Raw genomic sequence first — 86,648 nt, 5'->3', positions numbered from 1 at the left:
GAGCACGACCTTGCCAAGGTCGGGGTCGCGAGTTCGAGTCTCGTTTCCCGCTCCAAATTCTCAAAAACGCCGCTCACCAGAGCGGCGTTTTTGTTCGTGTCGATTTTGTGGAGAGGGATTGCGTAGCTGTCAGTGCTGAATAATCTGCATATTTCCATATAACTATATTGAATTTATTTAATATAGATTTCGATGCTATGGTTCGTGTCCCTGCGCTGCGTCAAGCGGCAGGGCCTGGATCGGCTACCGCACAGGCGGACCGGCGTTCATTTCATGATCCGGTTCTGATGAGCCTTTCGGAGACAGCCTGTGTCGATCAAATCCATTCTGCTACGCCCTGCGTTATCCCTTCTTCTATTAACAACCTCTCTTCAAGCCGCTCTGGCCGCCGAGCTGATCGTGGGCGACCAGAGCTACGGCGCGCGGACGGTCATGGAGGCGGCTGGCGTACTCGATGATTTGCCCTACACGCTGGAGTGGAAGCAGTTCACTGCGGGCTCGCCCGTAGCAGAAGCGTTGAACGCGGGCAGTCTGGACGTCGGCTTGCTGGGTGACGCGCCGGTGTTATTTCTCGGTGCGTTGGGCGCCCCGATCAAAGTGGTGGGCGTGTCCCGGCAAAACCTTGCGGGCGTGGCGATCGTGGTCGGCAAGGACTCAACAATCCAATCGGTGGCGGACCTTAAGGGCAAGCGTGTGGCCATCTGGAAAGGGTCGTGGAGCCAGCAGTTGATGCTGACCGCGCTGGACAAGGCCGGCATTGCCCGGGACGCGGTCGAGTACCGCTACCTCAGTGCCCTGGACGCGTCTCATGCTCTGGATGGCGGTTCGGTTGATGCCATCGCCACCTGGGATCCCTATGTGATTCAGCAGGAACGGCAAGGCAGCCGGGTGATCATCACCGCGCAGAACCTGATTCCGGCGCAGAGCTTCATTGTCGCCAACGACCGCTCGATCAAAGACAAGCGCGAGTTGATCAGCGATTTCATCCAGCGCCTGCAAAAGGCCCGGGCCTGGTCCGTGGCCAGCAAGCAAAACACCGACAGCTATGCCAATGCCTGGGCGGTCCTGACCAAAGCGGACCCGGAAGTGGCGCGGCGCTGGTTCGAGCGTTCTGCGACGGTGGTATTGCCCATCACGCCGCAAGTCATCAGTCAGGCCCAACAGACCATCGACTTTTTCAACGACGCCGGGCTGACGAAATCCTATCCGGCTGGCACTGTGTTCGATGACTCGTTCGCCTCCGCTTTCAAGGCTGTAGAGCAGGCTCCGGCACAAGCGGCGCGTTGATCACTCATTGCCAGTCACCGCAGGCTCTGGTCTGCAGGAGCACGTATCCATGGGCTTCACCTCGCTGCATTGGGGCGTTTACCGTCCGCGCGTTGTCAACGGGCGTCTCACAGGCATGGACCCGGCGCACTGGGACGGAGACCCTTCACCAATCGGTGCGTCCATTCCGGGTGCGATCGACTCAACCACGCGCATCCGTCGGCCCGCCGTGCGGCGCAGTTTTCTTGAGCGTTTCGACGATCACCCGGCGTTGCGCAATCCTCATCTGCGCGGCAATGAGGCATTCGTTGAGGTGTCGTGGGACGTCGCTCTGGACCTGGTGGCGACGGAACTCGCCCGGGTGAAAAGCGAGCATGGCAACCAGGCCATCTTCGGCGGCAGCTACGGCTGGGGCAGTGCAGGGCGCTTTCATCACGCGCAGAGTCAGCTGCATCGATTCCTCAACAGTTATGGCGGCTACGCGTACAGCGTCGACAGTTACAGCCTTGGCGCGGGCCGTGTATTGATGCCGCATATCGTCGGCAACATGGACTGGCTGCTGGGCGGGCACACGTCCTGGCAAAATCTGGCTGAGCATTGCGAGCTGTTCGTGGCATTCGGCGGCCTGCCCGTCAAGAACGCGCAATGCAGCCCTGGCGGTGCCAGCGATCATCTGGTCAGCAGCGGCATTCGTCAGATGTCCGACGCTGGCGTGCGTTTCGTCAATGTCAGCCCCTTGCGCGACGACCTGCTCGGGCCTGAGCACACCGCGTGGCTGGCCGTGCGACCCGGCACTGACACGGCGTTAATGATGGCGCTGTGTTGGGTGCTGGTGGATGAAGGGCTGCACAATGAGGCCTTCCTGCGCGAGTACACCGTGGGCCATGAGCGGTTCATCGAGTATGTGCGTGGCGCAGTCGATGGTGTGGCAAAGACGCCCGAGTGGGCGGCGTTGCTCACAGACATCCCCGCTCACCGCATCACTGGACTTGCACGCGAGATGGCCGCGAAGCGCACCATGATCAACGTCGCTTATTCATTGCAGCGCGCGCAGTTTGGCGAGCAGCCATTCTGGATGACCGTGACGCTGGCGGCGATGCTGGGTCAGATCGGCCTGCCGGGCGGCGGGTTTGGTCTGGGTTATGGCTGCATGAACAACACCGGCAGCGGCCGCAAGGCATTTTCCGGGCCGCGCTTTTCTCAAGGGGTTAACCCGGTCAAGGCGTTCATACCGGTCGCGCGGGTGACCGACATGCTGCTTCACCCAGGCGAAAGCTTTGATTACAACGGCCAGCGTCATGTGTACCCGGACATCCGGCTGGTGTATTGGGCTGGCGGCAATATTTTCCACCATCATCAGGACATCAACCGTCTGTTGACCGCCTGGCAGCGGCCGGAAACCATTGTCGTTCACGAACAGTTCTGGACGGCTCAGGCCAAACACGCAGATATCGTCCTGCCAGCCACCACTGCGCTGGAGCGCGATGACATCGGCAGCGCGGCGTCGGATCGCTTCATGATTGCCATGCATCAGGCAATCGAGCCGGTGGGGGAGGCGCGCGATGACTACGCAATTTTTGCCGAGCTGTCCCGTCGGCTGGGCTGTGAATCGGTGTTTACCGAAGGCCGCGACGCCGGGCAATGGCTGCGCTTGCTGTATGAAGAGTCGCGGCCGCGCGCCGGAAGCTTCGCCATCGAATTGCCCGAGTTTGAGCAATTCTGGCACGAAGGCCTGATCGAGGTGGATTACCCGCCCGATGAGACGGTGCTGCTGCGGGCGTTTCGTGAGGACCCGTTGGGGAACCCGCTGCAGACGCCTTCGGGCAAAATCGAGATATTCAGTGAAACGATCGCCGGCTTCGGTTATGCCGACTGCCCCGGCCATCCCGTGTGGCTGGACAAGCCCGCGCCATCGTTTCCCCTGCATCTGCTGTCGAATCAGCCGAAGACGCGCCTGCACAGCCAGTACGACCATGGCAGTTACAGTCAAGCGTCGAAAATACAGGGACGCGAGCCGATGACGATCAGCCCGCAAGACGCCCTGGCGCGGGGGATTTGCGAGGGCGATGTGGTCCGGGTTTACAACAGCCGAGGCGCGTTTCTGGCAGGGGTGCGGGTGTCCGACGATATTCGGCCGGGCGTCGTGCAGATAGCCACAGGCGCCTGGTTTGATCCGCTGGTGAAAGGGCAGGCCAATAGCCTGGAAATACACGGCAACCCGAACGTGGTGACCGAGGATGTCGGTGCGTCGAGCCTGTCTCAGGGATGTTCGGCGCAGACGGTGTCGGTCGAGGTCGAAAAATGGCACGGCGAGCTGCCCGCCATCACCGCATTCGCGCCGCCGGAGATGTTGGCTTGATAGGCTGATTGAAGGCGTACTCACGTTTGCTCATCCTGTGAGACCGGCTTCAGGCTGAACGCCCTCGCTCTCCGTGGGACCGGCTTCAGCCGGGAAGGGGCCAATCGTCACGCTGAAAATCGAGGGTGATAGCACTGGCGCCTTCCCGGCTGAAGCCGGTCCCACTGAGGTGATGCGGCGCTCCTGCAGGATTGGCCTCAGACAGGAATGTGAGTGAAGGCGTATTTAGTGGGACCGGCTTTAGCCGGGAAGAGGCCAATCGTCACGCTGAAAATCGAGGGTGATAGCACTGGCGCCTTCCCGGCTGAAGCCGGTCCCACTGAGAAAATGCGGCGCTCCTGCAGGATTGGCCTCAGGCATGATTGTGAGTGAACGCGTTTTTAGTGGGACCGGCTTTAGCCGGGAAGGGCGTTGCAGTGCATCACAACTTGACCGCACGCCCCGCAAATACCGCTTTGCCCACCCCTTGCAATACCACGTCATTCTGCGGCGTGTGCACGCGGCCGCAGAGTACGTTGCGGTAGTGTCGTTGCAGCGGATTGCTTCGTGACAGGCCGGGGTTGCCGGTTGCCTCAATGGCCAGCTCGACCGCACGGATTGCGTTGCTGGTCACCAGGTATTTGATCTGCGCTGCATGGGCGGCCGGCGTCAGGCCGTGGCTCGCCGCTTGCAGCAATGTCCTGTTGGCGAACAGCAGCGTGTCGATGTGGCCAAGCACTTCCTGAAAGCGCGGCAGTGTCGACAGCGATGCGCCAAGATTTGAGGGCGCGCGTTGCTCCAGGAAATCCACCAGCCAGTCCCGTGCCGATTGCGCGATGCCGTCATAGACCGACGACAGCAGCACCGCCATCCACAGCAAACCGATCGCATCCAGCTCTGGCTGGGGAGAACTTGCCGGGCTGGTGTTGACGGCATGCTCGAGCGGCACCAGCACGTTCTCGAAAATCACCTCGTGGCTGGAGGTCGCGCGCATGCCCAAATGGTCCCAGTCCTCGACAATGCGCACACCCGGGCTGTCCCTGGGCACCAGCCAAACGCCCACGCGCGGATCGACGTCATCGCTGCGCGCCCAGACGTTCAGCCAGGTCAGACCGTGGCTGCCTGTCGAGTAAATCTTGCGGCCGTCGATCCGCCATCCTTCTGCGGTGCGGCGTGCAATTGTCGCCGGCAGCCCACCGCGCGAAGGCGAACCCAGGTCCGGCTCAACCCGCAGGGCATTGATCAGCGCGCCGTTTCTGACCGCATCAAGCGCCACTTGCCGGTAGAGAGGGTCAGGCCAGTTTTTGGCCTCGCGCATCCGCGCATGCTGAAGGTACTGCATGACCAGAATCAACGCGGTGGACGGTTCACCCCGCGCCACGGCGCTGATCACCTGCCGTGCTCTTTCGAGATCGGCATCGCCGCCACCCAGTGCAGCCTCGACAGTCAGCCCAAGTAAGCCGTGCTCGTGCAGCAAACGGAAGTTGGCGTGGGGGAATTCAGCGCTTTCATCGTAGTGCTGCGCGGTTTCGGCCAACCGCTGGGTGATGCCCTGCAAACGCGCGGCAAACGCGGCATCTGACTCAACGTCCGGCGTCGGGGCGGCTTGCCACTGCACACCTGCGTTCATGCCGGCACCTGCGCATGAGCGTTTGGATAACGGGGTTCTGCATCGGTCTGCTCCGCGTGCCGTGCGGCGGTGTAACGATTGACCGGAAAGGCCAGACCGAAGTGTTCGCGCAACGTCGAGCCGTTGTAGTCGCTGCGCTGCAGACCGCGCTGCTGAAGGACAGGTATGACCCATTCGGTGAAGGTCTTGAGGCCGTCCGGTAGCAACGAATTGATGATGAAGCCGTCACTGGCGCCATGCTCGAACCAATGCTGGATCGCGTCGGCGACCTGCTCGGGGGTGCCGACGAATTCGCGCCGGGGACGGGAAAAGTCCAGTGCAACCTGGCGCAGGGTCAGGTTTTGCTCCCGCGCCTGCTGCTTGATGCGATCAGAGCCGCCTTTCTGGCTGTTGGCGCCCAGATCCCCTACGTCCGGGAATGGCGCATCCAACGGGTACTGGCTGAAGTCGTGGTCATTGAACGGCCGGCCCAGCGCGACGATGGCATCTTCGATACTCACCAGTTCGACGGCTTGCTGATAGCGCCGCTCCACCTCCGTGGCATCGCGACCGACGATGGGACGGATTCCCGGCAGGATCGACAGGTCATCCGGGTTGCGGCCGAACCCTATGGCGCGTCGTTTGAGGTCTGCGTAGTAAGCCTGCGCTTCCTCCAGCGACTCGGCGTGGACGAATATCGCATCGGAGTATTCGGCGGCGAAGTTGCGCCCGTCCTCAGAAGTGCCAGCCTGAAACAGCACCGGCTGGCCCTGACGCGACCGGGCAATGTTCAGCGGGCCCTTGACCTGAAAAAAGTCGCCCTTGTGATTCAAGGCGTGCAGTTTGCCGCGGTCGAAAAACTCGCCGGTCTGCTTGTTGCGCGTAAAGGCGTCGTCTTCCCACGAGTCCCACAGCCCTTTGACCGTCGACACGTGCTCCCTGGCGATTCGATAGCGCACGGCGTGGGGCGGGTGCTCGTCCTTACTGAAGTTTTCCGCCGTGCCGCTGAGCCAGGACGTCACAACGTTCCATCCCGCGCGACCGCCGCTGATGTGGTCCAGGGAGGCAAGCTGCCGCGCCACCTGAAAGGGCTCGGTATAGCTGACGGTCACGGTGGCCACCAGGCCGATCTTCGAGGTTGTCGCTGCCAGCGCCGACAGCAGGGTCAGCGGTTCGAAACGGTTAAGGTAGTGCGGGCTGGATCGCTCGTGAATGTGCAGGCTGTCGGCGATGAATACGAAGTCAAACTTCGCGTCTTCGGCCAATCGCGCCTGATCCCTGTACCAGCCGAAATTCGTGCTGGCGTCGGCTTGCGCGTCCGGGTGGCGCCACTCGCCCCAGCCGTGGCCCACGCCGTGGACCATGGCGCCAAATTTGAGTTGACGAGGTTTGCTCATGATGTTGCTCCTGAGTCGCTGATTCGAGGCGCTTAGCGCGCAGCTTGCGGATTGGTCGGGTTGGCAGCGCGCTCGGCGGCCAGGCGAATGGCGTTGAAGTCCGGGTCGAAACCGTGAGACACGTCGACATGCCGGGTGAGGATGCCTTCGCGCTGATAGATGTCTGCGGTGTTCTGCAGGCCTTTGATCACGCCATCGTCAATGCTCACCCGCTCCATTTTTGTGTCCTGGTTGACGGCCAGGTGCACGGCCATTGGCAGCCCTGTGACCTTGGTCTGCGCGGCGGCGTATTCGGCAGGGTGATCGTTGACCCAGCGATAGGCCCGGTCGAGGCGCACCACGAAGTCATCCAGTTGCACGCGCTTGTCGGCGATGGCTTTGCTGGTCGCAGCCAGGTAGGAATGGTTGGTCAACAGGTCCGGCCCGCTCGGCAGGATGCGCGCGCCGTTCTGCGTCGCGACGGTGGTGTACGGTGCCCACGTGGCCCACGCATCGGCGTCCCCGTTATCGAGAATCAGGCGGGATTCACTGGGTAACAGATAGACGAAGTGGACGTCGCTGGTTTTCAGTCCCGCTTCGTTCAACGCGCGGATGGCCAGGTAGTGGCCGATGGAGCCGCGGCCGGTGACGATGCGCTTGCCCTTGAGGTCGGCGACAGATTGGATCGGCGAGTCATCGCGCACAATCAGCGCCGTGGTGTAGCGACCGCTGACGTGGGTAATGCTGATGACCTTCAACGAGGCGCCCGCGCCCAAGGCGAACACGTACGGCGCATCGCCCAGCGCGCCGACGTCGACCGCGCCGGCATTCAGTGCTTCGCCCAATGGCGATGCTGAAGGGAACTCCGAAAATTTGATTTCATACGGGACGTCTTTCAGCTCGCCGGAAACCTCCAGCAGCACCTTCAAGGCAGATTTCTGGTTGGCCACCAGCAAGGGCTGTAGCGGTTCGGCGGCATGTGTGGCGCCGCCGAAAGACAATGCCAGCAAGCTGGCGAGCCAGACGGTTCTGACGCGTCGCAAGGCAGGGAAGGGGGCGAACATGGTGCGTATCTCCAGGCGTCGAGGTGAATGCTTGGCCTCCGCCTGGAGAAGGGGTCGGCAAGAGGTTTGACCTTATGCCTATAAGAAAGGGAATAGAAGTATCGTTTGGTTATAAGCTAATTATGTATTTGTGTGATTATAGGATTACGTTTATATAAGCGTAATGCATATATCTCTTCGAGATGATGCGTTTTGGTAGGAGCGCGCTTGCCCGCGAATGCAATTTGCCTGCGCCGTATCCGGTCACTGACACACCGCTATCGCATATCGCGGGCGAGGACTCCTGCACGCAGGACCCGGCTCAGATTAGATAGCTCAGATCACGTGGCTCAGATCACGTGGCTCAGATCACATAAAAGCCGTGGGTGCCGTCGCGGGCCAATTGCTCAACCAGCCCATATTCCCAGTCCAGATACGCCTGCATCGCTTCGCGTGGCGCATCCGTACCTTCATAAGGTCGGCGGTAGCGGTCAATGCGCGGGGACGCCAGATGACTTTCACCGTGCTCAAGCTCCAGCCCTGCAGCGATCCAGCTGGCGGTGCCGTCCTTCAGCACAAACACCGGCTTGCCGGTCAGCGCTTCGACTTCCGCCACCGCAAGGCGCGCCAGCTTACTGCTCCCGCAGGTCAGCACGTAACGGCCGGCAACCGGGATCGCTTGCAGCGCCTGCGCAAGATCGGCTCGCAGCGTCCACCACGCGCCTAGTATGTGCTGCTTGACGTAGTTCGCGCTGGAGGTGAAGTCCAGTACCGCAACGTCGCCGTGCTGATGCCATTCGCGTAGCGTTTCGGCCGAGACTTCCTCGACCTGAGGCTGCGGTGGCGTCGGCGCATTCCAGGCGCCGTGCTCGCTGAAATCCTCGGCGCTCAAGTCGTCCAGCACTGCCACCTCCCAGCCCAGTTGCGCCAGCCAGGACGCCGACATGTTCCCGCGCACCCCGTCGTCGTCAACCAGCACAATCCGCGCACCGCGCACACTGGCGTAATGATCGGTCTCCTGCACCAGTTGGCCGCCCGGTGTAGAACGGGCGCCCGGCACATGCCCGGCTTCGAATTCCTCAGGCGTGCGCACGTCGAAGAGGTATGTCGTGCGCGTGGTGTCCGCCTGCCAAGCGGCCAAATCGGCACGGCTGCCGCGTTTCACACCGGCTCTGTCCGCGACCCGGCGCGCATCCGCCCGGGCGACCTCAAGCGTCGCAGGACTGACCTGCGCAAAGCGCCGCGACTGGCCATGATCCAGCGTCTGCCCGGCCAGCAGCCAGCCAATCGTACCGTTGCGCAGCGCGGACACCGGGTTGGGCAGGCCAGCGTTTACCAGCGATTGAGTGCCGATAATGCTGCGCGTCCGGCCGGCGCAATTGACGATGATGCGGGTCTGCGGATTGGGCGCCAGCTCGCGTGCACGCAACACCAGCTCGGCGCCAGGCACGCTGACGCCGTTGGGAATGCTCATGGTCTGGTATTCGTCGAACCGGCGCGCATCCAGCACCACCACGTCGGCTTTGGCGTCCAGCAACTGCTTCACCTCTTCGGCGGCCAGCGAAGGTGTATGGCGGTGATGCTCAACCAGCTCACCAAATGCCTTGCTGGGTACATTGACGTCGATGAACAGCTCACCGCCCGCGTCGCGCCAGCCCTGCAGGCCGCCCTCAAGCAGTTTGACACCGGTGTAACCGAGCGCTTGCAGACGCGCCAGTGCACGCTCGGCCAAGCCCTCGCCGTTGTCATACAGCGTGATGGCCGTGTCGCGGCGGGGTATGCGCGCGAGCACTTCGAGCTCCAGCTTCGACAGCGGGATATTGGCTGCAAACAACGGGTGAGCGTCAGCGAACGGCGCTTCTTCGCGCACATCGACCAGCGCGACTTCTTCATGAGCCAGCAGCGCCTGGCGGACATCAGCATACGAACGGGTGTGAAGGGTCATTGGGCTTGGCTCTCTTTGGACAGATCCCAGATGTTCGGGAGAAAGGCATTTGAATAGCCGGAGATGAACAGCTTCTCGCTGCCATCCGCTTGATAGACAGCGCGCTTGACCGCGCCGATATTGGCGCCATACACATGAATGCTGATCGAGACCTGGTCGTCGAACGCGTTGCTCACCTGATGAATATCATTGCTGTGCGGCGATAACGCCTCGACCTGGCCGGGCTCGAGGCGGATCGCTGGCCCTTCTTGTTCAAGGCGGCCATCGGCGCTGCGGGCAAAGCCCTGTGAGTACTCGGCGCCGCGCAGCATGCCGATCAGCCCCCAGACGCGGTGATCGTGGATGGGCGTTTTCTGACCGGGGCCCCAGACAAAACTGACCACTGAAAATCGCTGCCGCGAATCGGCGTGCAGCAGAAACTGCTGATAGCGGGTCGGATCGGGAACCGTGAATTCGTCCGGCAGCCAGTCGTCATGGCGGACCAGTTCGCCCAGCAGCTGACCGCCCCGGGAAAGCAGATCGCTTTCCCGCGGGACGTCCTCGATCAGTTCGGCCATCGCACTGATAAAAGTCCTGAGCCGTTCAGGGTGGCGGGTATGAGTCATGTCGGCTCCGCGTAGTTTGGGGTGGCCAATATAAGCATAATGCGGGCTTCTAATATGCTATCTATTGATGATTAGGTTATAACCAAAACGAAGCGCTTGATGGCTACCCACACCCCGACTGTATTCGGACTATTCACAGATGAGGATAGCCATTATGATTTTTGCCTATCTTGTTCCTTAAATTCCATGTGCGATCCGAATGAAAATTGATGACATCGATGCCTTCGTGGCGGTGATCCGCTGCCAGTCGATCAGCCATGCCGCTGAATCTCTGGACCTGACACAGCCCGCCATCACGCGCCGCGTGCAGAACTTCGAGCAAGCGCTGGGTGTGGAGTTGTTCGACCGTAACACCAAGCCACTCAAGCCGACCCCGATGGGGACCCAGGTTTATCAGAAATGCCTGGCGATCCTGCGGGAAATGGACGCGTTGCGCGAACTGGTCGCCAGCGATACCCCGCCCAGCGGCCTGCTTCGGCTGGGTGTGCCGCAAACCATCGGCGACGTGGTGCTGCTGGACGCGCTGAAACATCTGCGTGGGCAATTTCCCGATCTGCGTGCGCAAGTGGTGACCGGATGGGGCAGCAATCTGATTGACAAAATCGAAAACGGTGAGTTGGATGCCGCCGCCGCGTTATTCCCGGCAGGGAAAATTTTCCCCGAGGGCATCGTGGGTGAATCCCTCGGCAAGATGGAGTTGGTGGTGGTGTGCGCCCGGCAAGCGCTGCCGAAGAAGCCAGTCAAGCTGGCCGATTGTTACGACCTGGGATGGGTGCTCAACCCGGATGGCTGCGGTTTCCGCGCCGGGCTGCAACGCACGCTGACGGATCAGGGTTTGAGCTTGAAGGTTAACCTTGAAACCTTCGGCACCGAGCTGCAACTGGGCCTGGTCGCTGACGGGTTGGGCCTGGGTCTTGTGCCACGCCCGCTGCTGGAGCGCAGCAGTCACCGGGATTCGCTCGCCGTCATGCCTCTCAAGGACTTCAAGCCGGTGCTGGACCTGTGGCTGATCCAGCCGCGCTTTTTGGGCAACTTGCAAGCGCCGGTGGCTGCGTTCGGCAAACTGGTGGCTGGTTCGCTGAAGCAGGAGCGGGATGCGGCTTGAATTCCGACGCCGCACCGAGGTGGCTGAACAAGCGCGTCCCCCTGTAGGAGCCGGCTTGCTGGCGAACGCAATCTGGGTATTCACGATAGGTGTGTCTAGATAGCCCTTGTCGCCAGCAAGCCGGCGCCGCCTCATAATAAAAAATATTGATAATTAGCTTAGAAGTAAATGTGCTTTTTAATCATTTACGTCACCGGCTAGGCTGCCCTGATTACGTCTGATCCAGACCATCAGGGAGTCAAACATGAGCAACGTCAGTTCCTTGCCCGTTCTGCCCAGCCACACCGGCAGCGTGCGCGATCGAGTGAGCCCACAAGAGTGGGAAGTGCGGGTGAAGCTGGCGGCGGCCTACCGGATCGCGGCCCTGAAACGCTGGACCGACCACATCTATACGCACTTTTCCGCGCGTGTTCCGGGGCCTGCCGAGCACTTCCTGATCAACTCTTTTGGGCTCCTGTTCGATGAGATCACGGCCTCCAATCTAGTGAAGGTCGACATCGACGGCACCGTGATCGACGACCCGACCGGGCTGGGCATCAACAACGCCGGTTACGTGATCCACAGCGCTATCCATGCCGCGCGTCCCGATTTGCAGGCGGTGCTGCATACCCATACCCGCGACGGCATTGCGGTGTCCGCACAGAAAAACGGTTTATTGCTCATCTCGCAGCATTCCCTGGCTTTCTCCGGCAGGGTGGCTTATCACGGCTATGAAGGCATTGCCCAGGACCTGGGCGAACGCGAGCGCCTGGTGGCGGACCTTGGCGATAAAAGTGTGATGATTCTGCGCAATCACGGGCTGCTCACCGCAGGCGTGAGCGTCGAGCATGCGTTTCAACAGCTGCATAACCTCGAATACGCCTGCACTATTCAGATCGCTGCGCAGGCAGCGGGCAATGCCGAGCTGATCTTTCCGCCAGATGAGGTGGTCAAGCGTGTGGAGGCACAGGCCAGTGTGATCAAAAGCGGTACGGGGCCAGGCGTAGCGCGGCACTGGAACGCTCTGATTCGCGAGCTGGACCGGCATGGCACCGGTTATCAGGACTGACCGGGATTTGCACGACGCCGTTGATATTTGTCACAGCGATTGCTGATTGCCGAATGATGACCGCCCGGCACCCGACATTGTAGGAGCGCGCTTGCCCGCGAAGAGGTCAGTTGATACGCCACATCTCTAGCGCTGGAAAAATCCATTCGCGGGCAAGCGCGCTCCTACAGAAGCCGGGCAATGGCACCAATCTCGGCCATCACCTGAGGTCCGGACATTCAACCCTCGACGCGCGCCATGCTGCGATACCTGTAGGAGCGCGCTTGCCCGCGAAGAGGTCAGTTGATACGCCGCATCTCTAGCGCTGGAAAAATCCATTCGCGGGCAAGCGCGCTCCTACAAAAGCCGGGCAATGGCACCAATCTCGGCCACCAGCTGAGGTCCGGACATTCAACGCGCGACGCGCGCCATGCTGCGCCTGTGGGAACGCGCTTGCCCGCGAAGAGGCCGGTTGATACGCCACATCTCTAGCGCTGGAAAAATCCATTCGCGGGCAAGCGCGCTCCTACAAAAGCCGGGCAATGGCACCAATCTAGGCCATCTACTGAGGTCCGGACATTCAACGCGCGACGCGCGCCATGCTGCGATACCTGTAGGAGCGCGCTTGCCCGCGAAGAGGTCAGTTGATACGCCATATCTCTAGCGCTGGAAAAATCCATTCGCGGGCAAGCGCGCTCCTACAAAAGCTGGGCAATGGCACCAATCTCGGCCACCAGCTGAGGTCCAGACATTCAACGCGCAACGCGCGCCATGCTGCGATACCTGTAGGAGCGCGCTTGCCCGCGAACGCGATATACCTGGGTCATTTAAATGCCTGACACACCGAGTTCGCCAGCAAGCCGGCTCCTACAGGGGGCGGTCGATTTGCGTCTTGCCTGGGCCTCGCACTGGAGGCTAAAACTCAACGCCTGTCAGTGCTTCGATTCGCTCTGCGACATCGCCAGCAGCTGCTTTTCCTGATTCCAGTCAAACGGCTCGTCGTTCTCGGCGGCCTCGTGGCGGCGCTCTTCCAGCGCCGTGTAGAGGTCGATCTCATCGTCCGGCATGAAATGCAGGCAGTCGCCGGCGAAGTACCACAGCAGGTCGCGCGGCACGAGATGGGCAATCTGCGGGTAGCGCTGAATCACCTGACACAGCAGGTCCTGGCCCAGATACTGGCTTTCGATAGGATCAGCTGGCAGCAGGGTCAGTAGCTCGTCGTAACGTTCGAGGAACAGCGCATGACTTTCCTCGGGGACCTGCTCGGCCTCTCCCAGCGCGACCAGGATGCCGCGAAGGTGCAGCAGCAGATTCATTGTGTGGTCGAGATTGGCGTCGGCCATGATGAAGCCCTCAGAGACAAAAACAGGCGCGGGAGTATAGAGGCCCCCGATGCCTGCCGCTATCTCAATGCCACAATCCCGCCAGATACCGATGACCTGCTTCGGTGAGCGCGAAGTGAGCGTAGGTGTGGTCCGGGCTCGGGAGACGGGTGACGAAGCCAATCATCAGCAGGGTTTGCAGGGTTTGTGACGGCTTGCCGCTGTAAAGGTCTTCACCCGAGGCGATGTCGGCAAGCAGGCAGCGATGAGTCATGCGATGGTCAATCATGATGCGTCCCCTTGGTGTTTTCTTGTTGTTACCAAGGAGTGTAGGACAATTCTCTCGTCCGGTGTATGTAGACGTAAGTCGTGTTCAGGCTTGCGACAGGCTGACTAGACTGCGCAGCGATAGATGCAGGGGGGCCTTGCCCGAGAAAGCCTGACACAGTCGACAGGTTTTCATCGACTGTGTCACCGCCATCGCGGGCAAGCGTGCTCCTCTACTTCGGCGTGGATCAGCGGGTTTTGCCTTCGGTGGCGAGCAACGCTTCCTTGGCAAAGTCATCCACATCGATGACCTTGCGACGGGCCGCCTCGGCTTCCCGCAGCGTTTGTGCTTCCGCAGGCAGCAGCACGCCAGCATTAAGTGCGGCATCGATCAGATGCTCACCGCCCGCCGGCTTCACCTGACCGCTCTTCACCGCGTGATACAGCTTGCTGCGGACCGCCCTGGCGCCATTCAGCAAATCGCTTGCGTGCTGCAACGCGCCCACCGGGTCGTCCGCATCCGTCGGGCGATAGCAGCCGGCGAGCACCGATTCCAGAGCCGGATCACCCTTGCTGCGACCCAGGATTTCCGCCACTTGCGCATCAAGCCGGTCCGACGGCCCTTTGTGGCGACGACCAAACGGGAACACGATCACCCGCAACATCGCGCCCATTACGCGGTTCGGGAAGTTGCTGAGCAGCTCATCGAGCGCGCGTTCGGCCTCACCCAGCGCCTCTTCCATGGCCCAGCAGAACAGCGGCGCCAAGGCTTCGGGATAATCCAGATCGTGGTAGCGCTTGAGGGATGCCGACGCCAGGTACATATGGCTCAGCACATCGCCGAGGCGCGCCGACAGCCGCTCGCGCCGCTTAAGTTCACCGCCCAGCAACATCATGCTCAGATCGGCGAGCATGGCGAAAGCGGCGGCCTGACGGTTGAGCGCCCTGAAATAGCCTTGACTCAGGCGGTCACCGGGTACTCTGTCGAAATGACCCAGGCCCAGGTTCAGCACCAGCGTACTGGCCGCGTTGCGTACCGCGAAACCGATGTGTTGCATCAACAGGCCGTCAAATTCCACCACGGCGCGGTCACGATCCTTACGACCGGCGAGGGCCATTTCCTTCAGTACGAACGGATGGCAGCGAATGGCGCCCTGACCGAAGATCATCAGGTTGCGCGAGAGAATGTTCGCGCCCTCGACCGTGATGAAGATCGGCGCTCCCTGCCACGAGCGACCCAGATAGTTGTTCGGGCCCATGATGATACCTTTGCCGCCATGCACGTCCATGGCATGGGTGATGCACTCGCGGCCGCGCTCTGTCAGGTGGTACTTCAGAATCGCCGACAGCACCGAAGGCTTCTCGCCCAGGTCCACCGCGTTGGCGGTCAGAATGCGCGCGCTATCCATCAGCCAAGCGTTGCCACCGATGCGCGCAAGGGATTCCTGAATGCCTTCGAACGCCGCCAGTGGCACGTTGAATTGCTCGCGCACCTGTGTGTACTGGCCCGTCACCAGACTGGTGAACTTGGCTGCGCCGGTGCCCACTGCCGGCAGGGAAATCGATCGTCCCACCGACAGGCAGTTCATCAGCATCATCCAGCCCTTGCCGAGCATGTCCTGACCGCCGATGAGGTACTCCAGCGGGATAAACACATCCTTGCCCGAGTTGGGGCCGTTCATGAATGCCGCGCCCAACGGCACATGCCGGCGGCCGATCTCCACGCCGGGGGTATCGGTAGGAATCAGCGCCAGGGTAATCCCCAGGTCTGCCTTGTCGCCAAGCAAATGCTCAGGGTCGTAAGCCTTGAACGCCAGGCCCAGCAGGGTCGCGATCGGGCCGAGGGTGATGTAGCGTTTCTCCCAGGTCAGGCGCAGCCCGATGACTTCTTCGCCTTTCCACTGGCCTTTGCAGATGATGCCCGTGTCCGGCATTGCGCCCGCGTCGGAACCAGCCAGCGGGCCGGTCAGCGCGAAGCAGGGGATGTCGTCGCCACGCGCCAGGCGCGGCAGGTAATGGTTGCGTTGTTCGTCGGTGCCGTAATGCAGCAGCAGCTCGGCCGGGCCCAGCGAGTTGGGCACCATGACCGTGGACGCGAGGTCGCCGCTACGGGTGGCCAGCTTCATGGCCACTTGTGAGTGAGCATAGGCGGAGAACCCCTTGCCACCGTACTCTTTAGGAATAATCAGGGCGAAGAAGCCATGTGCCTTGATATGCGCCCAGGCCTCAGGCGGCAGGTCCATCGCCTGGCCAATCTCCCAGTCGCTGACCATGGCGCACAGCGCTTCTGTCGGGCCGTCGAGGAACGCCTGTTCTTCTTCAGTCAGCTGGCTTTTCGGATAGCTGAGCAGGGTGTTCCAGTCCGGACGGCCGCTGAACAGCTCGCCATCCCACCAGACCGTGCCGGCGTCGATGGCGTCGCGCTCGGTGGCCGACATCGGCGGCAGCACCTTTTGAAACCACGTGAACATTGGCGCACTGAAATGCCGCCGGCGCAGGTCGGGCAGCGCGAGAAACAGCGCGACACCCAGCCACAGCAGCCAAGGGATGACCATCCAGCCGTGGGCATGGCTGAATGCGCCCATCGCCAGCAAGTACACGGCGACGATGCCCAGGGCAGGGAAGGGCGCAATTCTCCGGTGGGCCAACCAGGCCACGCCGACTACCAACACGACAATCCACAACAACAGCATAAACAGCCCTCCATGATGGCGGCGGCGATCAGCGCAACCGACGGCGCAGTCGGCCGCTCTGGCCCGCGCATCGATAGTGACCCCATGCTACCAGGGGAGTTCGTGCGCTGGCCGATGCGCAGGAAGTTGTGGCTTGAACACCCGCATCCCGGAGTAGACTGTGGCCGCAAAAATCCTCACAGCGCGTTGACCACACGGAGATAGACCACCATGTTGAAGATCTGGGGCCGCAAGAACTCATCCAATGTGCGCAAGGCGCTGTGGATCGCCGAAGAACTGGGGCTCGACTACGAGTCGCTCAATGCCGGCGGCGCATTCGGGGTCAACAACCAGCCCGAGTATCTGGCCAAGAACCCTAATGGCGTGGTGCCGATGATCGAAGACGGGGCGTTCGTGCTGTGGGAATCCAACACCATCGTGCGTTATCTCGCTGCACAGTATGGCGCCGACACCGGGCTCTATCCTGCCGATCCTCAGAAGCGGGCCCAGGCCGAGAAATGGATGGACTGGACCACGTCCACTTTCGCAGGTCCTTTCCGCACAGTGTTCTGGGGCGTGTTGCGCACCCCCGTCGAACAGCAGGACTGGGCCCAGATCAATGCGGCGAAGGCCGGGATCGAGCAACTGCTGAGCATTGTCGATCAGGCATTGGCCAGTCAGCCCTATCTCTCTGGCGCCGAATTCGGTGTGGGCGACATTCCCCTCGGCAGTTTCATTTATGCCTGGTTCGAAATGCCGATTGAACGCATGGAGCTGGCTCACCTCAAAGCCTGGTACGAGCGTTTGCAACAGCGTCCGGCGTACCGCAAGGCCGTCATGACTGCGCTGACCTGAGTTCAGGCAAGCGTCGAGTTAATACTGACTATCAACCGATGTCGTTGTACTTGGGCGACATCGGCCAGCAACATGGCGGTCACCGCGCAGGGCAATCCAAGGCGCGGCGCGTGAAACATCAGCGCCCGCATCAGCCCGGCGACTGCACTTTGTATTCGTTCATCATCCCCTTTTCATTTTATTGGTGTGTGTTCAGTCATGAGTTCAGCCCTGTCCATCCGGCAGCTAACCAAGACCTACGGCAACGGTTTCCAGGCCCTGAAGGGCATCGATCTGGACGTCGCCGAGGGTGATTTTTTCGCATTGCTCGGCCCCAACGGTGCCGGCAAATCCACCACCATCGGGATCATCTCGACGCTGGTGAACAAGACCACCGGCACGGTGAATATCTTTGGCAACGACCTGGACCGTAACCCGGCGCAGCTCAAACGCTCGATTGGCGTGGTGCCTCAGGAATTCAACTTCAATCAGTTCGAGAAAACCTTCGACATCGTCGTGACCCAGGCCGGCTATTACGGCATTCCTCCGAAAATCGCCAAGGAGCGTGCCGAGCAGTACCTGACTCAACTCGGCCTGTGGGACAAGCGCGACGTGCCTTCGCGCTCGCTGTCCGGTGGCATGAAACGCCGCCTGATGATTGCCCGTGCGCTGATTCATGAGCCGCGTCTGCTGATCCTCGACGAACCCACCGCGGGCGTGGATATCGAACTGCGCCGTTCGATGTGGACCTTCCTCACCGAGCTCAACGAGAAAGGCATCACCATTATTCTGACCACGCACTATCTCGAAGAAGCAGAGCAGCTGTGCCGCAACATCGGCATCATCGATCACGGCACGATCATCGAGAACACCGGCATGAAGACGCTGCTCAACAAGTTGCATGTCGAGACCTTCCTGCTGGACCTGCGCGATCCGTTGCAGGTTGCACCTCAGCTCAACGGCTATCCGGTGCAGCTGGTGGACAACCACACCCTTGAGGTGCAAGTCGACAAGACCATCGGCATCACGTCGCTGTTCAGTCAGTTGTCGCTGCAGAACATTCAGGTGCTGAGCCTGCGAAATAAAACCAACCGCCTTGAGGAGCTGTTCGTGGGTCTGGTCGAAAAGAATCTGGCAAAGGTGGCGATATGAGCTCGGAGCTGCGCCCCAATCTGATTGCCCTGAACACCATCGTCTACCGCGAAGTTCGCCGATTCATGCGGATCTGGCCGCAGACCCTGCTGCCGCCTGCGATCACCATGGTTCTGTACTTCGTGATCTTCGGCAACCTGATCGGCCGGCAGATCGGCGACATGGGTGGCTTCACCTACATGCAGTACATCGTGCCGGGTCTGATCATGATGTCAGTGATCACCAACTCGTACGGCAACGTGGTGTCCAGCTTCTTCGGCGCCAAGTTCCAGCGCTCGGTCGAGGAGTTGATGGTCTCGCCGGTCTCACCTCACACCATCCTGATCGGCTACACCATTGGCGGTGTGCTGCGGGGCTTGGCGGTAGGCGTCATCGTGACGATCCTGTCGATGTTCTTCACCGATCTGCAGGTGCACCATTTGGGCGTCACCGTGATCGTGGTGTTGCTGACGGCGACGATCTTCTCGCTGCTGGGCTTCATCAATGCCGTGTTTGCGCGCAATTTCGATGATATTTCGATCATCCCGACGTTCGTGCTGACGCCGCTGACGTACTTGGGCGGGGTGTTCTATTCGATCAACCTGCTGCCGCCGTTCTGGCAAACCGTGTCGCTGGCCAACCCGGTGCTGCACATGGTCAATGCATTCCGCTTCGGCATCCTCGGCGTGTCTGACATCAAGATCAGCATCGCCCTGGCGTTCATGGTCGTTGCGACCATCGTGCTCTACGTGGCATGTGCGCGCTTGCTGGTGAGCGGGCGCGGTATGCGTCAGTAATTTGCCGGCATCTCGCGGACTCGCTAACGAGTGCGCCACCCTTTGTGGCCGTGAGCTTGCTCGCGAAGGCTCCGTTACACGCGCTGAATATGTAGCGAGTGTATTGGCCTCTTCGCGAGCAAGGTGGAGCCCTCCGGTCACTCCCGGATTTGCTGGGAACCTCCCCTAAACCACCTTGCGCCGCTGCTGGCGCGCCTTCCACTGCCGCCCGACCCACCAGCGCCAGTAGGCCATCGTTCCGAAGTACCCCACCAGCCCCAGCACGACTCCCATTACCACTGATCCCAGCAAAAAGGGTTGCCACAGCGTGGACAGCTGCCCGCTGATCCATTCCCAGCTCAGCGAGTCCGGAAAATGCCTGGGAGGCAGACCCATCAGCACCGCACCGGTTTTGTAAGTGCAATAAAACACCGGCGGCATGGTGAGCGGATTGGTCAGCCAACACAGACTCACGGCAATCGGCAGGTTGGCCCGTACCCAGATCGCCAGGACGGCGGCCAGCAGCATTTGCAGCGGCATCGGCATCAAGGCGGCGAACAGGCCGATCCCCATCGCGCGCGCCACCGAGCGTCGATTGAGGTGCCACAGGTTGGGGTCGTGCAGGAGCCGGCCAAGAAAACGTAAGGATTTGTGTTCCCGGATGCTGTTCGGATCGGGCATGTACCGCTTGATCAGGTGGCGTGGCATACGGGAATCCGGCGAGGTGGGCGGGAAATTGGGGGGAAGTATGCACGGATAGTCGCCGCCGGAAATTCAGACTTTGTGACAATTAATAAGCGCGTGCACCTCAGCATCAGCTAAGCCATGGGAGTCGATTTCACCCCCAGACAAGGAAAGCCCCATGCGCACAGGGATGATTGCGCTCGCGCTCGGATTACTGACGTTGCGTTTTCTACCGGCCTTACCGCCGGTCTGGTTGTTGCTGCTGATGCCCGTCGTGGCCCTGATGCTGCTGCCGTTTCGCACGTACCCGTTGGCATTGTTCCTGTTGGGGTTGACGTGGGCCTGCGCGTCGGCAAAGGCGGCGATGGATGATCGTCTGCCCGAGCGGCTCGACGGGCAAACCCTTTGGCTGGAAGGCCGCGTGGCCGGTCTGCCGCAAACGATTGATGGCGTGGTGCGGTTTCAGCTCGACGACCCTGTCTCCCGCCGTTCGCGGCTGCCGCAGCAGATTCGCATTGGCTGGTACGGTGGCCCGGCGGTGGGCAGCGGCGAGCGGTGGCGTCTGGCGGTCAAACTCAAACGCCCCGGCGGTCTGGTCAACCCTGGCGGGTTCGATTATCAGGCCTGGCTACTGGCCCAGCGCATTGGCGCAACCGGCACCGTGGTCGACGGCCACCTGCTCCAGCCCGCCGAGGGCAACTGGCGCGACGGTGTTCGTCAGCGTCTGCTGGAAGTCGACGCGCAGGGTCGGGAGGGCGGGCTGGCCGCCTTGGTGCTCGGTGATGATTCCGGTCTGAGCACCGCTGACTGGCAAGCCCTACAGGCCACCGGCACCGTTCACCTGCTGGTGATATCAGGCACCCATATCGGCCTGCTGGCCGGCTTGCTGTACGGACTTGTCGCCGGCCTGGCCCGCTGGGGCGCATGGCCGACTTTTCTGCCGTGGCTGCCCTCAGCCTGCATCGCTGCGTTTATAGGCGCGCTGACCTATGGGCTGCTGGCGGGTTGGGAGGTGCCGGTCCAGCGCGCGTGCATCATGCTGGGGCTGGTTTTGCTGTGGCGCCTGCGCTTCCGCCATCTGGGGACGACGTGGCCGCTGCTGCTGGCGCTCAATCTGGTGCTGATCGCGGAACCGCTGATCAGCCTGCGTCCCGGCTTCTGGCTGTCTTTTCTGGCGGTAGCGATCCTGATGCTGATCTTCAGCGCACGGCTCGGTCCGTGGAGCTGGCTGCAGAGCTGGAGCCGGGCGCAGTGGCTGATCGCAGTCGGTTTGTTGCCGGTGTTGCTGGCGTTGAACCTGCCCGTGAGCATCAGCGGCCCGGTGGTCAATCTGCTGGCCGTGCCATGGGTCAGTCTGCTGATTTTGCCGCTGGCGCTGCTCGGCACGTTGCTGCTGGCCATCGCGCCCGTGGGCGAAAGCCTGTTGTGGCTGGCAGGCGGGGCGATGGAAGGGCTGTTTCGCTTTCTCGTGTTCGCTGCCGATCTCGTTCCGGCCTGGACAGGTCCGCACGTCCCGGCCTGGGTCTGGCCGCTGAGCCTTTTGGGGGCCTTGCTGTTGTTGCTGCCCCGCGGCCTGCCGTTGCGCCCGCTGGGCTGGCCCATGCTGTTGCTGTGCCTGTTCCCGCCCCAGAAGAGCGTGCCTGTCGGTCAGCTTGAAGTGCTGCAGCTGGACGTCGGCCAAGGCCTGGCCATCCTGCTGCGCACTCGCGATCACGCCCTGCTGTATGACGCCGGGCCGCGCTTCGGTGACTTCGATATTGGCGAGCGTGTGGTCTTGCCGGCCATTCGCCGAGCCGGACTGAAACAGCTGGACACGCTGCTGCTCAGCCATGCCGATTCCGACCACGCCGGTGGCGCCGCAGCCATACTCAAGGGCGTGCCGGTAAAACGCGTGTTGGCGGGAGACATTGCTCGCATGCCCGTTGAGCTGTCGGCGCAGGCTTGTCGCAACGGAGAAACATGGACCTGGAATGAGGTGACGTTCGCCACCTGGATCTGGGAGCACGCTGACGAGGGCAATCAGGCTTCGTGCGTACTAAGCGTCGAGGCCAACGGGGAACGGCTGCTGCTGACCGGCGATATCGACGTCGACGCAGAACGCGCGATGCTCAACGACGGATTCAACGTCAGCGCGCACTGGCTGCAATCCCCGCATCACGGCAGCCGCAGCTCCTCGTCTCGTGCTTTTCTGCGGGCTGTCGGGGCGCACGGGGTGCTGATTTCCCGAGGCCGCAATAATGCGTTCGGTCACCCCCATCCACTGGTTGTGTCCAGGTATGGTTGGTCCGGCATGGCAATCCACGACAGTGCCGAGCGGGGCGCTATTACCGTGCGGCTTGGCGCTTATCAGGCCGCCAGCGCCGAGCGCAGCACGCGACGCTTCTGGCGTGACTGACGGGCGTGACTGACGGGCGTGACTGGCCGGCGTGGCCTACAGGGGTGCAGGAGGCTCGAGTGAAAGAGGCCTGGTTATTCATCGACACGTTCGGCGAGGGGCCGTCGCTATGTTAGAGTGGCGCCACTTTTTTTCGGGGGGTGGTCGCTGTGTGGGAGCTGGTCAAATCAGGTGGCTGGATGATGCTACCGATCATTTTGAGTTCCATTGCCGCCGTCGGAATCATCATTGAGCGCCTCTGGACGTTGCGCGCCAGTCGCATCACGCCACCGCATCTGTTGGGTCAGGTCTGGCGCTGGATCCAGGACAAACAGCTGAGCGCGGAGAAACTCAAGGAACTGCGCGCCGATTCGCCGCTGGGTGAAATCCTTGCCGCCGGCCTCGCCAACTCCCGACACGGTCGCGAGATCATGAAAGAGTGCATCGAGGAAGCCGCCGCCCGGGTCATTCACGACCTCGAACGCTATCTGGCGACGCTCGGCACCATTGCTGCAATGGCGCCATTGCTGGGTCTGCTGGGCACCGTGCTCGGCATGATCGACATTTTCAGTTCGTTTACCAGCAGCGGTATGACCGGCAACGCCGGGATGCTGGCCGGTGGCATCGGCAAAGCGCTTATCTGCACCGCTTCGGGCCTGACGGTCGCGATCCCTGCAATCTTCTTCCACCGCTACCTGCAAAGCCGCGTCGACGAACTGGTCGTCGGTATGGAGCAGGAAGCCATCAAGCTGGTGGAAGTGGTGCAGGGCGACCGTGACGTCGACCTCACCGACGCAAAGCCGGACCTTAAAGCTGCTGCGCGTGGCGAGGGCAAGAAGAAGTGAAATTCCGCCGTCGCAAGCCCAGGGAGACCATCGACATCAACCTGGTGTCGCTGATCGACGTGGTCTTTATTCTGCTGCTGTTCTTTGTCGTCACCACCACGTTCACCCGGGAAACCCAGCTGCGTGTGGACCTGCCGCAGGCGGTGACCGGCGCCTCGGCGGATGATGTGGATAAAAAGCACCTGGACATCACCATCAACGCCGACGGCGTCTACTCGGTGAACAACACCCTGCTGGCCGACAGCAAACTTGAAACCCTCATCGACGCCTTGCAAAAGGAATCGGGAGGCGACACCAGCCTGCCATTGTCGATCAGCGCTGACGGCAAGACACCCCATCAGGCGGTCATCACCGCCATGGATGCCGCCGGTAAGATGGGTTTTGCCCACTTGCGCATGACCACCGTCGAGGCCGCATCGGCTAACTGATGGCACTCACCGACCGATTGCTAGACGCCTGGTACAAAGGCCATCCGGCGCTGGCGTTGATGCGCCCGCTCGAAAGCCTCTACCGGCGCGTGGTGAACCGCAAACGCGCACGGTTTCTTGCAGGCCAGAGCGAGCGCTACAAGGCGCCGGTGCCGGTCATCGTTGTCGGTAACATCACCATCGGGGGCACCGGCAAGACGCCGTTGATTCTCTGGATGATCGATCACTGTCGGGCACGCGGGCTGCGCGTTGGCGTGGTCAGTCGGGGTTACGGCGCCAGACCGCCGAGCCTGCCCTGGCGTGTGCATCCGCAACAGCCTGCCGAGCAGGCGGGGGATGAGCCGCTGCTGATCGTCAATCGCACCGGCGTCCCGCTGATGATTGACCCGGATCGCTCGCAAGCGGTGCGTGCGTTGCTGGCGCAGGAGCCGCTCGATCTCATTCTTTCCGACGATGGCCTGCAGCATTACCGCCTCGCCCGTGACCTGGAACTGGTGCTCATCGACGCCGTTCGCGGGCTGGGTAATCGCCGTTGCCTGCCGGCCGGTCCGTTGCGCGAACCCGTGGAGCGACTGCAGAGCGTCGATGCGCTGCTGTACAACGGCGCGGCAACGGATCACGCCGATGGTTACGGGTTTCAACTCAAACCTTCGGCGCTGGTCAATCTGCTGACGGGTGAGCGTCAGCCGGTTAATCATTTTCCGCCCGGCCAGGCGCTTCATGCGGTGGCGGGCATCGGTAACCCGCAACGTTTCTTCAACACCCTCGAAGGGCTACACTGGCGGCCTGTTCCCCATGCGTTCGCCGACCATGCCGTGTTCACTGCGCAGGCGCTTTCATTCAGCCCTTCGTTGCCGGTGGTCATGACCGAGAAGGACGCCGTCAAATGTGCGCCCTTCGCCGCGCCAGACTGGTGGTACCTGGCGGTAGAAGCCGTGCCTTCTCCCGCCTTTGTCAGTTGGTTCGATTCGCAGTTAAACCGTCTTTTGCCATGACTCGCTCAGGATTTCTTATGGACACCAAATTGCTCGACATCCTTGCTTGCCCGATCTGCAAAGGTCCTCTCAAGCTCAGCGCCGACAAAACCGAGCTGATCAGCAAGGGCGCCGGCCTGGCCTATCCAATTCGCGACGGCATCCCGGTCATGCTTGAAAGCGAAGCGCGTACGCTGACCACTGACGAGCGTCTGGACAAATGACTGCGGCCTTCACCGTTGTCATCCCGGCGCGCTATGGCTCCAGCCGTTTTCCAGGCAAACCTCTGAAAACCATTGCCGGCAAGCCGATGATCCAGCACGTCTGGGAACAGGCGCGTAAAAGCAGTGCGCAGCGCGTGGTGGTTGCTACCGATGACCCGCGTATTGTTGAAGCCTGTCAGGCCTTTGGCGCCGAAGTGCTGATGACCCGGGATGATCACAACTCCGGGACCGACCGCCTCGCAGAGGTGGCCGCCCAGCTGGGTCTGGCCAACGACGCGATTGTGGTCAACGTCCAGGGTGATGAGCCCATGATTCCACCGGCAGTGATCGATCAGGTCGCCGACAACCTCGCGGCGCACCCTGAGGCGCGCATGTCGACGCTTGCCGAGCCCATCGAAGACGTGGCGTCGCTGTTCAATCCGAACGTGGTCAAGGTGTGCTCGGACATCAACGGGCTGGCACTGACCTTCAGCCGCGCGCCGTTGCCCTGGGCCCGCGATGCGCTGGCCCTGACGCGCGAAGTGTTACCCGAAGGCGTGCCGTACCGCCGCCACATCGGCATCTATGCCTACCGCGCAGGCTTCCTTCATGACTTCGTCAGTTGGGGCCCTTGCTGGCTGGAAAACACCGAAAACCTCGAGCAACTTCGTGCGCTGTGGCACGGCGTGCGCATCCACGTGGCCGACGCCCTGGAAGCACCGCCGGCAGGCGTGGACACCGCTGAAGACCTCGAGCGCGTTCGGCGGCTGCTGGAGGTTTGATGAGCGTCCCGCTGTTTGATCTCCCAATGTTTATGCGGATGCGCCCATGACCCTGAACGTGCAGACGAACGTGTCCCTCAAGGCGTACAACACGTTCGGCGTTGAAGTGCGCGCCAGGTACTTCGCCGAGGCGTTCACCGACGACGATGTGCGTGAGGCCCTTTCGTACTCGGCCGGCCACGACCTCCCGCTGATGGTCATCGGCGGCGGCAGTAATCTGCTGCTGACCCAGGATGTCGATGCGCTTGTGCTGCGCATGGCCAGTCGCGGTACCCGGATCACCCACGAGGATTGTGGCGGCGCGATTGTCGAAGCCGAAGCGGGGGAGCCCTGGCACCCTTTCGTGCTGGAGACGCTCGCGCAGGGCTTGGCCGGGCTGGAAAACCTGAGTTTCATCCCCGGTACCGTCGGGGCTGCGCCGATGCAAAACATTGGCGCCTACGGCGTGGAGCTCAAGGACGTTTTCCACAGCCTGATTGCGATGGATCGGCACAACGGTGAGCTGCGCGAATTCACGTTGGCCGACTGTGCATTTGGCTATCGCGACAGTGTGTTCAAGCAGCAACCGAACCGATGGCTCATCCTGCGGGTTCGCTTCAAACTGAGCTTTTCCGCAAGCCTGCACCTGGACTACGGCCCGGTCCGGCAGCGCCTGGAAGAGCAGGGCATCAAAGAACCGTCGCCCATGCATGTGAGCCGCGCGATCTGCGCCATCCGCAGTGAAAAACTGCCGGATCCAGCGACGCTGGGTAACGCCGGGAGCTTTTTCAAAAACCCGCTGGTGCCCGCAGAGCAGTTCGCCTTCATCAAAAGCGCCTGGCCGGGCGTGGTCGGCTACCCACAGGCTGACGGGCAGGTCAAACTCGCGGCAGGATGGTTGATCGAGCAAGCCGGATGGAAAGGGTTTCGCGAGGGTGACGCTGGCGTGCATGCGCTGCAGTCGCTGGTGCTGGTCAATTATGGCCAGGCGTCAGGCAAGCAGTTGCTCGCACTCGCGCAGCGGGTCCAGTCGGACATTCTGGAGCGCTTCGGTGTCGCCCTGGAAATGGAACCCAACCTGTATTGAGTCAGGCTGTTCTTGCCGAGCTCAAGCGGTCTTCAGCCGGGTTTAAGTGAGCGTTTGGACGGAGAGGGGAGAACATGAGTGAAACCCTGTGTGCGATCGTTCTGGCGGCGGGGCTTGGCAGCCGCTATCGCAAGATTGCAGGTGAGCATCGCAACAAACTTCTCGCTCAATGCATTGGCCGTGACGGCATCGAGCGATCGGTGCTGGAGCAGGTGCTGGTCAATGTCCGTCCCCTCGCTGCAAAAACTGTCCTTCTGACCCGCTCGGATTACTGCAGCGTCGCTGAACTGGGCCTGCGCCACGGCTGTGAAGTGGTGCTACTGGATTCTCCGGGCATGGGCGACAGCATCGCTGCTGCCGTGTCGGCAGAGCCGGCCCATTGTGGCTGGTTGATTGCGCTGGGCGACATGCCCTTTATTCACGCTACAACGCTCGAACAGGTCGCAGGCTCAGTGGCAGACGACGCCATCAGCGTGCCGGTACATGGCGGGCGCTATGGGCATCCGGTCGCTTTCGGGCGCCTGTTCGGTCCGGCGCTCATGACGCTGGCAGGTGAAAAGGGCGCAAAACGGCTTTTCCAGAATGCGCGCATCCATGAAGTCCAGGTCGACGACCCTGGCGTGCTTTGGGACGTTGACGTTCCCGCTGCGCTGACTTTTCCGTCGCGCTGATCCCACAAACGCATAACGGCCATCCGCCGAGGCGGGTGTGCCATGCGTCAGGCCTTATCAAAACCCAGGCGAAAAAAAGCCCCACCTGCTTTCACAGGTGGGGCTTTCATAGTTACGCCTGTGTAGCTACGCCTGTGTAGCTACGACTGTGTAGCTACTGCCGATTAAACAAGCGGCTTAGGCTCGTCGTGCTCGGCACGTGCTGCAGCTTCGGCCTGAGCGTGTGGCGCAGCATTCGAGGCTTGCGCCTCTTTCTGCTGACGCTCGGCTTCCAGACGACGGCGACGCACTTCACGAGGATCGTTCGGTGCACGGCCATTGCTCGCCATAGGCAGCGCTGGCTTCTCTTCAGCTACAGGCTCTACCGCCGGTGCCTGGGGAGGCTCGACCGCGACGGGCGCGGCGACGATCTCCGGCGCAGCGGTCTGGGCTGCTGCGTCGATGGCAGGTTCAGTTGCCACTGGCTGCTGTACAACAGGCTCGGCGATTTTCGGAACATCGATTTCAGACACGTTCGCCTGCACCGGCTCTGCAGCCTTGGCCGGTTCTTCGATCTGAGAAGGCTCTGCAACCTTGACAGGCTCGACAACGTGCACAGGCTCCGAAGCCGCCACTTCAACGGCCTGGAAAGCAGGCGCAGGTGCTGGCGCTTCTACGGCCACAGGTGCAGGTATTTCCGTTGCCGCCGGTACTTCGACGACGACCGGCGCTTCTGCGGCAACTGGCGTCTCGGTGGACTCGGCTTCGGCAGCTGCCTTGACCTGACGTTCAAACGGGCTCAAAGAGGCGTCGAATGTTGCGACTTCCACTTCCGGCATGACCGAACGCTTGGTTTCAGCGGCAGGTGCCTCGACGGCAGGCGCTTCTGGCGCTGCATCGTTGGCCTGAGCCACCGGAGCGGCTTCAGTTGCGCTGGCCTCAACAGAGGTATTCGCACGTTCAGCCTGACGATGAGCATCGGCTTCGGCGGTGGCGCTGATGACACGCTCCGCTACGGCAGCGACGCTTGCACCTGCGGCAACTTCGCCGCGGTCGGCATTGGCGTGCACTTCGTCGTGGGACGTCTGAGCGTGCTCATGGCCTTCACCGTCGTTGGCTTCGGAAGCGTCGGAGCCTTCCGTGCCTTCGATTTCGTTGCCATTGGCATCACGTTGACGCTCGCGACGATTGCTGCGACGACGCTGACCGCGCGAACGACGACGAGGGCGGTCGCCTTCGGCGTGCTCCTGATTGTCATCCTGCTGCTCTTCACTGTTCAGCAACGTTTCGTCTTCGGCGGCAACGGCAGCCTGTTCGGCACGCGGCTGACGTTCTTCACGCGGTGGACGCGGCTGACGTTCTTCACGCGGCGCGCGCTCAGGGCGTTCTTCGCGGGGCAGATTGACAGCCGGTGCGGCGTCCAGTGGCTCGCGCAGTTCACGCACGCGCTCTTCACGCGGCTTGCGGTCTTCACGCGGTGCACGTGGCTGACGCTCTTCGCGCGGGGCACGGGCCTGGCGCTCTTCGCGTGGTGCAGTGGTTTCTTCACGGGCTTCACGTGGCTCGCGTGGTGCGCGCTCTTCACGAGGCGCGCGTTCCTCACGTGGAGCACGCTCTTCACGAGGTGCGCGTTCTTCACGGTCGGCACGCGGCGCACGCTCTTCACGAGGCTTGCGTTCTTCGTCGCGGCGGCCGTTACGGCTGCGGCTCTGCTGACGGCCGTTACGGCGCTCGTCATTGCGTGCCGGGCGCTGCTCGGCAACCGGTTTTTCGACCACCGCAGCCGGTGCGGCTGGCTCTTCCTTGCTGGCGAACAGACTGACCAGCGATTTCACCAGGCCTTTGAACAGGCTTGGCTCGTGGGCAACCGGAGCAGGGGCGGGGGCGACCGGAGCAGCGGCCTCGACCGGGACCGGCGCATTGGCACGCGCTGGAGCGGTCTTGACGGCCGCTTCCTGGCGAACCAGCGTGCGGGTGGCAGCAGCAGGCGGAGCCACTTCTTCAACCTCGGCAGCCGCCGCGGCGATTTCATAGCTGGTCTGCAGGCTGTGCGCTTCAGGGCTGTCATCACGCAGACGCTGGACTTCGAAGTGAGGCGTTTCGAGGTGGTCGTTCGGCAGGATGATGATGCGGGCGCGGGTGCGCAGTTCGATCTTGGTGATCGAGTTGCGTTTTTCGTTGAGAAGGAACGCGGCGACCGGGATCGGCACTTGAGCGCGCACTTCGGCAGTGCGGTCTTTCAGCGCTTCTTCTTCGATCAGGCGCAGGATCGCCAGGGACAGCGACTCAACGTCACGGATGATGCCGGTGCCGTTGCAGCGCGGGCAGACAATGCCGCTGCTCTCGCCCAGGGACGGACGCAGACGCTGACGGGACATTTCCAGAAGGCCGAAGCGCGAGATGCGGCCGACCTGGACACGGGCGCGGTCGGCTTCAAGACTTTCCCGGACCTTTTCTTCAACGGCGCGCTGGTTCTTGGCCGGGGTCATGTCGATGAAGTCGATGACAATCAGGCCGCCGATGTCACGCAGACGCAGTTGACGGGCGATTTCCTCAGCCGCTTCAAGGTTGGTCTGCAGGGCGGTTTCTTCGATGTCGCTGCCCTTGGTGGCGCGCGCCGAGTTGATGTCGATGGACACCAGTGCTTCGGTCGGATCGATAACGATGGAGCCACCGGAAGGCAGTTCGACGACACGCTGGAAGGCGGTTTCGATCTGGCTTTCGATCTGGAAACGGTTGAACAGCGGAACGCTGTCTTCGTACAGCTTGATCTTGCTGGCGTATTGCGGCATCACCTGACGGATAAACGTCAGCGCTTCTTCCTGGGCTTCGACGCTGTCGATCAGCACTTCGCCGATGTCCTGGCGCAGGTAGTCGCGGATGGCGCGGATGATGACGTTGCTTTCCTGGTAGATCAGGAACGGCGCGGAGCGGTCGAGGGAGGCCTCTTTGATCGCGGTCCACAGCTGGAGCAGGTAATCGAGGTCCCACTGCATTTCTTCGCTGCTGCGGCCAAGGCCGGCAGTACGAACGATCAGGCCCATGTCGGCTGGAGCAATCAGGCCGTTAAGCGCTTCGCGCAGTTCGTTGCGTTCTTCGCCTTCGATACGACGGGAGATACCGCCGGCGCGAGGATTGTTTGGCATCAGGACCAGGTAACGGCCGGCCAGACTGATGAAGGTGGTCAGGGCTGCGCCCTTGTTGCCACGCTCTTCTTTCTCGACCTGAACGATGACTTCCTGGCCTTCGCTCAGGACGTCCTTGATGTTGACGCGGCCTTCGGGCGACTTCTTGAAGTATTCGCGGGAGATTTCTTTCAACGGCAGGAAGCCGTGACGCTCGGAGCCGAAGTCGACAAACGCGGCTTCAAGGCTGGGTTCGATACGCGTGATCCGGCCTTTATAGATGTTGGCCTTCTTCTGTTCGCGGGCCCCGGATTCGATGTCCAGGTCGTATAGGCGCTGGCCGTCTACCAGCGCAACACGCAACTCTTCGGGTTGAGTTGCGTTAATCAGCATTCTTTTCATGTAGTACCGTCGGTTTCCGGGCTGCCGGAAACGGCGTTCGGCACACACGACTTCTCACGGTCGGTGTCAGGGCACGTCAGGAGTGCTTGAACACTCCAGTGTCTAACGAGGTTCGGCCAGCGGGGCCGAGTCGCGACGACGTTCCTGCTTGCTGTGGTGACAAATGACACCCTGTCAGCAAAAGCTTTGTCAGGAGGAGGAATCAACCATCGGTAGCGGACGATATGAAGCGTCTTGAATAAAGCCTTGTGCTACACAGTCCGACGGTTGTGCGTCTCCACCCCACACGTATCCCTGATAATTCGGGTGCTGCCGCGCGCTGAATCCGCAGCGGGTTGCATTTATCGCGAGCCTCCATTGGAAGTCCGCGCGTCATGGCTCAAATAAGGCATGGTTTCCGAAACATTCGCCCGGAGCGACTGCCAGCGACTGCACTTTGTGAACTGGCCTTGAACGTGGGCCTCGATGGCGAGTGACTCACTCTGCGATCGGGCTTGTTTCAGGCCTCATGTCACCTGCGCTTGTTACGCTTGCTGATCTTCCGTTGTCACCGAAAGCCCCGTAGGACGGCCTCGCGCCCTCGTGAATTGCGTTGGGCAGGGCCGGTTGTCATACCGTTTGTCCGCTGTCCAGGCCGCTTTTGGCGGCGTTCGCGACTATAGCAGCAATCATTAAGTGCTTCAAATCCATAAAAAATTGTTATGATTTGCGCCATGACAAATATCACCCCCCCAACCCCCGGCGTTCGGCTGGTAGAGGTTGCGCCGGAACTTGCCGGTCAACGCATCGATAACTTTTTGATCACGTACCTCAAGGGCGTTCCCAAGACCTTGATTTACCGCATTTTGCGTAAAGGCGAAGTGCGCGTGAACAAGGGCCGGATCAAGCCCGAGTACAAACTTCAGGCCGGCGATATCGTGCGCGTTCCGCCCGTTCGCGTGCCTGAGCGCGACGAGCCCGTGCCGGTTGCCCAAGGCCTGCTTCAGCGCCTTGAGGCCGCCATTGTCCATGAGGACAAAGGCCTGATCGTTCTCAACAAACCTGCGGGTATCGCGGTGCACGGTGGCAGCGGTTTGAGCTTCGGCGTTATCGAGGCCTTCCGTCAGCTGCGTCCCGATGCCAAGGAGCTGGAGCTGGTCCACCGTCTGGACCGCGACACTTCCGGGCTGCTGATGATCGCCAAGAAGCGCAGCATGTTGCGCCACCTGCACGAGCAATTGCGCGGCGACGGCGTCGACAAGCGTTATATGGCGCTGGTCCGTGGAAACTGGCCGACCGCGCAGAAGCAGGTCCGCGCGCCGCTGCTCAAGAGCAATCTTCGCTCCGGCGAGCGCATGGTCGAGGTCAACGAAGAGGGCAAAGAGGCGCTGACCCTGTTCAAGGTCCTGCGCCGCTTCGGTGATTTCGCCACCATGGTCGAGGCCCGGCCCATCACCGGCCGTACTCACCAGATCCGCGTGCACGCGCTGCATGCCGGTCACTGCATCGCCGGCGATCCCAAGTACGGCGATGAAGATTTCAGCCGCGAAATCCGTGACCTTGGCGGCAAGCGTCTGTTCCTCCACGCGTATGCCCTGACAGTGCCGCTGCCCGATGGTGGCGAGCTGAAACTTGAAGCCCCGGTCGACGAGATGTGGGCCAAAACCGTGGAGCGACTGCTGCTTGCGCCCTGATTACGAACTGCTGATCTTCGACTGGGACGGCACGCTGTCCGATTCCATCGGCCGCATCGTCGAGGCGATGCAAGCCGCAGCGCGCCTCGCAGGTCGGCCGGTGCGCGATGACGTGGCGATCAAGGGCATTATCGGGCTGGGGTTGCCGGAGGCCATCCGCACGCTGTACCCGGACATCACTGCCAATGACCTGATCGATTTTCGTCAGCACTACGCAGACCATTACATGGCCATGGACGTTGAGCCGTCCAGGTTGTTCGAGGACGTGCATGAGTCGCTGGACGCCTTTCGCGCCGAGGGCTATCAGTTGGCCGTCGCGACCGGCAAGGCTCGCCGAGGGCTGGATCGGGTGTTGAAGGCCCATGGCTGGACCGATTTTTTCGACGCGACCCGCGCAGCCGACGAAACCGCGAGCAAGCCAGACCCTCTGATGCTCAATCAGATTCTTCAGCAGTGTGGCGTCAGGCCTGAAAAGGCGTTGATGATCGGCGATGCGTCGTTTGATCTGATGATGGCGCGTAACGCCGGGATGGACTCAGTGGCGGTCGGGTATGGCGCGCAGCCGCTCGACTCGCTGCTTGAATACCAGCCCCGTCTGGCGATCAAACATTTTTCCGAATTGCGCACCTGGCTGGGTGCGCGGGCTGCTGAAACTTCGCTGTTGGGGTAATTGATCTATGTCGGACGAATGGAAATCTCCGTCTTCGCCAGAGCGCGATGACACAGGGGACGCAAAAAGCTGGAAATTGCTGGAAAAAACCCTGCTTGCCAGTGTGCAGGAGCAGCGTCGTTCGCGGCGTTGGGGGATCTTCTTCAAGTCGCTGACGTTCCTTTATCTGTTCGGCGCGCTGGCACTGTTCTCGCCTCTGATGGATTTCGGCAAGGGAGGCTCGCGCAGTACCAGCCACACGGCTTTGATCGAGGTGAAGGGCATGATCGCCGACACCGAAGCGGCCAGCGCTGACAATATCGTCGGTAGCTTGCGAGCTGCGTTCGAAGACGAAAAAACCAAAGGCGTGATCCTTCGCATCAACAGCCCGGGTGGCAGTCCGGTGCAGTCCGGCTATATCTACGACGAAATTCGTCGCCTGCGCGCGCAGAAGCCGGACATCAAGGTGTATGCGGTGATTACTGACCTGGGTGCTTCGGGTGCGTATTACATCGCCAGCGCCGCTGACCAGATCTACGCAGACAAGGCCAGCCTGGTGGGTTCGATCGGCGTAACGGCCGCGGGCTTCGGTTTTGTTGGCACCATGGAAAAACTGGGTGTCGAACGTCGCACGTATACCTCGGGCGAACACAAAGCCTTTCTTGATCCGTTTCAGCCGCCAAAGCCTGACGAAACTGCGTTCTGGCAGGGCGTTCTGGACACCACGCACAAGCAGTTCATCGCCAGCGTGAAAGCAGGGCGTGGCGACCGCTTGAAAGACAAGGATCACCCCGAGTTGTTTTCCGGGCTGGTCTGGACCGGCGAGCAGGCCGTCGGTTTGGGTCTGGTGGACGGGCTTGGCAGTGCCAGCTACGTGGCGCGGGACATCATCGGTGAGAAAGAGATGGTGGATTACACCGTGCAGGAGTCTGTGTTTGATCGCTTCTCCAAAAAAATGGGCGCCAGCGTTGCCGAGCAAATCGCGATGTGGGCGGGGTTCAAAGGGCCCTCGATGCGCTGATCCTTCCGGCAGGCCTGATGCATTGCGCGACAAATACCCGGCCACTGGTCGGGTTTTTTATGGCCGTCAAGGCAACTCGACGCCTTCATTCATAAGCATGTCCACAAGGCGTATTAAAGGAAGGCCGATCAAGCTGGTGGCGTCGGGCCCCTCTGTGCTTTGGAACAGGCTGACGCCCAAACCTTCTGCCTTGAAGCTGCCAGCGCAGTCGTAGGGCTGTTCCGCCTGCAGGTAACGTCGCAGATGCGCATCGTCCAGCAGGCGCATGTGTACGGTAAACGGAACGCAGTCGACCTGGCACTTCCCGGTGCGGCTGTTGAAGAGGGCAAGGCCGGTGAGAAAGCTCACACTCTTGCCACTGCTGGCCTTCAGCTGTTCCAGGGCACGCTCGAAGGTATGTGGTTTGCCAATGATGCGGTCGCCCAACACGGCCACCTGATCCGAGCCGATAATCAAGTGGTTGGGAAATTGTGTGGCCAGGGCCATGGCTTTTTCCTGCGCCAGCCGTCTCACAAGCTGGGTGGCCGACTCGTCCGGTCGGTGGCTTTCATCGATGTCGGGCGATGCGCAGACGAATGGCAAGCGCAGCCGATCGAGCAATTCGCGGCGGTAACGCGAGCTGGAAGCAAGGAGTAGAGGCTGCATGGGTTGCTCCGAAACATGAAAGTCGAGTGTAATCAGCAGCTCAGGTTGCGAACAGGCCTGAATTTCCTTTGACAGTCGAAAGGGTCGTCCCTAGAATGCTGCGCCTATGTTGAATGACCCGATTCCACCTCACGTTGACCCGCGCAAATTAGCTGATCGTGGCACTACTCTTCAGGGAGAGATGCTGCTGGCTGATTTGGAGAGACTCTGCGACCCGCTTGCTGACAATCTCGGTACGGTGCAGGCGAAATTCGTTTTTGAACGAGACGAGCAACGCGCTGTGGTCATCCATAGCGAAATTGACGTCGAAGTCAAAATGGTTTGCCAGCGTTGTCTTGAGCTGGTCACCTTTCCCATCCACAGCGAATGCAGTTATGCCGTGGTGAAGGAGGGTGCAAACACCCAGTCGTTGCCGAAAGGCTATGACGTGCTGGAACTCGGCGAAGATCCCATGGATCTGCTGGCCTTGATCGAGGATGAGCTGTTGCTCGCCTTGCCCATTGTTCCAACTCATGATCCGAAAGAATGCCAGCCGCCGGCGGACCTCAATGAGCCCGAGCCGAGCGAGGACGAGGTAACGCGGTCCAACCCGTTCAGTGTATTGGCGCAGTTAAAGCGTGACCCAAACGTTTAGGAGTTAATCAATTATGGCTGTTCAGCAGAACAAAAAATCCCGCTCTGCCCGTGACATGCGTCGTTCGCACGACGCTCTCGAGGCTAGCACTCTGTCTGTAGAAAAAACCACCGGTGAAGTTCACCTGCGTCACCACGTATCGCCAGAAGGCGTATACCGTGGCCGTAAAGTGATCGACAAGGGCGCTGACGAGTAATTTCTTGTCTGCTCCGGTCATCGCGATCGACGCAATGGGCGGGGACTTCGGTCCCCGCAGCATTGTTCAGGCCAGCATTGCCTGCCTGCTTGCTACACCCTCGCTACACCTGACCCTTGTCGGTCAAGCTCCCCTCCTTGAAGAACTCATCGCCCGCCATCCCGGTGTCGATCGCTCGCGTCTGCGCGTTGTGCATGCCAGTGAAGTCATCACCATGGACGAGCGTCCGTCGCAGGCGCTGCGCGGCAAGCCTGATTCATCCATGCGTGTGGCTCTGCAGCAACTCGCCGAAGGCCAGGCGCACGCCTGCGTGAGCGCCGGCAATACGGGTGCGTTGATGGCGCTTTCCCGGCTTGTGCTGAAAACCCTTCCCGGCATCGACCGCCCGGCGATGGTGGCGGCCATTCCCACGCAACGCGGTTGCTGCCAGCTCCTGGACCTGGGTGCGAATGTCGACTGCAGCGCCGAGCAGCTCTATCAGTTTGCAGTGATGGGCTCAGTCGCGGCCGAGTCGCTGGGCGTGAAGCGACCCAAGGTTGCGTTGCTGAATGTTGGCACCGAGGACATCAAGGGCAATCAGCAGGTCAAGCTGGCCGCCAGCCTGTTGCAGGCGGCGCCAGGGTTGAACTACGTCGGCTTTGTCGAAGGTGATGGCCTGTATCGAGGCGAGGCGGATGTCGTCGTCTGCGACGGTTTCGTGGGTAATGTGCTGCTCAAGTCCAGCGAAGGCCTCGCGTTGATGATCGGCGACCGAATCGAGGCGCTGTTTCGCCGTAACCTGCTGTCGCGTCTGGCTGGGCTCGTCGCCAGGCCCGTGCTGGGCCGGCTTAAGACCGATCTGGCGCCAGCGCAGCACAACGGTGCCAGCTTTCTCGGTTTGCAGGGGATTGTGCTGAAAAGCCACGGCTCAGCTGACGCCCAGGGGTTTCAGAGTGCCATCCAGCGCGCGCTGGTCGAGATTCAGGAGAACCTGCCGCAGCGCTTGCGCGGTCGTCTGGAGGAGCTGCTTTAGGGCCTGAGTGCCAGTCTTGCGCTAGAATGTGACGCCTGTGACCGCCGGGTCATCCAACTTTCCATCGCAACACATTGAATTACCTCGCGTTCGGCTCGCCGGGCGCTCTTTTTGACGAGAATAATCAGGGGCTTGTTAATGTCTGCTTCCGTCGCATTTGTCTTCCCGGGCCAGGGCTCGCAGTCCCTCGGCATGCTGGCCGAGCTGGGCGCGCAGCATCCGCTGGTGCTGGATACCTTCAAAGAAGCTTCCGATGCTCTGGGTTATGACCTCTGGGCACTGACTCAGCAGGGCCCGGAAGAGAGCCTTAATCAGACGGACAAAACCCAGCCCGCCATTCTCACTGCTTCGATTGCCTTGTGGCGTCTGTGGCTGGCGGAAGGCGGCGTGCGCCCTGCTTACGTTGCGGGCCATAGCCTGGGTGAGTACAGCGCGCTGGTTGCCGCAGGCAGCCTGACCCTCGCGGACGCGGTCAAACTGGTCGAGCGCCGTGGTCAGCTGATGCAGGAAGCTGTGCCGGCGGGGCAGGGCGGCATGGCGGCCATTCTGGGTCTTGACGATGCGGTGGTCATTGCCGCTTGCGCCGAGGTGGCCCAGGGTGAAGTGGTCAGTGCGGTGAACTTCAATTCGCCCGGTCAGGTTGTCATTGCCGGTGCCAAGGCCGCCGTCGAGCGCGCCATTGAAGGCTGCAAGGCCAAGGGCGCCAAGCGTGCCCTGCCATTGCCGGTAAGCGTGCCCTCGCATTGCGAGTTGATGCGCCCGGCGGCCGAACGCTTTGCCGAATCGATCGCTGCCATTGAATGGCAGGTGCCGCAGATCCCGTTGGTGCAAAACGTCAGCGCCAGCGTCGTGTCTGACCTCGACACGCTGAAAACCGATCTGCTGCAGCAGCTCTACAAACCAGTGCGCTGGGTCGAATCGATTCAGACCCTGGCCGCAGAGGGTGCCCTGCAGTTGGTCGAATGCGGCCCGGGCAAGGTCCTCGCCGGTTTGAACAAGCGTTGCGCCGATGGCGTGACCACTCACAATCTCAATACCCCAGACGCCTTCGCCGCCGCTCGCGCGGCGCTGGCCTGAATAGGAGACGCCTGCATGAGTCAGGGTAAAGTTGCACTAGTCACCGGCGCGAGCCGCGGCATCGGCCGGGCCATCGCCCTGGAACTGGGACGTAACGGTGCCACGGTTGTCGGCACGGCGACGTCGGAGTCCGGCGCCGAGAAGATCACCGCCTATTTCAAGGAAAACGGTATCGAAGGCTTCGGCCTGGCGCTGGATGTCGGCAGTGACGAGTCCGTGGCCGCTGCGCTGGCCCAGATCACCGAGCGTGTGGGCGCGCCGTTGATTCTGGTCAATAACGCCGGCATCACCCGTGACAACCTCATGATGCGCATGAAAGATGACGAATGGCATGACGTTATCAACACCAACCTGAGCAGCCTGTTCCGCCTGTCAAAAGGCGTCCTGCGTGGCATGACCAAGGCGCGCTGGGGCCGGATCATCAGCATCGGTTCGGTGGTGGGTGCCATGGGCAACGCAGGTCAAGTAAACTATGCGGCCGCCAAGGCGGGTCTGGAAGGCTTCAGCCGTGCCCTGGCACGTGAAGTCGGGTCGCGCGCGGTCACGGTCAACTCGGTGACCCCGGGTTTCATCGACACCGACATGACGCGTGAGCTGCCAGAAGCGCAACGGGATTCCCTGACGGCCCAGATTCCTCTGGGCCGACTGGGGCAGGCAGAAGAGATCGCGCATGTTGTCGCTTTTCTTGCCTCAGAAGGTGCAGGCTACGTTACCGGGGCTACAATCCCCGTTAACGGCGGCATGTACATGTGACGAGTCGTATTGAAAAAATGTCATACGGGCTGTCTAAAATCCGTTATAAAGCTGAAATCTATTAAGGGGCAGAGGGTCGTTGGGCGTAGCGGAAAATGCGTTTAGCTTGAAATGCGCAAATCCTCTTCTATACACTTACCCATCGGCCAGCTGCCTGAATTTGTCCACTAGGAGTTAAAACACGGTATGAGCACCATCGAAGAGCGCGTCAAGAAAATCGTTGCCGAACAACTTGGCGTCAAGGAAGAGGAAGTCACCAACAGTGCTTCCTTCGTTGAAGACCTGGGTGCCGACTCCCTTGATACCGTTGAGCTGGTAATGGCTCTGGAAGAGGAATTCGAGACCGAAATCCCTGACGAAGAAGCCGAGAAGATCACCACCGTACAAGCGGCTATCGATTACGTTACTGCCCACCAGGCGTAAGATTTTGTAATCGTAGTTTGCTGTCCTGGAGAAACCGCACTGCCCTTGGCGTGCGGTTTTTTCTTTGAATAGGGCAGCGTTTCATCAATAGAAGAAAGGAGAGTCCTGTGTCGCGTAGACGCGTCGTGGTCACCGGTATGGGTATGCTGACGCCTTTGGGCACGGATGTGCCGAGCACCTGGCAAGGCATTCTGGCTGGCCAGAGTGGCATTGGGCCTATCGAACACACAGACCTGTCCAAGTACACCACCCGTTTTGGCGGTTCGGTGAAGGGATTCAATGTCGAGGAATACCTGTCGGCCAAAGAGGCCCGCAGACTCGACCTGTTCATTCAGTACGGGCTGGCTGCCAGCTTCCAGGCCGTGCGCAACTCCGGCATCCAGATCGACGACAGTAATCGCGAACGCGTTGGCGTGGCGATGGGATCGGGCATCGGAGGTCTCACCAACATCGAAAACACCAGCCGCCTGATGCACGAGCAGGGGCCGGGCAAGATCTCCCCGTTTTTCGTACCGGGTTCGATCATCAACATGATTTCCGGGTTTCTGTCGATCCATCTTGGCGCACAGGGTCCCAATTACGCCATCGCCACAGCCTGCACCACGAGCACCCATTGCATCGGCATGGCGGCGCGCAACATCGCCTACGACGAAGCAGACGTGATGATTGCCGGTGGCGCTGAAATGGCCGCCTGCGGTCTGGGAATGGGCGGCTTCGGCGCCTCCCGCGCGCTGTCCACTCGCAACGACGAGCCTGCTCGCGCCAGCCGTCCATGGGACAAAGGCCGCGATGGCTTCGTGCTGTCCAATGGCGCCGGTGCCATGGTGCTTGAAGAGCTGGAACACGCCAGGGCGCGTGGCGCGACCATTTATGCAGAGCTGATCGGTTTCGGCATGAGCGGCGACGCCTTCCACATGACCTCGCCGCCTGACGACGGTGCCGGCGCAGCGCGCTGCATCACCAATGCCCTGCGCGACGCCAGGATTCGCCCTGAAGACGTGCAGTACATCAACGCCCACGGCACCTCCACGCCTGCTGGTGATCTGGCCGAGGTCAGCGCCATCAAGAAGGTGTTTGGTGAACACGCCTACAAGCTCGCGGTCAGCTCGACCAAATCGATGACCGGCCACCTGCTGGGCGCCGCCGGTGCGATCGAAGCGATCTTCAGCGTGCTGGCAATCAAGGATCAGGTCGCGCCGCCGACCATCAACCTCGATGAGCCGGACGAGGGCTGTGACCTGGACTTCGTGCCTCACGAGCCGCGCAGAATGCCCATCGACGTGGTGATATCCAACTCGTTCGGTTTTGGCGGCACCAACGGTTCGCTGGTCTTCCGTCGGTACGCCGAGTGACCCTGAGCTGGATCGATGGCCTTGCAGCCGACTCCCTTGCCGTCAAGGACCGGGGTCTGGCTTACGGCGATGGTCTCTTCGAAACCTGTCTGGTCACGGCCGGGCAGCCGCTGCTCTTCCAGCGTCACCTGGACCGGCTGTCAGCAGGGGCGCAGCGCCTGGCGTTGAACCTTGACCTGCCGTTGACTGAGCGCGAGTGCCGCAGTTTTGCCGGGGAAGTAGGCGAGGGCGTGATGAAGCTCATCGTCACCCGTGGCGACGGGGTACGGGGTTATGCACCGGCATCGAACGCCACGCCGCGCCGCATTCTGCAGGCCGGCCCGTTGCCCGCGTACCCCGAAGCCCATGCACAGCAAGGCATCAGGCTGTTCTCCTGTCAGACTCGTCTGGCCGAGCAGCCGTTGCTGGCCGGGCTCAAGCACCTGAATCGTCTTGAGCAAGTGCTTGCCCGCAGCGAATGGCAGAACGCTGACTATGCCGAAGGCCTGATGCGGGACGTATCCGGGCGAATCATCGAAGGGGTTTACAGCAATCTTTTCATGGTCAAGGGCGGCGTTCTGCTGACGCCGGACCTGCGCCGATGCGGTGTGGCGGGCGTCATGCGAGCCGAGATCCTGGCGCTGGCAGAGCGCGAGAATATGCCTGCCCGGGAGCTGGATCTGCACATGGCTGACCTGCAGAAGGCCGACGAGGTGTTCGTCTGCAACAGCGTGTATGGCATCTGGCCGGTGCTGGGCATCGAGCATCTGAACTGGCCGGTTGGGCCGCTGACCCGTAAACTCCAACACCTTGTTCGCGGGCTTCTGGATATCTGATTCGTGATCCGAAAATTTCTTGTCTTGCTGGAAGCAGGTGTGGTTCTGGCGGGGTTGCTGCTGGGTGTGGCTTATTGGCAGCAGAGCGGCGCGCTGCATCAGACACTCAACCTGACCCAGGAAAAACTGCTGGATGTACCGGCTGGTTCCTCGCCGACCGGTGTGCTGAATCGGCTCCAGGCCGACGGCGTCATCGACGATGCCTTTTGGCTGCGGCTGTACTGGCGCTTCAATTTGCAGGGACAGTCGCTGCACAGCGGCGAGTACCGCATGGTCCCCGGTATGAACGCTGAGTCTCTGCTCGATCTCTGGCAGAAAGGCGAAGTCGTCCAATACAGCGTGACGCTGGTCGAGGGCTGGACTTTCCGCCAGGTGCGTGCGGCGCTGGCCAAACAAAACAAGCTTGAGCAAACCACCGCCTATCTTGATGACGCGGGGCTGATGGCGAAGCTTGGCCATCCCGACGTCTTTCCGGAAGGGCGATTCTTTCCGGACACCTATCGCTACGTGCGCGGCATGACGGACGTTGAATTGCTCAAGCAAGCCTACAATCGTCTTGATGAAGTACTGCAGGAGGAGTGGGACAAGCGCGCTGCCGATGTGCCTTACACCGATGCCTACCAGGCGCTGATCATGGCGTCGCTGGTGGAAAAGGAAACCGGTGTGCCTCAAGAGCGTGGCCAGATCGCAGGGGTGTTTGTGCGTCGCTTGCAGCAAGGCATGCTGTTGCAGACCGATCCAACCGTGATCTACGGCCTGGGTGATCGCTACAACGGCAAAATCACCCGGGCGCTGCTGAAAGAGCCTACGCCTTACAACACCTATGTCATTGCCGGTCTGCCGCCCACCCCGATTTCCATGGTCGGACGCGAGGCAATCCATGCGGCGATGCACCCTGTTGCCGGCAACAGCCTGTACTTCGTGGCAAGAGGGGACGGCAGTCATGTTTTTTCTGCGGATCTGGACGCGCACAATGCGGCGGTGAAGGAGTTTCAGCTCAAGCGCCGCGCGGATTACCGTTCGAGTCCGGCGCCTGTCGCCGTACCGGTAATGCCAGCCGACACCACAGAAAAGCCGGCCGACGCGACGCCGCCTTCCTCTGAGCCGCAGCCTTCGGCGTTGAAAGCCGTCGAGCCGGAATCGAGTGAGCCGCCATCGAAACCGCAGACCGAGACGGCAGACCCGTCGACCCCGGCCAATGGCAACGGCGAACCCTCGCAATGAATCTGACCAAGGACTGCCTGTGACCGGTTTGTTTATTACCCTGGAAGGCCCCGAAGGCGCGGGCAAAAGCACCAACCGCAATTATCTGGCCGAGCGCCTGCGCAGAGAAGGCATCGACGTGGTGCTGACCCGCGAGCCGGGCGGCACACCACTGGCCGAGCGCATTCGCGAGCTGTTGTTGGCGACTGGCGACGAGCAGATGTTCGTCGATACCGAGCTGCTGCTGATGTTCGCCGCCCGCGCGCAACACCTCGCAGCGTTGATCCGCCCGGCGCTGGCCCGCGGTGCGGTAGTGCTTTGCGATCGGTTTACCGATGCGACGTACGCGTATCAGGGTGGCGGCCGAGGCTTGCCCATCGAGCGTATCGCCGTACTGGAGGATTTCGTTCAAGGCGCATTGCGGCCCGACCTGACGCTGGTGTTCGACCTGCCCATCGAGATTGGTCTTGCCCGCGCCTCTGCGCGTGGTCAGCTTGACCGGTTCGAGCAGGAGGGCCGTGCGTTTTTCGAGGCTGTGCGCAGTACGTATCTGTCCCGCGCTGCCGCGGCCCCCGAGCGTTATCGCCTGGTGGACGCTGCGCTGCCGCTGGCCGATGTGCAGGCGTCTCTCGACCTGCTGGTTCCCGAATTGCTCACGCTGCTGGCGGCCCGCCGACATGGCTGAGGCCTATCCCTGGCAGCACGGTCTCTGGCAGCAACTGGCCGGGCGCACGCAGCATGCTCATGCTTACCTGCTGCACGGCCCGGCGGGTATCGGCAAACGGGCGCTGGCCGAGCGGCTGATGTATCTGCTGCTGTGTCAGCGCCCAGCGGGGCTTGAGGCGTGCGGGCAATGCAAGTCCTGCTCGCTGCTGGCGGCTGGCAGTCACCCCGACCATTACGTGCTGGAGCCGGAGGAGGCCGACAAGGCGATCAAGGTCGATCAAGTGCGCGATCTGGTCAGTTTCGTGGTGCAGACCGCACAGATGGGCGGGCGCAAGGTAGTGCTGATCGAACCGGTCGAGTCAATGAACATCAATGCCGCCAATGCGCTGCTCAAAAGCCTTGAAGAACCCTCGGGCAACACCATTCTGCTGCTGGTCAGTCATCAACCGAGCCGGCTGCTGCCGACGGTCAAAAGCCGGTGCGTGCAACAGGCGTGTCCGCTGCCGAGCGAGGCCATGAGTGTCGCCTGGCTGGCCGACGCGCTGCCCGATTGCACAGAGCAGGAGCGTATGGACCTGCTGGTGCTCGCCGCCGGTTCGCCACTGGGCGCCGTCAAGCTGCAAGCGCAGGGCGTTCATGAGCAACGCGCGCTGGTGGTGGAGGGCGTCAAAAAGCTGCTCAAAGGCCAGCAGTCTCCGACGCAGCTCGCCGAGGGGTGGAAGGACATCCCCTTGCTGCTGCTCTTCGACTGGTTCTGCGACTGGTCGAGCCTGATCCTGCGCTACCAGCTGACGCAGGACGAAGATGGTCTGGGCCTGAACGACATGCGCAAGGTCATACAGTATCTGGCGCAGAAATCCTCGCAGCGCAACGTACTCGCCATCCAGGACTGGGTGCTTATGCAGCGGCAGAAGGTCATGTCAAAAGCGAACCTGAACCGGGTTTTGTTGCTCGAAGCATTATTGGTGCAGTGGGCAGGTCTGACCGGACAGGGTTAGACTGGCGCACTGCATGACATCAGCATTGCCGAGGAAACCGAGATGAGTGTGCCATTGAGCCCAGGTCCGCGTAACGGCATCCTGTCCCTGACCATCAAGGACAAGTCCGTCCTCTACGCCGCGTACATGCCGTTCATCAAAAACGGCGGGCTGTTCATTCCAACCAGCAAAAGCTACAAGCTGGGCGATGAAGTGTTCATGCTGCTCAACCTGATGGACGAGCCTGAAAAAATCCCGGTCGCCGGCAAGGTCACCTGGATCACGCCGAAGGGTGCCCAGGGCAACCGCGCCGCGGGCGTCGGCGTTCAGTTCAACGACGGTGACAACACTGCGCGCAACATGATTGAAAACTACCTGGCCGGCGCTTTGAAGTCCGACCGTCCTACCCACACGATGTAAGTTGCTCCCGCCGCCATGCTTGTAGATTCCCATTGTCACCTTGATCGCCTCGATCTCAGCGCCCACGACGGCTCCCTCGACAACGCCTTGCAAGCAGCGAGGGACAGGGGCGTCGGGCACTTCCTGTGCATCGGCGTCAGCGCCGAAAACGCAGGCGCCGTGAAAGCCCTGGCCGAACGTTACGATGACGTCGATTGCTCGGTGGGTATACACCCGCTGGACCTCAAACCCGGCGAGGCGCCTGCGCTGGAGTGGTTGCTCGGCGAGCTGAATCACCCGCGAGTGGTGGCTATTGGCGAAACCGGGCTGGACTATCACTACGAGCCCGAGGCCGCCGAGTTGCAGCAGGCCTCTTTCCGCCTTCATTTGCAGGCAGCTAACGTGACGGGCAAGCCGGTCATCGTGCACACCCGTGGCGCTCGTGCCGATACGCTGCAATTGCTGCGCGAAGCGTCATTGCCCCAGGGCGGTGTGTTGCATTGCTTCACCGAAGACTGGGACATGGCCAAAGCTGCGCTGGACCTGGGCTTCTATATTTCGCTGTCCGGCATCGTCACCTTCCGCAATGCCGAGGCGTTGCGGGACGTCGCCAGCAAGGTGCCGGCTGACCGGTTGCTGGTCGAGACAGATTCTCCCTACCTGGCGCCCATCCCGTACCGTGGCAAGCCGAACCTGCCGCAGTATGTGCGTGAAGTAGCCGAGTTCCTGGCCATGCTCCGCGGCGAGACCTTCGAGCGCTTCGCCGAACAGACCAGCGAGAACTTCAAGCGGCTGTTCCCGCTGGCCCACGTCAGGAACTGAACACGCCCCCTCAAATCGCGGCCAAAAAAAACCCGGGTTCTGGGGGGTGAATCCGGGTTAAGACCATTAGGAGTACAACAAAGACACGCTATCCGTAGGTGTCCTTACCGGCGCTGGCACTTGGGGGAGATGCCGCGCTGGCGAAGATAAGTATTGGCTAAAATCGGCCCGCGTCCAGTCTGCCTCTGTGTGATTTTTAAACAGTTTTGGAATACCCGGCGCATTCCTGATACCCCAATCTCTCTGAGCCCTCGCGCAATTGACCGCCTGACCCTCATCGACAAAAAGCGAGACTGTCTTGGCCTTGCGCGTTTCCTTTTGCCTCGGTAGAGCGAAATTCGTCAGAAAACGGATACAGGTCGGATGCTCCGTGCATTCTGCTGCGAGATAGGCATAATGTGCGGCTTCGATTTCGAACCCGCAGCCCCTCCTATGCAGAAAGAACCTCGTAAAGTCCGTGAGTTTCGCCGCCGTGAGCAGGAAATTCTCGACACCGCGCTTAAGCTGTTCCTGGAACAGGGTGAAGACAGCGTCACTGTCGAAATGATCGCGGACGCCGTGGGCATCGGCAAAGGCACCATCTACAAGCACTTCAAATCCAAGGCCGAGATTTATCTGCGCCTGATGCTCGACTACGAGCGGGATTTAAACGAGCTTTTGCATTCCGCGGATGTCGACAAAGATAAAGAGGCGCTGTCCCGCGCCTACTTCGAATTCCGTATGCGCGACCCGCAGCGCTATCGCCTGTTTGACCGGCTTGAAGAGAAAGTCGTCAAAGGTAACCAGGTGCCGGAGCTGGTCGAGGAGCTCCACAAGATTCGCGCTTCAAACTTTGAACGCCTGACCTTGCTGATCAAGGGCCGAATTTCCGAAGGCAAGCTCGAAGACGTCCCTCCGTATTTTCACTATTGCGCCGCATGGGCACTGGTGCACGGGGCGGTGGCGTTGTATCACTCGCCGTTCTGGAGCAATGTCCTTGAGGATCAGGAAGGTTTTTTCCAGTTCCTGATGGACATCGGCGTGCGCATGGGCAACAAGCGCAAGCGTGACATTGATCATGCGCCCGAAGCCAAGCCTGCCTCCGCGGCAGAGTAAGAATCTGTCCAGGGCACCGCCTTCAACAAGCAAAGTTTCCTCCCCGGTCGATGTGGCGCAAAAGCTGCATTAACTGGCCATTCGCCGGTTTTCCGTCGCCGGACTTTGGAGGAAATAATGCGTAGCCTGGTTTTACTGCTGGCTCTACTGGCGTTGAGTGGCTGCATGCACGTCAGCGATCTGGCACAAGGCGCTCACGACGAGCTCAGTGACGCCGGGCTGCTGGATCACAGTTCAACCCGCCGGTTGAACAACTTTCGCCTGCAACCCGACTCGTTCATCTACATTGCCCAGGGCGCGTTCGTCCCGCGCGGTGGCGCATACCCGCGCCCCAACGTTGTGGCTGAAGAAGCGTTCAACGGCTTTGTCGAGTATTTCCCGATGGTCCGCCGCGCTCGCGCCCCGGAAGGTCTGGACGACGCGATGAACGAAGCCCGCTCTGCCGGTGCGCACTACTTGTTGTATACGCGGTTTGCCAAGGCGGACGACCGCATTGGCACTTTCGATGAATGGTCTGATCAGGAAGCCGTGGATCGTCTGGGCATCGACAATGGCGTCATCCAGCTAATGCTGATCGAGACCAATACCCGCTATCTGATCGACTCGGCTCGCATCCACAGCCGCGGTGGTTTGCTGACGTTGTACGACACCAAGCCCGAAGATTTGCTAGGACCCCCGATGGAGGCTTACGCTCGCAGTCTGTTGGGCGTCGAAGCCCGCTGAGGAGTGGCGTATGACCGGGCAGGACAAAGCGAACGATTTGCTGGCGCAGATTGCCACGGGCGGCAAGGGCTTGCCGCCCGTGCATTTGTGGAACCCGGCGTTTTGCGGCGACATCGACATGCGTATTGCCCGCGACGGCACTTGGTTCTATCTGGGTACGCCTATCGGTCGCAAGCCCATGGTCCGGTTGTTTTCCACCATCATCCGCCGAGACGGGGATGAGTATTTTCTGATCACCCCGGTGGAAAAGGTCGGCATCAAGGTAGACGACGCACCCTTTGTTGCGGTGCTGCTGAGCACTGAAGGCGCCGGGGAGTCGCAGGTTCTTCGATTCACCACCAACGTCGACGACGAGGTGGCAGCCGGGCCCGAGCATCCACTGCGCGTCGTGATCGACCCGCACACCCATGAACCTTCACCTTATCTCCATGTGCGCAACAACCTCGAAGCGTTGGTGCATCGCAATGTTTTCTATCAGTTGGTGGATCTGGCCGTCACCCGCGAAATCGACGGCCAGCGCTGGCTGGGTGTGTGGAGCGCGGGCGAATTTTTCCGCATCGGTCTCGAACCCTGAAACCCGCTTTGCCGTTGGACGCTGCACGCTCAGCCAATTGCCTGGCCTGCGCCGCGCGGTTACAGTGCCGCCCCCGTTTTTTCCTGAGGTTTTTCCATGAGTCAGTCCTTTGATATCGCCGTGATCGGCGCCACCGGTACTGTCGGCGAAACCATCGTGCAGATCCTCGAAGAGCGCGACTTCCCGGTTGGCGCACTGCATTTGCTCGCCAGCGCCGAATCGGCCGGCAGCTCTGTGCCGTACCGAGGGAAGAATGTTCGGGTGCGCGAAGTCGACGCATTTGATTTCAACAAGGCAAAAATAGCGTTCTTCGCGGCGGGCGCCGCGGTCACGCGCAGCTACGCCGAGCGCGCCACTGCAGCAGGCTGTGCGGTCATCGACTTGTCCGCCGGCTTGCCGGTCGAGCAGGCTCCCAACGTGGTACCCGAAGTCAATGGCGCCAGCTTGAGTGCTCTGGCCGCGCCCGCTCAGGTTGCCTGCCCGAGTTCCAGCGCTGCAGCGCTTGCGTTGGTGCTGGCTCCGCTGCGATCGCTGATGAACATCGAGCGGGTCACGGTAACGGCCTGCCTGGCAGTCTCGAGCATGGGCCGCGAAGGGGTCACTGAACTGGCCCGACAAACCGCAGAATTGCTCAATGTGCGTCCGCTGGAGCCCCGAGTGTTCGACCGGCAAATGGCGTTCAACGTGCTGGCCCAAGTGGGCAAGCCTGATGACGAAGGTCACGTGCCCCTGGAAAAACGTTTGGTCAGCGAGTTGCGCGAGTTGCTGTCGCTGCCTTTAATCAAGATCGGCGTCAGTTGCATCCAGGTGCCGGTGTTCTTCGGCGACAGTCTGAGCGTGTCGGTGCAAACGAGCGAGGCGGTGGAGGTCGCGGCGGTCAGTCGCGCCCTTGAAAGCGCCGATGGCATCGAACTGGTGGATGCAGGTGATTATCCGACGCCGGTGGGCGATGCGGTTGGACAGGATGCTGTCTATGTAGGACGTGTGCGCCGAGGTGTCGAAGACAGTTGCGAGCTGAATTTCTGGGTCACGCTGGATAATGTGCGCAAAGGCGCAGCGCTGAACGCTGTGCAGGTGGCTGAGTTGTTGATAAAAGACGTTGTGTAAAAGATACTTGCCCACAATTCGAAGAATCATTCTAGCTGCGGCGTGTCGATACGCCCTACACCCGAGCAGGCATTATCTTCGCGATTGCCGGGGAAATTTCAAACAAGGGATGGGCTATGGTTCAGGTTCGTAAACTCGTTTTAGCAATCGCTGCGGCGTCGGCGCTGTCATCTGGAATGGCCCAAGCGCTCGGCCTCGGCGGTCTGACCGTGAAGTCGACCCTGAATCAACCGCTGTTGGCCGAGATCGAGCTCACGGAAGTCCAGGACCTGAGTGCCTCGCAGGTGGTGCCGAGCCTGGCGACCTCTGCAGAGTTCGCCCAGGCGGGCGTCGGTCGTGTGGCGATACTCGATGACTTGACCTTCACTCCGGTGGTCAATCCCGGTGGCAAAAGCGTTCTGCGCATTACTTCCACCAAACCCATCCGCGACCCCTATGTGAAGTTCCTGGTTCAGGTGCTCTGGCCCAACGGCCGAGCGCTGCGTGAATACAGCCTGTTGCTGGATCCGCCGAAATTCTCCCCGCAAGCCGCTGCGGCCGCCGCTGCGGGCTCGGCACAGCTGCCCTCTACGGCGCCGAACGCCGCGCCGGCGACAGCGCCTGCTGCTGAAGCTCCAGCACCGGCACCCGCACCTTCGACGCCCGCACCCGCGCCTGAGCCGAAATTCACTCAATACACCACCGCCAACAACGACACGCTATGGGAAATCGCCGAGCGCGTTAAGAATGGCGGCACTGTGCAGCAGACCATGCTGGCGATTCAGGCGTTGAACCCCGATGCGTTTATTGCCGGCAATATCAACCGCCTGAAAAAGGGCCAGGTGTTGCGTCTGCCGTCGCCTCAGGAATCAACGGCACTGGCTCAGCCCCGTGCGGTTGCCGAGGTCGCCGAGCAGAATCGCGCCTGGCGAGAAGGCCGGCGCCTGCCGAGCGGCGCCCGGCAGGTAGATGCGACCCGTCGCGACCGTACCGGCCCTTCGCCGTCGCAGATCGACGCCAAGGACAGCCTCAGTCTTGTCTCGGCCAACGCCAAGCCTGGCGCAAAAGGCGCCGCCAGCGACAATGCCGATGTCAGTACCCAGTTGGCGACGACCCAGGAAAGCCTCGACAGCACCCGTCGCGACAACGCTGAGCTGAAAAGCCGCATGACCGACCTGCAAAGCCAGGTCGACAAGCTGCAGCGTCTGATTCAGCTCAAAAATGACCAGTTGGCGAAGATGCAGGCCTCGGGTGCCGCGATCCCGCCGCCCGTCGACCCTGCCAACGCGGCAAATCCCGCCAACCCTGCGGTCAGCCCCAATAGCGTCACCAACCCCAACAATGCGGCCAACCCGGCGATGCAGGCTGAGGTGGTGCCGAACGCTGCTGCCCCGGATGCTGCCGGCAAGGCCCCCAACGAAATCGCACCGGAAGACGCGTTGCCGGTAGACGGCGCAGCGGTCACCAGCGCGACGCCTGATCAGCCGTTGATTGTTCCGACTGAGCCTGTGGTCGATGAAGACAACCGCAGCGCGCTCGACAAGATCCTCTCCAGCCCGATGCTGATGGGCATCATTGGCGGAGGGGCGCTGCTGGTATTGCTGTTGCTTCTGCTGTTGTTGGCGCGTCGTCGCAATGCGCTGATCGAGGCTGAAAAACACCGCCAGATGGCCCGCGCTCTGTCTGAAGAGTCCGACTTCGCTTCTGACATGGACATGCCGCCCAGCAGTTTCGAAGGGCTCGAGACGCCGGCACCCCATGCAAAGATGCCGCCGGCGCCGACCGTCACCGAGCCGGTCCGCGAACATCCGGCTGACGCGCTCGTTCAGGCTGAAATCCACATTGCCTATGGCCGCACCAATCAGGCGGTCGCGGTGCTTGAAGATGCCATCAAGCATGAGCCTGAGCGCAGTGATTTGCGCCTCAAACTCATGGAGGTCTATGCCGAGCAAGACAACACCGCCGGGTTCGTCGCGCAGGAGCGGCAACTGATTGCCACGGGAAAGAACCACGCTGAAGTCGAAGAGCTGAAATCCCGGTATCCGTCGATGGCCGCTGCGGCAGCTGCCGTTGCCGGAGTGGCCGCAGCAGCGGTCCTGGCGTCGGAGATGGACGCCAAGTACGTCGAAGACCTGTTGCACGACGAACCTGAAGTGGCCGCTCAAACTCAGCCATATACCGAAGTGCCGCTGGACGAAGAATTCGACAACGCTTTCGACCTGAGCCTGGATGACCTGGACGGCGAGTCGACGCCCACCGCGTCCAACCGTGCCGTGGCGCAGGAAGACGCGACGCTCGACGATCTGGACCTGGACGCGCCGTTCGCCGGTTCGGCCGCTGACGATCTGGATTTCGACGCCATTCTGCGCGAGCAGCAGGCGGTTTCAACGGACGCCAAGCCTGCCGATCTGGACGATTTTGACCTCGACTTGTCCGAGGATCAGCCAGCGCTGAAGGCCGAGGACGATTACCTGCTGGGCATGGAAGACGATCTGCGAGATCCGTCGCCGGCCGTGCCGTCCGCAGAGCCGGGCGCCACAAAGGCCGACGCTGCAGACGACATCGACTTGCCGGCGGATTTCGACCTGTCGCTGGCCGATGAAATGGAAACCGATCAAGCCTCGCAAGCGTTCGCTTCCGAAATCGACGACGTCAACGCCGAACTCGATCGCTTGTCCCAGAGCCTTGAACAGCCACCGATCGCCAAGCCATTTGACGCGCCGCCGGTGGATTCGCCTCGCTTCAATGAACAAGACGCACTGCTGGCCGATGATGAACCGGAGTTCGACTTCCTGTCCGGTACCGATGAGGCTGCTACCAAGCTGGATCTCGCTCGGGCCTATATCGAAATGGGTGACGCCGACGGCGCTCGCGACATTCTCGACGAAGTCGTCGTTGAAGGGGATGACGGTCAGAAGACTGAAGCGCGTGACATGTTATCGCGCCTCGTCTGATCGGCTGACTCGCTTGAAAAAACGACCGCTTCGGCGGTCGTTTGCGTTTTCGGACGGGTGCTTGGGGTCGCCGTTGCGCAGTGGATTAACGGCGTGTCAGGTCGATGGCGTCTTTTTGTTCGATCCGTATAATGGCCGCCCTTGCGCACATCGACAGGCTTTAAGTTCTTGGCAACTACAGACACCATGGCAGAAACGGCGGCCGCCGAACTCGCCGCTGAAGGTTTTTCCAGAATCGCATTGGGCGTGGAATACAAAGGCTCACGCTACAGCGGTTGGCAGCGGCAGCTGACCGGCGTGATGACGGTTCAGGAAACGCTGGAAAATGCCCTGTCGAAAGTCGCTGACTCGCCGGTTTCGCTCATGTGTGCCGGCCGCACCGATGCGGGTGTGCATGCCTGCGGCCAGGTGGTGCATTTCGACACCCGGGCCGAGCGCAGCATGAAGGCCTGGACCATGGGTGCGAACATCAATCTGCCCCATGACATCAGTGTGACCTGGGCCCAGGTCATGCCCGCGCATTTTCACGCGCGGTTTAAAGCCATCGCCCGCCGCTACCGCTACGTGATTTACAACGACCAGATCCGCCCGGCTCATCTGGGGCAGGAAATCACCTGGAACCACCGTCCGCTGGATGCCGACCGGATGGCGCTGGCCGCCGAGTACCTGGTGGGCACCCATGACTTCAGCGCATTCCGTGCCGGGCAGTGCCAGGCCAAGTCGCCGATCAAGCAGCTTCATCATTTGCGCGTCACACGGCACGGCAAAATGATCGTCATTGATGTTCGCGCCAATGCCTTCCTGCACCACATGGTGCGCAACATCGCAGGCGTGCTCATGACCATCGGTGCGGGTGAGCGGCCTATCGAGTGGGCGCGTGAAGTATTGGAGAGCAGGGTGCGACGGACCGGCGGCGTGACAGCTCATCCTTTCGGGTTGTATCTGGTGCAGGTCGAATACCGCGACGAGTTTCCGTTACCGGATCGCTATATCGGGCCGCATTTTCTCACCGGCTTCACGGAACTGGACGGCTGACGCAGCTGACTGCATTTGCTACCATCCGTGACTTTCGCAAGGCCTGAGGTCTCAGTACATGTCAGCCGTTCGCAGCAAGATCTGCGGGATTACCTGCATAGAAGATGCGCTGGCCGCCGTTGACGCGGGAGCCGACGCCATCGGGCTGGTGTTTTATCCACCCAGCCCACGTTTCGTTTCGGTGGAGCAGGCCCAGGCGATAGTCGCCGCGCTGCCGCCTTTCGTCAGCACCGTCGGCCTGTTCGTCAACGCCGAGCGCGCCGAATTGAATGCGCTGCTTGACGCGATCCCCCTCGACCTTATCCAGTTTCATGGCGATGAAACCCCGGAGCAGTGCGAAGGCTACAGTCGTCCTTACATCAAGGCGCTGCGCGTTCAGGCTGGCGACGACATCGCGGCGAGCTGTGATGCTTATGCCAACGCTTGCGGAATCCTGCTCGACACCTATGTCGCGGGTATTCCGGGCGGGACCGGGGAGACCTTTGACTGGGCGCTGATCCCCAAACGCCTCAGCAAGCCGGTCATTCTCGCGGGTGGTCTGACCTCGGCGAACGTCTCTCAGGCCATCGCCCAGGTCCGTCCCTATGCGGTGGATGTCAGCGGCGGGGTCGAGCAATCCAGGGGTCTGAAAGATCACGACAAGATCCGCGCATTCATGAGTGCCGTACACGGCGCCTAGGCGATGGCTGCATCGGTCCGCCCGTAATGTGACGGCGGCCCGCCGGTCGCCGTCCACTAGCCTGCCATTCGCTCGTAGGAATGGCCGAATTGAGCAAACGAAGACGCGCTGCGTCTCGTATGAAATTAAGAGGGGTGTAGGCGAGGGTTGTACTGGCAGGTCAGGCTTGGCGCCGACCGTCATACCGCCTTCGCGACGCCTTACCTGACATTGGTTTTAGGGCATGCGCATGGCACCGACTGCCATCGCGTTCGAGCCATCGGTACTGGAGAAAGAAAGCATGAGCAACTGGTTGGTAGACAAACTGATCCCTTCGATCATGCGCTCCGAGGTCAAGAAGAGCTCGGTGCCTGAAGGTTTGTGGCACAAGTGCCCGTCCTGCGAGGCGGTGCTGTACCGCCCCGAACTGGAAAAGACCCTGGACGTCTGCCCTAAGTGCAATCACCACATGCGTATCGGTGCCCGTGCCCGTCTGAATATCTTTCTGGACGCAGAGGGTCGCGAGGAGATCGGCGTTGATCTCGAGCCGGTTGACCGACTCAAGTTCCGCGACGGCAAGAAGTACAAGGATCGCCTCGTGGCGGCCCAGAAGCAGACCGGCGAAAAAGACGCGCTGATTTCCATGAGCGGCACCCTGCTGGGCATGCCGGTGGTGTGCAGCGCGTTCGAGTTCTCCTTCATGGGCGGCTCGATGGGCGCCGTGGTAGGGGAGCGTTTCGTTCAGGCTGCCAACTACGCCCTGGAAAACCGCTGCCCGATGATTTGCTTCGCGGCATCCGGTGGTGCACGCATGCAGGAAGCGCTGATCTCGCTGATGCAAATGGCCAAGACTTCGGCCGTTCTAGCGCGTCTTCGTGAAGAAGGGCTGCCGTTCATCTCCGTGCTGACCGACCCGGTCTATGGCGGCGTTTCCGCCAGTCTTGCGATGCTGGGCGATATCATCGTTGCCGAGCCCAAGGCGCTGATCGGTTTCGCCGGTCCTCGCGTGATCGAGCAGACCGTGCGCGAAAAACTGCCCGAAGGCTTCCAGCGCAGCGAATTCCTGCTCGACCACGGCGCTATCGACATGATCATCCATCGCCAGGAGCTGCGTCAGCGGCTGGGCAATGTGCTGGCACAAATGATGGGCCTGCCGACGCCTACATTCGTCGCGCCAAAGCTTGAGCCGATCGTCGTGCCGCCTGCACCGGCGAACCTATGACCGCACGCTCTCTGGGCGAGTGGCTTACCTATCTGGAGCAGCTGCATCCGTCCGCCATCGACATGGGGCTGGACCGTTCGCAGCAGGTTGCGGCGCAGATGGGCCTGACCCGGCCGGCGCCGCAAGTGATCACGGTGACCGGCACCAACGGCAAGGGTTCAACGTGTGCCTTCATGGCGTCGTTGTTGCGCGCCCAGGGCCTGAAGGTGGGCGTTTACAGCTCCCCGCATTTGCTGCGCTACAACGAGCGCGTGCAGGTGCAGGGTGTCGAAGCCACTGACGACCAGCTGTGTGCCGCGTTCGAGGCGGTCGAGTGCGGTCGTGGCGATATTTCCCTGACGTACTTCGAGATGGGCACGCTGGCAGCCTTCTGGCTGTTCGAACAAGCGAAGCTTGACGCGGTGGTGCTCGAAGTCGGGCTTGGCGGACGGCTTGATGCGGTCAACCTGATCGACGCCGACATGGCGCTGGTGACCAGCATTGGTGTAGACCACGCCGATTGGCTGGGCAACACCCGCGAGAGCGTGGCGTTCGAGAAGGCTGGCATATTCCGCGAAGGGCGTCCGGCGCTGTGCGGTGATCTTGACCCTCCGCAGCCATTGCTCGACAAAGCGCAGGCGCTCAATTGCCCGCTCTCGCTACGGGGTCGCGACTTTGATCTACAGATCGGAGCAACGGCCTGGAACTGGTCGGGCACCGATGCGAACGGTCAGAGCGTCGAGCTGCGCGCGCTGCCGCTGCTTGACCTGCCGATGCAAAATGCCGCCCTGGCGCTGCAGGCTTATTTGCTGCTGGGTTTGCCATGGGAGGAGGGCACCCTTCGCACTGCACTGACCGACATCCGGGTCACCGGGCGCCTGGACCGTCGCAGTTTCGAGTGGCAGGGCAAGCCGTTGAATGTCTTGCTGGATGTCGGCCATAACCCCCACGCAGCAGCCTTTCTTGCCCAGCGCCTGCAGCAAAGACCCGTCCCCGGCAAACGGCTGGCGGTGTTCGGTCTGCTCAACGACAAGGACCTCGAAGGCGTGCTGCATCAACTTGGCAAGACCTTCGACAGTTGGGCCGTGGCGCCACTGCCGACGCCTCGCAGCCGGCCAGCAGAAGAGATCGAACAGGCATTGCAGAACCTTGGCGCTCGCGTGACGTCTCACCCGAGTATCGCGCTGGCCCTTGAGGCCCAGTGCGCTCACGCAACAGCCGACGATGAAATTGTTCTGTTCGGGTCTTTTTACTGCGTAGCCGAGGCCCTGGAATGGCTTGCTGGCGCGTCACGGAGGAAGTGACACATGGCATTGCTGGATAAAGCGTACAAACAGCGGATGGTCGGGGCGCTGGTGCTGATTGCCATCGCGGTGATTTTCCTGCCGATGCTGTTTTCGCGTCAGGACGAAGCACGTCGCGTGCAGGTCGACGCGCCCGCTGCGCCACAAGCACCGGCCCCTACGCAGCTCAAGGTCGAGCCGGTCAGCGTGCCTGAACAACAGCCGCTGCCGCAGGAACCTGTGCCATCGGACGAGGAATTGACGCAACCTGTCCAGCCCGCCCGTCCTGCTCAGCCAGTTCAGCAGCGCACCAGTCAGCAACCGCCTGCGATGCCCATTGCGCCCGCGCCTTCCAAACCTGTGGCTGCCGCGCCGAAACCGGCTCAGACCGCGCCCGCCAAACCTGCTCCGGCGCCGAGCTCTGCACCTGTCCAGGCACCAGCCGCGCCGGCGGCTGACACCAGCCGGGTCGATGCGAACGGGTTGTCGGTCACCTGGTCGGTGCAACTGGCGAGCCTGTCAAACCGTGCGAACGCCGATAACCTGCAGAAGACACTGCGCACGCAGGGCTACAACGCGTACATTCGCACCTCCGATGGCGTGAATCGAGTGTTCGTGGGGCCGGTGATCGAGCGCGCGGAAGCTGACCGCCTGCGCGACACGCTGGAAAAACAGCAGAAGATCAAAGGCATCGTTGTGCGCTTCCAGCCAGAGCGTAAGTAGGCGTCATCCCGACCGACGCCTTCCCGGCTAAAGCCGGTCCCACATTGAACGACGCCTTCCCGGCTTAAGCCGGTCCCACATTGAACGACGCCTTCCCGGCTAAAGCCGGTCCCGCCGGGTGAACTCAACCGCCCTTCTGGGACCGGTTTAAGCTCACAGAGTGTAATTACCGCCTTTGTGGGACCGGCTTTAGCCGGGAAGAGGCCAGTCCGGGCGCCCTCTAATTCAAGGGCGGATGGGCCGCGACCTTCACCAAAGTCCAATAGTTCGCCTTAATTGCTCACCATCGGCAATCGCTGCTTACCGGCAGGCGAGTGCTCTGCTAAAATGCGCCGCCTCATCAGTCTGTAGGCTGCGACGTGTCATTTACTCCGGTTGACTGGGCGATCATTGCAATTGTCGCCATCTCCGCTCTGATCAGTCTCAAGCGCGGCTTCGTCAAAGAAGCACTGTCCTTGCTGACATGGATCATTGCAGGTGCCGTCGCCTGGATGTTTGGCGGATCGCTGGCCCAGTATCTGGTCAATTACATCGAAGCACCTTCGGCTCGCGTGATTGCGGGCTGCACCATTCTTTTCGTCGCCACGCTGCTGGTTGGCGCCATGGTCAACTTTCTGATTGGAGAACTGATTCGCGTCACCGGGCTGTCCGGGACCGATCGTTTTCTAGGCATGGTGTTCGGCGCTGCGCGCGGCGCCCTGCTGGTTGTCGTTGCGGTCGGGCTGTTGAGCCTGGGCCCGGTGCAACAGGATCAATGGTGGCAGCAGTCCAGGCTGCTCCCGCAATTTGTCATGGTCGCTGACTGGTCGAAAAACCTGATTCTCGGGATGTCCAGCAAGTGGCTAGCCAGCGGAGTCAGCGTACCTGTTGACATCCCGTTCAAGGATCACCTCCTGCCGCCTACAACGCCGCCGGAAGTGTTCGGTAAATCCAGTTCCACTAAGTAGGGGTTGTGTCGCATGTGTGGCATCGTCGGTATCGTCGGCAAGTCGAACGTCAATCAGGCGCTTTATGACGCGCTCACCGTCCTCCAGCACCGCGGCCAGGACGCTGCCGGTATCGTGACCAGCCATGACGGCAAGTTGTTCCTGCGCAAGGACAACGGTCTGGTTCGTGATGTGTTCCACCAGCGCCATATGCAACGGCTGGTCGGACACATGGGCATTGGTCACGTTCGTTATCCAACAGCGGGCAGCTCGACTTCGGCCGAAGCCCAGCCGTTCTACGTCAACTCGCCTTACGGCATCACCCTGGCGCACAACGGCAACCTGACCAACGTCGAGCAACTGGCCAAGGAAATCTTCGAGTCAGACCTGCGCCACGTCAACACCAACTCCGACTCTGAAGTCCTGCTCAACGTGTTTGCTCACGAGCTGGCGGTGCGCGGCAAACTTCAGCCGACCGAGGAAGACATCTTCGCTGCCGTCGCTGACGTTCATAAGCGCTGCCGCGGCGGTTACGCGGTTGTGGCGATGATCACCGGCTACGGCATTGTCGGTTTCCGCGACCCTGACGCCATTCGCCCGATCGTCTTCGGTCAGCGTCACACCGACGAAGGCGTCGAGTACATGATCGCGTCCGAGAGCGTCTCCCTCGACGTGCTTGGGTTTACGCTGATTCGTGACCTCGCACCGGGCGAAGCGGTGTACATCACCGAAGACGGCAAGCTGCACACCCGTCAGTGCGCGGCCAACCCCAAATATGCGCCGTGCATCTTCGAACACGTTTATCTGGCGCGTCCGGATTCAATCATCGACGGCATCTCGGTCTACAAGGCGCGTTTGCGCATGGGCGAGAAGCTTGCCGACAAGATCCTACGCGAGCGTCCCGATCACGACATCGACGTGGTTATCCCGATCCCGGACACCAGCCGTACGGCAGCGCTGGAGCTGGCGAACCACCTGGGCGTCAAGTTCCGCGAAGGCTTCGTCAAAAACCGCTACATCGGCCGTACCTTCATCATGCCCGGTCAGGCCGCGCGGAAAAAATCCGTTCGCCAGAAGCTCAATGCAATCGAGCTGGAATTCCGCGGCAAGAACGTGATGCTTGTGGACGACTCCATCGTCCGCGGGACCACGTGCAAGCAGATCATCCAGATGGCCCGTGAAGCCGGCGCCAAAAATGTGTACTTCTGTTCGGCGGCCCCGGCCGTGCGCTTCCCCAACGTCTACGGCATCGACATGCCGAGTGCCCACGAGCTGATCGCTCACAACCGTTCCACCCAGGACGTGGCCGACCTCATCGGTGCCGACTGGCTGGTCTATCAGGAGCTCAATGACCTGATCGAGGCGGTGAGCGGCAGCAAAAAGATCAAGATCGATAATTTTGACTGTTCGGTCTTTGACGGCAAGTACGTGACCGGTGACATCGACCAGCATTACCTGAACAGGATCGAGCAGGCGCGCAATGACGCCTCCAAGGTCAAGACTCAGGCTGTTAGCGCGATCATCGATCTGTACAACAACTAATCCAGACAAGGAGCAGGCGGCATGACTCAGGAATGGGATGCCGGGCGACTGGACAGCGATCTGGAGGGCGTCGGTTTCGACACCCTCGCAGTTCGTGCCGGTCAGCACCGCACGCCGGAACGCGAACACAGCGATCCACTGTTTTTCACGTCGAGCTACGTGTTCCGCACGGCCGCAGAAGCAGCAGCGACGTTTGCAGGAGAGATCCCCGGCAACGTTTATTCCCGCTACACCAACCCCACGGTTGCCTCGTTCGAAGAGCGCATGGCAGCGCTGGAAGGTGGCGAACAGGCCGTGGCGACCTCAACCGGCATGTCGGCCATTCTCGCCACGGTGATGAGTTTCTGCAGCGCCGGTGATCATGTACTGGTGTCCAAAAGCGTCTTCGGTTCAACCATCAGCCTGTTTGAGAAGTACTTCAAGCGCTTCGGTGTCGAGGTCGACTACGTGCCGCTTGCCGAACTGTCAGGGTGGGAAGCGGCGATCAAGCCGAACACCAAACTGTTGTTTGTTGAATCGCCTTCCAATCCGTTGGCGGAACTGGTGGATATCAGCGCTCTGGCGCAGATCGCCCACGCCAGAGGCGCGCTGCTCGTCGTCGATAACTGCTTCTGCACCCCGGCGCTGCAGCAGCCGCTGCGCATGGGGGCGGACGTGATCGTGCACTCGGCAACCAAGTTCATCGATGGCCAGGGTCGCGCCATGGGTGGTGTGGTGGTCGGGCGTAGCGAACTGATGAAAGAAGTCGTCGGTTTTCTGCGCACGGCGGGCCCGAGCCTGAGCCCGTTCAATGCGTGGCTATTCCTCAAGGGTCTGGAAACGCTCAACATCCGCATGCGTGCCCACTGCCAGAGTGCGCTTGAGCTCGCGCAGTGGCTCGAACAGCAGGACGGCATCGAGAAGGTGCATTACTCCGGTCTGCAGAGCCACCCGCAGCATGCGCTGGCCAAGCGTCAGCAAAAGGCTTTCGGCGCCGTGGTGAGTTTTGAGGTCAGGGGCGGCAAGGAGGGTGCATGGCGCTTTATCGACGCCACACGGCTGATTTCGATCACCGCGAACCTGGGTGATACCAAAACCACCATCACCCATCCGAGCACCACGTCTCACGGTCGTTTATCGCCACAAGAGCGCGAGGCGGCCGGTATTCGTGACAGCCTGATCCGGGTTGCGGTCGGTCTGGAAGACGTCGCTGATCTGCAGGCCGATCTGGCGCGCGGTCTGGCTGCGTTGTGATGCCAGCAACGCGTTGGCGGCACGACAGCCACGTTGGGTAAACAAGCGAGCCTCAAGGCTCGCTTTTTTGTTCACGCTGTCCAGCTTCACTTCACCGGGAAAAACCGCCCTCCTGAAAAAAACTTCAAGCAGGCTATTGACTTAGGTTCATCACCTGCGTAAATTTCGCGGCCTCAGCGAAGCAAGGGTGATTAGCTCAGCCGGGAGAGCATCTGCCTTACAAGCAGAGGGTCGGCGGTTCGATCCCGTCATCACCCACCATCGTTGAGTGTTTCAAAGCAGCATTAAACGCTGAAGGTTACTGAGATTCAGCAGGACGAAAGTCCACGCAATGCGCAGCGGTAGTTCAGTCGGTTAGAATACCGGCCTGTCACGCCGGGGGTCGCGGGTTCGAGTCCCGTCCGCTGCGCCATATTTTCCGAATCGGGTTCTCCCGGTTTGAGATTGAAAGCCACGGTTTTCGGTCAGTGTTTCACGAGGCAGGCCCAAGGGTCGGTTTCAACAGCGTTAAGCAGATGCAAGTCTGTGCGACAAGCAGCGGTAGTTCAGTCGGTTAGAATACCGGCCTGTCACGCCGGGGGTCGCGGGTTCGAGTCCCGTCCGCTGCGCCATACATCGCTTCGAGGCCCTTGAACTCCTTGAAGCAACAGAGAAAGCGATCCCCGGATCGCTTTTTTTGTGTCTGCGATTTGATGAAACGTCGGCTGTCTCGCCGGATGCTGCAGAGCCCGGCGATAAATGCCATGATCGCCGGCTGTTGAAGCGGCGCTGTGCGGTGCCTGATTTCGAATTTGGAGAGCTGAACATGGGCATGAATCAAACCATCACTGTCATCCCGCCGGGCGTACCGCTGACGGGGCATGTGTCGCCACCCGGTTCGAAGTCCATCACTAACCGCGCGCTGCTGCTGGCGGCGCTGGCCAAGGGCACCAGTCACCTGCGCGGCGCGCTGAAAAGCGATGACACGCGGCACATGTCCAACGCGCTGCGGCAGATGGGTGTGACCATCGATGAGCCAGACGACACCAGCTTTGTGGTTACCAGCAGTGGGCATCTCCAGGCGCCGCCAGACGGGCTGTTTCTGGGCAACGCCGGGACAGCGGTGCGGTTCCTGACGGCGGCGGTGTGCACGGTCGATGGCCGCGTGACCCTGGACGGTGATCACTACATGCAGAAGCGTCCCATCGGCCCTTTGCTGGAGGCGTTGCGCAAAGGCGGCCTGAGCGCGGAAAGCGTCACAGGCTGTCCTCCGGTGATCATCCACGGCACTGGCGCTATCACGGCAACGCGCTTCGAGATCGACGGCGGGCTGTCGAGCCAGTATGTCTCCGCACTGTTGATGGTGGCGGCCTGCGGCGATGGGCCGATCGAGGTCGCACTGACCGGTAAAGACATTGGCGCGCGCGGCTACGTTGATCTGACCATCGCCTGCATGCGCGCTTTTGGCGCCGAGGTCGAGGTGCTGGACGACGCGTCGTGGCGTGTATCTCCCACGGGTTACACCGCCTGCGATTACCAGATCGAGCCGGACGCATCCGCTGCTACCTACCTGTGGGCCGCCGAAGCGCTGACCGCGGGCAAGATAGACCTGGGCGTGGCGGGGGAGGCCTTTACTCAGCCAGACGCCCAGGCCATGGACGTCATCGCGCAATTCCCGAAGATGCCCGCAGTGATCAATGGCTCCCAGATGCAGGACGCGATACCGACGCTCGCAGTGCTTGCTGCCTTCAACGAGACGCCCGTTCGCTTTGTCGATCTGGCCAATCTGCGGGTCAAGGAGTGCGACCGTGTTCAGGCCTTGCACGATGGCTTGAACCAGGTCCGGCCCGGGCTTGCCTCGGTGGAAGGGGATGATTTGCTGGTAGCGTCCGATCCTGGCTTGGCCGGCACCAACAGCCACGCCTTGATCGACACTCACTCCGACCATCGCATTGCCATGTGTTTCGCGCTGGCCGGTCTGAAGGTGGCAGGCGTGCGTATTCAGGACCCCGAGTGCGTCGCAAAAACCTACCCCGGCTACTGGCGTGCGCTGGAATTCCTGGGTGTGAAAACGGTGCGTGGCGAGGTCTGAGTTCAACCGCTCTCACGGGGCCGAGTCGACCACGTATCGTCCGCTGACGTTGTGCAAGGACCTTTTCGGACGATGGGGTGGCCTGATTACCGATGTGGCTGTTTGATCGAGAGGCCTGTTCACGCCCGCCCCGTGGGTTTTCACCGTCCCGATGTATCCACACGGTTGCAAACTCTGCGTTGATCCCATGCCAGCCTTGTTGCAGACTTACCGGCGTTTTCTTCGGTCCACTTCCAGTTGACCATTTGCCCCAGGATGTTTGATGCCTAAATTACTGAGCTTTCCTACCGCGTGCTGGGTATTGGCCCTGCTGGTTGTCGCAGGCTGCTCGTCAAAGAAGCCGGCCATCTATGAGCATGAGAACTTTGACGATGCGGGCACTTTTTCTCGCACCTATCCGGTGTCCGATGCTGCGACCTGTGAAGCGGCCCGTCGGGCACTGCTGAGTCAGGGCTACATCATCACCAGCAGCGATCCCAAAGTCATCAGCGGCCACAAAAGCTTTCAACAAACCGGCGAAACCCACATGGAGATCAGCTTCAACGTGGTCTGTGCGCCGGACGGCAGTGCCGACAGCCGGACCACGATGTTTGCCAACGCCTTGCAGGATCGCTACGCGCTGAAGAAGGTCAACAACTCGGCGAGCCTGGGGGTCGGTGTGCTGGGTTCGGTGTCGATGCCGATTGGTTCGACAGATGACTCAATGGTGAAGGTCGCCAGCGAGACCGTAGCGTCTTCCAAGTTTTACGATCGCTTCTTCGGGCTGGTGGAAAATTTCCTGCCCCCTGAGGTGAAGAAGGCGGCGCACATCGAGGAAAAGCCCAAGACTGACCTCGGCATGCCCGAGCCTGTACCCGGTAAACCTGCCGCGCTGACTGAGCAGAAGCCTGCGGCTGCACCGGCACCGGCACCGGCACCTGCCGCGCCAACCACGCCATCGCCGGCCCCGTTGGCCACGCCAGCAACCCAGCCTGCGCCCGCTGCCGAGCAAAGTAGCGAACCGATGCCTGCGCCGGCTGAACCGGAGCCGTTGAAGGCCGAAACGGCAGCCCCTGTCGAAACGCCAGCCGCCACGACGCCCGCACCGCAAACGCCGGCCGAGCCAAGCGGCTCGCCAGCGGTTGAACCAACGCCGGCCCAGTGAGCCATTAGCAGGAATTACCTGTAAGGTCAGACGCCGCGCCTCAGCGCACTGATCAAGATCCGTTGGGGCGAGTAAGCTTGCCCTGCGAATTTGGGGGGGCAGGCGATTTCAATGGCGCTGGAAGATTGCATTCGCCAGCAAGCCGGCTCCTACGGATCGCGTACCCCTGCCAATACGTCATTCGCCGCAGATCCCGTGTACGCGCGTGTACCGCGTCGATGCGTCATTCGCCGCAGATCCCTTGTGGGAGCGCGCTTGCCCGCGATGCGGTGTGTCAGACAACGATGATGCCGCTGGAAGACTGCATTCGCCAGCAAGCCGGCTCCTACGGACGTCATTTCCCACCGATACATCATCTGCCGCAGATCCCCTGTAGGAGCGCGCTTGCCCGCGAAGGCGTTGGGTCAGGCGATGTTAAGGGGGCGGGCAGATTATGTTTGCCAGGCATCACCCCAAAAACAGCTTGTACGCAGGGTTCCTGGTTTCGTCCCAGTACGGATAGCCAATCTCGGCCAGCGCCTGCGGCACCAGATGCCGCTCATCCTCCGGCACCACCAGGCCCGCGACCACTCGTCCATCCGCCGAGCCATGGTTGCGGTAGTGGAACATCGAGATATTCCACCGACCGCCCAGCTTGTTGAGAAAGTTGAACAGCGCGCCCGGTCTCTCGGGGAATTCAAAACGCATCACCACCTCGTCGTTCACCCGCTCCGAATGGCCACCCACCATGTGGCGCAAATGGAGCTTGGCCAGTTCGTTGTCGGTGAGGTCGAGCACCGGGAAGCCCTGCTCGGTGAGGCTTGCGATCAAGGCCTTGCGCGGGTCGGTGTCGGGATGGGTCTGCACGCCGACAAAAATGTGCGCTTCGCGATCGGTGTGGTAGCGGTAGTTGAATTCGGTGATCTGGCGCTTGCCGATTGCTTCGCAGAACGCCTTGAAGCTGCCCGGCTGTTCCGGAATGGTGACGGCAATGATGGCTTCGCGGCCTTCGCCCAGTTCAGCGCGCTCTGCCACATGACGCAAACGGTCGAAATTGACGTTGGCCCCGGAGTCGATGGCGACAAACGTTTGCCCGGTAACTTCGTATTGCTCGGTGTACTTCTTGATCCCGGCCACGCCCAGGGCGCCGGAGGGTTCGGTGATTGAGCGGGTATCGTCGTAGATGTCCTTGATCGCTGCGCAAATCTCGTCAGTGCTGACGGTGATCACCTCATCGACGTAGTCCTTGCAGATCTCGAAGGTGTAATGGCCGATCTGCGCCACGGCCACGCCATCGGCAAACAGCCCGACCTGCTGCAAGACCACCCGCTCGCCGTAGGCCATCGCCTGCTGCAGGCAGTTGGAATCGTCCGGCTCCACGCCGATCACCTTGATCTCCGGGCGCAGGTATTTCACGTACGCCGCGATGCCGGCAATCAGTCCACCGCCCCCGACCGGCACGAAAATCGCGTCCAGGGGGCCCTGATGTTGACGCAGGATCTCCATTGCCACCGTGCCTTGCCCGGCAATGGTGTCGGGGTCGTCATACGGGTGGACGTAAACGTAGCCGTGTTCCTCGACCAGCTGCAGCGAATGCGCCAGCGCTTCGGGAAATGAGTCGCCGTGCAGTACGACCTTTCCGCCGCGCGACCGTACGCCTTCGATCTTGATTTCCGGGGTGGTCTTGGGCATCACGATGGTCGCCGACACGCCCAGCGTCTTCGCCGCCAGCGCCAGGCCCTGCGCGTGGTTGCCAGCCGACGCCGTGACCACGCCACGCGCCAGCTCTTCCGGGCTCAATTGCGCGAGCTTGTTGTACGCGCCGCGAATCTTGAACGAGAACACCGGCTGCAAATCTTCACGCTTGAGCAGCACCTGATTGCCCAAGCGCTCGGACAGCTGTCGGGCGGCGTGCAGCGGGGTTTCCACGGCGACGTCGTAGACACGGGAGTTGAGGATTTTCTTCACGTAACGATTGAGCAGGTCGCCTTGGTCGTTCGGGTGCAACGTCATCGGGGTCATTGCGCGGGCCTCGTGGTCGGGCCTGACACGATCAACGACGCAGGGAAAAAGGCGAGGGAAGGGCGGATGATCATGTCTGGCTCCTGGTGTGTTTTTGGCCCGGAGACAGAGAGAAAAAACCCGCCTCTAGGGCGGGTTGGGTGCAAACGTCGGCTAACCCGCCATGACTGGAATGGCGGTAATAATAATCTGGCCGACGAAGTGCTTGGGTAAGTTCATGCCGCTGAGACTATGGCGAACCGAGCGCAGCCGTCAAGAGTGGATGAGTCAACCTTTTCGCGTGCAAGCGCTCCTACACGAACTAAGTGTCGTGGAGTGTTCAACCGATCTTCATTTTTTGTTCATCACGGCACTTTAGGGTGAGGGCTGTAGTCAGTGAATCTACCGTTCGATTAGAGCGGCAAGTCGCGATCATTTACACAGAATCTGCCACGAGGGCGCACCCATGGATGAGTACCAGGAAGAGCTGTTGGAATACCGGGCATCTGAGCTGGACCCGCTGGAACCTGCGGATGATGCGACCGAGCTGTAATGCCAGGTGCGTGATGCTCAGCGCGACTGCCGCTGGCTGCGTCGAAACGATCCGGGCGTTTGCCCGGTCCAGCGCTTGAAGGCGCGCTGGAACGCCTCGGCTGAAGCAAAACCCAGCAAGTAGGCGATCTCGCCAAAAGCCAGTTCGGTGTCGCGGATATAGGTCATGGCAAGGTCGCGCCGGGTGTCATTGAGTATCGCCCGGAACTGCGTACCCTCGTCTGCCAACTTGCGTCGCAGGGTCCACGTCGGCAGCTTCAGGCGCGCCGCCACCTCTTCAAGGTCCGGCTCCTTCCCGCCATTCAATAGCGGCCCCAGCAATTGGGTGATGCGCTCGCGCAGGCTGCGAGTGCGCGTGAGTTGCGCCAGCTCCTGTTCACATAAATGCGTCAGCAGTCGCCACGTACTCGGCACATGATCGAAGTTGCGCAGACCCAGCTGCGCCTGGCCAAGGCGTAGCTGATTGGCACCGGCAGCAAAATTAACTGGCTGCTTGCAGAGGGCGGCGTACTCGTCAGCATACGCAGGCGCGTCAAATTCGATCTCCAGGCGTTCGGCCATCAACTGAGTCCCGCTCAGCGTTGACAGCTGATGCAGCCAGCCGCTCAAGATCGAATCCACCACAAACCGGTTGTAATCGTTGTACGGATTGATCGAATAAAAGCGCAGCCAGGCGCCTTCGCTGTCCTCGTGAAAGCTTGATTGACCGCGGTAGTTCGAGCCGTAAAGGGCCTCAAACCGAATCAAGGTACGCGCCGCTTCACGGACCGTAGGCGCCTGAGCGGCGGTGATGCCGGCCAGCCCGGCGTGACTCAGGCGGCTGGCTTGACCCATGCGCAACCCCAGCGCAGGCGTGGCGGTCAGTTCAATAGCGGCATGACCCAGACGCATGTAGCGCGGTATCGACAGCCGCGCGCCGGCCTGTGCCAGCCGGGCGCCGTCCAGCCCATACTGCTCAAGTAAAGGTTGCGGATCTTTGCCGGCGCTGCGCACGGCGTCGGCGAGGCTGTGGACAAAACCCACGGACAAATCGCCCAGACGCACGCGAGGAGAGTTCATCTGTCACAGCCACAGATTGATCAGGCGCGCACCTTGACCGGGGCGCACCCCTTTGGGTCCGGCACTAATGGATTGTTCGGCGATGCTTTGCCCGCCCCGGCTGGCGAAACTGTGGCCCGCGCTGCCGAGGTCCCAGAATTGGCCGCGCATGAACACGCCGATGCCCGCCTTGGCGGTGCTTGCCGGCGTCAGGGCCAGTCGACGCCAGGCTTCGCCTTCGGTCATGGGCTTGGCGTCCAGGTGCAGATGGGTCGCCAGCGCCTGGTGCTTGTCGGTGCGCCACGGCTGTGACCAGCCGCCACTGCCTGCCACGTAGGCCGGGACGGCGATCAGTTCGGCACCGCTGGCGTTGAGCCGCGCGTAGTTGTCCGGGTACCAGCTGTCACTGCCGATCAACGTTGCCAACCGGCCGGCCGGGGTCTGGATGACATTCAGCGGGGCGTCCTTGCCGGGACGAATGTAGCCGCGCTGGTTCCAGCCAGGGAACAGCTGACGCTGCGGCTGCCCCAACGGACTGCCGTCGGGACCGAACACCAGACTGCTGTTGTAGAGTGCGCCACGGCCGATGTGTAACTCTCCGCCTTCCACCGTGGGACTTGGCAGCACGATCGAGCCCGCCACCAGGGTCACGCCAAACTCGCGGGCTAGGCCGCCGAACAGGTTCTGGTAATCCTGCGCCATGCTGCGCGCTTTCATGCGCAGACGCGCATCATCGAAACGGCTGCTCCCGCGCGCGTGAATCACGGCGTCGAGAAACAGCAGCGGATTGCTGAACGCCAGCCAGTTCATGGCTTCATCAAGGGTGGTGGCCTGATAGAACTGGGCCTTCTCGTCCACAGCCAGTAGCCAGGTGCCAATGTGCTCGGGCAGCACCACGATGGTTTTGTCATTGAGCAGCCCGTGGTCGCGAGCTTGCAGCAGATAAGACGCGAGCTTGCGATGCAGGCGCTTGACGCTGGAGTAATCGGAGGGGAATAGCTCGGGCTGGATACCCAGCAAATTGCCGTGTTCCCCAGGCTGCCCGTCGTTGATCACCACTTGAATGCGCAGGTCGGTCAGGTAATGGCCGACATGGCGCTTGCTCGTCCACAGCCCGTAGCTGACGAGCAGAATCGCCAGCACCGCAGCGGTCAGTGAACCCAGAACTTTGCGCATGTAGAAAAAATACACCCTTGGAAGCGAGCGCACAGGGCGCCATGACGTGCCGGAAGGCTACGGCAAAACGGTGCTTTGGAGAAGGCGTACGGCTGCGTCGGCGGCGCGAGACGTGCTGCTGACGTTGTGTCTGTGATCAACGCGGCCCCAAATGACCGTGGCAATGCCTGCCCTATCATCCGTGCGCGCGTTGATCATTAACTTGTTACTTACGGCCATTGAGCAGGGGCGTGGTGCTGTTTACTGTCTGCGCTATGCATTGGGCATCATTTTTAGCCCTGCTGATCAGACGGGCACCGCAGAGCGCCCGCATCCCGTGATGATGTTGATGGAGTTTTCGTATGGCCGCCCCCCACTACCCGCATCTGCTGGCTCCGCTGGACCTGGGTTTCACCACGCTGCGCAACCGCTCGCTGATGGGCTCGATGCACACGGGGCTGGAAGAGAAGCCGGGCGGGTTCGAGCGCATGGCGGTGTATTTTGCCGAACGCGCGCGCGGCGGGGTCGGCTTGATGGTGACCGGCGGCATTGCGCCCAACGCAGAAGGCGGGGTGTACTCGGGCGCGGCCAAGCTGACCACGCCCGAAGAGGCGGCCAATCACCGCATCGTCACCAAGGCGGTGCATGAAGCCGGCGGCAAGATCTGCATGCAGATTCTTCACGCGGGGCGCTATGCCTACAGCCCCAAACAAGTGGCCCCAAGCGCGATTCAGGCGCCGATCAATCCGTTCAAGCCAAAAGAGCTGGACGAAGAGGGCATCGAAAAACAGATTCAGGATTTCGTGACATGCGCGACGCTGGCGCAGACTGCCGAATACGATGGCGTCGAAATCATGGGCTCCGAAGGCTATTTCATTAACCAGTTCCTGGTGGCCCACACCAATCATCGAACCGACCGTTGGGGCGGCAGCTACGAAAACCGCATGCGCCTGCCGGTGGAGATCGCGCGGCGGGTGCGGGAAGCCGTGGGCGCGAACTTCATCATCATTTATCGCCTGTCGATGCTCGACCTGATCGACGGCGGCAGCACATGGGAAGAAGTGGTGCAGTTGGCCCAAGCCATCGAGCGAGCCGGCGCGACCCTGATCAACACCGGCATCGGCTGGCACGAGGCGCGCATTCCGACCATTGCCACTAAAGTGCCGCGCGCGGCGTTCGCCAAAGTGACGGCGAAAATGCGGGGCTCGGTGTCGATCCCGCTGATCACCACCAACCGCATCAACACCCCTGAAGTCGCCGAACAAATCCTTGCCGAGGGGGACGCCGACATGGTGTCCATGGCGCGCCCGTTCCTGGCCGACCCCGAGTTCGTCAACAAGGCCGCGGCCGGACGGGGCGATGAAATCAACACCTGCATTGGCTGCAACCAGGCGTGTCTGGATCATACCTTTGGCGGCAAGCTCACCAGCTGCCTGGTCAACCCGCGCGCCTGCCACGAGACCGAGCTTAACTATCTGCCGGTCACTCAGGTTCGCAAGATCGCCGTGGTTGGTGCCGGCCCTGCGGGTCTGGCGGCCGCTACCGTGGCGGCCCAGCGTGGTCATGAGGTCACCTTGTTCGACTCGGCCAGCGAAATCGGCGGGCAGTTCAATATCGCCAAGCGCATACCCGGCAAGGAAGAGTTCTACGAAACCCTGCGCTACTTCGGCCGCAAGCTTGAGACCACCGGTGTTGACCTGCGCTTGAACACCCGTGTGAAGGTCGATGACCTGCTCGGCCAAGGCTATGACGAAGTGATTCTCGCGACCGGCATCGCGCCGCGCACACCGGCCATCCCCGGCGTCGACAACCCCAAGGTATTGAGTTATCTGGACGTGATCCTGGCGCGCAAGCCGGTCGGCAAGTCCGTCGCCGTGATCGGTGCCGGCGGCATTGGCTTTGACGTGTCCGAATACCTGGTCCATCAAGGCGTGGCCACCAGCCTGGACCGCGATGCGTTCTGGGACGAGTGGGGCATCGACACGCAACTGGCCGCGCGCGGCGGTGTGGCCGGGATCAAGGCCCATCCCCATGCGCCCGCGCGTCAGGTGTTTCTGTTGCAGCGCAAGGCCACCAAAGTCGGCGACGGCCTGGGCAAAACCACCGGCTGGATTCACCGCACCGGCCTCAAGAACAAACAAGTGCAAATGCTCAACAGCGTCGAGTATCTGAAAATCGACGACGCCGGGCTGCACATCCGCATCGGTGCGGAGGGTGAAGAGAAGCTGCTGCCCGTGGACAACGTGGTGATCTGCGCCGGGCAAGACCCACTGCGTGAGCTGTACGAAGGACTGCAGGCAGCAGGGCAGAGCGTGCACTTGATCGGCGGCGCCGACGTGGCGACCGAGCTCGACGCCAAACGCGCGATTGATCAGGGGTCGCGGTTGGCGGCGGGGTTGTAGGGGCAGCACCTAGATTGTCTGAGCGATTAGTTAAGGCCAAAGCACAGAGCGTCATGTAGGCGTGTCTTCGGCCGGCCCAAGGGATCAACGCGAGGGTGCTAGACTCGCGCACCTTCCGTTACCCGACCCAAACACATGTTTGCTGTTACGTCACCCATGCCGCCCGCACCGCTGCAACGCCTGCATTTCGACTGGCTCCAGTCGGCCGGCGTGCAGCTGGCGATCCTGCGTCTGGATCTGGTCGATCCGCTGATCAGCGGCAATAAGTGGTTCAAGCTCAAGCATCACCTGGAAGCAGCTGAGCGAGCCGGTGCGCGGGGTGTCATCAGCCTGGGCGGTGCGCATTCCAATCACCTTCATGCGCTGGCGGCTGCAGGCAAGCGGTTTGGTTTTGCCACCCTCGGGCTGATGCGCGGGCATGCGGTCGAGACGCCGACGGTGCTGGATCTGCAAGCTTTCGGCATGGAACTGCACTGGCTGGGTTACGCCGGCTATCGTGCGCGGCATGCTGCCGACTTCTGGGACCTGTGGCGTGAACGTTATCCCCACCTGTTTCCGGTGCCGGAAGGCGGTGGCGGGCTTGATGGCGCGTTGGGGTGCGCCGACATCGTTCATCAGGCGCGTAGTCAGCTTGGCCAGTTGGATTGGCAGGATTACGACGCCTGCTGGCTCGCGTGCGGGACCGGCACGACGCTCGCCGGGCTGGTGCTGGCCGAAGCGGGGCAACATGAAGTGATCGGCGCAATGGCGGTGCCTGCACATCATGGGGTCGAACGGAACATCCAAGCCATTCTTGAGCCCTTTGCGAGCAAGCTCGCTCCCACGAGTGCGATGTCTTTCCGCACCGATGAGGTGTTATCCAGCACGGGGAACTATCGGCTGGTGGATGCCAGTCGCGGAGGTTTTGCCAAGACCGATTCGGCCTTGCTGGACTTCATGGCTCACCATGAGGCCGAGTCCGCTGTTCCCTTTGAGCCCCTGTATACCGCCAAGGCCTTGATGGCCCTGCGCGAAGCGGTGGAGGCGGGGCAGATCGCCGAGGGCACGCGACTGATCTTCCTGCACACGGGAGGATTGCAGGGCAGGCGGACCTTCGACCTCGCATCGGCGCGTCGCTGACGGTTGCCGAGCCATCTGGGCTTCCTGGCGAAAGCACCGGTCGGCATCTAGAGCAGCGTCATCCCGAATCGCCCAATCGCTGGCACGAATCCTGCGCGCTAGAAAGATCAACAGGTCGGTCCTGAATACGTCGGCGACACTTCTGGAGTCAGGCGAGCGGGGCGCTGTACCGATAATCGGATCTTTCCCACGCGCGCCGAGGTTTGCATGACCACTCCCGTCTCTGAGCAGGTGGAGCCTGCCACTTTGCGAAAAGTCATCGTTGCGGCCGCCATCGGCAATTTCGTCGAATGGTTCGATTTCGCCGTTTACGGATTTCTGGCCACCACCATCGCCCAGCAGTTCTTCCCCAGCGGGGATGCCAGCGCAGCGCTGCTGAAGACCTTTGCGGTGTTCGCGGTCGCCTTCGCGTTCCGGCCCCTTGGAGGGGTGTTTTTCGGCATGCTCGGCGACCGCATTGGCCGCAAACGCACATTGGCGTTCACCATTCTGCTGATGGCCGGGGCCACGATGATCATCGGCTTGTTGCCCACTTACGCAGCAATCGGGGTCACCGCGCCGATTCTGTTGACGATCATCCGCTGCGCTCAAGGTTTTTCCGCCGGGGGCGAATACGCCGGCGCATGCGCTTACCTGATGGAGCACGCACCGCGCGCGCAACGGGCGTGGTATGGCAGTTTCGTGCCGGTGTCTACCTTCTCGGCATTCGCGGCAGCGGCCATCATCGCTTACGCGCTTGAGGCTTCGCTCAGCGCAGAGGCCATGGGCAGTTGGGGCTGGCGGCTTCCGTTTCTGATTGCGGCACCGTTGGGTCTGGTCGGGTTGTACCTGCGCTGGAAGCTCGACGAAACGCCGGCGTTCCAGGCGGTGAAGGAGGAACATGCAGTCGCTCATTCGCCGTTGAAAGAAACCCTGCGCAACCACGGCGCCGCGATCTGTTGCCTGGGGGCTTTCGTGTCGCTGACGGCGCTGTCGTTCTACATGTTCACCACTTATTTCGCGACGTACTTGCAGGTCGCCGGTGGCCTGACCCGGGCTACCGCGTTGCTGGTGTCGTTGATTGCGCTGCTGTTCGCGGCTGCGATCTGTCCACTGGCCGGGGCGTTTTCCGACAAGGTCGGGCGGCGCGCGACAGTGGTCAGCACCTGCGCCTTGCTCATCGTGGTGGTGTATCCCTCGTTCCTCATGGCGAGTTCCGGTTCGTTTGCAGCGTCGATTGTCGGTGTGATGCTGCTGGCGATCGGTGCCGTGCTGTGTGGCGTGGTCACGGCGGCCTTGCTGTCGGAGACTTTTCCTACGCGCACTCGCTACACCGCCTCGGCGATTACTTACAACATGGCGTACACCATTTTCGGTGGAACGGCACCGCTGATGGCGACCTGGCTGATTGGCGCGACGGGCAGCAACCTGGCGCCGGCGTTTTACCTGATTGTGATTGCCCTGCTGGCGCTGGCGGGCGGGCTGGCCTTGCCGGAAACGTCCAGGGTGTCGCTGCATGAGGTCGAAGGTTCGCTGACGTCGCGGGGCAAGCTTCAGACAGCGGTGTGAAGCCATCCCCTGTGAGGCGTGCCGTGGTCTGACGATCGCGGTGGGTCAGTCAGCCATAGAGGGACAGGACAAATGCATTCGCGGGCAAGCGCGCTCCTACAATGGATTGCGTTAGACGCGGAATATGCGTCGTCCACAAACCTGCAAGAGCGCGCCAACAGCGGATTGCGTTAACCGCGGAATATGCGCCGTCCACAGACCTGTAGGAGCGCGCTTGCCCGCGAAGACGTTGGGTCAGCGATACACGCGACGGCTGAAAGGATGCATTCGCGGGCAAGCGCGCTCTTACAATGGATTGCGTCAAACGCGGAATATGCGTCGTCCACAAACCTGTAGGAGCGCGCTTGCCCGCGAAGACGTTGGGTCAGCAATGCACGCGGCGGCTGAAAGAATGCATTCGCGGGCAAGCGCGCCAACAGCGGATTGCGTCAGACGCGGAATATGCGTCGTCCACAAACCTGTAGGAGCGCGCTTGCCCGCGAAGACGGCCACGCATTCAGCACCGGTTTCGGCTGACACCCCATGACAACGCAGGCTCCAAAAGGGTGGCTTTGCCGTCAAATACCAAAAAGACGTCGGTCACGATCAACGCACAAACCGGCAACAAAACATGGCAGCGCTGCCCCAAAAAATGGCACATTGGCGGCCCCTTGCGCCGCTGACATGTTCTGTAACGAGTTCCACGGCGCGTCAACGTTCGACGGATGCACCCGATGGCCGTTACCCGCACCGCAACTTCGCCCGCGACCGGCGCCACGTCCGCGCCGCAATCCAGCCCACTGGTCATGCGCATCATCGGTGCAGTCGCACTGGCGCATCTGCTCAATGACCTGATTCAGTCGATCCTGCCCTCGATCTACCCCATGCTCAAAGCCTCCTACAACCTGAGCTTCACGCAGGTGGGGCTGATTACCCTTACGTTTCAGGTCACTGCCTCCCTGCTGCAACCCTGGGTCGGGTTTTATACCGACCGGCACCCCAATCCTCTGGTCCTGCCGGTGGGATCGCTGTGCATTCTCGGCGGCGTGTTGATGCTGGCGACCGTGGGCAGCTTCCCGCTGATCTTGCTGGCAGCCGGCCTGATCGGGATCGGTTCGTCGACGTTTCACCCCGAAGCCTCACGCATCGCCCGGCTGGCCTCGGGCGGGCGCTTCGGTCTGGCGCAGTCAACCTTTCAAGTCGGCGGCAACAGTGGCTCGGCCATCGGACCGTTGCTTGCAGCGGCGATCATCATTCCATTCGGCCAGGGGCACATCGCCTGGTTCGGGTTGGTGGCGTTGTTCTCCGTAGGATTGCTCTACGCGATCAGCCGCTGGTACAAGGCGCATCTGGCGCTGTTCAAACTCAAGGCCGGGCACGCCGCCACCCACGGCCTGTCGAAGCGCAGGGTGACCAGCGCGCTGGTGGTACTGGCGCTGCTGGTGTTCTCCAAGTACTTCTACATGGCCAGCTTCACCAGTTACTTCACCTTCTTCTTGATCGAAAAATTCCAGTTGTCGGTCGCCAGCTCGCAGTTGCACCTGTTCATGTTCCTGGCAGCCGTCGCGGCAGGCACTTTTTTCGGCGGCCCTATCGGTGACCGCATCGGGCGCAAGGCGGTGATCTGGTTCTCGATCCTCGGCGTCGCCCCGTTCACCCTCGCGCTGCCCTACGCGGACCTGTTCTGGACCAGCGTGCTCAGCGTGATCATCGGCTTCATCCTCGCTTCGGCGTTTTCGGCCATCGTCGTGTACGCGCAGGAACTGGTGCCGGGCAATGTCGGCATGATCGCCGGTATCTTCTTCGGGCTGATGTTCGGGTTCGGCGGCATCGCTGCCGCTTTATTGGGGCACCTGGCGGACCTTCACGGCATCCTCTATGTCTACTCGCTGTGCTCCTATCTGCCCTTGCTGGGCATCCTCGCCATTCTGCTTCCGAGAACTCCCAAGAAATGCTGATCGCCGTCCTGATTTTTCTGATCACCATCACGTTGGTGATCTGGCAACCCAAAGGCCTGGGCGTTGGCTGGAGTGCAACCTTTGGCGCCGTGCTTGCGCTGCTGTCCGGCGTGGTGCATCTGAGTGATATCCCCCAGGTGTGGCACATCATCTGGAACGCCACCGGCACCTTCATTGCGCTGATCATTATCAGCCTGTTGCTGGACGAAGCCGGGTTTTTCAATTGGGCCGCGCTGCATGTGGCGCGCTGGGGCAACGGCAAGGGCCGGCGCTTGTTTGCGTTCATCGTGCTGCTCGGGGCCCTGGTGTCGGCGCTGTTTGCCAACGATGGCGCAGCGCTGATCCTCACCCCGATCGTCATGTCGATGCTGCTGGCGCTGCGCTTTTCGCCTGCGACGACGCTGGCGTTTGTGATGGCGGCGGGGTTCATTGCGGACACCGCGAGCCTGCCGCTGGTGGTCTCCAACCTCGTCAACATCGTGTCCGCCGATTACTTCGGCATCGGTTTCAATCGCTACGCTTCGGTCATGGTGCCGGTCAATCTGGTCAGCGTCGCGGCGACGCTCGCGGTGCTGATGCTGTTCTTCCGCCGCGACATTCCGAAAACGTTCGACGCTTCGCAACTGGCCGAGCCGTCCTCGGCGATCAAGGACCGCGCGACCTTCATGACCGGCTGGTGGGTGCTTGGCATTTTGCTGGTGGGCTGTTTTGCGCTGGAGCCGCTGGGCATCCCCATCAGCGCGATTTCCGCCGTGTGCGCAGCGATCCTGCTGGGCATCGCTGCCAAGGGCCACCGCATTTCGACGCGCAAGGTGCTGAAAGACGCGCCGTGGCAGATTGTGATTTTCTCGCTGGGCATGTACCTGGTGGTCTACGGCCTGCGCAATCAGGGGCTGACTGACTATCTGGCGACCTGGCTGGACCGCTTCGCCGAGCACGGTCTCTGGGGCGCGGCGATGGGCACCGGGGTGCTGACGGCGTTGCTGTCGTCGGTGATGAACAACCTGCCGACGGTGCTGATCGGTCTGCTGTCGATTGACGCCAGCCAGGCCCATGGCCTGCTGCAAGAGGCGATGATTTACGCCAATGTCATCGGCAGTGACCTGGGTCCGAAGATCACCCCGATCGGCAGCCTCGCGACCCTGTTGTGGCTGCATGTGCTGGCCAAGAAAGGCGTGACCATCGGCTGGGGCTATTACTTCAGGGTCGGCATTGTCCTGACGGTGCCAGTGCTGTTGATCACCCTGGCGGCGCTGGTGCTGCGCTTGAGTCTTTGACGCGGCAGGCATCCGGCAGATTCGGCCAGAGGTCGGACACCAGAAACAGCCGCTCGGCTTCCTCCCAGTGGGCGTCGCCAAGTTGCGTCAGGCGCACCAGCAGTTGCGCGGGTGCCAGCGGGTCGAGGGCGTCCAGCCAGTCTTGAAACTGGCGCGGTGTCCAGGCCTCGTCACAGCGCGCCGGTCCCAGCCACGAAGGGCGTGGCAGCAATTGCCAGCGGCCTTCGTGCGCGTGTGCGGCGTACGCAGGCCAGTCTTTTTGATGCAGCCAGTGGCCGCGCAGATGCCCGGGGTTTGCCCCTCGGGGCGAGGCGGCGACACCGGGCCACGGATAAAACAGATAGCCCCCCAACCAGAGTGAAGCGCTAAACGTTTCCACACCCTGCGCGGCGAGAATGGCGGTGCTCTCCGGGCGCGAAGACATGGGCAGCTGATGCTCGTCCAGGTGCGCAAGTTTGAGATCCAACCGGTCCTGAGAGCCCGGCCCGAGCCAGTTCGCCGGGTCCGCGCCGTCGGCCGCTTGAAGCCCCAGGTACAGCTTGATCGCCAGCTCGATGTGGTGGACGCCCTGTCTGTCGCGCAGCAGCATGTCCAGCTCGCCCAATGTGCGGCCTTCGCCTTGAATCGGCAGGTTGGCGGCGAGCATCTCGACACCGGGCGCGTGCTCGATTGCAAAGTGCCACAGGTGCTCGTAGTACAGCCCCAGCCGGCGAGTCGAGCTTCTTGAAAGCCAGTCGCTGAGTGCGGTGTCGTCGCGGTCCAGTTGCGTTAAAAAAACTTCGAGTGCTTCGGGATGGTGTACCCAGTCGCTGCCGCTGAGCGGATGACGTTGAGGCCATAGGGTTTGCGCCAGCATGGCCGGGGACAGTATCACCCATGCCAGATCACGCACGATGGGCGTACGGAGTTGACGGGGCAGGGCGCTCAGGGTCGGAAAAGGGTTGTTCATCCGGGCAGAATAGCGGGTGATGGGCGCTCGCGGCCATCGTATCCAGGCGGAGCGTCAGCCGGCATCTGTGCCGAACCTGCCGACGTCTTCGCGGGCAAGCGCGCTCCTACAGGTTTATGCGCGATTCAGGCTGCCCGTCTAATGCCAATCTCCCGTAGGAGCCGGCTTGCTGGCGAACGCGGTATTTCAGCGTCAAACATGCCGGCTGGTACATCGCGTTAGCCCACAAGCCCACAAGCCCACAAGCCCACAAGCCAACAAGCCAACGAGAAGCCAACAAGCCCGCAGCTACGGCGTCGTTAGCCGCACGGTGGGATGCCTATTAATGCACCACAACGCGGGCGCTGGCCCTATCCGCGCAGTTCCCCATTTGCCGCACCCGACCCCTTCGCCCATAATCGCGTTCTTTACATGCATCAAGCCTGCGGGAGCCCCATGGAGCAATTTCGAAACATCGGCATCATTGGTCGCCTGGGCAGTACTCAGGTGGTGGAGACCGTTCGCCGACTCAAGAAATTTCTGATCTCGCGGCACCTGCATGTGATCCTCGAGGATGCCATCGCCGAAGTCTTGCCAGGCCATGGCCTGCAAACCTCTTCACGCAAGATGCTCGGCGAAGTCTGCGACATGGTCATCGTCGTCGGCGGCGACGGCAGTTTGCTCGGTGCCGCGCGTGCGCTGGCCAAGCACAACGTGCCGGTGCTGGGCATCAACCGCGGCAGCCTGGGTTTTCTAACCGATATCCGCCCCGACGAACTGGAAGTCAAAGTCGCCGAAGTCCTCGACGGCCACTATCTGGTCGAAAACCGCTTCCTGCTGCAGGCCGAAGTGCGCCGCCACGGCGAGGCGATCGGACAGGGCGACGCGCTCAACGACGTGGTTCTGCACCCCGGCAAATCCACACGCATGATCGAATTCGAAATTTACATCGACGGCCAGTTCGTCTGCAGCCAGAAGGCCGACGGTCTGATCGTTGCCACGCCGACCGGGTCCACCGCCTATGCGCTGTCGGCGGGCGGCCCGATCATGCACCCCAAGCTCGACGCCATTGTCATCGTGCCGATGTACCCGCATACGCTGTCGGGCAGGCCGATTGTCGTGGATGGAAACAGTGAGTTGAAAATCGTTGTCTCAAAGGACATGACGATCTATCCCCAGGTTTCCTGCGATGGCCAGAACCACTTCACCTGCGCCCCGGGTGACACCGTGACCGTGAAAAAGAAGCCGCAGAAACTGCGACTGATTCACCCCCTCGACCACAACTACTACGAAGTCTGCCGGACCAAACTCGGTTGGGGCAGTCGGCTCGGCGGCGGGAGCGACTGATGCTCGATCCCGCGCGTAGCTACGATCTGATCGGTGACGTGCATGGATGTGCCCAGACCCTTGAGCACTTGCTCGACACCCTCGGTTACCGATTTCAGGCGGGCGTCTGGCGCCACCCTGAACGTATTGCCGTGTTCCTCGGCGACATCATCGACCGCGGCCCGCGAATTCGCGAGACGCTGCATATCGTCCATGACATGGTCGAGGCCGGCCACGCGTTTTGCATCATGGGCAACCACGAGTTCAATGCGCTGGGCTGGAGCACACCTGCGCCGGCGGACAGCGGCAAACAGTTCGTGCGCGAACACACCCCGCGCCATGCGCGCCTGCTGGGTGAAACCCTGGCGCAGTTCGAGCAGCATCCGGGGGAGTGGAACGACTTTCTCGAATGGTTCTACGAGCTGCCACTGTTCATCGACGCCGAGCGGTTCCGGCTGGTGCATGCGTGCTGGGACGCAACGCTCATCGACGCCATGCGCAGTGACCGCGGTGACGGGCGCATCGACCAAGCCTTCGTTCAGGCGTCGGCGCTGCCGGGCAGCTTTGCCAGTGCGGTGTTCGACCGTCTGCTGCGTGGCACCGACCTGCGTCTGCCCCATGGCATGACCCTGACCGGCGGCGACGGCCTGACCCGCGCCTCGTTCCGCACCAAGTTCTGGGAAGATGACCCGCAAACCTACGGCGACGTGGTGTTTCAGCCCGATGCCCTGCCGGAGCCGGTGGCCAGAAGGCCGCTGTCGCCCAGTGAAAAGAACGCGTTGCTGCGCTATGGCGCTGATGAGCCACTGCTGTTCGTCGGCCATTACTGGCGCAGCGGCGTTCCCGCCCCTATCCGTCCCAACCTGGCGTGCCTGGATTACAGCGCCGTACTGTTCGGCAAACTGGTCGCGTACCGGCTTGATCAGGAAACCCGAATCGACCCGAACAAATTCGTCTGGGTCGACGTCACTCGTCCGGAAATACCTCAATGAGTCCTGTCGCTGTATTACGCCTGCCGCTGCAGACCGATTTGAGCGGCTTCGTCGAATTGCTGCGTCGCCTCAACGTGCCCCACCGGGTGAGCGAGGAGGCAGGCCAACAGGTGCTCTGGGTGCCGGATGCGCCGCAGCTGGCCGATGACATTCGTCAGCTGTATCAGCAGTACCCTGAAGGCGACCCCACCGCGCAATTGCCGCCGGGCCGGGAAGTCGTGGCTGTCAGCCGCCCCAGCCCGCTGCTGCAGGTGCGCCGCAGTCCGGTGACCAGCATTATTCTGCTGCTGTGCCTGATCGTGGCCGGCGTGACCTTGCTCGGCGACAACTTCGAGGCGCTGAGCTGGCTGACCTTCAACGACTTTCGCGTGCGCGGCGAGTACATCGCTTTCACCCCCGTGGCAGCAACGCTGGCCGCCGGCGAGTGGTGGCGCATCGTTACGCCGATGTTTATCCACTTTGGCGTGCTGCATCTGGTGATGAACGCCCTGTGGTTCTGGGAGCTGGGCCGGCGCATCGAAACGCGTCAGGGCCATTGGCAGTTGCTCGGACTGACCCTGGCGTTCAGTGCGTTTTCCAACTACGGCCAGTATTTCTGGAGCGGGCCGAGCCTGTTCGGCGGCCTCTCCGGCGTGCTGTACGCGTTGCTCGGTCATTGCTGGATCTTTCAATTGCTCGCCCCCAACCCCATCTATCGTTTACCGCGTGGCGTACTGGCCATGATGCTGATCTGGCTGGTGGTGTGCATGACTGGCGTGATCGGTGTGCTGGGCTTTGGCGAAATCGCCAATGGCGCCCATGTCGGCGGGCTGATCATCGGTTGTGCTACAGGTCTTGTGGGCGGTGCATTGGCCCGCCGCAAACATTAAAATCGCCCGCTCAACTCTGGGAGAACCCAATGTCCTCTTTTGTCGAAATGATTGAAAACATCACCCCCGACGTCTACGAAAGCCTGAAGCTGGCGGTGGAAATCGGCAAATGGTCCGACGGTCGCAAGCTGACACAGGAGCAACGCGAGCTGTCGCTGCAGGCCCTGATTGCCTGGGAAGTGCGCAACGTTCCCGAAGACCAGCGCATCGGCTACATGGGGCCGCAAGAGTGCGCGTCCAAATCGGCACCTGTGCCCAATATCCTGTTCAAGTCGGACTCCATTCATTGATTGAAATCGGTAGAGGCGCTGTCAACAAAATGTCCGCGCGGCTTGAGGCCTCGCGGGTTGAATACGCATTTCGTCTGGGTGATGCGCAGATCCCGGTCAACCCGTTGATCGGCAAGACCGTGCGCCTGGAATACCTCGGCGCGATTCACTGCAGCCACTGCGGCAAGCGCACCAAAACCAGCTACAGCCAGGGTTATTGCTACCCGTGCATGCTCAAGCTGGCGCAGTGTGACCTGTGCATCATGAGCCCCGAGCGCTGCCACCACGAGCACGGCACCTGCCGGGATCCGGCCTGGGGCGAGCAGTTCTGCATGACCGAGCACGTGGTGTACCTGGCCAATTCGTCGGGGGTTAAAGTCGGCATCACTCGCGCGACCCAGTTGCCGACGCGCTGGCTTGACCAGGGCGCGAGCCAGGCCTTGCCCATCGTGCGCTGCGCCACCCGCCAGCAGTCGGGCTTCGTGGAAGACCTGTTTCGCAGTCAGGTGGCCGACCGCACCAACTGGCGGGCGTTGCTCAAGGGCGATGCGCCGGCGGTCGACCTGAGTGCCATCCGCCAGCAACTGTTCGAGTCCTGCGCCGAAGGCCTGGTCGCGTTGCAGATGCGTTTCGGCTTGCAGGCCATTCAGGTGATGAACGATGTCGAGCCCATTGAGATCCGATACCCGGTAGAGGCCTACCCGACCAAGATCGTCAGCTTCAATCTGGACAAGGATCCGATCGCCGAGGGGACCCTGCTGGGTGTCAAAGGGCAATACCTGATTTTCGACACCGGCGTGATCAATATTCGCAAATACACGGCGTACCAACTCGCCGTGCATCAGTAGCCCGTATTAGCAGAAGAAGGGACCGCACCATGCGCACCGACCAGCCGAAAATGATTTACCTGAAGGACTATCAGGCGCCTGAGTACCTCATCGACGAGACCCACCTGACCTTTGAATTGTTCGAGGACCATTCGCTGGTTCATGCGCAGTTGGTGATGCGCCGCAACCCCGAGCGCGCCCAGCTGGCACAAGGCGGCGCGTTGCCGCCACTGGTGCTCGACGGTCAGTTGCTTGAGCTGCTGTCGGTGAAACTGGCGGACGCCGAGCTCACGCCGCAGGACTATCAGCTGACGTCGGACAGCCTGACGGTGCAGCCGGCCAGCGAGTCTTTCACGCTGGACACCAGCGTGAAGATCCACCCGGAAACCAACACCGCGCTGGAAGGCCTGTACAAGTCCAGCGGCATGTTCTGCACCCAGTGCGAAGCCGAAGGCTTTCGCAAGATCACCTACTACCTCGACCGCCCGGACGTGATGAGCAAGTTCACCACCACGGTCAGCGCCAACAAGCAGGCCTTCCCGATCCTGCTGTCCAACGGCAACCTGATTGCCGCCGGCCCGTCCGAGGAAGAAGGCCGTCACTGGGCCACCTGGGAAGACCCGTTCAAGAAGCCGGCTTACCTGTTCGCGCTGGTCGCTGGCGACCTGTGGTGCATTGAAGACACCTTCACCACCATGACCGACCGCAAGGTCACGTTGCGCATCTTCGTCGAGCCCGAAAACGTCGATAAATGCCAGCACGCCATGGACAGCCTGAAGAAGTCCATGCGCTGGGACGAAGAGGTTTACGGCCGCGAATACGATCTGGACATCTTCATGATCGTGGCGGTCAACGACTTCAACATGGGCGCCATGGAGAACAAGGGCCTCAATATCTTCAACTCCAGCGCCGTGCTGGCCCGCGCCGAGACGGCCACCGACGCTGCACACCAGCGCGTCGAGGCCATCGTCGCCCATGAATACTTTCACAACTGGTCGGGCAACCGCGTCACCTGCCGCGACTGGTTCCAGCTGTCGCTGAAGGAAGGTTTCACGGTGTTCCGTGATTCGGGCTTCTCCGCTGACATGAACTCCGCCACGGTGAAACGCATTCAAGACGTGGCCTACCTGCGCACGCACCAGTTCGCCGAAGACGCCGGTCCCATGGCCCATGCCGTGCGCCCGGACAGCTTCATCGAAATTTCCAACTTCTACACCCTGACCGTGTACGAGAAGGGTGCGGAAGTGGTCGGCATGATCCACACGCTTCTGGGCGTGGAGGGCTTCCGCAAGGGCACCGATTTATTCTTCGAGCGCCACGACGGCCAGGCCGTGACCTGCGACGACTTCATCAAGGCCATGGAAGACGCCAACGGTGTCGACTTCACCCAGTTCAAGCGCTGGTACTCCCAAGCCGGCACGCCGCGTCTGGCGGTCAGCGAGTCCTATGATACCGAGGCCAAGACCTACAGCCTGACGTTCCGCCAAAGCGCACCGACCACGCCGGGCCAACCGGGTGAGCAGAAACTGCCGTTTGTGATTCCGGTTGCCATGGGCTTGCTGGATGCCGAGGGCCAGGAACTGCCTCTGCGCCTGCAGGGCGAAGCGCCAGCGGTGAATACCTCACGCGTGCTTTCAGTCACCGAAGCCGTGCAGACGTTCACCTTCGTCGACATCGCCGAGCAGCCGCTGCCTTCCTTGCTTCGCGGCTTCTCCGCTCCGGTGAAACTGAGCTTCCCGTACAACCGCGACCAGCTGATGTTCCTCATGCAACACGACAGCGACGGCTTCAACCGCTGGGATGCCGGGCAGCAATTGTCGGTTCAAGTACTTCAGGACTTGATCGCCCAGCACCAGAAGGGCGAGCCGCTGGTCATGGACCAGCGCCTGATCACCGCGCTGCACACCGTGCTGTCGGATGAGAGCCTGGATCAGGCCATGGTCGCCGAGATGCTGTCGCTGCCGGGCGAGGCGTACCTCATCGAAATCAGCGAAGTGGCGGACGTCGATGCCATTCACGCCGCACGCGAGTTCGCTCGCCAGCAACTGGCTGACAACCTCAGCGACGCATTGTGGAAGCGCTATCAGACCAACCGTGAACTGTCCAGGCAGACGCCGTACGTGGCCGCGTCCGAGCACTTCGCTCGCCGTGCGCTGCAGAACATCGCGCTGTCGTACCTGATGCTGACCGGCAAACCTGAGGTGCTGGCCGCGGCCATCGACCAGTTCGACACTGCCGACAACATGACCGAGCGCCTGACCGCGCTGGCCGTGCTGGTGAACTCGCCGTTCGACGCCGAGAAGGCCAAGGCGCTTGAAGTGTTTGCCGAGAACTTCAAGGACAACGCGCTGGTGATGGATCAGTGGTTCAGCGTGCAGGCGGGCAGCACGTTGCCGGGCGGGTTGGAACGCGTCAAAGCGCTGATGCAGCACCCGGCCTTCACCATGAAGAACCCGAACAAGGTGCGTGCGCTGATCGGTGCGTTTGCCGGCCAGAACCTGATCAACTTCCATGCAGCGGACGGTTCCGGCTATCGCTTCCTGGCCGATCTGGTCATCGAACTGAACGGCTTCAACCCGCAGATCGCATCGCGCCAGTTGGCGCCGTTGACCCGCTGGCGCAAATACGACAGCGCGCGGCAAGCGCTGATGAAGGCGGAACTGGAGCGCATCCTGGCCTCCGGCCCGCTGTCGCCGGACGTGTATGAAGTGGTGAGCAAAAGCCTGGCGTAAATCGGGCGGTTGTTGAAAAGGGCTGTCCGTTTGCGCGGACAGCCCTTTTTTGTGGGCGCTGCTTCATGGTTTCAGCGGCTTTGGATGTTGTCTTGCACGCTAATGCCTTGGTAGGACTGGCTTTGGCCGGGAAGAGGCCGGTTTGTGCGTCATCCATTTTGCGTTGTGACGAATGACGCTTTCCCGGTTGAAGCCGGTCCCACAAGTCGAGATGTCCAATTCCGGCGAGCGGTCGATCAGGCGTTGAAGCCGATAATGGCTTTGGTCTCGAGATACTCTTCAAACCCCTGCACGCCGTACTCTCTGCCATTGCCCGAACGCTTGTAGCCGCCGAAGGGCGCCATGGGGTCCCACGCCGGATAGTTCAGGTGCACTTGCCCGGCGCGGATGCGCGAGGCGACTGCTCGGCCCAGTTCCAGGTCCTGCGCCTGCACATGGGCGCCCAGACCGTAGACGGTGTCATTGGCGATGGCCACCGCTTCGTCGATCGTGTCGTAGGCGAGAATGCACAGCACCGGACCGAAGATTTCCTCTTGCGCGATGCGCATCGCCGAGTCCACTTCGGAAAACACCGTCGGCCGGGTGTAATAACCTTTTTCAAACCCATGCACACGGCCCGGCCCGCCGCACAACAGTTTCGCCCCTTCGCTGATGCCTGTCTGGATCATGGCTTGAACACGGCTGAACTGGGCTTGATTGGCAATTGGCCCGAGTTGGGTATCCGGCGATTGCGGGTCCCCGACGATCAACGCATTGGCGGTGGCCGTTGCCAATGCCTCGACTTCGGCGAGACGCGCGCGGGGCACGATCATTCGGGTCGGCGCACTGCACGACTGGCCGACGTTGCGCAGGGCCGACAGCACCCCCAGTGGCACCGCCTTGGCGAAGTCAGCGTCGGGCAGCATGACGTTCGGCGATTTGCCGCCCAGTTCCTGGGTCACGCGTTTCACGGTTACCGCAGCCGCCTGCGCGACGAGGGCGCCGGCACGGTTTGAGCCGGTGATGGAAATCATGTCGATGTCAGGGTGCGAGGCGAGGGCTGCGCCGACGTCAGGACCGCTGCCGTTGACCAGATTGAACACGCCGGGGGGCAGGCCGGCGTCGTGCACCAGTTGGGCGAACAGCAGGGCACTCAAGGGTGAGAGTTCGCTGGGTTTCAGGACCACGGTGCAACCGGCAGCAATGGCCGGCGCGACTTTGGCGGTGATCTGGTACAGCGGCCAGTTCCATGGCGTGATCAGGCCGCAGACGCCGATGGCTTCACGTTCGATGGCGGTGGTGCCTTCGACGGTCTGAAAGCGATAGGTAGACAGCAGATCCCGGGCGACGCGTACGTGTTCGGCGGCCAACGGCACCTGCATGGAACGGGAGAAACTGATCGCCGCGCCCATCTCCAGCGACAGGGTCTGGGCCAGCGACTCTTTGCGCTCCAAGATCAATGCATGGATTTTCCCCAGAATCGCTGCGCGTTCTACGGCCGGCGTTGCGGACCAGCCCGCGAACGCCCCCCGCGCAGCTGCCACGGCCCGGTCAACGTCCTCGGCTGAACCTTGCGCCACCTGGGCCACCACCTCTTCAGTGGCTGGATTGACCACGGGAAGACGGGCTGTAACAACGGGGGATGTCCACTCGCCGTTGATGTAAAAATGCCCGGCGTGTTGCAGCTCAGTGCCGTGGGTGTTGAAAGGGTGTGAGGTCATCCGGTGAGCTCCCTGGAGCGGAAAAAGTGCTGCGAACAGCCCGTTCAAACGTCCTCATACGCTAACAAACCGGCCCAGGCGAAAGATGCCGTTGTTGCAGCCTGCAAGGGAGAATCTGCTGAATCCGGCAGTGTGCGCGCCATCAGTTTTGCGGTGTAACTGCCGACGCTTTCCCGGCTAAAGCCGGTCCCACGAAAGGCAGCGCGCTCTTTCAATGGCGGTGTGTACGCGCTTTTGATGCCGGTGGGAGCGGCTTCAGCCGGGAAGAGGCCAGTGCGAGCGACATCAAGTGTTCGGTGTGACGCCTGACGCTTTCCCGGCTAAAACCGGTCCCACTAAAGGCAGCTTGCTGCCTCAGTGGAGGTGTGCACGCCGCTTTTGATTTCAGTGGGACCGGCTTCAGCCGGGAAGAGGCCAGTGCGAGCGACATCAAGTGTTCGGTGTGACGCCTGACGCTTTCCCGGCTAAAGCCGGTCCCACTAAAGGCAGCGTGCTGCGTCAGTGGAGGTGTGCACGCCGCTTTTGATGTCAGTGGGACCGGCTTCAGCCGGGAAGAGGCCAGTGCGAGCGACATCAAGTGTTC

General features: G+C 61.4%; 72 protein-coding genes, 3 tRNA genes and 1 pseudogene. 60 read left to right on the top strand and 16 right to left on the bottom strand.

Annotation, left to right across the window (positions count from 1 at the left end):
* The first annotated feature begins 324 nt into the window (after positions 1-324).
* Both QRN48_RS15950 and QRN48_RS15945 read left to right on the top strand, forming a co-directional pair.
* Positions 325-1,287, top strand: coding sequence for an ABC transporter substrate-binding protein (locus QRN48_RS15950; RefSeq protein ID WP_285351641.1), 963 nt, complete (start codon positions 325-327; stop codon positions 1,285-1,287).
* 49 nt (positions 1,288-1,336) lie between these two features.
* Positions 1,337-3,625: a molybdopterin guanine dinucleotide-containing S/N-oxide reductase gene (locus QRN48_RS15945; protein ID WP_285351637.1), complete on the top strand. Its 2,289-nt coding sequence runs from the start codon at positions 1,337-1,339 to the stop codon at positions 3,623-3,625.
* Between the two features lie 421 nt (positions 3,626-4,046).
* Here the strand turns inward: QRN48_RS15945 and QRN48_RS15940 are convergent, their stop codons facing one another.
* The 5 genes from QRN48_RS15940 to QRN48_RS15920 all read right to left on the bottom strand — a co-directional run bounded on the left by QRN48_RS15940 (position 4,047) and on the right by QRN48_RS15920 (position 10,182).
* Positions 4,047-5,234: an acyl-CoA dehydrogenase family protein gene (locus QRN48_RS15940; protein WP_191945304.1), complete on the bottom strand. Its 1,188-nt coding sequence runs from the start codon at positions 5,232-5,234 to the stop codon at positions 4,047-4,049.
* Entirely contained in the window at positions 5,231-6,610 is a 1,380-nt protein-coding gene (locus QRN48_RS15935; protein ID WP_285351636.1) for an LLM class flavin-dependent oxidoreductase, read from the bottom strand. The genes QRN48_RS15940 and QRN48_RS15935 overlap by 4 nt, the downstream gene beginning before the upstream one ends.
* 32 nt (positions 6,611-6,642) lie before the next feature.
* Positions 6,643-7,653, bottom strand: coding sequence for an ABC transporter substrate-binding protein (locus QRN48_RS15930; protein ID WP_285351635.1), 1,011 nt, complete (start codon positions 7,651-7,653; stop codon positions 6,643-6,645).
* Positions 7,654-7,996: 343 nt separating this feature from the next.
* Complete coding sequence (locus tag QRN48_RS15925) at positions 7,997-9,577, bottom strand: rhodanese-related sulfurtransferase (RefSeq protein WP_285351634.1); 1,581 nt, start codon at positions 9,575-9,577, stop codon at positions 7,997-7,999.
* Positions 9,574-10,182: a cysteine dioxygenase family protein gene (locus QRN48_RS15920; RefSeq protein WP_285351633.1), complete on the bottom strand. Its 609-nt coding sequence runs from the start codon at positions 10,180-10,182 to the stop codon at positions 9,574-9,576. The genes QRN48_RS15925 and QRN48_RS15920 overlap by 4 nt, the downstream gene beginning before the upstream one ends.
* A 199-nt stretch (positions 10,183-10,381) precedes the next feature.
* Here QRN48_RS15920 and QRN48_RS15915 point away from each other — a divergent pair, with 199 nt between their 5' ends.
* On the top strand, positions 10,382-11,287 hold the full coding sequence (locus tag QRN48_RS15915) for a LysR family transcriptional regulator (RefSeq protein ID WP_285351632.1): 906 nt from the start codon (positions 10,382-10,384) through the stop codon (positions 11,285-11,287).
* A 244-nt stretch (positions 11,288-11,531) separates the two neighbouring features.
* Entirely contained in the window at positions 11,532-12,335 is an 804-nt protein-coding gene (locus QRN48_RS15910) for a class II aldolase/adducin family protein (protein ID WP_191945310.1), read from the top strand.
* Positions 12,336-13,246: 911 nt separating this feature from the next.
* Here QRN48_RS15910 and QRN48_RS15905 read toward each other — a convergent pair.
* The 3 genes from QRN48_RS15905 to QRN48_RS15895 all read right to left on the bottom strand — a co-directional run bounded on the left by QRN48_RS15905 (position 13,247) and on the right by QRN48_RS15895 (position 16,596).
* Positions 13,247-13,657, bottom strand: coding sequence for a PA2817 family protein (locus QRN48_RS15905; RefSeq protein WP_037011790.1), 411 nt, complete (start codon positions 13,655-13,657; stop codon positions 13,247-13,249).
* 64 nt (positions 13,658-13,721) lie between these two features.
* Entirely contained in the window at positions 13,722-13,925 is a 204-nt protein-coding gene (locus tag QRN48_RS15900; RefSeq protein WP_191945312.1) for a hypothetical protein, read from the bottom strand.
* Between the two features lie 226 nt (positions 13,926-14,151).
* The gene (locus QRN48_RS15895; protein ID WP_285351631.1) at positions 14,152-16,596 is read right to left on the bottom strand and encodes an acyl-CoA dehydrogenase; all 2,445 of its coding nucleotides are present in this window, start codon (positions 16,594-16,596) and stop codon (positions 14,152-14,154) included.
* A gap of 210 nt (positions 16,597-16,806) precedes the next feature.
* Here QRN48_RS15895 and QRN48_RS15890 point away from each other — a divergent pair, with 210 nt between their 5' ends.
* The 3 genes from QRN48_RS15890 (at position 16,807) to QRN48_RS15880 (ending at position 19,337) form a co-directional block, all read left to right on the top strand.
* Positions 16,807-17,430 carry a glutathione S-transferase family protein gene (locus tag QRN48_RS15890; RefSeq protein WP_191945314.1) on the top strand — a complete coding sequence of 208 codons (624 nt, stop codon included), beginning with the start codon at positions 16,807-16,809 and terminating at the stop codon, positions 17,428-17,430.
* Between the two features lie 198 nt (positions 17,431-17,628).
* Positions 17,629-18,561 (top strand): ABC transporter ATP-binding protein, encoded by a 933-nt coding sequence (locus tag QRN48_RS15885; protein WP_191945315.1) that lies wholly within the window; start codon positions 17,629-17,631, stop codon positions 18,559-18,561.
* Complete coding sequence (locus QRN48_RS15880; protein ID WP_037011780.1) at positions 18,558-19,337, top strand: ABC transporter permease; 780 nt, start codon at positions 18,558-18,560, stop codon at positions 19,335-19,337. Before QRN48_RS15885 ends, QRN48_RS15880 begins: the two co-directional genes overlap by 4 nt.
* 165 nt (positions 19,338-19,502) lie before the next feature.
* Here the strand turns inward: QRN48_RS15880 and QRN48_RS15875 are convergent, their stop codons facing one another.
* Entirely contained in the window at positions 19,503-20,024 is a 522-nt protein-coding gene (locus QRN48_RS15875; protein ID WP_191945316.1) for a DUF2062 domain-containing protein, read from the bottom strand.
* A 154-nt stretch (positions 20,025-20,178) separates the two neighbouring features.
* Between QRN48_RS15875 and QRN48_RS15870 the strand changes: the two genes are divergently transcribed.
* From QRN48_RS15870 to QRN48_RS15835, 8 genes are all read left to right on the top strand, one after another.
* On the top strand, positions 20,179-22,395 hold the full coding sequence (locus QRN48_RS15870; protein WP_191945317.1) for a DNA internalization-related competence protein ComEC/Rec2: 2,217 nt from the start codon (positions 20,179-20,181) through the stop codon (positions 22,393-22,395).
* Positions 22,396-22,544: 149 nt separating this feature from the next.
* Complete coding sequence (gene pocA, locus QRN48_RS15865; protein ID WP_037013163.1) at positions 22,545-23,219, top strand: flagellar polar localization protein PocA; 675 nt, start codon at positions 22,545-22,547, stop codon at positions 23,217-23,219.
* Positions 23,216-23,647 carry a flagellar polar localization protein PocB gene (gene pocB / locus QRN48_RS15860; protein WP_191945318.1) on the top strand — a complete coding sequence of 144 codons (432 nt, stop codon included), beginning with the start codon at positions 23,216-23,218 and terminating at the stop codon, positions 23,645-23,647. The genes pocA and pocB overlap by 4 nt, the downstream gene beginning before the upstream one ends.
* Positions 23,647-24,642 carry a tetraacyldisaccharide 4'-kinase gene (lpxK, locus tag QRN48_RS15855; protein ID WP_191945319.1) on the top strand — a complete coding sequence of 332 codons (996 nt, stop codon included), beginning with the start codon at positions 23,647-23,649 and terminating at the stop codon, positions 24,640-24,642. Before pocB ends, lpxK begins: the two co-directional genes overlap by 1 nt.
* A 17-nt stretch (positions 24,643-24,659) precedes the next feature.
* Entirely contained in the window at positions 24,660-24,845 is a 186-nt protein-coding gene (locus QRN48_RS15850) for a Trm112 family protein (RefSeq protein ID WP_003174668.1), read from the top strand.
* Entirely contained in the window at positions 24,842-25,606 is a 765-nt protein-coding gene (gene kdsB / locus QRN48_RS15845) for a 3-deoxy-manno-octulosonate cytidylyltransferase (protein WP_037011775.1), read from the top strand. Before QRN48_RS15850 ends, kdsB begins: the two co-directional genes overlap by 4 nt.
* Positions 25,607-25,652: 46 nt before the next feature.
* Entirely contained in the window at positions 25,653-26,672 is a 1,020-nt protein-coding gene (murB, locus tag QRN48_RS15840; RefSeq protein ID WP_285351630.1) for a UDP-N-acetylmuramate dehydrogenase, read from the top strand.
* Between the two features lie 74 nt (positions 26,673-26,746).
* Entirely contained in the window at positions 26,747-27,343 is a 597-nt protein-coding gene (locus tag QRN48_RS15835; protein WP_191945321.1) for a nucleotidyltransferase family protein, read from the top strand.
* A 164-nt stretch (positions 27,344-27,507) separates the two neighbouring features.
* On the opposite strand, the gene rne is transcribed toward QRN48_RS15835, so the two are convergent.
* Positions 27,508-30,840 carry a ribonuclease E gene (rne, locus tag QRN48_RS15830; protein ID WP_191945322.1) on the bottom strand — a complete coding sequence of 1,111 codons (3,333 nt, stop codon included), beginning with the start codon at positions 30,838-30,840 and terminating at the stop codon, positions 27,508-27,510.
* Positions 30,841-31,562: 722 nt separating this feature from the next.
* Between rne and rluC the strand changes: the two genes are divergently transcribed.
* From rluC to sppA, 3 genes are read left to right on the top strand one after another with little or no spacing between them, the layout of a single operon-like run.
* Positions 31,563-32,522 (top strand): 23S rRNA pseudouridine(955/2504/2580) synthase RluC, encoded by a 960-nt coding sequence (gene rluC / locus QRN48_RS15825; RefSeq protein ID WP_191945323.1) that lies wholly within the window; start codon positions 31,563-31,565, stop codon positions 32,520-32,522.
* Complete coding sequence (locus tag QRN48_RS15820; RefSeq protein ID WP_191945324.1) at positions 32,512-33,192, top strand: HAD-IA family hydrolase; 681 nt, start codon at positions 32,512-32,514, stop codon at positions 33,190-33,192. Before rluC ends, QRN48_RS15820 begins: the two co-directional genes overlap by 11 nt.
* Before the next feature lie 7 nt (positions 33,193-33,199).
* Positions 33,200-34,192, top strand: coding sequence for a signal peptide peptidase SppA (gene sppA / locus QRN48_RS15815; RefSeq protein ID WP_285351625.1), 993 nt, complete (start codon positions 33,200-33,202; stop codon positions 34,190-34,192).
* Positions 34,193-34,258: 66 nt separating this feature from the next.
* On the opposite strand, the gene QRN48_RS15810 is transcribed toward sppA, so the two are convergent.
* Positions 34,259-34,837 (bottom strand): Maf family protein, encoded by a 579-nt coding sequence (locus QRN48_RS15810; protein ID WP_285351624.1) that lies wholly within the window; start codon positions 34,835-34,837, stop codon positions 34,259-34,261.
* A gap of 106 nt (positions 34,838-34,943) precedes the next feature.
* Between QRN48_RS15810 and QRN48_RS15805 the strand changes: the two genes are divergently transcribed.
* The 31 genes and pseudogenes from QRN48_RS15805 to QRN48_RS15655 all read left to right on the top strand — a co-directional run bounded on the left by QRN48_RS15805 (position 34,944) and on the right by QRN48_RS15655 (position 63,414).
* Positions 34,944-35,471 carry a YceD family protein gene (locus QRN48_RS15805; protein ID WP_037011765.1) on the top strand — a complete coding sequence of 176 codons (528 nt, stop codon included), beginning with the start codon at positions 34,944-34,946 and terminating at the stop codon, positions 35,469-35,471.
* A gap of 13 nt (positions 35,472-35,484) precedes the next feature.
* On the top strand, positions 35,485-35,667 hold the full coding sequence (gene rpmF / locus QRN48_RS15800; RefSeq protein WP_003179396.1) for a 50S ribosomal protein L32: 183 nt from the start codon (positions 35,485-35,487) through the stop codon (positions 35,665-35,667).
* Positions 35,668-35,671: 4 nt separating this feature from the next.
* Positions 35,672-36,679, top strand: a complete 1,008-nt coding sequence (gene plsX / locus QRN48_RS15795) for a phosphate acyltransferase PlsX (RefSeq protein WP_285351622.1) — start codon at positions 35,672-35,674, stop codon at positions 36,677-36,679.
* A gap of 138 nt (positions 36,680-36,817) precedes the next feature.
* Entirely contained in the window at positions 36,818-37,756 is a 939-nt protein-coding gene (gene fabD, locus QRN48_RS15790) for an ACP S-malonyltransferase (protein WP_285351621.1), read from the top strand.
* Positions 37,757-37,771: 15 nt separating this feature from the next.
* A complete protein-coding gene (gene fabG / locus QRN48_RS15785; RefSeq protein WP_037011760.1) occupies positions 37,772-38,509 on the top strand; it encodes a 3-oxoacyl-ACP reductase FabG in 738 nt (245 codons plus the stop codon).
* A 186-nt stretch (positions 38,510-38,695) separates the two neighbouring features.
* On the top strand, positions 38,696-38,932 hold the full coding sequence (acpP, locus tag QRN48_RS15780) for an acyl carrier protein (RefSeq protein WP_016973676.1): 237 nt from the start codon (positions 38,696-38,698) through the stop codon (positions 38,930-38,932).
* Between the two features lie 107 nt (positions 38,933-39,039).
* Positions 39,040-40,284 (top strand): beta-ketoacyl-ACP synthase II, encoded by a 1,245-nt coding sequence (gene fabF, locus QRN48_RS15775; RefSeq protein ID WP_037011758.1) that lies wholly within the window; start codon positions 39,040-39,042, stop codon positions 40,282-40,284.
* Entirely contained in the window at positions 40,281-41,099 is an 819-nt protein-coding gene (gene pabC / locus QRN48_RS15770) for an aminodeoxychorismate lyase (protein ID WP_285351617.1), read from the top strand. Before fabF ends, pabC begins: the two co-directional genes overlap by 4 nt.
* Positions 41,100-41,102: 3 nt before the next feature.
* Positions 41,103-42,323 (top strand): endolytic transglycosylase MltG, encoded by a 1,221-nt coding sequence (gene mltG, locus QRN48_RS15765; RefSeq protein ID WP_285351615.1) that lies wholly within the window; start codon positions 41,103-41,105, stop codon positions 42,321-42,323.
* Positions 42,324-42,342: 19 nt separating this feature from the next.
* Positions 42,343-42,987: a dTMP kinase gene (gene tmk, locus QRN48_RS15760; protein ID WP_285351613.1), complete on the top strand. Its 645-nt coding sequence runs from the start codon at positions 42,343-42,345 to the stop codon at positions 42,985-42,987.
* Positions 42,980-43,966: a DNA polymerase III subunit delta' gene (locus tag QRN48_RS15755; protein WP_037011755.1), complete on the top strand. Its 987-nt coding sequence runs from the start codon at positions 42,980-42,982 to the stop codon at positions 43,964-43,966. Before tmk ends, QRN48_RS15755 begins: the two co-directional genes overlap by 8 nt.
* A 42-nt stretch (positions 43,967-44,008) precedes the next feature.
* Positions 44,009-44,365 carry a PilZ domain-containing protein gene (locus QRN48_RS15750; protein WP_037011754.1) on the top strand — a complete coding sequence of 119 codons (357 nt, stop codon included), beginning with the start codon at positions 44,009-44,011 and terminating at the stop codon, positions 44,363-44,365.
* Between the two features lie 15 nt (positions 44,366-44,380).
* Entirely contained in the window at positions 44,381-45,166 is a 786-nt protein-coding gene (locus QRN48_RS15745; RefSeq protein WP_191945331.1) for a TatD family hydrolase, read from the top strand.
* Positions 45,167-45,598: 432 nt separating this feature from the next.
* The gene (locus QRN48_RS15740) at positions 45,599-46,261 is read left to right on the top strand and encodes a TetR/AcrR family transcriptional regulator (RefSeq protein ID WP_037013156.1); all 663 of its coding nucleotides are present in this window, start codon (positions 45,599-45,601) and stop codon (positions 46,259-46,261) included.
* Positions 46,262-46,378: 117 nt separating this feature from the next.
* Positions 46,379-46,984 carry a DUF4823 domain-containing protein gene (locus QRN48_RS15735; protein ID WP_037011750.1) on the top strand — a complete coding sequence of 202 codons (606 nt, stop codon included), beginning with the start codon at positions 46,379-46,381 and terminating at the stop codon, positions 46,982-46,984.
* 10 nt (positions 46,985-46,994) lie between these two features.
* Complete coding sequence (locus QRN48_RS15730; RefSeq protein ID WP_285351609.1) at positions 46,995-47,558, top strand: DUF1285 domain-containing protein; 564 nt, start codon at positions 46,995-46,997, stop codon at positions 47,556-47,558.
* A gap of 96 nt (positions 47,559-47,654) precedes the next feature.
* Positions 47,655-48,665 (top strand): aspartate-semialdehyde dehydrogenase, encoded by a 1,011-nt coding sequence (locus tag QRN48_RS15725; RefSeq protein WP_285351607.1) that lies wholly within the window; start codon positions 47,655-47,657, stop codon positions 48,663-48,665.
* A 116-nt stretch (positions 48,666-48,781) separates the two neighbouring features.
* Positions 48,782-51,598, top strand: coding sequence for a FimV/HubP family polar landmark protein (locus QRN48_RS15720; RefSeq protein WP_285351606.1), 2,817 nt, complete (start codon positions 48,782-48,784; stop codon positions 51,596-51,598).
* 186 nt (positions 51,599-51,784) lie between these two features.
* The gene (gene truA / locus QRN48_RS15715; protein WP_285351640.1) at positions 51,785-52,633 is read left to right on the top strand and encodes a tRNA pseudouridine(38-40) synthase TruA; all 849 of its coding nucleotides are present in this window, start codon (positions 51,785-51,787) and stop codon (positions 52,631-52,633) included.
* Positions 52,634-52,691: 58 nt separating this feature from the next.
* Positions 52,692-53,312: a phosphoribosylanthranilate isomerase gene (locus QRN48_RS15710; protein WP_285351605.1), complete on the top strand. Its 621-nt coding sequence runs from the start codon at positions 52,692-52,694 to the stop codon at positions 53,310-53,312.
* A gap of 280 nt (positions 53,313-53,592) precedes the next feature.
* Positions 53,593-54,513: an acetyl-CoA carboxylase, carboxyltransferase subunit beta gene (accD, locus tag QRN48_RS15705; RefSeq protein WP_037013154.1), complete on the top strand. Its 921-nt coding sequence runs from the start codon at positions 53,593-53,595 to the stop codon at positions 54,511-54,513.
* Positions 54,510-55,816, top strand: a pseudogene (gene folC, locus QRN48_RS15700) (bifunctional tetrahydrofolate synthase/dihydrofolate synthase). The gene accD and the pseudogene folC overlap by 4 nt, the downstream one beginning before the upstream one ends.
* Positions 55,800-56,498, top strand: coding sequence for an SPOR domain-containing protein (locus tag QRN48_RS15695; protein ID WP_285351603.1), 699 nt, complete (start codon positions 55,800-55,802; stop codon positions 56,496-56,498). Before folC ends, QRN48_RS15695 begins: the two are co-directional and overlap by 17 nt.
* Before the next feature lie 359 nt (positions 56,499-56,857).
* Entirely contained in the window at positions 56,858-57,445 is a 588-nt protein-coding gene (locus QRN48_RS15690; RefSeq protein ID WP_037011737.1) for a CvpA family protein, read from the top strand.
* 12 nt (positions 57,446-57,457) lie between these two features.
* Positions 57,458-58,966: an amidophosphoribosyltransferase gene (gene purF, locus QRN48_RS15685; RefSeq protein ID WP_191945337.1), complete on the top strand. Its 1,509-nt coding sequence runs from the start codon at positions 57,458-57,460 to the stop codon at positions 58,964-58,966.
* Between the two features lie 21 nt (positions 58,967-58,987).
* Positions 58,988-60,199 carry an O-succinylhomoserine sulfhydrylase gene (locus tag QRN48_RS15680; RefSeq protein ID WP_285351600.1) on the top strand — a complete coding sequence of 404 codons (1,212 nt, stop codon included), beginning with the start codon at positions 58,988-58,990 and terminating at the stop codon, positions 60,197-60,199.
* A gap of 185 nt (positions 60,200-60,384) precedes the next feature.
* A tRNA-Val gene (locus QRN48_RS15675) sits at positions 60,385-60,460 on the top strand.
* Positions 60,461-60,534: 74 nt separating this feature from the next.
* Positions 60,535-60,611 (top strand) — tRNA-Asp (locus tag QRN48_RS15670).
* A gap of 122 nt (positions 60,612-60,733) precedes the next feature.
* Positions 60,734-60,810 (top strand) — tRNA-Asp (locus QRN48_RS15665).
* 194 nt (positions 60,811-61,004) lie between these two features.
* Positions 61,005-62,270 (top strand): 3-phosphoshikimate 1-carboxyvinyltransferase, encoded by a 1,266-nt coding sequence (locus tag QRN48_RS15660; protein ID WP_285351599.1) that lies wholly within the window; start codon positions 61,005-61,007, stop codon positions 62,268-62,270.
* Positions 62,271-62,532: 262 nt separating this feature from the next.
* Entirely contained in the window at positions 62,533-63,414 is an 882-nt protein-coding gene (locus tag QRN48_RS15655) for a DUF2242 domain-containing protein (protein WP_191945340.1), read from the top strand.
* A 447-nt stretch (positions 63,415-63,861) separates the two neighbouring features.
* Here QRN48_RS15655 and ilvA read toward each other — a convergent pair whose 3' ends face one another.
* The 3 genes from ilvA to QRN48_RS15640 all read right to left on the bottom strand — a co-directional run bounded on the left by ilvA (position 63,862) and on the right by QRN48_RS15640 (position 68,160).
* Positions 63,862-65,406, bottom strand: a complete 1,545-nt coding sequence (gene ilvA, locus QRN48_RS15650; protein ID WP_285351639.1) for a threonine ammonia-lyase, biosynthetic — start codon at positions 65,404-65,406, stop codon at positions 63,862-63,864.
* A 558-nt stretch (positions 65,407-65,964) separates the two neighbouring features.
* Positions 65,965-67,005 (bottom strand): AraC family transcriptional regulator, encoded by a 1,041-nt coding sequence (locus tag QRN48_RS15645; protein WP_285351596.1) that lies wholly within the window; start codon positions 67,003-67,005, stop codon positions 65,965-65,967.
* 3 nt (positions 67,006-67,008) lie between these two features.
* Complete coding sequence (locus QRN48_RS15640; RefSeq protein ID WP_191945450.1) at positions 67,009-68,160, bottom strand: carbon-nitrogen hydrolase family protein; 1,152 nt, start codon at positions 68,158-68,160, stop codon at positions 67,009-67,011.
* A 341-nt stretch (positions 68,161-68,501) separates the two neighbouring features.
* Between QRN48_RS15640 and QRN48_RS15635 the strand changes: the two genes are divergently transcribed.
* The 5 genes from QRN48_RS15635 (at position 68,502) to QRN48_RS15615 (ending at position 76,422) form a co-directional block, all read left to right on the top strand.
* Positions 68,502-70,541: an NADPH-dependent 2,4-dienoyl-CoA reductase gene (locus QRN48_RS15635; protein ID WP_191945449.1), complete on the top strand. Its 2,040-nt coding sequence runs from the start codon at positions 68,502-68,504 to the stop codon at positions 70,539-70,541.
* Positions 70,542-70,676: 135 nt separating this feature from the next.
* Positions 70,677-71,660 carry a 1-aminocyclopropane-1-carboxylate deaminase/D-cysteine desulfhydrase gene (locus QRN48_RS15630; RefSeq protein WP_285351593.1) on the top strand — a complete coding sequence of 328 codons (984 nt, stop codon included), beginning with the start codon at positions 70,677-70,679 and terminating at the stop codon, positions 71,658-71,660.
* A 207-nt stretch (positions 71,661-71,867) separates the two neighbouring features.
* Positions 71,868-73,208, top strand: coding sequence for an MFS transporter (locus tag QRN48_RS15625; protein WP_285351591.1), 1,341 nt, complete (start codon positions 71,868-71,870; stop codon positions 73,206-73,208).
* A 713-nt stretch (positions 73,209-73,921) separates the two neighbouring features.
* Positions 73,922-75,145: an MFS transporter gene (locus QRN48_RS15620; protein WP_037011716.1), complete on the top strand. Its 1,224-nt coding sequence runs from the start codon at positions 73,922-73,924 to the stop codon at positions 75,143-75,145.
* On the top strand, positions 75,139-76,422 hold the full coding sequence (locus QRN48_RS15615) for an arsenic transporter (protein WP_191945446.1): 1,284 nt from the start codon (positions 75,139-75,141) through the stop codon (positions 76,420-76,422). The genes QRN48_RS15620 and QRN48_RS15615 overlap by 7 nt, the downstream gene beginning before the upstream one ends.
* On the opposite strand, the gene QRN48_RS15610 is transcribed toward QRN48_RS15615, so the two are convergent.
* Complete coding sequence (locus QRN48_RS15610) at positions 76,385-77,371, bottom strand: DUF1853 family protein (RefSeq protein ID WP_191945445.1); 987 nt, start codon at positions 77,369-77,371, stop codon at positions 76,385-76,387. The two genes, QRN48_RS15615 and QRN48_RS15610, sit on opposite strands and share 38 nt — an antisense overlap.
* A 435-nt stretch (positions 77,372-77,806) precedes the next feature.
* Here QRN48_RS15610 and QRN48_RS15605 point away from each other — a divergent pair, with 435 nt between their 5' ends.
* From QRN48_RS15605 to pepN, 6 genes are read left to right on the top strand one after another with little or no spacing between them, the layout of a single operon-like run.
* The gene (locus QRN48_RS15605) at positions 77,807-78,697 is read left to right on the top strand and encodes an NAD(+) kinase (RefSeq protein ID WP_037011709.1); all 891 of its coding nucleotides are present in this window, start codon (positions 77,807-77,809) and stop codon (positions 78,695-78,697) included.
* Entirely contained in the window at positions 78,697-79,668 is a 972-nt protein-coding gene (locus QRN48_RS15600) for a metallophosphoesterase (RefSeq protein ID WP_285351589.1), read from the top strand. The genes QRN48_RS15605 and QRN48_RS15600 overlap by 1 nt, the downstream gene beginning before the upstream one ends.
* Positions 79,665-80,537, top strand: coding sequence for a rhomboid family intramembrane serine protease (locus tag QRN48_RS15595; RefSeq protein ID WP_191945443.1), 873 nt, complete (start codon positions 79,665-79,667; stop codon positions 80,535-80,537). The genes QRN48_RS15600 and QRN48_RS15595 overlap by 4 nt, the downstream gene beginning before the upstream one ends.
* Positions 80,538-80,566: 29 nt before the next feature.
* Positions 80,567-80,827 carry a YeaC family protein gene (locus tag QRN48_RS15590; RefSeq protein ID WP_074888021.1) on the top strand — a complete coding sequence of 87 codons (261 nt, stop codon included), beginning with the start codon at positions 80,567-80,569 and terminating at the stop codon, positions 80,825-80,827.
* The gene (locus QRN48_RS15585; RefSeq protein WP_191945442.1) at positions 80,824-81,654 is read left to right on the top strand and encodes a DUF2797 domain-containing protein; all 831 of its coding nucleotides are present in this window, start codon (positions 80,824-80,826) and stop codon (positions 81,652-81,654) included. Before QRN48_RS15590 ends, QRN48_RS15585 begins: the two co-directional genes overlap by 4 nt.
* A gap of 29 nt (positions 81,655-81,683) precedes the next feature.
* Positions 81,684-84,365 carry an aminopeptidase N gene (gene pepN, locus QRN48_RS15580; RefSeq protein ID WP_285351587.1) on the top strand — a complete coding sequence of 894 codons (2,682 nt, stop codon included), beginning with the start codon at positions 81,684-81,686 and terminating at the stop codon, positions 84,363-84,365.
* A 236-nt stretch (positions 84,366-84,601) separates the two neighbouring features.
* On the opposite strand, the gene QRN48_RS15575 is transcribed toward pepN, so the two are convergent.
* The gene (locus QRN48_RS15575; RefSeq protein WP_285351585.1) at positions 84,602-86,065 is read right to left on the bottom strand and encodes an aldehyde dehydrogenase family protein; all 1,464 of its coding nucleotides are present in this window, start codon (positions 86,063-86,065) and stop codon (positions 84,602-84,604) included.
* Between the last annotated feature and the right edge of the window lie 583 nt (positions 86,066-86,648).

The organism is Pseudomonas sp. ME-P-057 (assembly GCF_030208975.1).
Classification (GTDB): Bacteria; Pseudomonadota; Gammaproteobacteria; order Pseudomonadales; family Pseudomonadaceae; genus Aquipseudomonas; species Aquipseudomonas lutea.
The sequence above is the reverse complement of the archived record's forward strand: the minus strand, read 5'-3'. Positions and strand labels throughout refer to the sequence as shown.

Bases quoted from the DNA above. Each gene is read 5' to 3' on its own strand.
- QRN48_RS15945 (WP_285351637.1), top strand. From the start codon at position 1,337: ATGGGCTTCACCTCGCTGCATTGGGGCGTTTACCGTCCGCGCGTTGTC.
- QRN48_RS15940 (WP_191945304.1), bottom strand. From the start codon at position 5,234: ATGAACGCAGGTGTGCAGTGGCAAGCCGCCCCGACGCCGGACGTTGAG.
- QRN48_RS15935 (WP_285351636.1), bottom strand. From the start codon at position 6,610: ATGAGCAAACCTCGTCAACTCAAATTTGGCGCCATGGTCCACGGCGTG.
- QRN48_RS15930 (WP_285351635.1), bottom strand. From the start codon at position 7,653: ATGTTCGCCCCCTTCCCTGCCTTGCGACGCGTCAGAACCGTCTGGCTC.
- QRN48_RS15925 (WP_285351634.1), bottom strand. From the start codon at position 9,577: ATGACCCTTCACACCCGTTCGTATGCTGATGTCCGCCAGGCGCTGCTG.
- QRN48_RS15920 (WP_285351633.1), bottom strand. From the start codon at position 10,182: ATGACTCATACCCGCCACCCTGAACGGCTCAGGACTTTTATCAGTGCG.
- QRN48_RS15915 (WP_285351632.1), top strand. From the start codon at position 10,382: ATGAAAATTGATGACATCGATGCCTTCGTGGCGGTGATCCGCTGCCAG.
- QRN48_RS15910 (WP_191945310.1), top strand. From the start codon at position 11,532: ATGAGCAACGTCAGTTCCTTGCCCGTTCTGCCCAGCCACACCGGCAGC.
- QRN48_RS15905 (WP_037011790.1), bottom strand. From the start codon at position 13,657: ATGGCCGACGCCAATCTCGACCACACAATGAATCTGCTGCTGCACCTT.
- QRN48_RS15900 (WP_191945312.1), bottom strand. From the start codon at position 13,925: ATGATTGACCATCGCATGACTCATCGCTGCCTGCTTGCCGACATCGCC.
- QRN48_RS15895 (WP_285351631.1), bottom strand. From the start codon at position 16,596: ATGCTGTTGTTGTGGATTGTCGTGTTGGTAGTCGGCGTGGCCTGGTTG.
- QRN48_RS15890 (WP_191945314.1), top strand. From the start codon at position 16,807: ATGTTGAAGATCTGGGGCCGCAAGAACTCATCCAATGTGCGCAAGGCG.
- QRN48_RS15885 (WP_191945315.1), top strand. From the start codon at position 17,629: ATGAGTTCAGCCCTGTCCATCCGGCAGCTAACCAAGACCTACGGCAAC.
- QRN48_RS15880 (WP_037011780.1), top strand. From the start codon at position 18,558: ATGAGCTCGGAGCTGCGCCCCAATCTGATTGCCCTGAACACCATCGTC.
- QRN48_RS15875 (WP_191945316.1), bottom strand. From the start codon at position 20,024: ATGCCACGCCACCTGATCAAGCGGTACATGCCCGATCCGAACAGCATC.
- QRN48_RS15870 (WP_191945317.1), top strand. From the start codon at position 20,179: ATGCGCACAGGGATGATTGCGCTCGCGCTCGGATTACTGACGTTGCGT.
- lpxK (WP_191945319.1), top strand. From the start codon at position 23,647: ATGGCACTCACCGACCGATTGCTAGACGCCTGGTACAAAGGCCATCCG.
- QRN48_RS15850 (WP_003174668.1), top strand. From the start codon at position 24,660: ATGGACACCAAATTGCTCGACATCCTTGCTTGCCCGATCTGCAAAGGT.
- kdsB (WP_037011775.1), top strand. From the start codon at position 24,842: ATGACTGCGGCCTTCACCGTTGTCATCCCGGCGCGCTATGGCTCCAGC.
- murB (WP_285351630.1), top strand. From the start codon at position 25,653: ATGACCCTGAACGTGCAGACGAACGTGTCCCTCAAGGCGTACAACACG.
- QRN48_RS15835 (WP_191945321.1), top strand. From the start codon at position 26,747: ATGAGTGAAACCCTGTGTGCGATCGTTCTGGCGGCGGGGCTTGGCAGC.
- rne (WP_191945322.1), bottom strand. From the start codon at position 30,840: ATGCTGATTAACGCAACTCAACCCGAAGAGTTGCGTGTTGCGCTGGTA.
- rluC (WP_191945323.1), top strand. From the start codon at position 31,563: ATGACAAATATCACCCCCCCAACCCCCGGCGTTCGGCTGGTAGAGGTT.
- sppA (WP_285351625.1), top strand. From the start codon at position 33,200: ATGTCGGACGAATGGAAATCTCCGTCTTCGCCAGAGCGCGATGACACA.
- QRN48_RS15810 (WP_285351624.1), bottom strand. From the start codon at position 34,837: ATGCAGCCTCTACTCCTTGCTTCCAGCTCGCGTTACCGCCGCGAATTG.
- QRN48_RS15805 (WP_037011765.1), top strand. From the start codon at position 34,944: ATGTTGAATGACCCGATTCCACCTCACGTTGACCCGCGCAAATTAGCT.
- rpmF (WP_003179396.1), top strand. From the start codon at position 35,485: ATGGCTGTTCAGCAGAACAAAAAATCCCGCTCTGCCCGTGACATGCGT.
- fabD (WP_285351621.1), top strand. From the start codon at position 36,818: ATGTCTGCTTCCGTCGCATTTGTCTTCCCGGGCCAGGGCTCGCAGTCC.
- fabG (WP_037011760.1), top strand. From the start codon at position 37,772: ATGAGTCAGGGTAAAGTTGCACTAGTCACCGGCGCGAGCCGCGGCATC.
- acpP (WP_016973676.1), top strand. From the start codon at position 38,696: ATGAGCACCATCGAAGAGCGCGTCAAGAAAATCGTTGCCGAACAACTT.
- QRN48_RS15755 (WP_037011755.1), top strand. From the start codon at position 42,980: ATGGCTGAGGCCTATCCCTGGCAGCACGGTCTCTGGCAGCAACTGGCC.
- QRN48_RS15750 (WP_037011754.1), top strand. From the start codon at position 44,009: ATGAGTGTGCCATTGAGCCCAGGTCCGCGTAACGGCATCCTGTCCCTG.
- QRN48_RS15745 (WP_191945331.1), top strand. From the start codon at position 44,381: ATGCTTGTAGATTCCCATTGTCACCTTGATCGCCTCGATCTCAGCGCC.
- QRN48_RS15740 (WP_037013156.1), top strand. From the start codon at position 45,599: ATGCAGAAAGAACCTCGTAAAGTCCGTGAGTTTCGCCGCCGTGAGCAG.
- QRN48_RS15735 (WP_037011750.1), top strand. From the start codon at position 46,379: ATGCGTAGCCTGGTTTTACTGCTGGCTCTACTGGCGTTGAGTGGCTGC.
- QRN48_RS15730 (WP_285351609.1), top strand. From the start codon at position 46,995: ATGACCGGGCAGGACAAAGCGAACGATTTGCTGGCGCAGATTGCCACG.
- QRN48_RS15725 (WP_285351607.1), top strand. From the start codon at position 47,655: ATGAGTCAGTCCTTTGATATCGCCGTGATCGGCGCCACCGGTACTGTC.
- QRN48_RS15720 (WP_285351606.1), top strand. From the start codon at position 48,782: ATGGTTCAGGTTCGTAAACTCGTTTTAGCAATCGCTGCGGCGTCGGCG.
- truA (WP_285351640.1), top strand. From the start codon at position 51,785: ATGGCAGAAACGGCGGCCGCCGAACTCGCCGCTGAAGGTTTTTCCAGA.
- QRN48_RS15710 (WP_285351605.1), top strand. From the start codon at position 52,692: ATGTCAGCCGTTCGCAGCAAGATCTGCGGGATTACCTGCATAGAAGAT.
- accD (WP_037013154.1), top strand. From the start codon at position 53,593: ATGAGCAACTGGTTGGTAGACAAACTGATCCCTTCGATCATGCGCTCC.
- QRN48_RS15695 (WP_285351603.1), top strand. From the start codon at position 55,800: ATGGCATTGCTGGATAAAGCGTACAAACAGCGGATGGTCGGGGCGCTG.
- purF (WP_191945337.1), top strand. From the start codon at position 57,458: ATGTGTGGCATCGTCGGTATCGTCGGCAAGTCGAACGTCAATCAGGCG.
- QRN48_RS15680 (WP_285351600.1), top strand. From the start codon at position 58,988: ATGACTCAGGAATGGGATGCCGGGCGACTGGACAGCGATCTGGAGGGC.
- QRN48_RS15660 (WP_285351599.1), top strand. From the start codon at position 61,005: ATGGGCATGAATCAAACCATCACTGTCATCCCGCCGGGCGTACCGCTG.
- QRN48_RS15655 (WP_191945340.1), top strand. From the start codon at position 62,533: ATGCCTAAATTACTGAGCTTTCCTACCGCGTGCTGGGTATTGGCCCTG.
- ilvA (WP_285351639.1), bottom strand. From the start codon at position 65,406: ATGACGTTGCACCCGAACGACCAAGGCGACCTGCTCAATCGTTACGTG.
- QRN48_RS15645 (WP_285351596.1), bottom strand. From the start codon at position 67,005: ATGAACTCTCCTCGCGTGCGTCTGGGCGATTTGTCCGTGGGTTTTGTC.
- QRN48_RS15640 (WP_191945450.1), bottom strand. From the start codon at position 68,160: ATGCGCAAAGTTCTGGGTTCACTGACCGCTGCGGTGCTGGCGATTCTG.
- QRN48_RS15635 (WP_191945449.1), top strand. From the start codon at position 68,502: ATGGCCGCCCCCCACTACCCGCATCTGCTGGCTCCGCTGGACCTGGGT.
- QRN48_RS15630 (WP_285351593.1), top strand. From the start codon at position 70,677: ATGTTTGCTGTTACGTCACCCATGCCGCCCGCACCGCTGCAACGCCTG.
- QRN48_RS15625 (WP_285351591.1), top strand. From the start codon at position 71,868: ATGACCACTCCCGTCTCTGAGCAGGTGGAGCCTGCCACTTTGCGAAAA.
- QRN48_RS15620 (WP_037011716.1), top strand. From the start codon at position 73,922: ATGGCCGTTACCCGCACCGCAACTTCGCCCGCGACCGGCGCCACGTCC.
- QRN48_RS15615 (WP_191945446.1), top strand. From the start codon at position 75,139: ATGCTGATCGCCGTCCTGATTTTTCTGATCACCATCACGTTGGTGATC.
- QRN48_RS15610 (WP_191945445.1), bottom strand. From the start codon at position 77,371: ATGAACAACCCTTTTCCGACCCTGAGCGCCCTGCCCCGTCAACTCCGT.
- QRN48_RS15605 (WP_037011709.1), top strand. From the start codon at position 77,807: ATGGAGCAATTTCGAAACATCGGCATCATTGGTCGCCTGGGCAGTACT.
- QRN48_RS15600 (WP_285351589.1), top strand. From the start codon at position 78,697: ATGCTCGATCCCGCGCGTAGCTACGATCTGATCGGTGACGTGCATGGA.
- QRN48_RS15595 (WP_191945443.1), top strand. From the start codon at position 79,665: ATGAGTCCTGTCGCTGTATTACGCCTGCCGCTGCAGACCGATTTGAGC.
- QRN48_RS15590 (WP_074888021.1), top strand. From the start codon at position 80,567: ATGTCCTCTTTTGTCGAAATGATTGAAAACATCACCCCCGACGTCTAC.
- pepN (WP_285351587.1), top strand. From the start codon at position 81,684: ATGCGCACCGACCAGCCGAAAATGATTTACCTGAAGGACTATCAGGCG.
- QRN48_RS15575 (WP_285351585.1), bottom strand. From the start codon at position 86,065: ATGACCTCACACCCTTTCAACACCCACGGCACTGAGCTGCAACACGCC.